Annotated in this window: 82 protein-coding genes and 1 tRNA gene (1 of these 83 running past the window's edge); 31 read left to right on the plus strand and 52 right to left on the minus strand. The window is 40.1% G+C overall.

Annotated features, from left to right (window positions below):
- The 4 genes from B3E92_RS22465 to gyrB all read right to left on the minus strand — a co-directional run.
- On the minus strand, window positions 1–924 hold the 5' end (the start) of the coding sequence (locus B3E92_RS22465) for a RecQ family ATP-dependent DNA helicase (protein ID WP_286898423.1). It extends 978 nt beyond the left edge of the window; only the first 924 of its 1,902 coding nucleotides appear in the window; its start codon is at window positions 922–924; its stop codon lies beyond the left edge, outside the window.
- A complete protein-coding gene (locus B3E92_RS22470) occupies window positions 921–2,906 on the minus strand; it encodes a ComEC/Rec2 family competence protein (protein ID WP_248933077.1) in 1,986 nt (661 codons plus the stop codon). Before B3E92_RS22470 ends, B3E92_RS22465 begins: the two co-directional genes overlap by 4 nt.
- A gap of 95 nt (window positions 2,907–3,001) precedes the next feature.
- Entirely contained in the window at window positions 3,002–5,038 is a 2,037-nt protein-coding gene (locus B3E92_RS22475) for a helix-hairpin-helix domain-containing protein (protein WP_286898425.1), read from the minus strand.
- Between the two features lie 159 nt (window positions 5,039–5,197).
- On the minus strand, window positions 5,198–7,156 hold the full coding sequence (gene gyrB, locus B3E92_RS22480; RefSeq protein ID WP_070564980.1) for a DNA topoisomerase (ATP-hydrolyzing) subunit B: 1,959 nt from the start codon (window positions 7,154–7,156) through the stop codon (window positions 5,198–5,200).
- Window positions 7,157–7,347: 191 nt separating this feature from the next.
- Here gyrB and B3E92_RS22485 point away from each other — a divergent pair, with 191 nt between their 5' ends.
- Window positions 7,348–7,965: an OmpH family outer membrane protein gene (locus tag B3E92_RS22485; RefSeq protein WP_070564977.1), complete on the plus strand. Its 618-nt coding sequence runs from the start codon at window positions 7,348–7,350 to the stop codon at window positions 7,963–7,965.
- An 88-nt stretch (window positions 7,966–8,053) separates the two neighbouring features.
- Window positions 8,054–8,959 carry a CorA family divalent cation transporter gene (locus B3E92_RS22490; RefSeq protein WP_070564974.1) on the plus strand — a complete coding sequence of 302 codons (906 nt, stop codon included), beginning with the start codon at window positions 8,054–8,056 and terminating at the stop codon, window positions 8,957–8,959.
- On the opposite strand, the gene tsaB is transcribed toward B3E92_RS22490, so the two are convergent.
- The 5 genes from tsaB to mscL form a co-directional block, all read right to left on the minus strand.
- Window positions 8,954–9,661, minus strand: coding sequence for a tRNA (adenosine(37)-N6)-threonylcarbamoyltransferase complex dimerization subunit type 1 TsaB (gene tsaB, locus B3E92_RS22495; RefSeq protein ID WP_070565305.1), 708 nt, complete (start codon window positions 9,659–9,661; stop codon window positions 8,954–8,956). The genes B3E92_RS22490 and tsaB overlap by 6 nt on opposite strands.
- 14 nt (window positions 9,662–9,675) lie before the next feature.
- Entirely contained in the window at window positions 9,676–9,930 is a 255-nt protein-coding gene (gene yidD / locus B3E92_RS22500; protein WP_083295891.1) for a membrane protein insertion efficiency factor YidD, read from the minus strand.
- Window positions 9,893–10,309 carry a ribonuclease P protein component gene (locus B3E92_RS22505; RefSeq protein ID WP_070564971.1) on the minus strand — a complete coding sequence of 139 codons (417 nt, stop codon included), beginning with the start codon at window positions 10,307–10,309 and terminating at the stop codon, window positions 9,893–9,895. Before B3E92_RS22505 ends, yidD begins: the two co-directional genes overlap by 38 nt.
- 60 nt (window positions 10,310–10,369) lie before the next feature.
- Window positions 10,370–10,528, minus strand: a complete 159-nt coding sequence (gene rpmH, locus B3E92_RS22510; RefSeq protein WP_075991291.1) for a 50S ribosomal protein L34 — start codon at window positions 10,526–10,528, stop codon at window positions 10,370–10,372.
- A 239-nt stretch (window positions 10,529–10,767) separates the two neighbouring features.
- A complete protein-coding gene (mscL, locus tag B3E92_RS22515; protein ID WP_046673978.1) occupies window positions 10,768–11,175 on the minus strand; it encodes a large-conductance mechanosensitive channel protein MscL in 408 nt (135 codons plus the stop codon).
- 278 nt (window positions 11,176–11,453) lie between these two features.
- Here mscL and B3E92_RS22520 point away from each other — a divergent pair, with 278 nt between their 5' ends.
- A complete protein-coding gene (locus B3E92_RS22520) occupies window positions 11,454–12,095 on the plus strand; it encodes a response regulator transcription factor (protein WP_070564968.1) in 642 nt (213 codons plus the stop codon).
- A 29-nt stretch (window positions 12,096–12,124) separates the two neighbouring features.
- On the opposite strand, the gene B3E92_RS22525 is transcribed toward B3E92_RS22520, so the two are convergent.
- The 14 genes from B3E92_RS22525 to mraZ form a co-directional block, all read right to left on the minus strand.
- Complete coding sequence (locus tag B3E92_RS22525; RefSeq protein ID WP_070564965.1) at window positions 12,125–13,267, minus strand: sugar phosphate isomerase/epimerase family protein; 1,143 nt, start codon at window positions 13,265–13,267, stop codon at window positions 12,125–12,127.
- Between the two features lie 88 nt (window positions 13,268–13,355).
- Entirely contained in the window at window positions 13,356–15,053 is a 1,698-nt protein-coding gene (gene ftsZ / locus B3E92_RS22530) for a cell division protein FtsZ (protein ID WP_070564962.1), read from the minus strand.
- A 140-nt stretch (window positions 15,054–15,193) separates the two neighbouring features.
- Window positions 15,194–16,570 (minus strand): cell division protein FtsA, encoded by a 1,377-nt coding sequence (ftsA, locus tag B3E92_RS22535; protein ID WP_070564959.1) that lies wholly within the window; start codon window positions 16,568–16,570, stop codon window positions 15,194–15,196.
- 25 nt (window positions 16,571–16,595) lie between these two features.
- Entirely contained in the window at window positions 16,596–17,432 is an 837-nt protein-coding gene (locus tag B3E92_RS22540; protein ID WP_070564956.1) for a cell division protein FtsQ/DivIB, read from the minus strand.
- Window positions 17,425–18,780, minus strand: a complete 1,356-nt coding sequence (gene murC, locus B3E92_RS22545; RefSeq protein WP_070564953.1) for a UDP-N-acetylmuramate--L-alanine ligase — start codon at window positions 18,778–18,780, stop codon at window positions 17,425–17,427. The genes B3E92_RS22540 and murC overlap by 8 nt, the downstream gene beginning before the upstream one ends.
- 7 nt (window positions 18,781–18,787) lie before the next feature.
- Window positions 18,788–19,891 (minus strand): undecaprenyldiphospho-muramoylpentapeptide beta-N-acetylglucosaminyltransferase, encoded by a 1,104-nt coding sequence (murG, locus tag B3E92_RS22550; RefSeq protein WP_070564950.1) that lies wholly within the window; start codon window positions 19,889–19,891, stop codon window positions 18,788–18,790.
- Between the two features lie 13 nt (window positions 19,892–19,904).
- Entirely contained in the window at window positions 19,905–21,104 is a 1,200-nt protein-coding gene (locus B3E92_RS22555) for an FtsW/RodA/SpoVE family cell cycle protein (protein WP_046673971.1), read from the minus strand.
- A 30-nt stretch (window positions 21,105–21,134) separates the two neighbouring features.
- On the minus strand, window positions 21,135–22,508 hold the full coding sequence (murD, locus tag B3E92_RS22560; protein ID WP_070564947.1) for a UDP-N-acetylmuramoyl-L-alanine--D-glutamate ligase: 1,374 nt from the start codon (window positions 22,506–22,508) through the stop codon (window positions 21,135–21,137).
- A 2-nt stretch (window positions 22,509–22,510) separates the two neighbouring features.
- Window positions 22,511–23,755 (minus strand): phospho-N-acetylmuramoyl-pentapeptide-transferase, encoded by a 1,245-nt coding sequence (mraY, locus tag B3E92_RS22565; protein WP_070564943.1) that lies wholly within the window; start codon window positions 23,753–23,755, stop codon window positions 22,511–22,513.
- Between the two features lie 4 nt (window positions 23,756–23,759).
- The gene (locus tag B3E92_RS22570) at window positions 23,760–25,220 is read right to left on the minus strand and encodes a UDP-N-acetylmuramoyl-L-alanyl-D-glutamate--2,6-diaminopimelate ligase (RefSeq protein WP_070564941.1); all 1,461 of its coding nucleotides are present in this window, start codon (window positions 25,218–25,220) and stop codon (window positions 23,760–23,762) included.
- Window positions 25,221–27,338, minus strand: a complete 2,118-nt coding sequence (locus tag B3E92_RS22575; RefSeq protein ID WP_286776690.1) for a penicillin-binding protein — start codon at window positions 27,336–27,338, stop codon at window positions 25,221–25,223.
- An 8-nt stretch (window positions 27,339–27,346) separates the two neighbouring features.
- A complete protein-coding gene (locus B3E92_RS22580) occupies window positions 27,347–27,760 on the minus strand; it encodes an FtsL-like putative cell division protein (RefSeq protein ID WP_070564936.1) in 414 nt (137 codons plus the stop codon).
- A gap of 15 nt (window positions 27,761–27,775) precedes the next feature.
- Window positions 27,776–28,690: a 16S rRNA (cytosine(1402)-N(4))-methyltransferase RsmH gene (gene rsmH, locus B3E92_RS22585; RefSeq protein ID WP_070564933.1), complete on the minus strand. Its 915-nt coding sequence runs from the start codon at window positions 28,688–28,690 to the stop codon at window positions 27,776–27,778.
- A gap of 4 nt (window positions 28,691–28,694) precedes the next feature.
- The gene (mraZ, locus tag B3E92_RS22590; protein WP_070564930.1) at window positions 28,695–29,156 is read right to left on the minus strand and encodes a division/cell wall cluster transcriptional repressor MraZ; all 462 of its coding nucleotides are present in this window, start codon (window positions 29,154–29,156) and stop codon (window positions 28,695–28,697) included.
- A gap of 434 nt (window positions 29,157–29,590) precedes the next feature.
- On the opposite strand from mraZ, the gene aspS reads away from it, so the two are divergent.
- Complete coding sequence (gene aspS / locus B3E92_RS22595) at window positions 29,591–31,342, plus strand: aspartate--tRNA ligase (RefSeq protein ID WP_070564927.1); 1,752 nt, start codon at window positions 29,591–29,593, stop codon at window positions 31,340–31,342.
- 96 nt (window positions 31,343–31,438) lie between these two features.
- Window positions 31,439–32,827, plus strand: coding sequence for a LutB/LldF family L-lactate oxidation iron-sulfur protein (locus B3E92_RS22600; protein ID WP_070564924.1), 1,389 nt, complete (start codon window positions 31,439–31,441; stop codon window positions 32,825–32,827).
- Between the two features lie 83 nt (window positions 32,828–32,910).
- Here the strand turns inward: B3E92_RS22600 and B3E92_RS22605 are convergent, their stop codons facing one another.
- Both B3E92_RS22605 and B3E92_RS22610 read right to left on the minus strand, forming a co-directional pair.
- Window positions 32,911–33,447, minus strand: coding sequence for a hypothetical protein (locus B3E92_RS22605; protein WP_286767028.1), 537 nt, complete (start codon window positions 33,445–33,447; stop codon window positions 32,911–32,913).
- Window positions 33,448–33,547: 100 nt separating this feature from the next.
- The gene (locus B3E92_RS22610) at window positions 33,548–34,456 is read right to left on the minus strand and encodes an energy transducer TonB (RefSeq protein ID WP_070564917.1); all 909 of its coding nucleotides are present in this window, start codon (window positions 34,454–34,456) and stop codon (window positions 33,548–33,550) included.
- A 72-nt stretch (window positions 34,457–34,528) separates the two neighbouring features.
- Between B3E92_RS22610 and B3E92_RS22615 the strand changes: the two genes are divergently transcribed.
- A complete protein-coding gene (locus B3E92_RS22615; RefSeq protein WP_070564915.1) occupies window positions 34,529–35,350 on the plus strand; it encodes a hypothetical protein in 822 nt (273 codons plus the stop codon).
- Between the two features lie 67 nt (window positions 35,351–35,417).
- Here the strand turns inward: B3E92_RS22615 and tsaD are convergent, their stop codons facing one another.
- Window positions 35,418–36,419, minus strand: a complete 1,002-nt coding sequence (tsaD, locus tag B3E92_RS22620; RefSeq protein WP_286767027.1) for a tRNA (adenosine(37)-N6)-threonylcarbamoyltransferase complex transferase subunit TsaD — start codon at window positions 36,417–36,419, stop codon at window positions 35,418–35,420.
- Window positions 36,420–36,471: 52 nt separating this feature from the next.
- Here tsaD and B3E92_RS22625 point away from each other — a divergent pair, with 52 nt between their 5' ends.
- Window positions 36,472–40,851: a translocation/assembly module TamB domain-containing protein gene (locus B3E92_RS22625; RefSeq protein WP_286898426.1), complete on the plus strand. Its 4,380-nt coding sequence runs from the start codon at window positions 36,472–36,474 to the stop codon at window positions 40,849–40,851.
- Here the strand turns inward: B3E92_RS22625 and B3E92_RS22630 are convergent.
- From B3E92_RS22630 to B3E92_RS22640, 3 genes are all read right to left on the minus strand, one after another.
- Window positions 40,844–41,098 (minus strand): hypothetical protein, encoded by a 255-nt coding sequence (locus tag B3E92_RS22630; protein WP_115049686.1) that lies wholly within the window; start codon window positions 41,096–41,098, stop codon window positions 40,844–40,846. The two genes, B3E92_RS22625 and B3E92_RS22630, sit on opposite strands and share 8 nt — an antisense overlap.
- A gap of 38 nt (window positions 41,099–41,136) precedes the next feature.
- Entirely contained in the window at window positions 41,137–42,462 is a 1,326-nt protein-coding gene (locus B3E92_RS22635; RefSeq protein ID WP_046673958.1) for a trigger factor, read from the minus strand.
- 68 nt (window positions 42,463–42,530) lie between these two features.
- Window positions 42,531–42,612 (minus strand) — tRNA-Leu (locus B3E92_RS22640).
- 149 nt (window positions 42,613–42,761) lie between these two features.
- On the opposite strand from B3E92_RS22640, the gene B3E92_RS22645 reads away from it, so the two are divergent.
- From B3E92_RS22645 to B3E92_RS22665, 5 genes are all read left to right on the plus strand, one after another.
- Window positions 42,762–43,373: a hypothetical protein gene (locus B3E92_RS22645; RefSeq protein ID WP_070564906.1), complete on the plus strand. Its 612-nt coding sequence runs from the start codon at window positions 42,762–42,764 to the stop codon at window positions 43,371–43,373.
- Window positions 43,370–43,672, plus strand: coding sequence for a winged helix-turn-helix domain-containing protein (locus tag B3E92_RS22650; RefSeq protein WP_046673956.1), 303 nt, complete (start codon window positions 43,370–43,372; stop codon window positions 43,670–43,672). The genes B3E92_RS22645 and B3E92_RS22650 overlap by 4 nt, the downstream gene beginning before the upstream one ends.
- Before the next feature lie 51 nt (window positions 43,673–43,723).
- Complete coding sequence (locus tag B3E92_RS22655; RefSeq protein ID WP_070564903.1) at window positions 43,724–44,215, plus strand: hypothetical protein; 492 nt, start codon at window positions 43,724–43,726, stop codon at window positions 44,213–44,215.
- A gap of 4 nt (window positions 44,216–44,219) precedes the next feature.
- Window positions 44,220–45,686, plus strand: coding sequence for a cell envelope integrity protein CreD (gene creD / locus B3E92_RS22660; RefSeq protein ID WP_115049684.1), 1,467 nt, complete (start codon window positions 44,220–44,222; stop codon window positions 45,684–45,686).
- Window positions 45,687–45,866: 180 nt separating this feature from the next.
- Window positions 45,867–47,948: a S9 family peptidase gene (locus B3E92_RS22665; protein ID WP_115050747.1), complete on the plus strand. Its 2,082-nt coding sequence runs from the start codon at window positions 45,867–45,869 to the stop codon at window positions 47,946–47,948.
- Window positions 47,949–48,116: 168 nt separating this feature from the next.
- Here the strand turns inward: B3E92_RS22665 and B3E92_RS22670 are convergent, their stop codons facing one another.
- Both B3E92_RS22670 and B3E92_RS22675 read right to left on the minus strand, forming a co-directional pair.
- The gene (locus tag B3E92_RS22670; protein ID WP_046673953.1) at window positions 48,117–49,064 is read right to left on the minus strand and encodes an MlaD family protein; all 948 of its coding nucleotides are present in this window, start codon (window positions 49,062–49,064) and stop codon (window positions 48,117–48,119) included.
- Window positions 49,065–49,125: 61 nt separating this feature from the next.
- Entirely contained in the window at window positions 49,126–49,926 is an 801-nt protein-coding gene (locus tag B3E92_RS22675; RefSeq protein WP_046673952.1) for an N-acetylmuramoyl-L-alanine amidase family protein, read from the minus strand.
- A 201-nt stretch (window positions 49,927–50,127) separates the two neighbouring features.
- Here B3E92_RS22675 and B3E92_RS22680 point away from each other — a divergent pair, with 201 nt between their 5' ends.
- The 3 genes from B3E92_RS22680 (at window position 50,128) to B3E92_RS22690 (ending at window position 55,771) form a co-directional block, all read left to right on the plus strand.
- Window positions 50,128–52,761: a putative LPS assembly protein LptD gene (locus B3E92_RS22680; RefSeq protein ID WP_236560120.1), complete on the plus strand. Its 2,634-nt coding sequence runs from the start codon at window positions 50,128–50,130 to the stop codon at window positions 52,759–52,761.
- Between the two features lie 276 nt (window positions 52,762–53,037).
- Window positions 53,038–54,297, plus strand: coding sequence for a competence/damage-inducible protein A (locus B3E92_RS22685; protein ID WP_286898428.1), 1,260 nt, complete (start codon window positions 53,038–53,040; stop codon window positions 54,295–54,297).
- Window positions 54,298–54,409: 112 nt separating this feature from the next.
- Window positions 54,410–55,771 (plus strand): dihydrolipoamide acetyltransferase family protein, encoded by a 1,362-nt coding sequence (locus tag B3E92_RS22690; RefSeq protein ID WP_070564890.1) that lies wholly within the window; start codon window positions 54,410–54,412, stop codon window positions 55,769–55,771.
- 63 nt (window positions 55,772–55,834) lie between these two features.
- On the opposite strand, the gene B3E92_RS22695 is transcribed toward B3E92_RS22690, so the two are convergent.
- Window positions 55,835–57,211, minus strand: a complete 1,377-nt coding sequence (locus tag B3E92_RS22695) for an MATE family efflux transporter (protein ID WP_070564888.1) — start codon at window positions 57,209–57,211, stop codon at window positions 55,835–55,837.
- A gap of 241 nt (window positions 57,212–57,452) precedes the next feature.
- On the opposite strand from B3E92_RS22695, the gene B3E92_RS22700 reads away from it, so the two are divergent.
- The 7 genes from B3E92_RS22700 to B3E92_RS22730 all read left to right on the plus strand — a co-directional run bounded on the left by B3E92_RS22700 (window position 57,453) and on the right by B3E92_RS22730 (window position 64,235).
- Entirely contained in the window at window positions 57,453–57,974 is a 522-nt protein-coding gene (locus B3E92_RS22700; protein ID WP_070564886.1) for a Sec-independent protein translocase subunit TatA/TatB, read from the plus strand.
- 85 nt (window positions 57,975–58,059) lie between these two features.
- A complete protein-coding gene (locus B3E92_RS22705) occupies window positions 58,060–60,297 on the plus strand; it encodes a Tex family protein (protein WP_070564883.1) in 2,238 nt (745 codons plus the stop codon).
- Between the two features lie 183 nt (window positions 60,298–60,480).
- Window positions 60,481–61,191, plus strand: a complete 711-nt coding sequence (locus B3E92_RS22710) for a hypothetical protein (RefSeq protein WP_070564880.1) — start codon at window positions 60,481–60,483, stop codon at window positions 61,189–61,191.
- Between the two features lie 6 nt (window positions 61,192–61,197).
- Entirely contained in the window at window positions 61,198–61,476 is a 279-nt protein-coding gene (locus B3E92_RS22715) for a hypothetical protein (RefSeq protein WP_070564877.1), read from the plus strand.
- A 491-nt stretch (window positions 61,477–61,967) separates the two neighbouring features.
- A complete protein-coding gene (locus B3E92_RS22720) occupies window positions 61,968–62,312 on the plus strand; it encodes a PadR family transcriptional regulator (protein WP_070564875.1) in 345 nt (114 codons plus the stop codon).
- Window positions 62,313–62,361: 49 nt separating this feature from the next.
- On the plus strand, window positions 62,362–62,919 hold the full coding sequence (locus tag B3E92_RS22725; protein ID WP_139144957.1) for a hypothetical protein: 558 nt from the start codon (window positions 62,362–62,364) through the stop codon (window positions 62,917–62,919).
- On the plus strand, window positions 62,916–64,235 hold the full coding sequence (locus B3E92_RS22730) for a serine hydrolase domain-containing protein (protein ID WP_070564868.1): 1,320 nt from the start codon (window positions 62,916–62,918) through the stop codon (window positions 64,233–64,235). Before B3E92_RS22725 ends, B3E92_RS22730 begins: the two co-directional genes overlap by 4 nt.
- A gap of 185 nt (window positions 64,236–64,420) precedes the next feature.
- Here the strand turns inward: B3E92_RS22730 and B3E92_RS22735 are convergent, their stop codons facing one another.
- The 10 genes from B3E92_RS22735 to B3E92_RS22780 all read right to left on the minus strand — a co-directional run bounded on the left by B3E92_RS22735 (window position 64,421) and on the right by B3E92_RS22780 (window position 80,843).
- Window positions 64,421–65,689 (minus strand): family 16 glycosylhydrolase, encoded by a 1,269-nt coding sequence (locus B3E92_RS22735; RefSeq protein ID WP_070564865.1) that lies wholly within the window; start codon window positions 65,687–65,689, stop codon window positions 64,421–64,423.
- Window positions 65,690–65,861: 172 nt separating this feature from the next.
- The gene (locus B3E92_RS22740; protein WP_070564862.1) at window positions 65,862–67,019 is read right to left on the minus strand and encodes a sialidase family protein; all 1,158 of its coding nucleotides are present in this window, start codon (window positions 67,017–67,019) and stop codon (window positions 65,862–65,864) included.
- Between the two features lie 68 nt (window positions 67,020–67,087).
- Window positions 67,088–69,076, minus strand: coding sequence for a family 20 glycosylhydrolase (locus tag B3E92_RS22745; RefSeq protein ID WP_070564860.1), 1,989 nt, complete (start codon window positions 69,074–69,076; stop codon window positions 67,088–67,090).
- Window positions 69,077–69,082: 6 nt separating this feature from the next.
- Window positions 69,083–70,300, minus strand: a complete 1,218-nt coding sequence (locus tag B3E92_RS22750; protein WP_083295890.1) for an AGE family epimerase/isomerase — start codon at window positions 70,298–70,300, stop codon at window positions 69,083–69,085.
- Between the two features lie 32 nt (window positions 70,301–70,332).
- Window positions 70,333–72,444 (minus strand): GDSL-type esterase/lipase family protein, encoded by a 2,112-nt coding sequence (locus B3E92_RS22755; protein ID WP_083295889.1) that lies wholly within the window; start codon window positions 72,442–72,444, stop codon window positions 70,333–70,335.
- Window positions 72,445–72,472: 28 nt separating this feature from the next.
- Window positions 72,473–73,708, minus strand: a complete 1,236-nt coding sequence (locus tag B3E92_RS22760) for an MFS transporter (RefSeq protein WP_070564857.1) — start codon at window positions 73,706–73,708, stop codon at window positions 72,473–72,475.
- A gap of 51 nt (window positions 73,709–73,759) precedes the next feature.
- Entirely contained in the window at window positions 73,760–74,899 is a 1,140-nt protein-coding gene (locus B3E92_RS22765) for a hypothetical protein (protein WP_070564854.1), read from the minus strand.
- Window positions 74,900–74,982: 83 nt separating this feature from the next.
- The gene (locus tag B3E92_RS22770) at window positions 74,983–75,906 is read right to left on the minus strand and encodes a dihydrodipicolinate synthase family protein (RefSeq protein ID WP_070564851.1); all 924 of its coding nucleotides are present in this window, start codon (window positions 75,904–75,906) and stop codon (window positions 74,983–74,985) included.
- A gap of 74 nt (window positions 75,907–75,980) precedes the next feature.
- Window positions 75,981–77,546 carry a RagB/SusD family nutrient uptake outer membrane protein gene (locus B3E92_RS22775; protein ID WP_070564848.1) on the minus strand — a complete coding sequence of 522 codons (1,566 nt, stop codon included), beginning with the start codon at window positions 77,544–77,546 and terminating at the stop codon, window positions 75,981–75,983.
- A 9-nt stretch (window positions 77,547–77,555) separates the two neighbouring features.
- Window positions 77,556–80,843, minus strand: coding sequence for a SusC/RagA family TonB-linked outer membrane protein (locus tag B3E92_RS22780; RefSeq protein ID WP_070564845.1), 3,288 nt, complete (start codon window positions 80,841–80,843; stop codon window positions 77,556–77,558).
- A 148-nt stretch (window positions 80,844–80,991) separates the two neighbouring features.
- On the opposite strand from B3E92_RS22780, the gene B3E92_RS22785 reads away from it, so the two are divergent.
- The 3 genes from B3E92_RS22785 (at window position 80,992) to B3E92_RS22795 (ending at window position 86,570) form a co-directional block, all read left to right on the plus strand.
- Window positions 80,992–81,720 (plus strand): FadR/GntR family transcriptional regulator, encoded by a 729-nt coding sequence (locus B3E92_RS22785; RefSeq protein WP_070564842.1) that lies wholly within the window; start codon window positions 80,992–80,994, stop codon window positions 81,718–81,720.
- 336 nt (window positions 81,721–82,056) lie between these two features.
- Window positions 82,057–83,589 carry a sulfatase family protein gene (locus tag B3E92_RS22790; RefSeq protein ID WP_070564839.1) on the plus strand — a complete coding sequence of 511 codons (1,533 nt, stop codon included), beginning with the start codon at window positions 82,057–82,059 and terminating at the stop codon, window positions 83,587–83,589.
- Between the two features lie 293 nt (window positions 83,590–83,882).
- Window positions 83,883–86,570, plus strand: coding sequence for a carboxypeptidase-like regulatory domain-containing protein (locus tag B3E92_RS22795; RefSeq protein ID WP_070564836.1), 2,688 nt, complete (start codon window positions 83,883–83,885; stop codon window positions 86,568–86,570).
- A gap of 48 nt (window positions 86,571–86,618) precedes the next feature.
- Here B3E92_RS22795 and B3E92_RS22800 read toward each other — a convergent pair whose 3' ends face one another.
- Window positions 86,619–87,230 (minus strand): hypothetical protein, encoded by a 612-nt coding sequence (locus tag B3E92_RS22800; RefSeq protein ID WP_070564833.1) that lies wholly within the window; start codon window positions 87,228–87,230, stop codon window positions 86,619–86,621.
- A gap of 429 nt (window positions 87,231–87,659) precedes the next feature.
- On the opposite strand from B3E92_RS22800, the gene B3E92_RS22805 reads away from it, so the two are divergent.
- From B3E92_RS22805 to B3E92_RS22815, 3 genes are all read left to right on the plus strand, one after another.
- Entirely contained in the window at window positions 87,660–90,842 is a 3,183-nt protein-coding gene (locus B3E92_RS22805; protein ID WP_070564828.1) for a SusC/RagA family TonB-linked outer membrane protein, read from the plus strand.
- 137 nt (window positions 90,843–90,979) lie between these two features.
- Window positions 90,980–92,527 carry a SusD/RagB family nutrient-binding outer membrane lipoprotein gene (locus tag B3E92_RS22810; protein ID WP_070564825.1) on the plus strand — a complete coding sequence of 516 codons (1,548 nt, stop codon included), beginning with the start codon at window positions 90,980–90,982 and terminating at the stop codon, window positions 92,525–92,527.
- A 100-nt stretch (window positions 92,528–92,627) separates the two neighbouring features.
- Window positions 92,628–93,053 (plus strand): tetratricopeptide repeat protein, encoded by a 426-nt coding sequence (locus B3E92_RS22815; protein WP_046673933.1) that lies wholly within the window; start codon window positions 92,628–92,630, stop codon window positions 93,051–93,053.
- Window positions 93,054–93,063: 10 nt separating this feature from the next.
- Here the strand turns inward: B3E92_RS22815 and B3E92_RS22820 are convergent, their stop codons facing one another.
- Window positions 93,064–93,939 (minus strand): glycerophosphodiester phosphodiesterase family protein, encoded by an 876-nt coding sequence (locus tag B3E92_RS22820; protein ID WP_070564822.1) that lies wholly within the window; start codon window positions 93,937–93,939, stop codon window positions 93,064–93,066.
- A gap of 284 nt (window positions 93,940–94,223) precedes the next feature.
- Between B3E92_RS22820 and B3E92_RS22825 the strand changes: the two genes are divergently transcribed.
- Window positions 94,224–96,554 (plus strand): TonB-dependent receptor, encoded by a 2,331-nt coding sequence (locus B3E92_RS22825; protein WP_070564819.1) that lies wholly within the window; start codon window positions 94,224–94,226, stop codon window positions 96,552–96,554.
- Window position 96,555: 1 nt separating this feature from the next.
- Window positions 96,556–97,737, plus strand: coding sequence for a PepSY-associated TM helix domain-containing protein (locus B3E92_RS22830; protein WP_070564816.1), 1,182 nt, complete (start codon window positions 96,556–96,558; stop codon window positions 97,735–97,737).
- A gap of 338 nt (window positions 97,738–98,075) precedes the next feature.
- On the opposite strand, the gene B3E92_RS22835 is transcribed toward B3E92_RS22830, so the two are convergent.
- From B3E92_RS22835 to B3E92_RS22870, 8 genes are all read right to left on the minus strand, one after another.
- On the minus strand, window positions 98,076–99,560 hold the full coding sequence (locus B3E92_RS22835) for a RagB/SusD family nutrient uptake outer membrane protein (protein ID WP_115050741.1): 1,485 nt from the start codon (window positions 99,558–99,560) through the stop codon (window positions 98,076–98,078).
- Between the two features lie 36 nt (window positions 99,561–99,596).
- On the minus strand, window positions 99,597–101,453 hold the full coding sequence (locus B3E92_RS22840; protein WP_313372299.1) for a SusC/RagA family TonB-linked outer membrane protein: 1,857 nt from the start codon (window positions 101,451–101,453) through the stop codon (window positions 99,597–99,599).
- An 18-nt stretch (window positions 101,454–101,471) separates the two neighbouring features.
- Complete coding sequence (locus B3E92_RS22845) at window positions 101,472–102,194, minus strand: TonB-dependent receptor plug domain-containing protein (protein WP_070564807.1); 723 nt, start codon at window positions 102,192–102,194, stop codon at window positions 101,472–101,474.
- 103 nt (window positions 102,195–102,297) lie between these two features.
- Window positions 102,298–103,023 carry a LytR/AlgR family response regulator transcription factor gene (locus B3E92_RS22850; protein ID WP_070564803.1) on the minus strand — a complete coding sequence of 242 codons (726 nt, stop codon included), beginning with the start codon at window positions 103,021–103,023 and terminating at the stop codon, window positions 102,298–102,300.
- Between the two features lie 74 nt (window positions 103,024–103,097).
- Window positions 103,098–104,417 (minus strand): RagB/SusD family nutrient uptake outer membrane protein, encoded by a 1,320-nt coding sequence (locus B3E92_RS22855; protein ID WP_070564800.1) that lies wholly within the window; start codon window positions 104,415–104,417, stop codon window positions 103,098–103,100.
- A gap of 21 nt (window positions 104,418–104,438) precedes the next feature.
- Window positions 104,439–107,777: a SusC/RagA family TonB-linked outer membrane protein gene (locus tag B3E92_RS22860; protein ID WP_115049654.1), complete on the minus strand. Its 3,339-nt coding sequence runs from the start codon at window positions 107,775–107,777 to the stop codon at window positions 104,439–104,441.
- Between the two features lie 19 nt (window positions 107,778–107,796).
- Window positions 107,797–110,400, minus strand: coding sequence for a zinc-dependent metalloprotease (locus B3E92_RS22865; protein ID WP_175441976.1), 2,604 nt, complete (start codon window positions 110,398–110,400; stop codon window positions 107,797–107,799).
- A 380-nt stretch (window positions 110,401–110,780) separates the two neighbouring features.
- On the minus strand, window positions 110,781–112,133 hold the full coding sequence (locus B3E92_RS22870) for a sensor histidine kinase (RefSeq protein ID WP_159332754.1): 1,353 nt from the start codon (window positions 112,131–112,133) through the stop codon (window positions 110,781–110,783).
- A gap of 177 nt (window positions 112,134–112,310) precedes the next feature.
- Here B3E92_RS22870 and B3E92_RS22875 point away from each other — a divergent pair, with 177 nt between their 5' ends.
- Window positions 112,311–115,202, plus strand: a complete 2,892-nt coding sequence (locus tag B3E92_RS22875; RefSeq protein WP_201639680.1) for an AsmA-like C-terminal region-containing protein — start codon at window positions 112,311–112,313, stop codon at window positions 115,200–115,202.
- The last annotated feature ends 141 nt before the right edge of the window (window positions 115,203–115,343 follow it).

Consider the following 115,343-nt stretch of genomic DNA (forward strand, 5'->3'; position numbering starts at 1 on the left):
CAGCGAATCGGGCAAATCGAGATGAATGACAAACCGTACATCGGGTTTATCAATTCCCATCCCAAACGCATTTGTAGCTACAATAACGCGAACAACATTTGTCATCCACCCTTGCTGTTTCTGATCCCGTTCCTGCCCCGTGAGCCCGGCATGGTAATAATCTGCCGAAATGCCATTATTGACTAAAATACGGGCTATCTCCTGTGTTTCCCGCCGGTTTCTGACATAAACAATACCGGATCCACCCAACTTGTGTATGATGCGGACCATACGTCCCATCTTATCCTCTTCCTCAATGGCCATATAAGCCAAATTGTCGCGGAGAAAGCTTTTGACAAATACATTTTCTTTTGGAAAATTCAGCTTCTGCTGTATATCGCTAATGACACGCTCAGTTGCTGTCGCTGTAAGGGCCAGAAAAGGAACCTTGGGATGCAGTTCCCGTAACTTAGCGAGTTCTAAATAGGGAGGTCTGAAATCATACCCCCATTGAGAAATACAATGTGCTTCGTCTATCGCAAAAAGATTTACATTCATAAATCGTATGCGCTCCCTTACGATATCATTGTATAATCTTTCAGGAGAAAGATAGAGAAATTTTATTTGCCCATAGACGCAATTGTCCAACGTAATATCCACCTCCCTCTTCCGCATTCCAGCATAAATCGCGACCGCTTGAATTCCATTTTTTTTCAAATGCTCAACCTGATCTTTCATCAATGCTATAAGCGGTGTAACGACAATACAAATCCCTTCTCGCATCAAGGCAGGTACCTGAAAACAAATCGACTTTCCGCCGCCAGTCGGCAATAAAGCCAGTGTATCTTTACCTGAAATGACCGATTGAATAATTTCTTCCTGCAGGGGTCTAAATGAATCGAAACCCCAGTATTGCCTTAAGATTGATATACTATCTTGCGTCATAAGTTCTCCTTATCCCAAACATACGCAAAATTATCTTTCATGAGATAATTCTGTATTCCCAAACTATCCAACATACGTTTTGTATGCTTGGATTTCTCCATTGAATTGGATCCATCCAGTATAACAAGTTTTGGTCTAATTTGCTTCAATAAACGAGGTAAACCATTTAGTAAATTTTTTCTGACAATGACAAGGTCGGCAGGTGTCATTGTTCCCCCTGCATGCGATAAAATAGCAATTCTACCTAAAGGGAGCGTAACAAGATAGTTTTTCCGCTCCCGACCATTCAAAGCTACAAACTGAACTTTTTCCCTCGTCAGTAATTGGATTTCTCTTCCACATGCATATTGCAAGCCTCGGGATTGCAAAGAATCAAATGTGCTGTAAACGATACTGCGCCCACCTTTGAAATAGCCGATCGTCAGCTCATGTTTCGTATTATAGACCCGAAACCGTTCTACATCTTTATTTTCCAGGTATTTTTGCGCAGTGATCAATAGTATTCCAATTGCACAGCATCCCCCTAGCCAAACGTATTTTTTATCTTTCCATTGAAAAGCATATAAAAAAGAAAATAGTGCAAAATAGGTCAAAAATAGAAGCTCCAGCCCCATAGGTTCAACTTTTATTGTTGAAAAAGCCAAATGGTCAATAAATTTCAAGCAGTATAAGATGAAAGCGATGAGATGCTCCAAAAGAAAGCCCAATAAATCGTTGAGCCCCTGCATTGGATTGATTGTCATAATAAAACCGAGATACATCGCTAATGTTGAAGGGAAATCGACTAATACATTGGCTACCAGAAAATAAGTTGGAAATTGTCCAAAATAATAAAGGCTCAGTGGCGTTGTCAATAGCTGCGCAGCAATAGAAACAGCCAATGCATCTCTCAAGAGCCGTAATATCGGTCTTTTAACCGGAAGGAATCCTTCGACAAGCGGAGAACATATCGTCATACCCAAAACGGCTAAAAAAGACAGCTGAAAACCCACATCAACAACAGCTCGGGGAACGGCCAGTAAAATCAATAATGCGGCAATAATAAGCGAATTCAGTGTTGAAAAGCTTCGTTTAAAATGCTGTGCACACAGCACAAAACTAATCATAATAGCTGCCCGCGTAATCGGCGGATCAAGCCCTGCAATAAAAGCATATATCCAGATCATACTCCATAACAAAATTAGTGGCAGCCATCTGAGATAGAAAGGCCAGGCAATTCGCTTGAAAATAAGGGATAGAAAACTGAATAAAACAGCAACATGCATTCCCGAAACACTTAATACGTGTATCGTTCCCGTATTGGTGAAGGCCTGGATGCTTTCGGCACTGATATCGCTCCGGGAACCATATAATAAAGCTGAAGCAATAGCAAAGTGCTCATCCTTTTTGATATGGGGACGAAGCTTAACCAAAAAATATCTCCTCGTTTGTAAAGCGAGCCCAGTTAATGAAAAAGCCGTTGTTTCTTTCCTACTGATCAGCTTATACCGACCAAAGACTGCGAAAATTTCATGATAGATATGCTGTCTTTTCAAATACTGTCTATAGTCAAATTCCATTGGATTGAATGGCGGAGCTATTTCCTTTACTTGACCTTTTAACCACAATAGATCACCAAACTGCAGTGGGTTCTTCTGGCTGGATTTTAAAGATAACATCAGTCGACCTGTAGTTTCAACAAATTCACCTTTTTGGTAAGCCCCTACTACTTCCGCCGAAAAACGAATGATATCCCGCTTCACCTTGGGCTCTTCAATAATTTTGACTACATAACTATCGGTCACTATATGGGAGAAATGACTGATTGTAACCAAAGGGGCTTCGCGCCAAAATTGGAAAATCCCAAATAATACAACAGACACATAATACCCGTAGCTATAGCCATATTGGCGGATTCTTCCCTTTAATAAATAACAACAAAACGTTATCAAAACCAGCACAACCAATAGCTGCTGAACGCATTGGAAAATGTGGAACGACATAGGTAATTTAGGGGCGAAAAGAAGCGTCACAATATATAGGATCGCTATCTTAAGAATAGGCAGCCGCTCTAATCTTTGTATAAAACTAAGCTCTTTCATAACTGCCACCGCAACTGTATCTTAACCTCTGACTTTCTATTACCCTCAATTTGGTCCAGTCCAGTCCCAATACTCTCTCGCCCCGGATAATAATAGACCGCATATTTGGTCCATACCTGAAGATGGCGGCTTAACCGATACTGCAGATTGAAATACATTCTCCATCCCCTTGTATTGTACATTCCAAAACCAGATGCATATAATACATCCTGCTCATAAGCATAGATCCGATTATCATAACTTGCCGCATCGAAATACGCAACGCGTATATTCGACTGAAATTTTCCCGCGCTAGACTTCCAGAGCAAATCTTGATAAAGCATATAACCGAAACTATTTTCCTGATACTCTTTTTGGAATAAATTAGCTTCTACACGGGAGCGAATCGTCCATATTGAACTTAGGCGGTAATGAAATTCTACCCTGAACTGCTGTTTGCTGGTATTTACAAGCCCGTGCTCGGTTTGTCCCTCTCCCTGATAATTAACTTGTTTCAATCGGTTACGATAGCGCAATGAAAGTTGGCCTTTTTTGTACCACATGTAACTCAGCTGGCTAAAAAAATCAGCGCCTGTAGATAGCGTATCAGCCTGATACTTTGCTCCCGGGAAACGAAATATATCCGCATAATTGGACCAGAGCAATTTTCTACCCAATTGATACGTTAGTCCCAAATAAGCCCCCTGCTCGTTGGAGGTGTTATCCGATTCACCAAATCCCTGTCCATAAAAAGTATGAAAATTCTTTTTATAGTCCCGCAGCAATACAACCGATGATAAACGTGGATGCAAACTTATCATAGATCCTGCTAACAGTGCTGAACCGCCATCCATGCTGCTTGCATACTCACCAAATAAATAAGCATTCCGAATCGTATAGTTTCCATATAGACTTATATTTCGCAAAAAATCACCTTCAAAGTCCGCCTTTTGCCGTATACCATTGCCTTTTGTTTTAAAGACATTTAATTGTGTCTGATTGAAATGAACACCCATTTTGAACCGCTTATAGCGCCACAACAGATTCAATCCATAGGCCAGTTGAGATGCGGCATGACGGTATTGCTGTTCGGTTGCAGTCCGATGCAAGCCTGAGCTTGCGATCGTTGAAATCGTAGGCGGAGAAGTTGTACGGTTAACTTTTCCATCTATGGATTGGTAGGAGAAATAAGGTGTAATTTCAATGTGCCTAATCTGTAATGTTCCTGCAATGCCACGCATAAAATTAGCCTCATTTAATGACGTATATGACTTTACACCGATCCCTTGTCTTGCAGTATGCTGTACCAATCCCCCTTTTCCAAAATTCAGACCATTCCACATACTGAGTCCCTGGCCAAATTGCAACGCGTAATCGCCGATCACGATATTTTTGAAACGGCCTAAAGACTTTATTGATATACTTAAGCTATAGAAATCAAATCCCATTTTTTGCCTGTCTCTAAAAAATGGTTCCCCCGCATCTTTCTCCATATTAACTGCGAGATGAAACCCATCGTTTAACTGGGCTCTATACCTAACAGCATAGCGATTGGCATCGCCAAGATAATGGGATTTCGTCGTATCGACTATACGGTATCCCTTTGCTTTTTCGAGTATCCGGGCGTACCGTATTATAAATTCCTGTTTAAAATTTCTCGATTTCAGGGTTTCAAGGGGAGATCCCGGACCTACCCTTACGAAGGGTAACAACAAACTGACTATCCGCTCATTAAATCCTTCAATGGACTGTAGTTCGAGTACGTTGATAAAATTCCCTGAAATGGTCCTATGGGCCAATAGGTGCTCGATTAATAAAGGGTTCAAAAATTGTAATTCAGTGAGTTCTCTACCATCAGTTTTGTTGAGATCGATCGGGTGTTTGAGATAATGAGACCACTTTTCAGTGAATTCACTCAAATCAGCATCCTCAGGAAGCTCTTCCGATAAGCTTTCAAATAAATCTTGGAGATCGATTTTTTCATTCGTTTGCGCCGTACAGGTTAGTCCAATAAAACAACCTATAAAGAGCAAAATTTTGCTACAATATTTCATAATAGGTTTTAATTAATATTGGCTAAATGCTAGGCGATGAACCTTTTATCCCGGCAGAAAAACGGTTCACTGGTATGAAATTAGGAAATATAAAAGAATAAAAAAAGCCTGATGAAAAAATTTCATCAGGCTTTTTCTATTCTTTTATGATCAGATCAATTAAATATCAATTTTCGCATAACGTGCATTTTTCTCGATAAATTCACGACGCGGGGCAACTTCGTCACCCATCAACATCGAGAAGATACGGTCACATTCAGCTGCATTTTCAATTGTCACCTGTCTTAAGGTACGCGTTTCAGGATTCATGGTTGTATCCCATAACTGCTCAGCATTCATCTCTCCAAGACCTTTATAACGTTGTACGTGTACACTATCTTCTTTACCTGATCCTTTCAAACGTTGAATCGCATTGATACGTTGGTCTTCATTCCAAGCGTACTCATGCTCTTTCCCTTTTTTCACCAAGTATAGCGGCGGTGTAGCGATATATACATATCCTCTTTCGATCAATTCCTTCATGTATCTGAAATAGAATGTCAGGATCAAAGTTGTAATGTGGGACCCATCCACATCGGCATCGGTCATGATGATGATGCGGTGATAACGTAACTTTTCAAGATTCAGCGCCTTAGCATCTTCGGCTGTACCCACACTGACGCCTAAAGCTGTAAACATGTTTTTGATCTCCTCATTTTCGTAGATCTTATGTTCCATTGCTTTTTCGACGTTCAGGATCTTACCACGTAAAGGCATGATCGCCTGATGTTTTCTATCACGACCAGACTTGGCAGTACCACCCGCAGAATCCCCCTCGACAAAATAGATCTCACATTTTGTAGGATCATTGTCTTGGCAATCGGCCAATTTACCAGGAAGTCCGGAGCCTCCCATAACGGTTTTACGTTGTACCAAATCACGGGCTTTACGTGCAGCAGCACGTGCTTGAGCCGCAATGACAACCTTTTGAACGATAGATTTTGCCTCACGTGGATTTTCTTCCAGATAAACGCCTAAGATCTCACCTACGGCAACATCTACAGCCCCCATGACTTCAGAGTTACCTAATTTCGTTTTGGTTTGCCCTTCGAATTGAGGTTCTGCAACCTTCACTGAAATTACTGCTGTCAATCCCTCACGGAAGTCATCACCTGTAATTTCTACTTTTAAGTTCTTAAGCAAACCTGACTTGTCCGCATACGCTTTCAAGGTACGAGTCAAACCACGACGGAAACCTGCAACATGTGAGCCACCTTCAATCGTATTGATGTTATTCACATAAGAATGGACATTTTCAGAATAGGTATCGTTATACTGTAAAGCCAGTTCAACAGGGATACCTTGTTTTACGCCTTCAACATAAATTGGTTCTGGAATCAACGACTGACGGTTACCATCCAAAAACTTCACAAACTCTTTCAGACCGCCCTCTGAATAGAATGTCTCTTTCTTTTCAGAACCGTCTTCATTTGCTTCACGCTCATCATTCAACGTCAAACTCACACCTTTATTTAAAAAGGCAAGTTCACGAAGACGATTGGCCAATGTATCGTAATTATAAACCGTTGTCTGCGTGAAAATCGTCGCATCTGGATGGAATGTTACAATAGTACCCGTCTTATCCGAAACACCAACTTCCTTCACATCATATAAGGGTTTACCTATTTGGTATTCTTGCTGGAAAATCTTTCCATCGCGATGAACCTCGGCCTTCAAAAGAGTAGACAGCGCATTCACACAGGAAACACCGACACCGTGCAGACCACCAGAAACCTTGTATGTATCTTTATCAAATTTACCTCCGGCGTGCAATACAGTCATTACAAGCTCTAGAGCTGATTTATTCTCTTTTTTGTTGATCCCTGTAGGAATACCACGACCGTTATCCCGGACAGAAATCGAATTATCTTTATGGATAGTAACGAAGATATCTGTACAATATCCCGCTACAGCTTCATCGATTGAATTGTCAACTACCTCGTATACCAAATGGTGCAATCCTTTTACACCGGTGTCACCAATATACATGGATGGACGCTTACGAACCGCCTCTAAACCCTCTAATACCTGAATATTATCGGCCGAATAGGTGGATGCATTTTTATTTTCTTCGCTCATTGAAAACCTCTTAAATGTAATATTCAAAAATACGAAATTTTGGCCGATTTATCAAGTCCATAAGGAAGTATTGAGCCTATATTCCGAATTATAATACCAGGGATAATTTTACTTTTTTATTACTAAAAACTAGAATTTCGATTTTTTTATGTTAGGTTTGTTTTCAGTAATAATTTGCAAATAACAAAAAAATGAACACTATATTTTCAATTGTATCGAAAGTTTCCTTTGGCCTTTTATTGGTTGGAACTATTGCATCATGTAACCAAGGTGCAAAAACAGCAAACGAACCTGCAAAAAATGATTCCAATACGGTAAGCAAGGAGAGCCAGGAAAGTAACAAAGATAAAATCGTCTATTTAAATTCGGATTCACTTTCTGAAAAATATCAATATTTTAAAGACATTAAATCAAAGCTTGAAAACAAAGTAAAGAAAGCACAAACAGATCTGCAATCCAAAAGTACTGCGTTCCAACGGGAAGTTGCCGAATATCAAAAAAATGCCGCTACAATGTCTGCTCCTGATAGACAAGCTACGGAACAAAAACTGGCACGTAAACAAGATGAGCTTGCACGTTTAGACCAAACAGCTTCTTCTTCCATTGCAAAAGACGAGTCTGAAGAATTCAACAATGTCTATAATAAAATTACTGAATTCCTGAAAAAGCATGCTGCAGAAAATGGCTACAAGTTGGTGCTGACTTATTCGAAGACCAACCCAACTGTATTGTATGCCGACCCATCTTTGGAAATCACGAATGAGGTAATCAAACAGTTGAACGAAGAATATAAATCTTCAAACAAATAGAAGATCATCACAATTAAGGAAAGCCATCGACTAAGTTGATGGCTTTTTTTATTTTCTTTCTTATCTTGTCCTTACTAAAATTAGATTTATGGTCAGAACGATTGTTGAAAAAGAAATCGCAAACTACGAATGGATAGATATAGCTGAGCCAACTTCAGAAGACTTCGCCTTCATCAAAGAGCGCTTCAATTTGAATGAAGCTTCGATCAAGGATTCCAAAGAACCAGAACATCTACCTAAAATTGAAGAATTTGAGAATTATACCTTTGTGATTCTTCGTGTCATGTCGGACAATTTCAAAGAAAATTCAGACAGTATCGGAGAAATCACCGATCGCCTGACCATCTTCTATGGAAGTGATTTTGTGATTACGGTACACAAACGTCGCATCGAGTTTTTAGAAAAACTTAAAAATATTGAATTCACTTCCATCAAGACAAGAAATAGCCGTAAACTGGCTGTATTTATCACGACTGCAGCTGTATTTACCTTTAGCCAAACGTTAGAGCAACTTTCCACACGAATCGATGCTTACGAAGAATTGATATTCCTCAAACGCATGAAACAACAGCCGATACTGAAAAATCTTTATTTTATCAAAAGGCAGATTGATGTTGCGCGAAAGGTCATCTTTCTCTACAGGGAGGTCGTCGAGCATTTTCATTCTTCGTCAAAAAAAGATGTCTATACCCGGGATTTAAAAGATCTGCAGGTCCGGACATCAACCTTGTACGAAAACTTATCGGAAAATGTAGCTCAACTGCTTAATGTGTATTTCAACATCTCATCTAATCACACGAATGAGATTATGCGTATCCTGACAATTTTCTCCGTATTTTTTATGCCCATCACTTTTGTGGCAGGAATTTATGGAATGAATTTCAAAAATATGCCCGAACTTGAATGGTACTATGGATATCCAGTAGCCATGGGGATCATGGTGGCCATATCCCTTGCCATTTATCTGTGGTTCAAAAGAAAAGGTTGGCTATGATAAGCCAACCTTTTTCTTTGCCGTAGTAACCAAAAAATCTTTAAGATAGAATGGCTCGAAATAAGCAACATCCTCAAACTCTTTCCGCTGAAATTTATCAAAGGCCAACGTCGACAGAAAAGCCGCGGAATCATCAAATCCGCTCAATACATTCACTCGATCCGTTGCGTTGAACAAATCTTCAAATTTATCGGCACCCGAACCAAATAAATGGACACGATTGTAGTTCAGCAATAATTCATTGAAATAATCGAAATCGATAATTTCTGCTGATGTTGCTTTCACCAATGCAGCATTATGGTCATAAACAGCCGTATACACTTCCATACGACGGGCATCGATCATGGGAAGATAAGCATCACCTGCTGTTAAACCAAATTGCTCCTTATACCCTAGAAACAAAGCTTCTAACGTATTAATAGCGATTAAAGGTATATCTAACGCATAACAGAGACCTTTGGCCGTAGATACCCCTATACGTAAACCTGTATAAGAGCCAGGTCCCATGCTCACCGCCACAGCACTTAAATCCTGCATCGTTCGGTTAGTCTGTTTAAGGACTTCGGCGATCAAAATAGTCAATTTAGCCGCATGAGCATTAGGTTCATCGAGATCGAGAACCTGTAACGTTTGACCATTTTCACTCAAAGCAACCGAGCAAATCGTGGTTGAAGTATCAATTTGTAAAATTAAATTATTCATCGTCATTATAGAAATCAAGGTACAGGATCATGCCCGTGGCCGCCCCAGGGATTGCAACGTGCAATTCGTTTCAAAGCCATCCACCCACCTTTGAAGGGACCATATTTCAGAATCGCTTCCTTACCGTACTGAGAACAGGTAGGTGTATATCTACAATTAGCGCCTAAAAACGGTGAGATAAAAACTTGGTAGAAACGAATAATAGCCAAGAAAATAAAACTAAACAAGGGTCTAATCCCCTTTTTCCAAATAAACTTCAGCACATTCATCCTGCAATTTTTTCAGCATTTTATTCATTGCGGTGCTAAACACATCATACGCTAAGATCTGCTTGCCTACATATTGAATAGCTAGATACAAAGTTACATTATGTTTCAACAAAAACGGAATCAAATCATTCGATTTTTGTAAACGGTAACTCTCACGCATCATTCGTTTAATCGAATTGCGATCAACTGCTCTTTTGAACCTACGTTTGGATACGGAAATAATAGACTGACTGGAGGGAATATCGTCAGCCTCATTGTTTTTCTCGAAGATAAAAACAATTCTAAATGGATACAAGACAAAAGAAGAACCGCTTTTAAAAAGCGTATCAATACGCCTTTTCGCACATAACCGTTCTTCTTTTGTAAATGTATTTTTCATACGATGACTTAATCTTATTAGAAAAAGCTCTTATAAGCGGCCACCGATCCTTGTCAAAGATTAACCTTTGTGACGGTATTCGTCAGACACTGTAAGACGTTTTCTACCTTTAGCTCTACGTGAAGCTAATACTCTTCTACCGTTTGCAGAGCTCATGCGCTCTCTAAAACCGTGTTTGTTTCTTCTTTTTCTTTGCGATGGCTGAAATGTTCTTTTCATGACGCTATTATGCTAATTTGTTCTTACTTCAATTAATACAAAACTCCCCAAGAGGAATGCAAAAGTAAAGTTTATTTTAGACAAAAACAAACAATATTACGAACATTTAAAGTTAATGTAAAACGGATAAGCTAATTTATTCAGCTACAGCTTCAAAAAACAATTTTTCAACTACCGTAAAATAAAAATCAGCACAGTTTGACTGTGCTGATTTTTATAAATGAAGTATAAACCCTGCCCTATTTATTTTTCAGAATATCTCTGATCTCAGTCAAAAGCGTTTCTTCTTTTGTCGGTGCTGCAGGGGCCGCCGGAGCTGCTTCCTCTTTACGTTTCAACGAATTTAAAGCCTTAATAACACAAAAAATACAGAATGCTACAATTAAAAATTGAATAACCACATTAATAAAGTTTCCATAATTAATAGATACTTCAGCTTGTTTAGTCGCTTCATCAGCAGCTTTCAAAATCAATTTTTTGGATGAAAAATCAACACCCCCAGTTAAATAACCAATGGGTGGCATGATAATATCATCAACCAATGAGGTAACAATTTTACCAAAAGCTCCACCAATGACAACACCGACAGCTAGATCTACTACGCTGCCACGCATTGCAAACTCTTTAAACTCTTTTAAAAATCCCATATTTAAATTTTTTAGTCCATGAATTATGACAAAACTAATAATTGTCACATAAATCTAATTAAAATATGCTAATTTTTTATCGTTAAACTCATATTGTGCTATATTTTCTAACCCATGTCCTACTTTATAAAAAAGACATGTACCCCGCACCCCACTAATTTTTATTAACTTTAATTTCTTATATTTGCCCGTTAACTAGTAAAATATCAAGATATATTGTATATTGTTAGTACTTTATTTCATACAGTAATTAAAGCCCAGCATCAGATAGCATATCTATGAAAAAGATTCTTATAGCAGACGACCACGGCATTGTACGATTAGGAGCCTCCGTTATTATTAAAGAAACTCTTCAAAAAGCAGAAATATTCCAAGCTGAAACCTTTGACGAGGTTCTTGAAAAAATAAAGGTAGAGGATTTCGACCTATTATTATTGGACATTAATATGCCGGGAGGAAATAATATACGTGTCGTTGAGGAAATCCTTCAAATTCGGCCAAGCATTAAAATTTTGATTTTCTCATCTTATGACGAATCACTTTATGCTTTACGTTATATCGAAGCCGGAGCAGTAGGCTACCTAAACAAAACAACAGCTATGGCTGAACTTTCCAATGCTATTTTGGCTATTCAGGATAGAGGAAAGTATATGTCGAGCAACGTACAGGACCTATACATTCAGAAATTGACGCAGAGTAAGTCTGAGCTGACAAAACTAAATCCGTTGGCACGTTTGTCAAATAGAGAGGTGGACGTTGCTAAACAATTGATAAAGGGACTGGGGATTATTGAAGTATCTAGCTTGTTGGACTTAAGCCCTTCAACAGTGAGCACGTATAAAAGCAGAATCTTTGAAAAACTCAATGTTTCTAATATTCCTGAACTTATCGAACTGTTCAGAATACACTCCAACAACTAGTCATTTTGTTGGAGTGTATTTTTATCATACTAAATTAACTCATCCATCGTGACAACAGGAACATCTTTTACGTTCAGATCTTTTAAAGGTTGAGATTTCTTATAAGAATACCCCACCTCTGCTTCTAAATCCCATAGCATCGGTGCCAAAAAGTTAAGACAGGTTGTAAAACCTTGAACCGTTGCAGAAAAATCACCCGTGTCTTTCGAGTTTTTAGCTTCATTTTCGATCTCAAAGGGACCACTGAAACCACGCTCTTGCAATAAGTCAACAAACCCGCGCCAATCCATACTGTCAGATCCGCCAAAGCCTGGCAACATAGCTTCGTAATGATGTCTATCCCAGTCGTGGCCCGGTATACTTACATTCGCTTTTTTAGCCAATTCGGCGTCAACATGCTGCATGGGATACATCCCGCCCCAATCAATACGTGCAGCAGTCTGTAGATTACGCGTAGTCTTCACATGTATACGTTGTAAGCGCGTGATGTCCGTATTACGAATAACGTCTATTGGGTTTGTATTTTGCCAGACATCATGTGAAGGATCATAGATCTCACCATGAGCCTTACTTGGTATCATCGCATACATTAATTTACGAGCAGCAAGCACTGCTGGAAGATTGTTATAGGTAGAGCTATAACGTGATGAGCGCCATCCTTCCATTGGGCAGTTCTCATAAAGGATCGTTACACCTAAACTCTCTGCATAATTAACAATGGGCGCAAATACACGCTTGTATTCTTCAAGATTTTTCTGAAATCCATCAATTTGATTGCCCAATTCATGATTGTAGCCCACAAATGTCCCTACCTTAACGTTATTTGCATCACCTCCCAGCAAATGTGCAATACGGATCAATTTCAATAAATGATTTTGATTCTTCACGCGTTGCTCAGGATCTCCGCCAATCATATTTTCAAAAGCACCAAGCGAAAGTTTTAAATCAGCCTGATTGAACAGCTCAATGATTTCCCTCGCTTTTGCAGGAGTAAAATCATCATAATCCAAATGCGTTGCGGTATGATCTTCACGGGTACCATCTTTTCTAAACACACAAAGGTCTATCCCCCCTGCTCCGATTCTTTTGGTCGTCTGAATCAACTCTGGTAAGGATAATTTATCAAATGCAGAACTCATTACCCATACAGGGTTATTTAATTTTGTCGTCATAGCTTGTATAATTGTCTTATTTCGGTATTTAAAGATACTAAAAAAGCCATCCGATTGGATGGCTTTTTGTTATTTTATGGTGAATCAATTAGTCTACATTATCATGTAGGAAAGAATTGTTCGGTCTAATTTCAGTATTTCCGTCTTCAAAGGAAAGTGTAAAACGAGACACCTGAGATTGTGAAGAATGCGGTGTATCTTGCAATGACATTTGTTTCCGCTTATAAGCAGGCTCGTTTTCCAACTCATGTAGACCATTAGAAGATTTTAGTTTCATGCTCAATTCTTTAAGACGCAAGATGCGTTCTTTTGTACGAACCAGCTGATCTTCAAACGAAACTTGCTCTTCTTCTACCTGAGGGACTTCTACTTGCTCATTTGTTGTACTTGATGAAAATGTAGGTTTTTCCTCATATCCTGACGCAGAAGGAGCTGTGTAAGAATCAAACACTGTTGGCATCTGGAATTGAAACACTGACGGTGAGGTTTTCAACTGAAAATCACTATCTCCAAATGTAGTTTCCTCTTCATAACCACCATCAAAACCCAAATCATGACGTATTACCTGTGGTTCCTCAACAGCTACCTGTTGTTGTACCGCATTTCTGGGAGAAGTGAACAAGTCAGATTGCAAATTATTTGGAGTAGAAGTATTTGTAGAAGGTGCTGGTGTATCCACACGTTGAACCGGAGTTACGAAACTATTCGTAGCTGGAACTTCTCTTGGTGCTACCTGAGAAACAGGTTTGATAAAAGAATTAGCCGGTTCAGCAGTTAAGGGCATAGACACCTTTGTATTTTCACGTTCTTTATCACGTTCTTCAGATGTTTGAAAACCAGTGGCAATAATTGTTACTGACAATTCGTCTTCAAAATTCTCATCAATACAGTTACCCCAGATCAAATCTGCTGACAAACCAGCTTTTTCCTGAATGTAATCCGTAATGATCGCAACTTCATCCATAGTTACTTCTTTCGTTCCAGAAGTAATATTCAATAAAATATAGCGAGCACCTTCAATCTCATTGTCTTTCAACAATGGAGAAGCTAAGGCACCTTCCACTGCACGTAATGCACGATCTTCACCTTCGGCAACAGCATTTCCCATTATGGCAACACCACTATCGTTCATAACAGTGCGAACATCTTTAAAATCGACGTTTACATAACCAGGGATAGTTATTATTTCGGCGATACCTTTTGCCGCGGTAGTCAATATATCATCTGCTTTTGCAAAAGCCGCAGTCATGGTCAAATTACCAAAGATCTCACGAAGGCGGTCATTTGAGATCACAAGATAAGAGTCTACATATTTACGTAATTCCGAAAGTCCTTCCTCCGCTTGTGAACGACGGCGTTTACCTTCAAACGTAAAGGGCGTAGTTACAATCGCAACAGTTAAAATACCCAATTCTTTGGCAGCTTTCGCTAATACAGGACTAGCACCGGTACCAGTACCACCGCCCATACCAGCTGTAATAAACAACATCTTGGTATTGGTACCCAACATACGTTTGATATCTTCAATACTTTCGATCGCTGAATTTTCACCTACATCAGGATCTGCTCCTGCTCCCATTCCTTCGGTCAGACTTATCCCCAATTGAACTTTATTTGGGATCGGGCTCAATTCCAATGCTTGCGCATCAGTATTACACACGATAAAATCTACCCCACTAATTCCTTGTTTATACATGTGGTTTACGGCATTGCCGCCACCACCACCAACCCCAATAACCTTGATTATTGAAGATTGTTCTTTTAACATTTCAAACTGTATTGACATAACTTATCCCTATTTAACTTACAATGAAGATGATATCAAAACGAATCAAACCCACTATATGTAATGTAATAATAATATAATTTCAACAAAAGTTTTCCACATTTGTTAAATTGTGGAAAACTTCAACTATTGTGGAAAACTTACTTCTTATCTAAAAAACTTGCGTCATCGATTTCATTACCGTCTTTGATAAAACGTTTGAACCATGACAATAATCCTTGCTCCTTTTGTTGCTGTTCAGAAACTTCTTTTGTTGTCACCGTAGCGGCCTGCACTTTTTTAGATGGGGCGTGCATTTCTCTCCGGCTATCTTCCTCTTCCTCGTGCGACTGGATTCCCTTGATCAACAAGCCGATACTTGTTGCATACAACGGACTTTTCAATTCTTCAAACAACGGTTTTGGTAAAACCTCGTTCTTAGAAAGATATTCATTCGGAAATCCGATACGACAATCTATTCCAGTAATATATTCAACAAGTTGTACCAAATGTTTTAATTGAGCACCACCACCGGTAATCACAATACCACCGATCAGTTTATTTTCATATCCAGAAGATTTGATTTCATAATACACGTGCTCAATAATTTCCTCCATTCTAGCTTGGATGATATAAGCTAGGTTTTTAACAGAAATTTCTTTTGGTTCACGACCTTTTAATCCGGGCACGCAAATCACCTCATTTTCTTTGTTTTCATCAGCTAAAGCTGATCCAAAGCGAGTTTTCAACAATTCAGCTTGGGAACGCAAAACAGAACATCCCTGACGGATATCTTCTGTGACGATATTACCACCTAAAGGAATCACGGCTGTGTGACGAATAATTCCTTCATGGAAGATGGCAACATCTGTGGTTCCACCACCGATATCTACTAATACAACACCAGCATTTTTTTCGTCTTCATCCAATACAGCTTCTGAAGACGCTAAAGGCTCGAGAATCAATTCAGCAACTTCCAGATTGGAATTATCAATACATTTTTTGATGTTTTTAATATCAGTTACACGTCCCGATATAATATGGAAATTTGCTTCAATACGACGCCCCGCCATACCGATAGGTTCGCGAATCCCCGGCTCGTTATCTACCGTAAATTCCTGTGGTAAAACATGTATAATTTCTTCTCCTGGAGGCAGTACCAGTTTATACATATCCGAAATCAGTCGTTCGATATCGCGTCGAATGATTTCGTCGTCACCATCGGTTTTGGTAAATATTCCACGGTGTTGAATACTTTTGATGTGTTGGCCAGCAATTCCCACATTCACCACTTTAATATCCACATTAGACTGCGCTTCGGCTATCTCAACAGCCTCTAAAATACTTCCCACAGTTTTCTGGATATTAGCAACTACTCCGCGGCTTACACCGGCAGAGTCCGCTTTCCCCACACCTAATAATTCAATTTTGTTTCCTGAGCTACGTCTCCCAACCGTAACACAAATTTTGGTAGTACCAATATCGAGTCCCACGATAATTGGGTTTTCTCTTTCAATTTCTGCTGCCTTTGAGTTCATAATTTCCTGTATTGTTGCTGTATTACTATAATGTATTATTTGCTACTTTTTTTGTTTGATCGCCTGAAAAACTCCAGTTTCCTCGTTTTTCACAGATGATCTGACCTCCATATTTCACATTGACAACACCGTAAGCATTTATACCTACCTTTGGCATGATCTGCGTATAAAAGGTCTTTAATAATTCAAATTTTTGTTCCAATGAATCTGCCGATCCAACAATTAATTGCTGTGTCCCTACACGAGGTACAAGTTCAATATCCTTATCCGAGTTCACATATATCTGCACAACCTGATTACTCCATAATTCGTCATTTTTGATAAATTCAACGACCTTAACCAAATCTTTAACCAATGGTGTTGCTATGGTATCCAGTGCTTCATTATATCCTTCTGCGATATTCCCTGTTGCAACCATGATGTGCGGTATATACTTCAACGTTGTCGGTATCTTCAATCCTTTGGGGTCAACATAAAACTCCTTTCCATTTTTGTTGATGATCCGCATGACAGCCTCGCGCTGATTAATATTAATTCTGATCGTACCATCCATATCGGCATGTATACTGGCATCGGACACATAAGGTAATTTACGTAAGGTTTTTTCAACTTTCTGAAAGGGAATTCCATTGACTTTCTTTCCCACGAAACTACCATAGTTATGTTCTATTAACTTAGAGATATCCGCCTGATCAATAAAGGCTTCTGTACCTTCAATGACAATCTTAATATCTTTACAAACTTGCTGCTCATCACGTTTCCCCACAATAGTCATAATCACGACGACAACAATTACACCTATAAAAAATAGTGTAAAGTAGAGGACACGATTCCATTGTATGTTACGTAATTTTTTAAGCATGCTCTAAAATTGCCTGTAACGGTTTAACCAATTTGTCAATATCACCTGCCCCAACTGTAACAATCAGTTCCGGCTTTTCATCGCGTGCAAATTCCAAGACTTCTTCTGCAGTTACAAGCTGTTTTTCCGCTGCCGTAATTTTATCCAATAACCAACTCGAATTGATCCCTTCAATAGGAAGCTCCCGTGCAGGATAGATTTCCATTAACAACAGCTTGTCAGCCATGGACAATACCTCGGCGAAACCATCCACAAAATCCCGCGTACGCGTAAATAAATGCGGCTGAAAGACCACATTTAACTTTTTCGTAGGATACAATTTCCGCATCGAAGTTAAAAATGCACGCAGTTCCTCTGGATGGTGCGCATAATCATCAATATACACCGCTCCAGGTTTACGGACAATATATTCAAACCTTCTTTTCACGCCTTTAAATGTCGTCAACGCTTTCTTAATAGCTTCGTCTGCAATTCCAAGTAAACGGGCTACCGCAATCGCAGCTACCGCGTTTTCAACATTGTGGATACCAGGGATACCCAAATGAATATCATCTATTCGTCCGTTGGTATCTTGGTAATCAAAAAAGAACTCTCCATCGCGTACATGCACACTGGAAGCATATGCATCAGCGATTTCATGGCCTGAATAACTTATTTGCCCCTCAAACTCGAGGCCTTTTTTTATAATACGTGTACCTCCTTCAACAACTTTATCCAAGAACATTTGGAACGATTCAAGCAAATGGCTCCGATCGCCATAAATGTCCAGATGATCCGCATCAGAAGAAGTTACTATTGCGATATTGGGGTGAAGCGTCAGGAATGAACGATCAAACTCATCAGCCTCAACCACAACTGTATTATTATTTCCATAAAGCACATTGGTACCGTAGTTAGAACTGATTCCACCCAAAAAGGCCGAACAGTCGTAGCCCGAATCTTTCAATACATGTGCCACCATTGTAGAAGTTGTCGTTTTACCATGTGTACCAGCAACCGCTACTGTAAATCTACTTTCACTAATGATCCCCAAAACTTGAGATCGTTTATAGAGCGTATGTCCTTGTGATTCAAAAAAAGCTTTAATCTTCGAATCTTTAGGAATAGCCGGTGTAAAAATGACTAATGTCTCCGTCGTAGGTACGTTAAAAATAGCATCAATCGTATTGATATCATCCTGATAGGAGATCGCGATCCCTTCCTTGACTAAGGTTTTAGTCAGCTCAGTTTCTGTACGGTCATATCCATCCACCTCACAGCCCAAATGCTTAAAATAGCGTGCAAGGCCACTCATGCCTATACCACCTATTCCGATCAAGTAAACTTGTTTTATTGCATCTAGATTCATACTTCGTCTATTTTTTTTTAACCAATTTATACACCTCCTCGGCAATCTGCACATCAGCATTCAACTTACCGAGTTTTTTAATATTCCCACTTAATTGTGAGACATGATCTGCGTCTTTTAATAAAGTTAAAGCAGCAGGTATTAAGTCTCTTTGTGCATCACTATCCTTCACCAGTAATGCAGCACCTTTATTGACCAATGCCATTGCATTTTTGGTCTGATGATCTTCGGCCACATTGGGTGAAGGCACAAGGATAACAGGTTTTCCAACCACACAGAGCTCAGAGATGGTACCGGCTCCAGCACGGCTAATAATCAAATCTGCCGCAGCATAAGCATAATCCATGCGCTGAAGAAAGGCCAGCATCTTGATATTACCTGGAAGTTTACCTGTCAACTCCGCGTGTAGGTTTTCAACATAGAAACTACCGCATTGCCAAATCAGCTGCACTTCTTCCTCCTTTAGCTCATTCAGGTAAGCAACAACACTTTCATTTAATGTTTTAGCCCCCAAACTACCGCCAAGTACCAAAATTGTTTTTTTGTGTGGATCTAACGCAAAGAACGCTAAGGCCTCCTCTCTTTTTCCCGCTATCGCAATAGACTCGCGTCTTATTGGATTGCCGGTGAGCAATACTTTGTCCGCAGGAAAGAATTGCTCCATCCCCTCATAAGCCACACATATTTTTGCAGCCTTAGCACCAACTTTTTTGTTGGTTACACCAGCATAGGAATTCTGTTCTTGCACGACTGTTGGCACCTCCAGCTTATTGGCCATCATTAGCAATGGACCTGAAGCAAAACCACCTACCCCTACAGCCACATCCGGTCTAAAATCCTTAATTATGCTTTTTGCTTTATTTAAACTTTTCATAAGCTTAAACGGCAAAAAGATATTCTTCCACAGCTGCTTTCTATTGATTCCCTGAATGTCGAGTCCAACAATCTTATATCCTGCTGCGGGCACTTTATCCATTTCCATCCGGCCATTGGCACCCACAAATAGAATTTCATTTGCAGGATCCATTGCCTTCAACGCATTTGCAATTGAAATCGCCGGAAAGATATGTCCTCCGGTTCCACCACCACTGATAATTACGCGAATTGCCATGCTTAATTTATTATTATGCAGGAATAGATCCTATAACCACTTTTTTCGGTTTAGGCTTTTCATCCAGCTCTTCTTTACCTTTTAATTCTTCAATATTTCTACTCACACTCAGGATGATTCCCAAGGCGACACTCGTAAATAAAATCGAGGTTCCTCCCATACTCACTAGTGGAAGCGGAACCCCCGTTACTGGTCCCAATCCGACGGCAACAGCCATATTGGCCAAAGCCTGAATTGTCAAACTAAATCCCAAACCCGCAGCCAGAAAAGTACCAAAAGCTTTGGGACTCATCGTGACAATACGTATACATCGATACATAAATGCCAAATACAGAAATAGCAGAATCACCCCCCCGACTGTTCCATATTCTTCAATGATAATCGCGTAAATAAAATCGGAATAAGGGTGCGGCAACACATTACGTTGCACACTATTTCCCGGTCCTTTTCCAAAAAGCCCACCAGTTGCTATAGCAATTTTCGCATTGTTTGCCTGATAATTTTTATCATCCTGGAAGGATACCGTTTTATCCACTTTTTCAGTATGAAAAAAAGATTTTACCCGGCTGATATAAGTCGTTCTACGGGGACCAAAGAAGATAACCATCATAAGGAGCACCCCTCCGCCACAACAAACAATGGCAATCTGCTTAAAACTAATCCGTCCGATCAAGAGCAATAAAACACTCACGCCAAACAGCATCAATGCGGTAGATAGATTGGCCAAGGCAATCAGAATAAACACACCACACACCGACCCCATAATGGGTAAGAACGATTTTTTCACATCTTTGATCTCTTCCTGCTTCCGGGATAACATCCTTGCAAGAAAGACGATAAGTGACAACTTTGCTAAATCCGATGTTTGAAAGGTCAAACCTATACCAGGGATAGTCAACCAACGACTAGCTTCATTAACTTTACTTCCGAACAACAGCGTAAACAACAATAAAGGGATTGTAATACCCATCATTATTTTGGATATACCCGCATAATACCGATAATCTAACTTGTGAGAAAGATACATCAGGACAAAGCCTATGGCAATGATAGAGAAATGCTTTAACAGATACATTTCAGTCCCTTTCCCTTCTTTATAAGCCAAGGTACCCACCGAACTGTATACAGCCAAAAGTGACCATCCCGATAAGATAATCACAATGATCCATATCCATCGATCACCCTTCAATTTAGACATTATATTCTGTAGCATATCCTTCCTCCTCTTATTGGGTTACACCATTTATAATTCCATTACAGCAGCCTTAAATTTATCGCCACGATCTTCATAATTCTTAAACCAATCAAAACTAGCGCAAGCAGGAGACAATAAGACGGTGTCACCTTTTTGAGCTAAGTGGGACGACAATACCACGGCATCTTGCATGGAGGTACTGTTGACAATAATCTCCACATCTTGTTCAAATGCTTTATGAATTGCAGCCGTATCTTTTCCTAAACAAACGATAGCGCGCACCTTGTCTTTGACCAAATCAGCAAGCATACTGTAATCGTTTCCTTTATCCACGCCACCCAACAACAACACGATTGGTGTAGAGAAACTTTCCAAAGCATACCATACCGAATTTACATTCGTCGCCTTTGAATCGTTAATGTAATTTACACCGCCGATACAGGCTACATGTTCAAGGCGATGTGGAATATTCACATACGATCCCATACTTTCTTTCATCACTTGATTTCTCAATTCCTGCACTTTCGCAATTAACCCAGAAGCCATGCTATTATAAATATTATGCTTCCCCTGCAATGACAATTCCTCAGCTCTCATAGTGAATGTATCGTTATTTGGTGTATTAATAATTATTGTTTTGTTGGCATTTAAATAAGCCCCCAATTCAACAAGTTGTTCTTGTGTAAAAGGCAAATAGGTCCCTTTACTATGATGTCTTTCCAATCCTTTAACTGTTTCCGGATCGTCCAGGCAGTATATAAAATAATCCTTCTCCGTTTGATTCTGAATCATTCTGAATTTTGAATCCACATAATTTTCCATTTTATGGTCATAGCGATCCAAATGATCAGGAGTAATATTCAGTATAACAGCAACATCTGCTCTAAAATGGTACATATCGTCCAGCATAAAGCTCGATATTTCCAATACATAGCAATCGAACTGTTCTTTAGCCACCTGCAATGCAAAGCTTTTCCCGATATTACCTGCCAATCCGACGTTTAAACCGCCATGCTTAAGCATTTCATAAGTCAACATCGTCGTCGTAGACTTTCCGTTTGACCCTGTAATACAGATTAACTTTGCATCCGTATATTGCGCCGCAAATTCAATTTCTGCAATCACAGGTATATTCTTTGCTCTCAATGCAACGACCAATGGTACGGTCGCTGGAATACCAGGGCTTTTTACAACCAGTGCAGCATTCAAGATACGGCCTTCGTCATGTTGACCTTCTTCGAAAGCTATTCCCTCCGCTTTTAGTTGTTCCTTATAGTGGTCTGCAATAAGCCCTTTATCTGACACAAATACATCAAATCCCTTTTCTTTCCCAAGAATCGCCGTTCCAACACCGCTTTCGCCTGCCCCTAAAATGACCAAACTTCCAGATTGAGGATAATATGTTGTTGCAATATTTGACATCATTATCTAATTTTCAATGTTACAATAGTAAGAATGGCCAATATGATTCCTACAATAACAAAACGTGTTACAATTTTCGCTTCATGATACCCCTTCTTCTGAAAGTGATGGTGCAATGGTGACATCAAAAAGATCCGTCTACCCTCACCATATTTCTTCTTCGTGTATTTGAAATACGACACCTGAAGAATAACCGAAAGGTTTTCCAACAGAAACACACCACACAAAATTGGGATCAATAATTCTTTCCGGATCAAAATAGCAAAGGCAGCAATAATACCGCCGATCGCTAAACTTCCCGTATCACCCATAAAAACTTGAGCAGGATACGTATTATACCATAAGAAACCTACGCAAGCGCCAACAAATGCCCCAGCGAAAATCACGAGTTCTCCGGAATTGGGGATATACATAATATTGAGGTAATCTGAAAAGATCACGTTACCCGACACGTACGCTAAAATGGCTAAAGTAACACCAATGATAGCGGATGTACTCGTGGCTAAACCATCGATACCGTCCGTAATATTTGCGCCGTTTGAAACTGCCGTAACGATAAAAATAACAACAACTAAAAAGACGATAAAAGTCAGATAATCGCTCTGTAGTCCAAATATTTTAAACACCTTGGCATAATCAAACTCATTATTTTTATAAAACGGAATATTCGTCTTCGATGATTTTACGTTTTCAGCGTAGGTCTTCTCACCTGTACCTTCATTGATAACCACTTCAACAGGCTTGGTAGAGGTTGGTTTATCGACCCCTTTTCGAACTACGATATCTGGATGAAAGTACATCGTACAAGCAATTATTGCTCCCAAGCCAACTTGTCCAACAACTTTAAACTTACCAGCTAAGCCTTCTTTATTATGTCGAAAGACCTTGATATAATCATCTAAAAATCCAATTGCGCCCATCCAAAGTGTTGTCACAACCATGATAATCACATAGATATTCGTCAATTTAGCAAATAACAAGGTAGGGATAAGAATACCTGCAATAATGATGATCCCACCCATTGTCGGCGTACCAGCTTTCTTTTTTTCTCCTTCAAGCCCCAAATCACGAATTGTCTCTCCAACTTGCTTATTATGCAAGAATTGAATCAATTTTCCCCCAAAAACCGTGGTAATAATCAATGAAGCGATTACAGCCATAGATGTCCTAAAAGAGATGTATTGAAACAAACCTCCTCCAGGTATATGAATATATTCGCTAAGCCACGTAAAAAGATGGTATAACATATTTCTATTGTTCGTTAAATGTATTCTCTAAAACTTCTTTATCATCAAAATGATGTCTTACACCATTTATATCTTGATATTTCTCATGCCCTTTTCCTGCAACCAGGATAATATCCCCAGGATTAGCCAGCTGATATGCTGTCCTTATCGCTTCCTTACGATCAGCTATAGAAAGCGTCTTCGCCTTTTGGTCTGCTGCCACACCGGCTTCAATATCTTTAATAATCTGATAAGGATCTTCTGTACGCGGATTGTCGGACGTAATCAAAAATCGATCACTATAACGCAGAGCCGCTTCAGCCATTTCAGGTCGTTTAGTTTTGTCCCGATCGCCTCCGCATCCCAATACAGTAATAATTTTTTGTTCTGGACGTCGCAATGAACTGATGGTCTTCAATACATTTTCAACTGCGTCAGGAGTATGCGCATAGTCCACAATTCCAAAAACACCAGAAGTCGATTTCATCGTTTCAAACCGCCCCTCTGCCCCCTTCAAGGTACTGAGTGCGGTCAATACTTTCACCGTTTCCTGCTCAAGCAAGATAGCGGCACCATAAACCGCCAAAAGGTTATATGCGTTGAAATCGCCGATCAATTTTACCCATACTTCCTGTCCATCAACACTCATCAACATACCATCGAAATGGCTTTCGATCACCTTTGCTTTAAAATCCGCTCCAGAACGTAAGCCATAGCTTTTCCGATGTGCCACTGTATTTTGAAGCATGACCTGACCATTTCTATCGTCAGCATTCGTCAAAGCAAAAGCATTCGCATCCAGATCGTCAAAAAACTTCTTTTTCGCTTTAATATAGTTATCAAAAGTTTTATGGAAATCCAGGTGATCATGCGTAATGTTCGTGAATATTGCACCCGCAAACACCAAGCCTGCAATACGTTCCTGAACGACAGCATGCGAACTAACCTCCATAAACGCATAATCACAGCCATCATCAACCATATCCCGTAACAATTTATTCAATTGAATAGGGTCTGGTGTTGTATGCGTTGCTGGTATAATCTTTGTTCCAATTTGGTTTTGTACTGTAGATAATAAGCCTACATGGTAGCCTAGCTCAGTAAACAGCTGAAACAACAATGTGGCTACTGTCGTTTTACCATTCGTACCGGTCACCCCAACAAGTTTCAACTGCTCAGCAGGATTTTCGTAGAAATTAGCCGCAGCAACCCCTAAAGCATAAGCAGAATCAGCCACCAAGATATAAGCGACAGAGTCTAACGTCTCTTCGGGCAACTCCTCTACAATAACGGCTCTTGCTCCCGAGGTAATTGCCTTGTCTACAAACAAGTGACCATCTGTTTGAACACCCCGCACTGCGATAAACAAACTTCCCAACTCCACTTTTCTGGAATCAAAGCACAAAGAGTGCACATCAACCTCTTCGAGGTTCCCTACAACCTGCTGTACAGGGATAGCATGCAATACTTTTTTTAAATCCATCATTTACTTAAGTTCTAAATTTATCGCCGTTCCAAAAGGCAGTTTTTGCCCCGCAGCTAACGACTGTATTCCAACTCTTCCTTTTCCCGTCACGTGCGCCTTAAATCCGGCATTCTCCACAACATATAAAGCATCCATCAAACCCATGCCAACCACATTCGGAACAATTCCTTCTTTATATTTTAAATCCATAAATGGCACGCCTCGTGTAGAGGTATCCACCTCTCCTCGGCCAATTGTATCCCAATTCACGGTATTAATTCCCAACCTATCGTACACTTTTTTACTAGCTTCCTTCGAACCCTGCAAAGTCAATGGCATTCTTCCGCCTACATTGACCGCTTTAAACGTCTTTTTCCCCTCCATTTCCATATCGTTTGCATATACCATGTCTGCAAGCTCTTTAAACACGGGCCCTGCAATCGATGCACCATAGTATCCATTTCTCGGGTTACGGATTACCACAATAATGGAATATTTTGGATCCTCCGCAGGAAAATACCCCGCGAATGAAGATTGATATCGTCTGGCACCGTACCCTCTCGAACCATCAGCCATCTGTGCTGTACCTGTTTTACCACCAGAGCTATATAACGGACTAGCAACACTTCTACCTGTTCCTTCAGTCATAACACCTTCCATCATTCCCCTCACCTCTGCTAAAGCATGATCCGAAGCGATCTTTTCGTTAATCACTTTCGCTTGAAACGTTTGAATTGTATTTCCTAAATGCCGAATTTCCTTAACAAATAGCGGCGCTATCAACTTTCCGTTATTTGCGACAGCATTATAAAATGTCAACGTTTGCAATGGTGTAATTTTCATTTCATAGCCGTAAGCCATCTGTACCAACGATAACCCGCTCCAGCTTTTGCTTTTCGACGTTTTCACCAAAGGCACACCTTCTCCGGGAATCTGTAGATCGAGCGTCTTACCAAAACCAAAAGAATGTAGCTTTGATGTAAACTGATCCGGGTTATCCTTATAAGCTTGATATACAAACTTCGTAACACCCACATTCGACGACTCCTCAAAAGCCCTTTTCGCTGAAATTATAGACTTCTTAGGCGCATGTGAATCACGAATCGTATGCTTATAAATTGGCCAGTTACCATTACCAATATTCACAGTTGTACTCGAGTCTATTTTCTTATCATCAATCAAAGCCAGATAAGAAGCTAACTTAAATGTTGAACCTGGATCTGCACTTTGTGCTATTGCAAGATTGAACTTTTCACGGTAGACTCCGTCTTTATCGCGCATAAAATTAGCCACCGCACGCACCTCGCCTGTTTTCACCTCCATCATCACAACACAGCCCTCATCCGCATTACTCGTAATCATCTGCTTCTCCAGAGCCCTTTGCGCCATATCCTGCATATTCACATCAATAGTAGAGATAATATCAGACCCATCAACCGGGGCAACCTCAATATCTTTGTTAACAGGAATCCATACCCCACCAGCAATACGCTGCATTAACCTCTTTCCGCTTCTTCCGTCGATATATTCGCCATATGCCCCTTCCAAACCAACATGAATATTTTCTTTCACATTTTTATAACCGATGGTTCTCGCAGCGAGATTGACAAAAGGTAAAATACGCTTATTCTGCCTATCTGTAATCAAACAACTTGGAAAACGTTCTTTATTGACACGTGCAGATTTAAGTAAAGGGAATTGTTTTACCCGCTTTAAATCTTGGTGTGACACATTACGTTTGAGCAACAAGTAGCGCTGCTTTTTATTCCGTGCCTGTTTTAATAATGTCAAATACTGCCGAGATGATTTATCTTTAAAAAAATCAGCAAGTTTAATAGCCAAGGAGTCAACTTTCAAATTGAAATACTCTTCATCTTCTTCGGGAATCGCCATTGCATCAAAACGAAGCTCATATTCAGGCACCGAAGTAGCCAATAAGCTTCCGTCATTTGAATAAATATTACCACGAGCAGCTTCCACCTCCCGTTCCTGAATAGAAAGGCTATCCGCTAAAGCTTTCCAATGCTCTCCATCGACATACTGCAACTTGGCCATTTTTCCAAATACCAAAAACGCAAGTAGTACGATAAGCCCAAAAGCAAAATAGACACGCACAAGAATCGTATTTCTGATACTCATAACTCTTCCTATTTATCTTCTTTATTCTCTATAACTTCAATCTTGATCGGTGGTTCCACACGCTCTTTCAACCCCAAAGAATCGACACGTTTGGCAATTTCTGTCTGTGTAGACATTTTCATCAGTTCGGCAGAGAGAGACTTATGATCCCAGCCCAATTCCTTTACCTCTTTACTCACTTTATCGATACTCCGAATAGTTCGCTCTGCAAAATGACGATTGGAAATATACAGTAACATCAGAAAGGCAACAAAAGCTCCGAAAGGCAAGTAATGCAATATTTTATTTAACGAAAGGTCTCCAACGGTAAAAAGCGTTTTAATAAACGCTTCTGTTTCTTCCGCCTTTTCCTCGACAGTTTCTTGCAGTTCCTCCTGAACTTCTTCACTCAATTCTTTCTGTCTTATCGTATTTCTGCTCATCCTCTCGCTCCATTTTTAAGACAAATTCAACTTTTCAGCAATACGCAGTTTCGCACTGCGCGATCTATTATTTATCGCCAACTCTTGTGCAGATGCCGTAATTGCTTTACGGCTCAACACATGAAATGGCTTAATTTCATTTCCAAAAAAATCCTTTTCAACTTCCCCTTTAAACTTACCTTTGGCCATAAAATTCTTAACCAAACGGTCCTCCAAAGAGTGATAGGACATCACAGCCAATCGGCCCTCAACACGGAGTACATCAACTGTCTGCAACAAAAATTCCTGCAACGCCTCCAACTCGCGATTCACTTCGATACGAAGAGCCTGAAATACCTGCGCATGGTACTTATGTTCTTTACCCTTTGGAACCATACGTTGAATCACCTCTTTCAATTCAGCAACAGTCTGGATCGGCTGTGACAAACGCGCAGTAACAATTGTTTTCGCAAGCGATTTAGCGTTCATGATTTCACCATACATACCAAAAATACGATGCAGATCCTCCTCCGAATAGGTTGCCAAAAGCGACTTTGCATCCAAATCGCCCACCTGATCCATACGCATATCCAAGTCTGCATCAAAGCGAATAGAAAAGCCACGATCTGCAGCATCGAATTGATGCGAAGAAACACCTAGATCTGCTAAAATACCATCTACAGAACGTACACCTTCCAAACGAAGGCTATTCTTTAGAAACCTAAAGTTTTGGTGTATCAACGTAAAGCGAGGATCGTCAATTGCATTTTCCAACGCATCCGGATCCTGATCAAAAGCAAACAACTTCCCCTTCGGCCCTAATCTCTTCAGAATCTCTCGAGAATGGCCACCACCACCAAAAGTCACATCCACATAAATACCATCCGGCTTAATAGCCAAAGCATCCATGCATTCTTGTAACATTACCGGAACATGATATACATTCTCCATACGCTTATAGTCCAAAATTAATATCTCCCATTACCTCCGCAGCCAAAGATGATATATCCTCTACACCGCCATCACCCATCAATTCCTCATACCCTTCTTTTGACCAAACCTCAATCTTATTAAATTGACAAGCCAAAACCAGCTCAGTGCTTATTCCTGCAAATTCCAGCAAACTTTTGGGCAACAAAACACGACCCGCAGCATCCAATGTCAATTCCGTAGCGCCACGCGTAAAAGCACGGACAAACGCCCGAACTTTAGGATCGAATTGATTCAATTTAGCCAGTTTAGCCGTCATCAAATCCCACTCTTCCCTTGGATAAAATACAAGATGTTTCTCAAAACCGCGATTCACCACAAGACCATCCCGCTCTACATGAGGCATTTGCCTCTTGAGCGCAGCTGGTAACACCATTCTTCCTTTGGCGTCTAACTTGCATTCGAATTCTCCGATCAACTGAGTCATGTCGTCAATTATCCTATTCTAATTTAAATGTAAAAGTATACACTTTCTCCCACTTTCCCCCACTTTATAACATAAAAAAGTTTTCCACATCAACAAATCGCTACAACAAACAGAAGTCGACTTCAAAAAAAACACATGTAAAACCTTATTTACAAGCAGTTAAAAGCCAATTTTCCTGAAAAATAAGCTATTACGCCAGAAGTGATTTTTTGCTCTTTTTTTATCAAAATCAGCAATGAATTGTAAAAATTTCCTCTTTAGAAATTTAATTTTAGCCAATTTTTGTCCCAAAAGGGGGCAAAGTGGGAGGAGTCAAAAACAGAAACAAAAGATGTGGCAGAAAGTGGGAGAAGGCTCCTCAAATAACCTGAACAGAATTCGTTATTGTCGAGTAAAACCAATAATTTTGCGTCAAATATAATTTTCATAACGATATGCACAGAACACACACTTGTGGAGAATTAACACTAGCTGACTTAGGGAAAACGGTTACCCTAAGTGGATGGGTTCAAAAATCGCGCGATTTGGGCGGTATGACTTTCATCGATGTTAGAGACCGATATGGTATCACACAATTAACGTTCAATGCAGATGATGATGCTTCCTTGCGCGCAAGTGCCCGTGAGCTCGGAAGAGAATATGTCATCAAGGTAACTGGAGAAGTTATCGAACGCTCTAATAAAAATGCTAAAATCTCCACTGGAGATATTGAAATCAAGGTTTCAAATCTTGAAATATTAAATGCCGCTAAATTACCTCCTTTTACAATAGAAGATGAAACAGATGGTGGTGATGACATCAGAATGAAGTTCAGATACCTGGATTTGCGTCGTAACCCCGTACGTGAAAACCTTATTTTACGTCATAAGACCTCACAAGAGGTACGCCGTTATCTTGACTCCCAAAACTTCCTGGAAGTAGAAACTCCATACCTGATTAAATCAACTCCGGAGGGAGCACGCGACTTTGTCGTACCTTCCCGTATGAATCCTGGAGAATTTTATGCGTTACCACAATCCCCACAGACCTTCAAACAATTATTGATGGTTTCAGGATTTGATCGCTATTTTCAAATTGTAAAATGTTTTCGTGATGAAGATTTGCGTGCAGACCGCCAACCAGAATTCACGCAAATAGACTGTGAAATGTCTTTTGTAGAACAGGAAGATGTATTAAATATCTTTGAAGGACTTGCAAAACATATCTTCAAAACAATCAAAGGTATCGACTTAGGCAATGTTCCGCGTATGACTTACGCAGATGCGATGCGCCTTTACGGATCAGACAAACCGGATATCCGTTTCGGAATGCAGTTTGTTGAACTAAACGAGGTTGCCAAAGGAAAAGGTTTCCCTGTATTTGATGCAGCAGAGTTAGTGGTTGGTATCAATGCGGAAAATTGTGCACATTATACCAGAAAACAACTGGATGCATTGACAGATTTTATCAAGCGTCCACAGATTGGCGCAACAGGCTTGGTATATGCGCGTGTGAATGAAGACGGTTCAGTGAAGTCGTCCGTTGATAAATTTTTCACACCAGAACAACTGTCGGCAATTGCAGAAGCGTTCCACGCGAAACCTGGCGACCTATTGTTAATTATGGCTGGTGGAACAGACAAAGTTCGCAAACAACTCAATGAATTACGCCTTGAAGTTGCGTCACAACTTGGTTTCCGCAACAAAGAAACCTTTGCTCCATTATGGGTTGTTGATTTTCCACTATTGGAATGGGACGAAGAAAGTGGCCGTTTCCATGCCATGCACCATCCGTTCACATCTCCAAAACCGGAAGACATCCCACTTTTAGATACCAACCCTGGAGAAGTGAGAGCAAATGCCTATGACTTTGTTTTAAACGGTGTAGAAGTAGGCGGTGGATCAATCCGTATCCACGACAGAGACCTTCAATCGCTCATGTTCAAACATTTGGGATTCAGCCCTGAAGAAGCAAAAAAACAATTTGGATTCCTGATGGAAGCCTTTACCTATGGGGCTCCCCCACACGGCGGATTGGCTTTTGGCTTTGACCGACTCGTATCCTTATTGGCAGGTTTAGATTCCATCCGCGACGTGATTGCCTTCCCAAAAAACAATTCGGGAAGAGATGTTATGATTGACGCACCGTCAACCATTCACCAAGAGCAACTGGACGAGCTAAGCTTAAATATTGCGATAAAAGCATAAATTATTTAACTCGATTTTCGAGAAACAATTTATTAACAGTATATTTAAAAGTTGGTAATTTTTACCAACTTTTTTTGTGAAAAATTAGCAGATTAGATGGCAGAGAGTACCGCTAATACGTTTATTAAGGAAAGTGCGCAAAAAGCATTTGACACCAAACACCGCGATATTATCAATTACAATATCGACAAATACAGCATGGCTTTCGAAAAAGGCAAGAGCAAATTTGCGGACCTTGAAAATAGTAAGATAAAAGCGAACCTGATCAAATGGAAGGTCATGGAAAATCTCGATCGCTATTTGTTGCAATTTGAAGCAAACTTCACGGCTCGAGGCGGAAAAGTAATCTGGGCCAATGATGCTACGGAAGCCTTGGACGAAATCTATTCGATCATTGCACGTAAAAAAGCAAAATCTGTCGTAAAGTCAAAATCGATGGCGACAGAAGAGATTGAGCTTAATCATTTTCTGGCTTCCAAAAATATTGAAGCCATAGAAACTGATCTTGGCGAGTATATCATTCAGCTGCTGGATCAAAAGCCCTATCATTTTGTTACACCGGCCATGCATTTGAGCCTGGAAGATATTGCCAAGCTTTTTCACGAAAAATTTGACACACCACTAGATGCATCTGCGGAGCAACTTACAATGAAGGCCCGTGAATTACTTCGAGATCGTTACCTATCGGCAGAAATTGGGATTACTGGAGCCAATTTCTTAATTGCTGAAACTGGAAGTATAGCAATTACCGAAAATGAAGGAAACGCCCGATTGACATCGACCTTCCCCAAAACACATATCGCCGTCGTTGGAATAGAAAAAATCATTCCCAATGTACAAGATTTAGAAGTCTTTTGGCCACTCCTGTCCACACATGGCACGGGTCAAAATCTAACAGTATACAATACGCTACTCACTGGGCCAAAACAGCCTTATGAATCAGATGGCCCCGAAGAAATGTATGTTATACTGCTTGACAATGGCCGCAGCAAGCTCTTAGCGCAAAAAGAACAACGTCAGGGTTTGTACTGCATCCGTTGTGGCGCCTGTCTGAATGTATGTCCAATCTACCAGAACATCGGTGGACATACCTATGAAACGACTTATCAAGGACCTATTGGATCGTTGATATCGCCGCATTTAAATGGCATGAAGGAATTCAAACACCTGAGCTACGCCTCCACACTCTGCGGAAAATGCACCGAGGTCTGCCCCGTTGGTATTGACATACAGCGCATGCTTCTCGTCAACAGAAAAGATTCAGTTGATCAGGGGCTGGCAACAAAAACGGAACAAAAAGTCTGGCAGTGGTTCACCTACGGGATAATGCGAAGAAAACTGATTGATTTCTTTGGCGGAAAATTCAAGAATTTCTTCCTCAAAAAACTCTTTCAGAAAACCTGGGGAGATCAACGGGAACTACCAAAATTGGCAGACAAATCTTTCTCTAAACAATGGAAAGAACATCAAAAAAATAAAGAATAACAAAAAAGAAAGAGGGAACCAATGGTTCCCTCCTCTACTAACACTCACCACTATTTAATATGAAAACTATCCTTGTTTAATTGTTATGAAGCTTTTACTTCAGCATCATTTGTTTTATTCACTTCTCCTTTTCTAAAGTCCTTTCTTTTCAGCTGTCTGTCTCTTTTCCAATGTTCTTTGTGCATTTTACGATTTTCAGCATAGGAATCCTTTAACGTTTTTTGTTGCTCTGGAGTTAACATTCCCATCATTTTTTCATGTTCTGCCACACGTTGTTTTTTCACTTTTGCTCGATATTCTTTGCGTTCAGCAGCTAATTTCTGATGATCCTTTGCTTGCTTCAAATTAAAAGCATAGATATCTTTACGCTGTTTATCTGTAAATTTCAACTTTTGATCCATGCGATCAGTTTTCATTTTAGCAACTTCCTCTGGAGTTTTATTTTTAAAACTATCGTGCATTCTTCCTGTTTTATGTTTATGCATAGAAGCTTGCACTTCTTTCATTTCTGGTTTAACATCTTTTTTTTCTTGAGCGAAACCGGCTAACATCAATCCAGATAGCGCCAAACTTAACATCAACTTTTTCATTTCTTTATTTTTTATAAAACCAACAATCATTCTTTTTAATAAGTACTCATTTTCAACTTATTTATCAGTAAGAGTCGTCTCGGCTATCGAAAGTTTAATTGATGATCTGTTAAATAAAGTTAAGAACCATTTATTGGGAAACAGCACTTAAACGAATCGGTAAAGTATACGCTACACGTACTTTAAGCCCGTTTTGCACTCCTGGTTTCCATTTTTTCGCTTTCTTCAATAAGTTTATAGCAGCATCTCCCGTACCAAATTTCATATCACGTTTAACAGCAATATCTGTCAGTGATCCATCTTTCTCAACGACAAAAGAAACCTCTATAACACCCGAAACTCCTTGGTCTAAGGCCTGTTGTGGAAAGTTGTAATTCTCGGCGATCCACTTCATAAAGGCAGGCAGTCCCCCCACAGGTGTTGGCATAATTTCTACTGATGTAAATGTATTGTTAGCATTATCATCAGTTCCGCCTCCCGATAATGAACCATCTTTAGAACCAGTAATATCACCATCTCTTTTTGAAGAACCAAATTCACCGCGCGCAATATATGTCCCCGATGGATTTGCTTTCAATGTGATCCTTGAGGTCATTGTATTGGGGTTTTTCAACTCATCCTGACTCACAAGCTCTTCGGTAACTCTGCTCGCTGCGGTCACTTTTATATCGGGCATCCGAACCAAATCAAATTTGGATACATCTTGGGCAACTTGCTGCGGAGCTTTTTCCTGCATCATAACAGGTTCTTCAGGAACCTCCTCTTTTTCCTCCACCTTCTTTTGAATTTCTTCCAGCATGTCGGGTCCAATATCTCGTACTTCATAAATCACGGCCGGAACAGTTTGCTTAAAATATTTATTATATGTATAGGATCCTGCAATCAGCAAAACTGCAAAAGAAACAACAATTCCTAACCCCATATTTGTTGCTCTATCAGAGAGATTTCGCAACTCGTAAGCACCGTACATTTTGTTGCGACCAGCAAAAATAACGTCCAGCCATTCTTTGCGGTAGATATTCAATTTAGAGTTCATCATAACATTAAAGTTTAAATCTTTTCATTATGATGAGCGAAAGCCTTATATTTCACAAAAAAATTCAAAATACTTATGAAGTCACTTTTTTCAGCTATTTTTCTACTTACATTGTATGCTTGCGGGAATAATCAAAATCAATCCAAAACTGCAATCAAGCACGAAAACAAGGAAAAGACTATTTCGCCATATTTTGGTTTTTTAAACCAACAAAAAGATTCACTTATCGCTTTACCTATGGATCAAGCGATGGAAGGACCTGAAAAATACAACTATGTGATTGTGGAAAATCAGGTAAGCCCGCTTGAATTTGTTCAGAATAAAATGGACAACAAAGAGAGTAACGGAAGACAGACCGCCCAGAACTTTGCGAATAGTGAAGGTTCGTTATTTAAAATTAGTGACGCGATCAAGTCTGGCGAATTTGGTATGCTTGTCAACAAAGCTTTTATAGATCAGTATAAAATTGAGAAGTTTACAAAAGTTCAAAAAGAAACTTCTCCAGAGATCAAGGAGCAGCTTGAAAAGAAATACAATAGGAAGATTAATAAAAGTACGACAGTTGCGATCCTCAGTGATCAGTCCGAGTTTAATCTTACGGTGTTTGAAAATCAACAAGACTCTGCTTTAGCTGTATTTTCCTACGCAAAGGACGAACAGCTGATCAATTTGGATTTCCCGGCTTTATACGATGATATCAGCACTTGGCGTGTTGATGATGGCGGTCAGTTTGACAACGAGGCTTTTCAGATACTAACCATATTGCGTTCTGAGCAAGGAATTAGTTTTATCAGCATTTTTTGGGGTGCTGAGGGTTATGAACTGAACTTTTACCAGCCAAAGAAAAATTTATTTACCTCTGCGGCACAAGCCTATGGGTACAGTTCCCCCTTATAAATAAACAAGTTTAAGTTTCCCCGGCACCGAAGGACAGTGTCCGGGGAAACTCATATACCCGTATTAACTACAGATGCATCCTAGCCATAGGAGCAACGTCCTGACCAACGAAATCTTTCTTTAAAAACTTGTGATAACCTGCAATAGCAATCATCGCTGCATTATCGGTACAATATTCAAATTTTGGGATAAACACCCTCCAATTGTATTTCTCGCCCATTTCAATTAAGCTTTGCCTCAGGCCAGAGTTCGCCGAAACGCCACCCGCGATAGCAATATCCTTAACACCAGTTTCCTTTGCTGCTTTCTTCAATTTATTTAGTAGGATTGATACAATACGCGATTGTACACTAGCACATAAGTCGGCCATATGGTGTGTCAGAAAATCTGGGTTCTGCTTCAATTGATCTTGAACCAAATACAATATCGCAGTTTTCAATCCTGAAAAACTAAAATTAAGACTTGGAATCTGTGGTTCGGGCAGCTTATAAGCGGCTGAATTACCTTCTCTTGCAAATTTATCGATAAGCGGTCCACCGGGATAAGGTAGATTCAGGATTTTAGCTGTTTTATCAAAAGCCTCCCCTGCCGCGTCATCCAATGTTTCTCCCAAAAGTTCCATTTCAAAATAATCTTTCACCAATACAATTTGCGTATGACCACCAGAAACAGTAAGACATAAAAACGGAAAATTCGGCTTCGGATCCTCAATAAAATGAGCCAGGATATGCGCCTGCATATGATTTATGTCAATTAAAGGGATATTCTGTGCAAGTGCAAATGATTTTGCAAATGATGTTCCAACCAAAAGTGCACCTAATAATCCAGGCCCCCGCGTAAAACTCACTGCATCTATTTGATTTTTGCTTACTTTTGCTTGGCGAATGGCTTCTTCCACTGTTGGAATAATATTTTGTTGATGAGCACGTGAAGCAAGCTCGGGAATCACTCCACCATATTTTGCGTGGATTGCCTGAGTTGCAATAACATTTGAATGAATTTCACCGTTAATACAGATAGAAGCGGAGGTTTCATCACAAGAGGATTCAATCCCTAAAATAATAGCCATAGCTTGAGGTAATAAATTTTAATACAAAAGTATCAAAAAAATAATTAAAATAGTGTCAATAGTCCTTGGTAGTATATTCATTATACTGCTTGCATTGGCGTTATCACTACAGTTGAAACCGGTACAAAATTATGTTGCCCAAAAAGCTGTCGACTATTTATCCAACGAACTAAACACTAAAATAAGCCTCAAAAGCATCTATTTCAAACCTTTTAAATCTATTGTAGTAGAAGATTTTCAACTCTATAGTCCACAAGGAAAAGAAATATTAAAATCAGGAAGGTTAGAAGCCAACGTCAACCTTTCTCAATTCATTGAATTGAACAAAATTGTGATCAACAAACTAACCATTGAAGATACCGAAGCCACTTTTGAGCAATTTCAGGACAGCTCCAATATCTCATTTTTAATCCGTTACTTTAACCCACCTAAAAAAGAAAAAAAGAAAAGTTCAAAAAAAATCATCTTCGATATAAAGGAATTGATTATTAAGAACAATACATTTAGCTATGTTAATCATAGACGTAAGCATTACAATAAAGTGGTCGATTTTGGAGATTTAGGTATTTCCAAACTTAACGCCCATTTTGATAAGATAAAAATAGATTCCAATCAAATTTCGGCGAACATAAAGACATTCAATCTGCGCGAAAAGAAAGGTCTAGTGATCAAAGGCCTTCTTGGACAAACGACAGTAAGCAAGACAAGCATTGAACTCAGCGAGCTTATGCTAGCCACCAACCGTTCTACATTCAAAAATTACATCAAGCTTAGCTACAACAGCTTTGACGATTTTTCGGACTTCATCAATAAAGTTCATGTAAAACTTCGTGTTCGGGACTCCCGTATTCACTCCGAGGATATTGCTTTCTTTTCCTCTCCTATGCACCAAGTCAAATTTGACGTGAATATCAAGCGCGCAAATTTAGAAGGAACGGTATCTTCCATCAACGCATCACAGGTCGATTTAACAATTGGAAAAAAAACCAGTTTGGCAGGTAAGCTTCAGATTATCGGTCTACCTGATATTGACAAAACTAAATTTATTGTTCCCAGTGTAGTAATTTCATCTGAGCACAAAGACTTAAATGACGTTATTAGCGATCTCGGCAATCTAAAAAATTTTAAACTCCCTGAAATTGTTCAGATATTCGACAAATTTTCATTCAAAGGTAGCCTAAATGGCCTATACAATAAATTTAAGACCAAGGGAGTATTCACGACTGCAATCGGTAATGTTGAAGCGGACGCCTTATTGGATATCCAGAAGGAAATAAAATATGCGGGAAATTTTCAATCTAAAAAGTTCGATGTAGGTAGGATAACAAAACTAAAAGATCTGGGAACTACAGGCTTCAACCTACAGGTTGACGGAACAGGTACCGACCCCAAGAAACTGAGCTTAAAGATAAAAGGAGATCTCAGTAATTTCAATTTCAAGAATTACAGCTATCAACATATACAAATTGAAGGAAATACAGCTAAACAGTTAGTTCTTGCTTCAGGGCAAATATATGATCCAAATTTAAAACTACAGTTTACCACAGATATCGATTGGTCTATCAAACCCAACTATCACCTGGATGCTGATATCCAACAAGCGAATCTAAAAAAGCTCAACTTCTTTCAGGGGGATTCCATCAATATTATTAACACGAAATTCCACACCAGTTTAATTGGGGACAACATCAATAATGTTACCGGTGAATTTAAATCAGACAGTGTCAATTTCACTTCCTCTAAGGGTCAATTCGTCATCCGCGATATCAATTTCCTTGCCGAAGGAGATGAAAATGCACGCTCCCTTACCTTGCAGTCGGCTATCGGACACATTGATCTTAAAGGAAGAATAGACCTCAATACAATCGTTCCTTATTTTAAAGCTTTAGCTATGCGCTACGCTCCGGCAATCGGGTTTGAAAACAACATTTTTAATCGCCAGGACTTTGACCTGAATATTAATATAACTTCTTTTAAACCGATCGCAACATTCTTCCGAAAAGACATTGCTCTAGACAGTGGTGCGACGCTCAATGCAAAATTTGAAAGTGAAAAACAAACGGCCAGTTTTAATTTTTACGCACCTGAATTCAAATACAATGGTATTCGACTAACTCACCTGATTGTGGATCAAAATGCCAATTTGAAAAATATGGAATTGCAGACCTCCATCGATCGCATCAATTTTACCGACAGTACCTATATTAAAAACGTCAATATTTCAAACACCTTGGCAAACGACAGTTTACAATTCAACATCAAAATGTCGGAACTTGAAGCGAGCAATAGTCTGGATCTCAATGGCGTTATACGCTTTGCCCATGCCAAACCTGCCTATATCAATTTCTATCCATCGAATATCTTAATCAATAAAGAGCGGTGGCTTGTCAATAATGATGCGCAATTGAAAATATCGAAAGGAAAATGGTACTTTGAAAAACTGACGCTGAGTCATGACGAACAAAAAGTTCATATCGATGGCATCCTGTCAAACGAAGTCAGTGATCAGATCAATCTCAAATTTCAGGACTTTAATCTTACATCCTTAAATGGTATTACCAAGCCACATGGCATCAATCTCTCCGGCAACTTAAACGGAAATATTGAAGTTAATTCTGTATTCAAAGCTGCATTTGTTGTAGCCAATATAAAAACTTCACCTATCCTCTATAACAATATTCCCATCGGCTCACTAGCCCTGAGTGCCAACTACGACCCCGAGAATCAACTGGTAAAACTAGACAGCAAGATGGAGGAAGGAAATAAATTAATTCAGTTACAAGGTTCCTATAACCATTTAAGTGAAAACAATAAGCTTAATCTCAAAGCTAAACTCGTAAACACAGATGTGTTTGTTTTCCAGCCCTTTTTACGAAGCCTGGTATCCAATATTCAGGGCAAGGTCAATGCAGACCTCGATATCGAAGGCGATATCCTGAACCCCAAAATTACAGGTTCCGGAAAATTGGATAATGCTTCGATGGTTATCAATTACCTCAAAACACCCTACCGACTTTCTGACGAAATTGCGGTTACCAATAACCGAATTTTTCTCACAGGGCTAAAAGTATACGATCCCAAAAACAATATAGCAACCATTGATGGCGTTGTAGATCTCAACAAACTGAGTGATCCCGATATCGATGTAACTGCAGAGACGAAGAATTTCCTGGTATTAAATACCACAATAAAGGACAATAATGTATATTATGGCACTGCTTACGCTTCGGGCACTTTTCAGTTTAAAGGACTAACGTCTGCCATGAATATCAATATACGGGCTAAATCCGAAGAAAACACCGTTATTAATATTCCCTTTAATAGTGCCAGTACAATATCAGATACGGACTTTATCTACTTTATTGAGAAAGACTCGACCAAAACAAAGAAAAACGTTAAGAAACGAGATTTCAACGGTCTGACGATGAATATGGACCTCTTGATCAACCCGAATGCAGAAATAAATCTATTCTCCAGTATGGGCGAGTTATCAGGAAGGGGAAATAGCAATCTCAACATGCGGATATCTTCATTGGGAGATTTTGAAATGTTTGGGGATTTTATTATAAACAGCGGAAAATTCAATTTCACCGCTCAAGATTATATCAACAAGATTTTTGATCTCAAAGAAGGCGGAACAGTACGATGGGCGGGAAACCCAACTGAAGCGAACATTAATATCAATGCCATCTACCAACAAAGAACAAGCTTAGCACCGTTGTATAATGCTGCAGGCCGGGAAGAAAACCCTGAACGTGTATTGGCACAGGCCGATATGATCCTAAAAGGGCAGTTAAGTCAGCCGGAAATCACGTTTGACATCAACTTTCCACAAAACCCCGGAGTTAAGGATGAACTGCAGGGATACTTTTCAGATGCCAACAATGTCAATCAACAGGCGCTTAGTCTAATCGTGAGACGAAGTTTTACACCTGGCACACAGACAGACTTTGGTAAAGAAGTCAATAACACTTTGCTATCTGCAGGAACTGAAATAGCATTCAACCAAATCAACAACATCATAGCCCAATCGCTAAACATCAATTTCTTTGATATTAATATCAAATCTTTAAATGACGCATCTGCCTCACTACGTCTATTCAACGACAGACTTGTTTTGACAGGCGGTATCTCCGACCGTAGAAGTCAGGCGCTAACAGATTTGAATGTGTTTTCGGATCGGGTCTCAACCGATGCCGAGGCTATGTTTTATTTAAGAAAGGATGGACGCTTGGTCCTACGTGCTTCCAATCGCCTAAATACACGCAACTTTCTTCTTAGCCCCAATGACGGCGAATATATTAGTGCTTTCGGACTACTCTATCGGCAAGAATTCAACACCTTCTCGGAGTTCTTGAAAAGGCTATTCCCTTTTGGTAAGAAGACGATTACAACAGCTCCTGTTGAAACAAAGAAAAGCAAGGTCAATTAAGCTTGCTGAATAATCCCTTTGCTATTTCAATAGGTCTCTTGCCATTCCAGTAGGCTTCTTTCAATTTTGGCAGTCCACCTTTAATCCCAACCGCATTGCGCCTATTCTGAGCTCCGCCTCGATTCCACCAGTCGACCTTTTCCAGCGTCATATAACTTCCTATACAGGCGATCTGTGGATGAGCTGAACAACTATAAACGAATAGTGTATAATCCGCTACCGGACTGCAATAAAAAAGTCCCTCCAAATAAATGGAAGGACTCTTTTTTTATTTAAAAAATTCGCTTATGCTAATTTCTCAAATTCTTTGTATTCAATGTCCGTAGCATTCAATTTCACTAAACCTTTCAAGTGATCAAATACTTTTAAAGCTTTAGCTTCTTCGAACAAACGATTACCTTGCTCTCTATCTTGCAACAATTGAATTGCAAATTGGTTCAACTGCTCATCAGAAGGTTCTTCGTTGATGTTATACATCTTGATTTGCGCGTAGATACGTTCTTTTGCTAAATTGATAACTTCATCATATTTAACTTCAAGACCATTTTCAGTAACAACGCGGTTTTCGATGATTGTCCATTTCAAGTTGTTCAAGAAGTCAGCAAAACCTTCGTTCAATTCTTCTTCAGAAATGCTTGGGTTAGTTGCTTTCAACCATCTTTTCAAGAATTCTTCAGGGAAAGATACATCAACTTTCTCCATACCAAAAGTATACATATCATTACGTAATCTTTGATCTGAATTTTGTTTGAATAAGTTCTCAACTTCTTCTTTCACTTTTTCTGTGAATTGAGCTTCTTCTGTTACTTCACCTTCTGCGAATAATTTATCGAAAAATTCTTGGTTTAGATCAGCTTCCTCTAAACGGTTGATATTCTTAACAGTCAATTCAAATTTAGTGACGTCTAAAGCAGTTGCTTCCTCTTCAGTGATACCTAAGATACGTGCTAAATCTTCAGTTTTGAATGCTTTTTTAACATCAATCTTAACAACATCGTCCTTTTTAAGACCAACTAATGATTTTTTGATCTTAGCATCTTCTACGATATCTGTGCGGATAGAAGTTGTTTTTTCTAGACCTTCCTCTTTATCTTGTTTCAATGTTGCATATAATACATCACCTTCTTCAGATACTTCTGGATTAGTCATTTTTCCATAGCTACGACGCAAGTTCTTGATACGATCTGCCAATGTCTCTTCATCAGCTTTGATTTCGTACGAAGTAAATTCAGTCTCAGCAGTAAAAGGCAATTCAAAAGCAGGAGCAAGACCAATTTCATATTTGAAGTTGAAATTGTCTTTATAATCCCAGCTGTATTGTGCATCATCTTCCAAAGGAAGTGGTTGACCTAAAACTTCTAATTTATTTTCAGCAATATAATTGGTGATTTTCTCATTCACTAATTTATTGATCTCGTCAAATAAAATAGATTTACCATAAGTACGTCTGATATGTCCCACAGGAACTTGACCTGGACGGAAACCTGGTAATTTTGCTTTTTTAGCTTGCGCTTTAATCTCTTTGTCGACTTGAGGATTATAATCTTCAGGTGCTAATGCGACGTTGACTACCGCATTGATTGCATCTACATTCTCGTGTGAAATATTCATACTCTTTTTAGCTATATCGCATTCATAAAAAAATCCTCCCGAGGTTTTAAGTTCGGGAGGACATCAAGTGCGGAAGAAGGGACTCGAACCCCCACGCCTTGCGGCGCCAGATCCTAAGTCTGGTGCGGCTACCAATTACGCCACTTCCGCATTAGGATTTCTTTTGATGCCACAAAGATAGAAACCAAACCTATATCCTGCAAGTATTTTCTACTCTTTTTTTTATTTTTTTTCAATATTCTCCCAACCCCTTGCATAATTCATTATTATTCATTTACTTTGAATATCAAAGTACTTTTATGGAACAGAAAGATTTATTTAGAGAACTTGGACAGATCAGATCATTAATGGAAAAATCGTCCAAATTTGTTTCAATAAGCGGATTATCAGGTGTACTCATGGGCTGTTATGCTTTGCTGGGAACACTATTGGGATACTATATTCTACAGCAACCCGAAAGTACCGCGCTACTCTTGGGCGAAAATCTGAATAAGCCCCTACTGTTTTTAATGATTGCGCTCATCGTCCTCTTATCATCCCTGGTGACCGGCTGGCTAATGGCACGTAAAAAAGCGAGAAAAAATAAGCAGTCGATTTGGAACATTACAAGCAAATCTCTTTTATTTGCAGTTTCAATCCCCTTACTAACGGGTGGCATGATTTCCTTGTTGTTTTTTGTCCAAGGCTACTACCAGCTGATTGCTGCTATGCTCCTGATCTTTTATGGACTGGCACTGACTGCGGGTAGCATCTATACCTTTGCAGAAGCAAAAGGCCTGGGTATACTGGAAATCTGCCTGGGTTTGATTGGTATATGTTTCCCGGACAACGGCTTATTATTGTGGGGATTAGGATTTGGTGTGCTACACATCATCTATGGTTTTATCGTTTACAAAAAGTACGAATCGTGAAATTAGATCTTTCCTTATATGACAAAATATTTGAAAACAGGGTTCGCCTCCAAATTATGAGTGTTCTCGCTGCCAATGAAGAATATGATTTTAATTCATTGAAAGAATTGTTGGATGTAACCGACGGTAACCTTGCTTCCAACCTAAAAACATTGGAAAAAGAGGAATACATTAGTGTCGAAAAAAGCTTTGTAGACCGGAAGCCGAACACCCGATACAAAAGAACGACAAAAGGACTTAAAGCCTTTGAAAATCACCTTATTGCACTTGAAAATTTAATAAAGCAACAATACAAATAATTTTTTTATTCATTTACTTTGAAAATCAAAGTACTTTTAAAACATGATTAAATGAAAGGAATTCGATTAAAACTGATGCTGCACCTCTATAATTGGTCTTCCAAAGTATATGCAGACATCTTTAAATGGAACAAAAAAGCTTGGGGAATATCTAAGGCAAATTTTATGACCTACCCCGTTGGAAGCATCGGCCATAATCTGGGGCTCTTTTATGAAAGTAAAGGTTTCGATGTCATGCCCAAACTGGAAAATCACGATGTATTTCATATCCTGACTGAAACCGGAACAGAGATACAAGATGAAATTGCCATGCAATTCCTCTTACTTGGTAATGGAAAGATCAGCCTCTATCTTATGGCAATGATTTTTATTGGCGGAATCTTATTTCCCGAGCATTTCGGTTATTACAAAAGACATTTTCAGAAAGGTCGATCGCTCCAAAACTTCCATCATTTAGAATTTAAAGAAATCCTTCATTGGCAATTAACGGAGCTTCAAATTGCCTTATATAGTAAAAATATTCAAATAGATTTAAACAACTAAAATCATGGACTACAACAATTCATCATCGATAGAGCAATCGTCATTTTTTGAGAAAATCAGTAATTCCACTGTCCTAAAGTTATTTGTCATTTTCTTTCTTTCCCTGATATTGCTCATTCCACTTTCGTTAATAAGCGATTTAATAGAAGAACGGAAAAATAGGGAACAGGAAGTTTCTGGCGGTATTGCATTAAACTGGGGAAAGGAGCAGGTTATTTCCAGTCCTGTGTTGGCTATCCCCTATCGCGAGACTATACCACTTTCTGCCGAAAAAGCCGAAAAATCGAACCTTAGAGAAGAGCTGAAATGGATATTTGTATTACCCAAAACATCCAATATCACAACCGATATAACGCCACAGCATCTCTCTCGAGGTATTTATAATGCCGTAGTTTACAACAGCAACATCACATTAGACGGTTCTTTTGACAAAATATCCCTAGAAAAACTCGAGATCCCAAATGAGCAAATTGACTGGAAAGGCAGTAAGCTTATTTTCGGCATCCAGGATTTTAAAGGCTTAGGCAAGCGCCCATCCTTGAATTGGGATGGCAATGAATTGACTTTCGACCCAGACTTTAATAATCTCAAATTATTTACGCAAAATTTAGTCTGTCCTGTACCTTTGGATCCGCAGAAAACAGACAATCGTTTTAAGATAAAACTAAATCTAAAAGGATCCAAATCATTGAATTTTCTTCCGCTGGGTGATCAGACAAACATCCAGGCTAAGGGTAACTGGGCTAATCCAAGTTTCACAGGTGCATTCTTACCGGGCAAACGTAATACCGAAACCTCCAATTTTTCGGCTTCCTGGGAAATCCCTTCTTTCAGTCGGAAGCTGCCGCAACAATGGACAGGCGATGCCCGTTCGATCTTTCAGTTCGATAACAACCTCGAAAATGGAAATGAGGGCAATGAGCAAAAGCCAGCACAAGCCGTCAGCACTACAATTGCCTCTGCAAATAACCTATTGGATAACGCAGACATGATTACAATTAACTTCCTACCAGATATCAATAACTATCAAAAAACAACACGGGTCGCCAAATATGGTATTTTAGTTATCATCCTGACCTTTACTTCGCTCCTATTCACCGAGGTGATCAAGAAAAAACGGATCCATATCATCCAATATATTCTGATTGGAGCAGCTATGGTTCTTTTCTATACATTGCTGCTCGCGCTATCCGAGCATATTGGATTTAATCTAGCTTACTTAACGGCTTCAGTCGCTACAGTTATGTTGATTGGCAGTTTCATTAAATCAATTACCAAAGACCAGAAATCGGCGCTATTGCTGAGTTCTATTCTGGCTTTATTTTATCTTTTTATCTATATCCTCATGCAACTTCGGGATTATTCCCTTATCGCTGGAACAATTGGCATCTTTATCATTTTGGCGATTTTGATGCGCGTTTCAACAAAAATAAACTGGTATCAATTTGATAATAGCCATGTGGATCAATAAACAACGTCTTCGACTTTATTGGGTATTAATTCAGATACTATTAAAAAAATAAGGATTTACAATTCTAATAAGCCATTTCTAAATGAAAGAGATGGCTATTTTTTTACTCGACTTAGCATTTATGACCAAATTCTGTAACTTGCGAAGAAATTTTTCAGCGGCATAGATATGTTTAAACAGATGAAAAAACTTACAATACTTACATTAGCGATTATGGCGTGTAACCTAAGCAATGCGCAAGAAAGCAAAGACGGAAAAAATAACTCCAAATTAGTGTCGGAATCGCCACAACCGATCAACCCAACTACACTTTGGGACCTTGGTCGTGTTTCGGCCGAAGGACTTTCTGCAGACGGCAAAACATTGGTATACGGTGTTTCCAATTATAATCTGGAGAGCAATTCAAGTGAAAAAAATCTCTATACAGTTTCACTCACAAACGGGACTAGCAGTCAGTTCACCGACCAAAAAGGTGGTGAAACAGTCGTTCAGATCGAACCAAATGGCGACGTCATTTATTTGTTAAAGGGGCAGTTATGGAAGAAGAACCTATCTAAGGCTGAAGCAGTTCAATTGACGAATGGCGATATTGCTTTAGAAAATGTCAAGTTTTCTCCTGATGGAAAACAAATACTCTTCAGCCAGTCCGTGCTCGTAAAAAAATACCACAGCACAGATAAATATCCCGAACTACCAAAGTCGGACGTTTATATCTATGACAACTTAGACTACAGACATTGGGATACCTTCAATGATGGCAAATTCAGTCATCCTTTTGTGGCGAGTTATATTGATGGTAAAGTTGGCGAGCCGGTAGACCTATTAAAGGATCAAGCTTTCTACAGCCCTCAGGCACCATTTGGTGGCGCAGAAGATTTTGCCTGGTCTCCCGATAGCAAGGCAGTGCTCTATGTCTGTAAAAAGAAATTCGGAACAGATTATGCTGTCAGTACCAACACCGATATTTATCGCTATGATCTCGCTAGCGGAACGACGTCTAACCTGACAGAAGGAATGAATGGGTATGATACAGCCCCAACCTATTCTCCCGATGGGAAAAGCCTAACGTGGCTCAGCATGAAGACCGATGGTTATGAATCGGACAAAAATGACATCATGCTATTTGATAAGAATAGCTCGATTCGACTTAACCTAACAGCACATTGGGATGGTACCGTCAATAGTTTTATCTGGAGCAACGACAACCGGAAAATCTATTTTACAGCTGCAACGAAAGGCACAGTTCAATTATTTGAACTTGAAGTACCGACCAATATCAAAGCTAAAAGTTTACCAAAAATACATCAAATTTCAGAAGGTGACTTTGACATCACCGGTATTGTAGGCCAAGTAGCTGACAAATTAATCGTTAGCTCTACAAAGTTTACCCGTGCAACCGAAATCTTCAGCTTTGATCTAAAAACCAAATCTTTAACTCCGGTCACTAAAGTCAACGATGCAAAATATGCAAGCATTAGCGAAAACAAAATTGAAAAACGTATCGCAAAGGCATCCGATGGAGCCGATCTGTTTTCATGGGTAATCTATCCGCCAAACTTTGACCCTGCAAAAAAATATCCAACCATACTTTACTGTGAAGGCGGCCCTCAATCTGCCCTGACGCAATTTTACTCCTTCCGTTGGAATTTACAATTGATCGCATCACAAGGCTATATTGTCATCGCTCCAAACCGCAGGGGTATGCCTGGCTGGGGTGTAAAATGGAATGAAGCCATTTCTCAGGACTGGGGCGGTCAGCCAATCCGGGATTACTTGACAGCGATAGACGATATCTCCAAAGAATCCTATGTAGATACAACTCGTCGTGCGGCGATTGGAGCTAGTTATGGTGGGTACTCGGTTTATCAGCTAGCTGGCGTGCATCAAAACCGTTTCAAAACTTTCATTGCGCACAATGGTTTATTCGACATGAGAAGCTGGTACGGTACCACAGAAGAACTCTTTTTTGCCAATCACGAACTGGGTGGGGCGTACTGGGATAGCAAAAATGAGAAATCCTATACCGCATTCAACCCCATTGAAAAAGCAAATAATTGGCACACACCAATTTTAATCTTTCAAGGCGGAAAAGATTATCGTGTTCCAATCGGACAAGGGTTAGCGGCATTCCAATTGGCTCAGCTCAAAAAAATTAAGAGCCGCCTGGTCTACCTACCTGATGAAAATCACTGGGTACTGTCAGGACAAAACGCACAAGTTTGGCAAAGAGAATTCTTTACCTGGCTTAAGGAAACTTTATAACGAGATGTGCAAAATCCGCTTGTAAAATCAGGTATTTTCGCAACTGACAAAGTCGGCCTTCACCTGTTTAAATTCCAAAAAGCGTTACTCAGGGAGTGGACATATAAAAACAAAAAGCCTGCAATATGCAGGCTTTTTTATGTATCCCATTTGATCTGATTGCTAAATCTATTTCTCGCCTTTTTTTCCAAAGATGGAAAGTTTGATATATTTCCCGGGTTTCTCTTTCACATCCTTCATCAAATTATCCATTTCCTTTGAAGCATTATTGAGATTATTATATAACGCTTCGTCATTTAACAATAAACCAATAGATCCTTTACCACTATTGATTTTTCCCGTGATCTCCTGAAAATCATTGACTGCGGCATTTACTTTGTTCATGGTATGTTCAAAATCCAATCGGGCGGCCTTATCGGTAATATTATTCAGATTAGACATGATCGCATTGATTTTCTCGCCATTTTGTGAAAAATTGGATGTAATTGATTCGAGATTGGCCATGATTCGATTGAGTCTCCCCTTTTCATCCCCCACTAGACCTTCGACATCTTTGGTGATGCCTTCTACATTTTTCAAAGAAGTGGAAATGCTATGAATACTTCTTTTAAAGTCATCCTGAAATTGTTTGTCTAAGACATTATTGACAACCGATAATGTTGAATCCAGTTTAATGGTAATTGTTTCAATCCGTTTTTGAATGGGTTCAACCTTATCCATAATATTCGGTTGGACACCTGAAGCTAAAAAGTCTCCATCCTTTGCCAATTCCTTACTGTTGCCCATTTCGAAAACAATGGCCTTACTTCCCAACAAATCTGTGCTTGAAATCCGCGCAATTGTATTCTTTGGAACGTCATAATGGGAGTGTATTTTGAACTCTGTCTTAATTTTGCCATCAGGTAGGAGAATCATTTTTGATACACGGCCGATTTGATAACCATTTACTAAAACAGGTTTTGATGGAGTTAGGCCATCGACAGCTTCATAAGTTGTGTAATATGTGTTGTCGCTGCTAAAAACATCATTTCCTTTTAGAAAGCTATAGCCAATAAATAATAAAACTATCGCAACTGTTGCTAATATGCCGACTTTTGTCTCGTTTGAAATTTTCACAAATAATCTATTTAGTAATGATCATTAATTTAAGTTTAAAACAGCATAAAAGCAAATCTGTTTAGCGTTCTACAGAATTTTTATAAATTTTCAGAGCCGAAACTAAATTATTGACAATTTCCTGCTGCCCTTCATCAGACAATAGGTAGCTCTCTTCTTCTCTATTACTAATAAAGCCAATTTCTGTAAGCACAGCGGGCATACCTGCTTCAGCCAATACAGCTAAGCCTTTCTCCCAGAATCCTCTACTATATCGCCCTGCCTTCACATACTCACCTTCAATCATCTGCGCCAGACGAATACTTTTTTCACGGAATCGGTTTTTCATCAAGGAGAAGATGATAGCACTTTCAGGGTCTTTTGGATCGAATCCTTGATAATTTTCTTTATAGTTTGATTCCAGTAACAAGGACGCATTTTCACGAACTGCAGCATCTTGCTGTCCCAAACGATGCGAGCCAGAGACCAATGTTTCGGTACCATGTGCGCTAGCACCACTGGAATTACAGTGTATTGAAATAAATAAATCTGCTTTATTGGCATTCGCCAAGCGAATACGTTTGTAAAGCTCAACAAATTCATCCGTCGTTCTCGTGTAGATGATCTTGATACCCGGAATATCTTTCTGAATCTGCTTTCCCAATTTTAACGCAACTTCAAGGGCTACATTTTTCTCCAACGATCGCCGCCCTTGTGCTCCGGTATCTTTACCGCCATGGCCCGCATCAATTACAATCGTTTTTATTTGGTAGTCTGGAGGCACTGCTTGCCCATTGTTTAATGTGAAAGAATTCAATAAAAAAAATCCCAAAGTAGCGAACACAACACTACACCATTTTCTAATTCTTAAATCTGATTTCATTGAATAATTATTTGCTCTACTATAAACGAATCAAAATGCGTCAATATTATTTCTTTAATAGATAACGATATTTAACATATTTTCTATTGCTTTTTTGACTAATTTTGTCTCTCGAAGTTTAACATTATTTCACAAAAATAACATTTGTCTTTAATTTTGAAGTCGTTAATCAACATTTTAACACTATTTATCATTCTTGCAATGAGCAATGCTAGCTTTGCTCAAAGTAATATTCCATTAAAACAGAACGGACTTCAAGGTAAAGATCCTATTTGGGCGACCAATAAATCGCAAGATACGAGTAAATCGAAAACTGCAGATACGACCAAATCTGTAAACGATACAACCAAGAAAAAAGGAAGTGGTTTGCAGGCCGAAGTGAGCATTATTGCGGTTGACTCGCAGAAATCTGAAGTTGCCAAGAATATCAGTCACCTTTATCGCGGAGCAAAAGTAAAGTACCAAGATTTTGAACTTTCTGCCGATTATATCCGTCTTGATCGAAACAAGAAAAAGATTTTTGCTTCTGGGATCTACGACAAAAGTGGTAAATATGTAGGGCGTCCTATTGTCATCATGGGTAATGGTGAATCACCGAAAACAGTAGACTCACTTTATTATGATTACGAAAAACAAGAGGGAAATACCTACGGTATTATGACCGAAGTTGATGGTGGATTTATCCAGGCCAATATTGTGCGAAAGAATATCTACGACGAAATGTCTATTTACAAGGGATTATATAGTACCTGTAATCTACCTTATCCACATACCCATTTTGGAATTCATATCACCAAAGGAATTGTCACTAAAAATCAGATTATTTCTGGTCCGGCCTACCTTGTCGTGATGGGTGTACCGATGCCCGTGGCATTTCCATTTGCATTTTTCCCAAAACCAGATAAAAGAGCATCCGGGTTTCTCTTCCCTTCTTTTGGAGAAGATTATACCAGAGGATTCTCCATGCGGGATATCGGTTGGTATTTGGCCTTCAACGATTACTGGGACAGTGAGATTAGAGGTTCCTTGTATTCTAAAGGTTCGTGGGAAGCTTCCATCAATACGCGCTATACCGTCAACTATAAATTTAACGGTGGTTTTAATATCCGTTATGCTAATACCAAAACGGGTATTGAAGGAACATCTAATTATGGCTCCAATAAGGATTTTAATGTCACTTGGAACCATACTCAACGCCAGGAAGCCAATCCAGGAACATCTTTCTCTGCAAGTGTTAACTTTGGTACAAGTTCTTTCTTTCAAAATACCGGAACCGGAAGTACACAAAATACCTATGAAAATCTTGCCCGTAACCGTATGGGATCGTCCATCAGTTATGGAAAAGTATTTGCCGATGGTAAGGTAAACCTCACGGCCAGCTTAACGCATAACCAGGACATGGCTACACGCAGTATACAGATGAGTTTACCCAACATCAGCTTAAACGTATCCTCTTTTAATCCATTTGACAGCAAAGACCGTGTCGGTGAACAAAAATGGTATCAACGCATCAATGTCGGTTATAGTTTCCAGGCGCAAAACTCGGTCAGTACCATTGATACATTGTTGTTTAAACCAGGAGGTTTCAAAAAATTCCAAAATGGTTTCCAACACAATATTCCAATCAGTCTATCACTCAATGCTTTTAAATATTTCCAGTTCAATACCAGTGTAAACTATACCGAACGTTGGTATTTACAAAGTACGCGACAAAGCATCGACAATACCGCTGCAGGTTATAAACAACGTATCGATACCGTTCAGGGATTCAATCGTGCATACGATTACTCGGTATCGACCGGACTTTCGACCAAGGTTTATGGTAATTATTTCCCTAAAATAGGTAACCTTAAGCAGATCAGACACGTTGTTACACCGTCAATCAACCTGAACTATAGACCCGACTTTTCGGATCCAAAATATGGTTTCTATCAGCATTATAACGATCAATATGGAAACAGAAATGTATACTCAATCTTTAGCCAGGGTGTCTACGGTTCCCCTTCCGCAGGAAAATCTGCGGGGATAGGTTTCTCCATTGACAATAATATCGAAGCAAAGGTCAAAAGTAAATCTGACACCACGGATGGCGGTATGAAGAAAATCCCTATTCTTCAAGGTCTGACGTTCAGTGGAAATTACAACTTTGTGGCCGACTCGCTAAAGTTGTCCCCAATTACTTTCTCTGGCCGTACAGCTTTTTTCGACCAAAAGATGAATGTAAACTTCAACGGTACATTTGATCCTTATTCGGTCAACGAAAATGGTGTCCGTGTCAATCGCTACGCCATTAAAGACGGTAGCCTTGCGCGCCTGACAAACTTTGGTCTTTCCTTTGACTATAGTCTGAATCCTAAGGCTGCGAAATCACGTAATAACAATATTGATTCTTTAAGAAAAGAAATGACAGGAGCGGGTATGACTCCCGAACAGGCACAAGCCTTAGCTCGAATCAGCTCAGATCCAAACGCATTTGTGGACTTTAACATCCCATGGAACCTTGCGGCATCGTTCAGTTTCAATATGGCAAAATCGTTCAACTCCAGTACACGAAGAATGCAGAGCCAGATCACAAGCACATTGAATTTACATGGCGACTTCAGTGTTACGCCAAAATGGAAAGTCACCTTTCAATCGGGGTACGATTTCAAACAGAAGGAAGTGGTCATGACCTCTTTCAATATCTATCGCGATCTGCATTGTTGGGATATGTCATTTGGCTGGATGCCTTTTGGGCGGTTCCGAAGCTACAACGTCACCATTCGTGCCAAGGCATCGATCTTACAAGATCTTAAGCTCACAAAAAGAGCCAGTTCAGGAGGCAGTTATTTTTAAAATAACTGCTTTTTTTTTGAAATGTTATATTCATATTGGCCAAAAAGAATTTTCAGTTTCTTTTCAAAAAAATTCTTCCATCAAATACATCTTAAACATTTCGTTGAGCCGCAATTTTATGTAAGTTTATATACTGAATCTTCTGGGATTGAATTTTCATTTTTTAGGCGCTAGCGCATGGACATTTTAACACCAGAAGATTGAGAAAATCAAACACGATACATACCCACATATGTATTTTTCACCGTAGGGATGTGTCGCATAATTATTTTAAAGATGAAAGCAGAGATTATTACCATAGGCGATGAGATTCTCATCGGTCAGATTATTGATACCAATTCAGGCTGGATTGCCAAACAACTGCTCCAATTCGAAGTCGATATCGTTCAAATGACATCGATCCCTGATACAGAAGAGGCTATTTCAACGACATTGAAAGAGGCTTCAACGCGGGCAGATCTTATTTTAATCACTGGAGGCCTGGGGCCGACGAAAGATGATGTGACAAAAAAAACGGCCGCAGCATATTTTGGAACCACCTTGATCCGCGATGAGCATGTACTTCGGCATGTGACCAACATATTTGAATCGCGCAATCTAACAATGCTCGACATCAATCTACAGCAGGCCGATGTTTTAGCAAATTGTGAGGTCCTATTTAACGACTATGGCACCGCGCCCGGCATGCTGGTCCATCAGGACCAAAAGAGGTTTATTTTTATGCCTGGCGTGCCCTTTGAGATGAAATTTCTGATGGAAAAACATGTGCTGCCACTATTAGCCAAACAGGATCCTGACTTATTTATCTGTCACGAGACCATTTTGGTTGGCGGAATCGGAGAATCATATTTGGCAGAAGAAATAAAGGATATCGAAGCAGAACTTCCTTCCAGCATAAAATTGGCCTATCTACCAACCTTGGCCTTTATCCGATTGAGACTCTCTGGAAAAAGCAGGAATAAATCTGACATTATGCTCCAGGTTGCCCTTTTTAAAACAAAGCTACTCCATCGTTTACAACACCATGTCATCGCGGACTATGACACAAGCATCGAGCCCTATCTGATTAAAGAGCTTGGCCGCCGAGGTGCTACATTGACTACTGCAGAAAGTTGTACCGGGGGTAGCCTCGCCGCTTCAATAACCGCTGTAGCGGGAAGCAGCACGATATTCCTTGGTGGTACCATCCCCTACTCCAACGCGTTAAAACAACAATTGTTGAACGTCGAGGAAGAAACACTGATCCAATATGGAGCAGTAAGTGAGCAGACTGCTATCGAAATGGCTTTCGGTTCAAAAAAGGCATTTTCTTCCGACTATGCTATTGCGACAACTGGAATAGCGGGGCCAGGTGGTGGAACAGCTGAGAAACCAGTTGGCACTATTTGGGTGGCTGTTGCCGGGAAAAAGGAAATTTTAACCAAGAAGTTTCAATTTGATAACGACAGACTGATCAACATCGAACGTACCCGTATGAATGCTTTATTACTTCTATGGAAGTTGCTTGTAAAAGAAAAAGAACAGGATACACAATAAAGTAAAATAATATTTCAAAAAACACGTTATTTAAGGAATAATATTTTAAATTGTTGAAAGTAAACCACAATTTATTTAACTTCGTTTTTCTATAACGAGATTGCTAAAAAATATGGCTTTATATAAACTCTTGCTCCCAAAAATGGGAGAAAGTGTATCCGAGGCAACAATCACAAAATGGTTAAAACAACCTGGTGACCTGATTGAGGAAGATGACACTTTATTGGAAATTGCAACTGACAAAGTTGATTCAGAGGTACCTTCCCCTGTAAAAGGTGTTTTAAAAGAGCATTGCTATACTGTAGACCAGACTGTCCAAGTTGGTGAAGTCGTTGCAATTATAGAAATTGAAGGCGAAAATGAAGAACCTGCGATTCAAGCACAAGAAAATATCGCTCCTTCAGCGGCAACTCCCGAAGAGATCATAGCATTGAACATCCCAGGTGTAGACCAGCTGCCCAATTTAACAGCTGAAATTCCATCTTCTTCATACGAAAATACCCTTCGCTTTTATTCACCTTTAGTGAAAAATATAGCACGCCACGAAGGATTGTCCCAGGATGAACTTGACCGTATCCAGGGTACCGGAGCAGAGGGAAGAGTGACTAAGGAAGATATTTTAACGTATGTATCGCATCGGGATTCCTCCTCAAAATCGACAAAAGCCATTCCGGCAGAGCACACGAATACTAGCACGGGCATGGGTACGGATTCTCCAAAAATAACCTCCGCCGCTCCGTCGCATGTTCACACCGTTGCCAATGGCAGTGATGAAATCATTGAAATGGACCGTATGCGGAGATTAATAGCAGACCATATGGTCAAAAGCGTACAGACCTCTCCCCATGTATGTTCTTTTGTTGAGGCAGATGTCACCAATTTAGTTTTGTGGCGCAATAAAGTTAAAGATGCCTATAAAAAACGCGAAGGAGAAAACATCACGTTTACCCCTTTGTTTATCGAGGCTATTAGCAAGGCTCTCAAAGATTTTCCATTGGTCAATATATCGATCGACGGTTACAATATCATCAAGAAGAAAAACATCAATATTGGTATGGCTGCAGCATTGCCTAATGGCAATCTCATCGTTCCGGTCATCAAAAATGCTGATCAATTAAGCTTAGTAGGGTTGAGTAAAAGTGTCAACGACCTCGCACAACGGTCACGGGCGAATAAATTGAAGCCTGACGATACCCAAGATGGTACATTTACATTCACCAATATCGGCGCTTTCGGTAATATTATGGGAACGCCTATCATTAACCAACCGCAAGCTGCAATCTTGGCTGTCGGTACCATTACGAAAAAACCAGCGGTCATAGAAACAGAGTATGGCGATATGATTGGTATTAGACATATGATGTATCTGTCACTCTCTTACGATCACCGTGCAATCGATGGTGCCCTCGGAGGTACTTTCTTAAAACGTGTGGCCGACTACCTGGAAAACTGGGATAGCAATAGAGTAATCTAGCAATCAGAATAAAAAAACGGCTCTTAACAGAGCCGTTTTTTGTTATTTAGTATATACTTTTTGTTACTTAAACATACTTTGTTCGAACTGTATTTTTTTCTTCTTAATCACCAATTGAAACCGCAGGTACAGTAAAAGCGAAGAGCTTAGCAGGCCCAGCGTTAACCCGTACCAAATCCCCTTGATACCCCAGTTAAACACGACGCCCATGAGGTAGCCGCTTGGTAGCCCAATAATCCAATAAGCGATAAATGTGATTAGGGTTGGTATATTCACATCCCCCATCCCACGTAACACTCCCAGACCGACAACTTGCGTACCATCAAACAATTGGAAAAGGCCCGCAATAATCAACAGCTGAGAAGCAATAATCACCACAGCATGATCTGAGGTAAAGATATAAGGCAAATAATCATTCAATAGCGCGAACAAAGACGCTGTAATCACCATAAAAATCAACACCAATTGATACGACGTGATGGCAAATCGTTCGAGACGAAAAAGATTTCGATTACCATAACTATTCCCCACCTTGATTGTTGCAGCAGCAGCAATACCACTTGCCATCATATACGTCATCGCGGCCAGCTGTATGGCTACTTGATGAGAAGCTTGCGCTGTCGCACTTATGGTACCCGCTAATAAGGATGCCCCTGCAAAAGCCCCAATTTCAAAGACATATTGCATAGCCACGGGTGCCCCGATCCGTACGATCTTCAACAATCGCTCCCGATCGACCAATGTCACTTTAAAGTATTGAATATATCCTTTAAATTTCTGCGATCGCAAGACATAGGTCATCATCACAGACATCATTAACACACGGTCGATCAATGTACTGTATCCGACTCCCTTGACCCCCATTGGGCTGATGCCAAACATCCCTTTGACAAAGATGATCGCCAAAATAATGTTCAGTACATTCCCCCAAATAGTTACATTCATCGCTTGCTTAGTAAACCCCAGGCCTTCAGCAAATTGCTTAAAGGTGCTAAATACCATTAATGGAAGCATCGATAAACTCAGAATAAGCAAATAAGGCTTTGCCTCCTTCACCACAGCCGGATCTTGGTTGAGGTGATCGATCGCCAACATTGAACCAAAATAGACCAATGCGAATAACAAGAGTCCCGCAATAATATTTAACCAAAAGCTATTAGACAACAAAATAGCACATTCTTTTTTATTATCACGGCCATTCTCTTGCGCAATCAATGGCGTGATGCCATACGCTATGCCCAAACCAATGACCATAACAACCATAAAAACAGCATGTACCAACGAAACTGCCGCCAATGGAATGGTTCCTGCAAAATGTCCAACAATCACACTATCTGCGGTATGCACCAGCGTATGTCCCAATTGTGAGATCACCACTGGCCCCGCCAATACCATCGTACTTTTGTAATACGGTTTAAATGTTTTAAATTTTCCCAACATAATCGATTTCCCCAAAAAATAGCCACAAAAATACGAAGATATTTCCGCCCTATCGTCATATTAAAAAATATTTAGCAAAAATATAACAATTTACACCCATCAAATAACCGCACTTTGTTAAGTAATTTTTATGTTTCAAATACCTTAAAATTATCTTAAATTTACTTTTGGGTCTAAGAACTATAGAAATATAAATGTACCTTAGCATCTAGTTAGTAATCAAAAGAAGAGGAAAAAGAGTATGTACAATCCAGTAATAGCATTTCTAAACATCGGAACACAAGAGATGATCTTAATTGTGTTTGCAATCTTGTTACTTTTTGGAGGCAAAAAACTTCCTGAATTGGCGAGAGGTTTAGGAAGAGGAATACGTGAGTTCAAAGATGCATCAGAAGGTATCAAACGTGAAATTTCAGATCAGATCAATAATTTCGAGAAAGACATAGACGTTAAAACAGAAGTAAAAGAAGAAGTTGTTCCTAATGATGTTCGTTTGGCTGAAGAGCAGGCTCAAGCAGCACACGAAGAAGGGGCTAAGCCCCAGGAAGCCGTCGAAGGTTCAGAAACAGATCAACCAAAGAAAAAATATGAATTCACAACACCTGCCGGTGTCGTCGAACATAACCCACATAAACAACCCGATTACGGCGAAGAGCCATCTCACATCACGTACGGGTATAACGATCATTTTGCTGAAACGAAAAACAACGAGGTAGAAGATAAAAAAGTTCCTGAGCAGGACAATACCAGTAAACCTGCTTAATTTTACTACTTTAGTTTATAATTAGATATACTTAGAGCTGTTGAATCACCATTCAACAGCTCTACTTTTTAAGATTAAACCGACAATGAGCTTATCAACACACGAAATTACCATTGCTAATGAGCTTTCTATTAGCGAAAAACAAGTTCGCACGACTATAGCACTATTAGACGAAGGTGCTACTGTTCCGTTTATCTCACGCTACCGTAAGGAAATGACGGGTAGTTTGGACGAAGTTCAAATCACCACGATCAGAGATCGTTTCCAGCAGCTGCGTGATTTAGATAAACGTAAAGAAGCTGTTCTTAAATCGATCAACGATCAGGGAAAATTGACACCGGAGCTTGAGCAGCAGCTTTTGGGTGCCGAAACCATGGCCAGTCTCGAAGATATCTATTTGCCTTACAAACCCAAGCGTAAAACTCGCGCCGGTGTGGCACGTGAAAAAGGTCTGCAACCTTTAGCGGATCTCATTTTAGCACAAGAAATAGGAGATTTCCTCCCCCTTGCCGACAGTTTAATAAATGAAGAAAAAGGCGTTAAGAATACAGAGGAGGCACTAGCAGGTGCCCGCGATATCATCGCAGAGATCATTGCGGAAGATGCGACAGTGAGAGCCAAAGCGAGAGCGATATTCCTCGAAAAAAGCACATTTGTTTCACGGGTAGTTCCTGGAAAGGAAGAAGCTGCACTAAAGTATAAAGATTATTACGAATGGTCTGAACCGTTGAAAAATGCACCTTCACATCGTGTGCTGGCCATGCGCCGCGGAGAAAAAGAGGAATTACTCTATTTAGATATCGATATCAATGAAGAAGAAATTCTACCAGGTATCGAATCCATCTATATTAAGGGTTCCAACGATGCCGCAGCTCAGGTAAAACTCGCCTTGGTCGATAGCTACAAGCGGCTGTTAAAACCTTCTATGGAGACGGAAATTCGTGTATTGACACGTCAAAAAGCCGATGAGGAAGCCATCAAAGTTTTTGCCGACAATGTGCGTCAACTACTTCTAGCCGCTCCACTAGGGCAGAAAAGGCTGCTCGCGATCGACCCAGGATTTCGTACAGGCTGTAAAACGGTTGTTCTGGACGAACAGGGACAGCTTAAAGAAAATACGGCCATCTTTCCGCATACAGGAGTCAATGGACTTGCAGAAGCAAAAAAAACAATTCAGTATCTAGTATCAAAATATGATATCCAAGCCATCGCAATCGGCAATGGGACCGCAGGTCGTGAAACGGAAGAATTTGTACGGAGACTCGGATTAAATAACGTTACCATCGTAATGGTCAATGAAAGTGGAGCCTCTATTTATTCGGCTTCCGAAACTGCCCGTGAAGAATTTCCAGATCAAGATGTTACGGTACGCGGCGCAGTATCTATTGGTAGACGGTTGATGGACCCATTGGCTGAACTGGTTAAGATTGATCCAAAATCGATCGGTGTCGGACAATATCAGCATGATGTAGATCAAAATAAACTCCAGACTTCATTGGATGATACGGTCATCAGTTGCGTAAATGCTGTCGGTGTCGAATTGAATACGGCCTCCAAACAAATTTTATCCTACGTTTCCGGTCTTGGTCCATCCCTGGCACAACAGATCATCAAATACCGGAATGAGAACGGTCCTTTTGCCTCCAGGCGCGAACTGAAAAAAGTTCCTCGCCTTGGCGATAAAGTCTTTGAACAAGCTGCAGGCTTTCTACGCATCCGCCATGCCGCAAACCCACTGGATTCGTCGGCGGTACACCCCGAGCGTTATGCATTGGTCGAACAAATGGCCAAAGACCTTGGCAAAAAAGTAGAAGATCTATTGACTGACGCTGACTTGCGAAAATCGATCCCTTTGAAAAACTATATCTCAGAGGAAGTTGGATTACCGACATTGAATGATATTCTCAATGAATTAGCGAAACCCGGATTAGATCCAAGGGAAAAGTTCGAAGCATTCTCATTCACAGATGGCGTCAATACCATTGGGGATTTAAAAGTGGGCATGAAGCTGCCAGGAATCGTGACGAATATTACAAATTTCGGAGCCTTTGTTGATATTGGCGTACATCAAGATGGCTTGGTACATCTAAGCCAATTATCGAATCGCTATATATCGGACCCCCATGAAGTCGTCAAAGTACAGCAACACGTCATGGTAACAGTAACAGAAGTAGACGAAAAGCGTAGTCGTATCGCATTGTCAATGAAAACAGATGAAAAGCCTGCGCTACCCAAAAACAAAAAAAATGAACCTAAAAAGCAGGCCGAGCCACAAACGGATATGGCCAGCAAGCTCGCTGCATTGGCGAGTAAGTTCAAATAGATAGTTGTAACATCCTATCGAAAAGCTGACCGTTCGCCGGACTGCCCCTCATAAAAGTGCTTAACATTTTTTGGCGGCGCTGCGGCGACTGGTCAGCTTTTTTTGATTCGATTAAATCCAATGTCCGTCATTCGTATCGCTGTTTTATTTTGTATCTTTAGAGGAAACAAGTTTAGACCCGTTATGAAAAATTGTACCTTACTATTCTTCCTATTTTTTGGAATTTATTTTTCTAAAATCCAGGCACAGCAACTTCACGACGGAGCCTATCTATACCAGGATGGCATCAATAAACACTTAATGCTCGTTAAAGATCATTATATCTCGTTTATAAGTTACGATGATGTCAGAAAACGTTTTCAACATACCTGGGGTGGGCCACTTGATAAACAGCCTAATCTGATCAATATCGCCATCGAGTATAATTCACAGGATTCATCTGCCATCGGCAAAACAACTCAATTGCCGTATCGGAGTGAAGCAGACTCCCTTCGCCTAAAAATAGCCAATAGCTATCATCTCTATATTAAACAGAAAAAAGTCCCGCAGGACCTGGACGCACTTTGGCGCATCACTGGTCGCCAACAAGGAGAAAAAATGCAGGATATTCCGAAAGCAGACCGCAAAACAATCAAAATATTGGTTGATGGCTATTTTCAATGGATAGCGATTAATCCTGCACAAAAAGGTTTCTATGGTACTGGCGGGGGCAATTATCAATACGATAACAATCGGTATACTGAAAAAATACAATTCTTTTCGAGAGACAATAATCGAGTTGGGCAAGAACTGGCCTTTGACGGTGAAATTGTAGATGGCAGATGGCAGCATAGAGGAAAAAGCTCGAAAGGAGACGATATTTATGAAATTTGGAGCAAAGAAATAACAGAATAAAAAAATATGACAATAGAAGAATTTCAATCACTTGAAAGTCCACTTCAGCATTGGACAGCGGTACAAAAGTCACTTTGGTATGATCTGAAAGGAAATTGGAAAACCGCGCACGACCTCATCGATCAATTGGGGGGAACTGACGCAGCACATGTTCATGCTTATTTACACCGCAAAGAAGGTGATCAATGGAATGCAGAATATTGGTATCGCCGCGCCAAACAAAATGTATACAGAGGCAATCTTGATGATGAGTGGAAAGAACTCTTCAAGTGTTACGTTGTGTAATAACAATTACCCTATTTTCGGACAGGGGCTGTTCTCTTTTATATACACATGCGGAAAGTTTGCCCAATAAAATAGGCGAAATTTTACCAAAAATTAACTCAATCCTTTTTCAAACTACTTAACATCTTTAAAAACATAAAAATATTACCAAATAAGATATAACATCAACTAAATCAAGTGATATTACGTAACAAAAATAACACAAAGAAAAATAGTATAAAACTAACGAGTAGAATGGCACAGATATTGAATATAGTCTACTATACTTGAGAAAGTATACTTTTCATAAATTTAGGTTAATAATTGGTTAGGTTAAACACTTGAAGTTCCCCACTTCAAGTGTTTTTTTTTAGCAAAAACTCAATCGAAGTAACATCAAATCCACTTCCCCATTCTTTTTTTAATTAGGACACTTTCCTTCATTAAAAGGTATATTAAAAATTTAAAACAATACATTGTATTACTATGTATTTTGTTATATATTTACTTCCATGAACAAAGAATTTATTGACAAATGGATTTCACAGCTAAAAAAAGGAAGTCTTTCTTTTGTTGTATTAGGTATTCTTGCCTATGATCAGGAATACTATGGCTACGATCTTATCCAGGAGGTCAAGAAGAAAACGGCCATTGATATTGCTGAAGGAACATTATACCCCTTATTGATCCGTTTAAAAAACGAAGGCCTGGTCGAATCGAACTGGGTGCCTCAGGAAACTGGGATTCCAAGAAAATATTATAAAATAACAAAGGAAGGCCAAAGTACTTTCTTAGAGATGAGAACGTACTGGACAAGCTTAAACCAACATTTAACCACTTTGACGCATGCATTATAACCAGATACCCTTTACAAATAGATCCTCAGCTCAGCTATATCAAGACTACATGTCAACAGCGACTGCTCTTGTAAAAAAATTAGCCTTGGAGCAAAGACAGGATATCTTATGTGAAATCAATAGCCACATATTTGAGGCATTGCAACAGCAGCTTCCCCCACAATTAATCCATGACGCCATGCCTAGTCAGCTCCAAGAAATCTTAGATAAACTCGGGTTACCAGAGACTTTTATCAAGGAAATGATTTTGTCAACGTCCATTGCCCCGTCAATAGAATCTCCTCGTAAATCCCTATCCTTATTACGAGTACCTATCATGCTCACACAAGGGATCATAAACATAATTTATTATATCATCTATACCCTGATGCTCATCGCCGTATTTCTCATCGTGGCCAAGTTTATTGATCCTCAGGGAGTCGGATTCTTCTATGCGCCCAACAAGTTTTTCATATTCGGCAAACTTATTTTACAGCACGAAGAAGCCCTACGTTACGAACAATTGGGCAATTATTTCATTCCGGCCTTTCTATTTATCATCAGTGGACTTTACTATTCCTCCACGTTAATTTTGAAACTCAAAAAATCTATTCCCCATAAATTATGAAAAGAACCACCGTATTATTGTTCCTCGTAGGAACCCTATCAAACCCCGTCCTCAAAGCCCAGGAATTCACTCCTGTTCGTATGGATAGTCTCATGTCCGTCATGGACAAAAATAACGTCTGGATGGGCAGTATTGCGATCAGCAAAGGTGATCAATTGCTTTATCAAAAGACAATTGGATATGCCGATCTGGCGCAGAAAAAGAAAGCGACCATAGATACCCGTTATGGCATAGGCTCGATCTCCAAAACATTCACCGCAACACTTGTTCTAAAAACAGCTGAACTTGGAAAACTCCAATTAAACCAAACATTGTCCGTATACGTTAAGGGTATTCCCAACGCCGAAAAGATTACTGTTCGTCAATTGTTAAATCACAGCAGCGGAGTTCACAGCATCACGGACGACAAAGATTATTTGACATGGAACACTAAACCGCAAACAGAACAGGAACTTGTCGCACGCATCATCAAAGGCAGAGTTGAATTTGACCCCGGCAGCAAGCATGTATATAGTAATTCAAACTACATTCTACTTACTTATATTCTGGAAAAAGTATGGAAAAAAGACTATGCTTCTTTATTGAAAGAGTATATCTGCCAGCCACTAAAGTTGGAACAAACCACATTTGGCCGTCCACAAAATAACGGCAGTGATCTGAGCGAATCTTATCGGTATACACAAGAATGGACCCTTGAACCACACACGGACAACTCAGTTCCGCTTGGTGCTGGCGCAGTGTGGTCAACTCCGGCAGACCTGGCCAGATTTTTCAATGCATTATTTAGCCATAAAATCATCAATGCTGCAAGCCTGGAAGAGATGAAAAAAATAGATCAGGGCTATGGGATCGGCTTATTCCAATTGCCCTTCTATGAACATGTAGGCTTTGGCCACACAGGCGGTATAGACGGTTACTCTTCTGTCGCTGGCCATTTTGATGATGGCAATTATAATGTCGCTATCATTAGTAATGCCAACAATTATACTAATAATGAAATTTTAAAGTTCAGTCTGGGCGAACTTTATAAAAGGCCCTTTCCACTTCCTGATCTTGCGGAATTACAATTGACGGAGGAAGAAATTTCAAGTCTCATTGGCGAATATAAAAGCGAGCAACCTCCTATTCAGATAAATATTACGAGAGAGGGCAACAAGGTATTTGGACAGGTCGTTGGTCAATCTTCATTTCAGCTAAAAGCGAAGGATAGAAACACGCTGGTCCAACCGCAATTTGGTGTAAAGATCGTCTTTGAACGTAACGAAAACAAAATGACACTCTATCAAAATGGACATACACTCGTTTTAAGGAAATAAGGAGATACTGCCGTTAACTACCGCAACGATTCATGGCCCTTATTCGGCACTATCTGAAATTTTTCATTAGGTAGTTATGAAGTTATATCGACATCCTCCATGCGGACCGATGCCCTCGTCATCACGCAATATCGCTAAAAGAGCTGTGGCTGAACTAAAACCACTGCTCTTTCAACTAACGTGTCTTACAGTTTTTCTAAATAGAAATCATCACCATACACAGTACCGCTCAAGGGTTTATAGAAATAGACCGTAGCCGTAGTATTATTGGCGCCAGTTGTAAAAGTAACCGAAGCATTGGAATAGCTGGTCGTACCAATAGTCGCATTGACTGCAGTTCCACCAAAGTTTTTGACGCCGATACTAACAGACTGGCCAGCTGTAGACACTTTGGCGTAGCCACCGAACCGATAGGTCGTATTTGGCGTTAAACCGGTCAGGTATTGTTCAATGGATGTCTCCCCGCCCGTTTCGCGGATGCATCTGCTTCCTGTCCGGGCGTCGGTGGAAACGACCGATGATCCGCCACCCCATGTTGTCCATGGATAGATGGTACCACTTTCGAAATCGCCATTGCTAAATAAAGGTAGCTTATACACACGTACATAATCAACCTGCATACTAAAGGGCAGGTCAGCATTTGTGATCGCTCCTGGCCATCCAGCTCCACCGGCCTGATTTAAAATCAGATAAAAAGGTACGTCAAATGGCCATTGTTGCGTTCCGCCACCAGAAACCCTTGCGTAGGTATATTGCAATACATTGTTGACGTAAAATCGAATGTCGTTTGGACTCCAGATCATCGTATATAAGTTGTAATCTGTCGTATTATAAGTGGCCGCTTTTGAAGCGGTGCTTCCACCATTTGCATTAGTAACCGAGCTATTATGGATCGTATGATACATCACACTTTCGTTGTTGACATGCTCCATAATATCAATTTCACCACAGGCTGGCCAGCCTCCATACGCCGTAGCCGGTTCGGGCATCATCCAAATCGCAGGCCAGGAGCCTCTTCCTTGTGTAAACTTAGCCCTCACTTCAACTTTACCATAAGTCATACTAAATTTTCCCATCGACTTAACTCCACCCGCATGATAGGCAACAGGATCTCCGGCTACAACCGCATTATCCATACGCAATACAAGATTGCTCCCGTCTTGGGATGCATAAGCCGGCAGGGAGGTCATATACTTATTCCATGCGACAGTGCCCCTGTCTGCATAAGACCATTTTGTGGAATCAAATCCCCCGTTACTATTAAACTCATCCGACCAGATCAGTTCGTAATCTGTTGTCGCTACGGCAGTAGCATTGAATAGCTTAGTCGAGGCCTTCGCCTTACTGACTTCCGGAATCGAAGTTTTTGTTGTTGTCGAGTCTTTTTTGCAGGCAAAAATAGACAGGCTAGTTGCGATTAGGCTCAACACCAGCCAAAATTTGGTTTTTCTCATTTAGTTTTGGATTATTGGTTTTAATTAAGTTATAGCGTTATTTGACAGCCTGTGGAGCAAGCTGCATTAGAAACGAAGATTCATTTTTTTCTTTCATTTCTTCCTTCCTGTTTTAACCAAAAGGAAGAAATGAAAGAAAATGTGTATTATTTCGATAACACGATGTGCCTGGTTATTTAAAATTTACTGGCAGAAAGACAATTTTGCTGTAATTCTCTTTTTCAAATAGAACACCGAGTTTATTTTTATTTAAAAGTACTAAATCGGAATAAGCAGCATAATCCCCTTTCACACCTTCGGGAGCTTTGGCAACGACCTGATTGAAATACCATGTTTTGCCCTGATCTTTACTTAAACGAACGGTTAGATTGTCCCTTCTATGGGTTGATGCAGCATTACAAACAGCCAATACATATTTTCCTTTCTTTTGCCAGGAAAGTACCGAGCCCTGGTTGACTGGATCGGCCAGATTTTTATCATAATAGGTTGTATCCCAACTGACACCACCATCACTGGAATAGGACACAATCCTCGATTTTACGTTACCTTGTTGATTACGGGAATTCATATACAGTCCTGTATGCGATATTTGCGCGGCCATGGTTTCATTTGATCCTTCAAATTTCACGCTCGCCCCTATCTTGAAGGTCTTTCCATGATCGTCCGAGTAATACGAATGCGCAAAATAGTCCTTGCCATTTTCTTTTGGATTTCCTTCAGAATGGTTAGCAGGAATATAAATGCGTCCTTTATACTTACCAGAATCAAATTGTAAAGCATGCCCGGGTGTATTCGCATAGGTTCGCCAATCGTCCTTAAAGGTATATTGCGCATTTACTGACGGTTGATTGGGGCGATGTGTCTCGAGCGTAATATTCTGTGGCTTGGACCATGTTTTACCGCCATCGGATGAACTAATTGACCAACATTCCCGCAGGCCACTCCCTTTGCGCACTTCTCCCTCATGATTATTCCCCGTATTGTAAAAAAGTAAGAGACGTCCTTGAGGATATGCTGGATCCAATAGATCAACTACAGGTGCTGGATTTCCCACCTGTAAATTATCGTTGTCCACAGCGACTTGCAATGGCCCCCAGGTCTTTCCATTATCCTTACTGGTTTTATAAACAATATCCACATTACCAAAATCGCCAGCATGATCCACCCGACCTTCGGCAAAAGCAATTAACTGTCCATTTTTATCCTTTACAATGGCAGGTATACGATAGCTTTTATAGCCCTCTTCGCCTGAAACAAACACATTCACTTCCTGTGCGTGGCAGATACTGGCTAACATTGCAAATACCACCATTGTCCCTAATTTCTTCATATCGATATAAGTTTATTGTTACTTTTCTTTAAAAATTTCATCTGCATTCATGCATTTAGATATACGATTTACTGCTCCCTTTCAATCGGGAGACAGGTAAACATCCATTTCAGTGGATTTTGCCAGTCTTTCCCTTGTAATTTCCCCACGGGCAGTTTGACTACAATGGTATTCCAGCCCTTGCGCAATTGAATCATCGTAGGACTTCGGTAACTGTATCCCTCATCAATTAAGGGGATTTCAAGGTCTCCCCTTTTACCCGCCTGTTGCCAATCTGGCGGAAGCACTTTATGTCCATTGACCCAAAGTGTGCTCATTCGATCGTCCCAGGTCCCCAAATGTGGTGAATCACTGGCATACGAACGCGAGAGATCATTAAAACCGATCCAAAAACCTTGGTTGCCCCCTTTTTCACTCCACACTTTGCTCAGGGCATACACGGTACTATTTTCAAGTGGACTGTCAATCGCCCCTTTAACAACATCAGCCCACCAATGGCGCAATACAATGGTACCTCCGTAAAACTCGCCGATCTTTTTCAAAGCGTTAAAATCTCCTGTAGCTTCATTTTTTAAGGCCATACCCAGATCGCCTTTATTTTCCACAGGCCCGTATAATATCCATTTTTGCCTACTTTGTTGGTGGTAGGGAAAGATAAGACCATTAAAATACAGTTGTTTATGTGTAAGTAAACGCTTTTCAAATTCGACAAAATCAGCCAATCCTTTCACATCCGTTTTGATATTACTACGCCATGCAAAATCCCCTCCCCCTCGCCAGCTGCGCTCCGCAAATGTCAATAAAGCGGGGTAAACTCCATTTTGACGAAATAGATCGTTTTCATTCTTCACCGCGCGATCGGGCCATGAACATAGCGTAGCACCCATTAACTTTTCATTTTCTGCAGACTGTCCGCCCAACTGCCTATAGAACAAGGTCGTCACCGTTTCTAAAGGATCCATGTGATTGATGTACAAGTGCTTTGAATCAATGACTTCAAAAGGCGAATCATTGGTAATAGCTTTTGGGCCACCCATCCAAAGCTGCCGGATTGTGTTTGGCTGCAAATTGCCGCCGGGTTCCCAACCAATAGTTTTTAGACCCAAATCCTCCGTCCATGTTGTCATCATCGGTAAAAATTCTTGATTATGAATTTTCACCTCATCCCCCCCAATATGCAGATAAGGTAGTCCTGGATAAGTGTTTGCAAATTCCTTAACCAGTTCCTTGAGGATAGCTATGCCGCTATCACTCTGCATATCAGTTTTAAAATAACGGCGAAATGCTGCTGAATGTCCCGGCATATCAATTTCGGGTACAAGTTGGATATGCCGATCACAACAATACCGAATTAGTTCTTGCATTTCCTCAACGGTATAATACTTTCCCTTCCAACGCTCCATATTCGTCGAGTCGGTCAAACCGGGATATTTTTTGCTGATCAGTCGCCAAGCAATATCCTCAGTGAAATGAAAGTGAAAAATATTCAGTTTATAGCGCGCCATGATATCGATCTGCTCTTTTAGCACATCCATTGACTGAAAATTTCGTCCGACGTCTACCAAGTAACCGCGCCAGCGAAAGGAAGGATAATCGGTAATGGAGCAATAGGGCAACTTGCCATCACTGCCTCTGAGTTGACCCAGAGTTTGTAAGGCATAAAAAACACCGGCACTCGTTCTGGCTTCGATCTGTATTCCCTGTTCATCTACGTCGATCCGATAAGCCTCCAATGATGCCGAAGGTAAAACCAATTGGTGATCACAAACAATGGTGATATTTTTATTCTTGAAGTTGTCGAAAATAACCTGAGTTACATTCCAATCTTTCAACAAGAGGCTTAACATCTGCCTATCAGCATTTTCAACCTCCCCTTTGATATGCACATGGACAAGATCCGGTAAACAATAACGCCCTGTTTTCCAGCTCACAGCATGGGGCATAGGAAGCAAAGGAGGTTTGATTGAATCCGGTAGACAGCATAAAGGACTGATTAAAATAAGAATAACCAGCAGACCGGATAGCAATGTACATGTAATGGACTTTTGGTGCTCCATAATCTTCTACTTAAGAGAATTAAATTCCTTTAAAGTTTGCATACAATACCATTCTTGGCGAGGGAGATGGAAAGGACCTTTAAACAAATTCCCTTTTGCGGTTTGGGCAATCTTCCCATCACGATGGAGGTAACCATACCACTCACCATTGATTTTATCGTGAAAATGATCATAGGCATACTGATTGATCTGCTGATGCCAATTTTTATATTTCTCATTCCCAGTCATCAGGTAAGCGAGTAATGTTGCGATAATCGTTTCATTCTGCGGCCACCAAAATTTCATATCTTGCCAATATTCTTGTACTGGCTTTCCATAGACATCTTGAAAATAGAGTATACCACCATATTCTTTATCCCAGCCCCGTTCCCACATATAATCCAACATACGACAGCCTAGATCAATCAAATGCGGATCGTTTCCCCGGGATCTAGCTTCATGTAGGATAAACCAAGCTCCTTCGATAGCATGTCCGGGATTGAGTGTACGACCGTCAATATGATCGACAATTTCACCTTCAGGTCCTACTTGTTCCATCACGCAGCGAATATCGTCCTTAACAAAATCACGTTCAATCTGTGCGATACAATCACTGATGACACGATCACAACGCGGATCCCCAATGGTCTCACGAATCTGCTGTGCCGTATTGATCATAATCATCGGCACACCTATTCCCTTCATTGGCCTTGTGGCTTCATACTTTGGTTCGATCAATTTTTCTCCATTTGCATACGCGAGGCAAATTCCCAACAGATGTCGTGCTTCATCTGCTATCTCCTCGTCTCCAGTCGCTTTTGCATAGGCTGCAAAGGCGATTGCCGCGAAAGTCTCCGAAAAGAAATAGCGACGCATACGAATAGGATCGCCTAGGCGGTCAACATGAAAATACATTTTTCCATTAGCGTCAAAACAATGCTCTTTCAAAAATTCATAGCCGATTCGGGCTCCTTCCAGCCATTCCTCTTTCTGTTCAACCGTATTGTAAAGTGTGGCCAGCAACCAGCATGCCCTTCCCTGTATCCATACGGCTTTATCGGTATCTATCAAAGTCCCATCCTGATCGCGCATGAACAAATATCCGCCATATTCATGGTCAATGGACCGTGGAAACCAAAATGGTACAGTGTCTTTTAAAAGCTGATCACGATAGAATACTTCCAAATCCTTCAAGTAATCCCTGTCTATTATTTTTGCGGTATCTTTTATACTTATCTGTTTCATGTGTTTTACTACTTACATCAATTCATTTCTATTTATTGAATCTTCAAAGCGAAAGTGGATACCGGTGTTCCAATTTCATTTTGAAGATTTGCTCTACTGAATGGTTCGAATCCATACAGGATTTTGGTGATTTGGAAATTCGGTTTAACGATCTCGATGGTATTATCCGATACGATATTTGTGCTTACATTGAAAATCCTTCCTTTATTGTCCATCAGCTGAAATCCTCTTACCGCTGTATTTTCCTGAGTTTTTAATTTTTTACAATGATCAAATATCAATACCAGCTTATCCTTATGAAGTGTACAACTGACCGGATCAGGATGATCGGCATTCAGTTCAACGTTATACAAGTGTTCCTGCACTAAATTTGCCAAGCGCTGGCCTACTGTAATCTTTTCACGGGGATGTACATCCAAAGAATCTCCTACATCGAGCGTTACGGCCATGTATGTACCTTTAATGCCCTTCTCCAATAAGCGTTGTGCGTTTCTAAAATCTCCCCATGAAGGCCTGTCTATACTGGAGAGCTGCGCGAAGAAAAAGGGCAGTTCTTGGTGAAAATTCTTCCGCCAGGAAGAAACCAATGTTTTAAAAAGACGTTCGTAAAGTTCTATATTATGCGCATTGCTTTCACCTTGATACCACAGTATTCCTTTCAACCCGGTGTTTAACCATTTGCTGACGCCAGCTTCAAAATTGTAAGCTGGTTGATACGGATGACGTTGATTTTTCACGTTCGAACCAGCGAGATTCTGACCCGCACGTTCCCGACAGAACTCCTGCACAAAATCAGATTTTTGCCAGTTATGAATATAAGAAGCCAGCAAATCATCGTTTTCCAATGATTTACGGTCAATCCACGATTCGGTATTGGATCCACCGACAGACAGATCAATAATGCCAATCGGAATATGTTGTTCTCTGGCTATTTGTTCAGCAAAAGCATAAGCAACTGCAGAGAACTGTGCTGCTTCATCTTCATTCGCTTGCCTCCAGCTGCCGTTGAAATAGGCCAAATCGTTTACTTTTTTTAAGCTCGCGGTATCCCATGCAACGGCATTGGTCTCCACAAGATTTTGACATTTAAAAAGCCGCAGATGCTGTATTCTGCCGGCATTTCTGATCAACGAATCACTGTTTGTGGCACGGCGAAGTTGAAAAGCCATATTCGATTGTCCCGAAGCGAGATATACATCGCCAAAAAGAATATTTTTCAACACTACTTTCTGTCTGCCAGAACTCACTGCGATTTCATAAGGTCCCCCAGCTTCCATTTTGGGCAACTTGATTTCCCAGGAACCATCAGGATTGCCCCTAGTCTTATAGCTTTTCTTATTGAAAACGATGTTGATCTCAGCGGCAGCAGTGCCCTTACCAAAGATGCTATTCTCCCAATTACGCTGGAGCACCATATCCGAACCGATGGTTTCGGCCACTTGTAGTTTTTGGCTAAGAGGTACCAGTGCATTAGCCACCTGTCTCGCAATCATTGTTGCTCCTTGCTTATTTGGATGCAAGTAGTCGTCGAAAAGATCTATTCGATACCGAAGCGGGGTGTTGAGATCAATCAGTCCGACTTGATTATTTTGAGCAATCTGAGGAATCAATTCCTGAATCTGGTTGTACCAATCGCGGGTTCCTGAGAGAAAACGCGGATGACCGCTAAAGATAGGCGTCAATCGACAGATGTAAATTTGCATTTTGGGATTAACGGATCGTATGGAATCAATCAAATCCGCGTAATCTGATGCAAAGGAGTATTTATAATTTGGCCAGTTTCTCGGATCGGTATCATTGATTCCCAAATGTATAATGGCAACATCGGGTTTAAAATCCAAGGCCTTCTTGTATTCCTCTGTTTTAAAATAAGGTCTATGCCCCTTACGTAAAAGAGTGGCTCCTGAATGGCCAAAATTCCGTACTTCAAACCGCTGGCCCAACAATGACTGAAGCTGCCCTGGATAAGAATCCAGCCTAGGATTGCCGAGGTCATAACCAAAGGTTACGGAGTTACCAATACAAGCTACCTTTGTCCGGGGCTGTCCCAAGGAAATTAAGATGGAAAGGATCAAACAAAAAAGTAGGCCTCCTTTTTTTGAAATACTGATAGGCATTATGTGGATGAAGGGTTTCATATTCATGATCTATTCATTCAGGATATAGCTGCGGTTACTTTTCCAGTGTTTTCGGTTTAAGAAATAGGATTTGCAAGAGAAGTGCTAACAGTACCGCAGCCCCCAATAATGCAAAACCTAACCCAAAATGGCCTTCATCCTTAAATCTTCCCAGCCATTGTGTGATGACAGCTCCAGCAAATACACCTACCATATTCATAAAGCCATAAGCGGTTGCCCGCAAATTTTTGGGAACAACCTGACAAAGAATAGGCATATTGTTGGCATCGAAAATACCAAAACCAATTCCAAAACAGACTGCCGCCCCCACAACTGCAGGTAGAGTCTGACCTAACCCTAAAAACAATAAAGCCGGTATAGTCAGTCCAAGGCCAATGGCACTGGTATAGATGCGACCGCGGATATGTTTTTGCACCCATCTGTCACTGAGTATTCCGCCGACGATAACCCCGATAAAGGATGAGATCGCAATTGTGATTGTCGACAATGGACCTGCGCTGGCCATTGGAATATTTAGGCTATCTGCAAACAATGTTGGCAGCCAATTTTTGATGGCCCAACCCGGTAAGCTTGGAGCGGCGAAATAAAACAATAGAATCCAGAATGCTACATTGGAAAATAGCAGCAGTAAGCTTTTAAAGAGGGGTAATTGATCTTCTGAAGTACGCTCATCAGTTGACGGTTCGTGCTTCTTCTCCAGGAGCAAGACTGCAAGTAGGAGGGCATAACATATTCCGATAATTCCAAACCAATGAAAAGCAGTATGCCATCCTTTTGAAGCGGCTAATGTTGCACCAAAACCGCCTAAAGCCTGCCCCGTATAGAGTCCTGTCATATGTAGCCCAATGGCCAGCGATCGATTTTTTCCAGTATGGTAATCGGCGATCAAGGAAAGGGCTGTCGGGATATACAGCGCTTCACTAAACCCCATAATAGCCCGTAGTACCAATAGTGTTGTGTAATCGTGCGCCAGCCCCATACCATAAGTTACCGCTGACCAAACAAAAAGACTACCTACGATCAGCCATTTTCTATTGCTACGATCGGCAACGATACCCGCTATCGGACTCATAAGACCATAGATGTAAAGAAATACGGCCATCAATACACCAAAAGTCTCAGCACGCTGCAACTGTGGAATATCGACCTGCATGGCTTCACGCATAGTTGATAGCATCTGCCGGTCCATATAATTCAACAGGGCTACCCCCCAAAGGAGTGCTACAACGAGCCACGGGTAAAAAGATTTATGTCGTAAAGAAGAGATCATCTTAAGCTTTATCAGGGTTATATGAATTTTTTATATCTTATTTTTTCAATCCTATTTATTAGAAAATGTTGCTACTAAAATCTCAGGAGTACGAACGCCTGCCTTAATTTCGCCGCTAGGCAAAATGATCATGTCGTCCCAGACCACCGCTGTCGTGGTCACCGGCCCATCCGATGGCAGATCCGCCATCCGGCTCCATTTTTTAAGATTCAAATCATAGCGCCATATTGCTCTACCGAAACCAGGATGATTGATTTGCAATTTGTTTTTAGCATCAATAAGTTGCTGTCTCTTCGATGGATTCGCTTCCTTTTTAGCGTCAAAGATCAACGATTCCACCCGATGGAAGGTATCACCCCGATCTGCGCTCAGCAACCATATTCCTTGGTCGGGTAATAAACATGCGGTTCCTGCCGCAGCAGGAAAAGGAATGTCTGCCTGTTTAGACCAGGTACGACCATCATCGGTAGAGCACCATAGTTCATGGTATAACGTTGAAGGGCTCTCAGGATGAGCCTTTCTTCCACCCAGTAGATAAAGATTATTTTGGCTATCAGACAACAATTGTAAATGGGAGACGGCATAGGGTAATTTTCCCACACAGCCCCATCCTTTTTCAAGATGCGCCAGATCCAATTGCAAAACTTGGTCCGATACCGTATCCTGCTTTTCACCACCGACGATGACGAGTTTATTCCCATGAACTACCGCTCCCATATTGGCAAGCGGAAATGGGAGATCCGGAAAGTCTGACACCGAAATTTTCTTGTTAGAGCCATCGTATTTAATTAGTCGACAAGCGGCTGTTTTTCCTTCAAGAGTCTCTCCACCGATAACCAGCAATCCATCGGGTAGACTCAGGCTGGCAGCGTATGCAACCGCCATAGAAAGACTATCCTGCGCTGCTAAACGTAGTCTTACCCCTTCTTTTCTGTAAATAAATACTTCTTTTTGGATCTCTTTCGCACCGCCTTCCCAGGGTGGTAAATGCGGAAAATTCGCTCCACCGGCAATCAGAAGACAATCGCCTGTGACACCAGCTATTGGTCCTGCCAAACCAATATGCGCCTTTCCATCTTGCATAGCCGGCAACGTAATGCCTTTATGCCATTCCAATTGACCGACTTGTGCATCAACAGCTCCTGTAAACAGTATTCCCACGATAACTCCCATCCAATGTTGTTTTGTCATATCTATTTATTGTTGAACATACTCGCCAAGCTATTCTTAGTTATCTCCTGAGGGAAACACGTTAGCCCACAAGAACAAGTGAGCTAACTTAATGCGCAAAAACCCTGAAAGCCAACTTTCACCGCATCTTCCGTAAACAGTTCAAACTGCTCAACAGACATATTTTTCACGGGCAATCTAAATGCTCCGCAGTCAAGCCCAATTAATTTCATATACGCTTTCCCTACTGAAATACCACCATACTTCCCTAACAACGTGATCATATCGATAGATTGCTGCTGCAAAGCATTAGCTTTTTCAAGCTCTCCCTTATCATAAGCCTCCATAAGTGCAAGGTATAAAGGTGCTGCGTAGTTATAGGTACTTCCGACCGCTCCTTTGTTACCTAATACCAAAGCGGACAGCATATTCTCATCTCTTCCCCATAACATATCATACTTGCGATCTGCATAATTCATACAGCTTAGAAAATCCATAAAATCTTCGTGTGTATATTTGATTCCCTTAAAATTGGGTATCACCCCATCAATCTGCTTCAACAGGTCGATCATCTGGAAATTTCCGCCGGTCAATACAGGAATATGATAATAATAGAAAGCCGTATTCGGTGCCGCACGTGCAATTTCCACACAACATTTTGCCAATTGATCCACATTAGCAGGTTTGAAATAAGATGGTGCAGTAAATGACACGACATCGACCCCTGCTTGTTCGGCCAGCCTAGCCAATTGTTGGCATTCTTTGATATTTGTTCCGCCCAGAAGCATCATGAGTGTAAATGCATCATCCTCTTTTGTCAATCTGGCCCAAGCTGTCATCACTGCAACTTTTTCCTCAAAAGTCAACGACACCCCTTCTCCGGTAGAGCCACAAATAAAGGCTCCCGTGACGCGGTTGCGCTTTAACATCGCATAGTATTGCGGAATCAGCTCAAGATTCAATTCTCCGTTTTCATCGAAAGGAGTAAATGGCGCTGCAATTAATCCTGAGATTTTTTGATTTAGCATATGGTATTTTATATAAAAAGTTAACAATATCCTGTCTCAATCCCACGCGAAGGTCTGAGACAGGATATTCGTTTTTAGGTTCCCTTATAACCTGGATTTTGCTGATCATTTAATTTGGGATCTACAGTAAGTGTCCCCAAGTCTATTGGCCATAAGATTTTATGTTTCTGACCATCAATATTGTTCAATACGCCGACTAAGTTCAAATCTTTACGAAACACCAATGGTTTTCCAGCAGAATCCTGCATGCGTCGCAAATCGAACCATCGCTTGCCCTCGGACACAAATTCCTTTGTACGTTCATAGAAGATCGCTAATTCGTTTGCCTCAAAACTGCTATTTATAAACAAAGGTGCTTTTCCAGCGTATGCCCGATTACGTACAGCCATGATTTCAGCAGTTGGATCCTCTCCCAATTTATTCTTAATTTCCGCCAACAATAAATAGGCCTCCGATAGACGATAAACAGGATAATCATCAGAATAGTTACGAACGCCGTCTATCAAAGTTCCCAAGAATTTTCTAAATACTATAGCAGATGTATTTCCTTTATTAAAATTAAGGAATGTTGCATTTGCCCTCGTATCAGCCTTTTCATATAATCTGTAGAGGTCCATTTTATACTCGTAACGGATCAAACCCGTGGATCCAGCCTGAAGAGGATCTTTTGGAATTGCCTGCCCATTATCATCTACATAGCCTGTGATATCATCACTTGCCGCATAAATGAAATTACTGAAAAATGAAGTCGCTTCTCCATTTAGGTAACGAAGTACAAAGATCATTTCAGCATTACCTTTCATCGCTGGTACACTGGCAGATTTAAAGGCCTCTGCAAAATTGCTGACAAGCGTATATTTAGGAATTACTTCTTCTATAGCGGCTTTTGCAAGTTTTAATTCCGCAAGACTATTCTCTGGGGCCTTTCCATCCACATCAACTTTGGCCGACCATAAATATACCTCCGTTTTTAACATTTTTGTTGCCGACAAAGACCATTGTGCTTTTTGATTTTTAGTCTCGTAGTTTCCTGAAAACGATTTTTCCGATTTATCAACTTCCGATTTGATAAAGTCTAAGGTTTCTTTTTCCGTTTCTGTTCGCGCCTTATATGCTTCTTCTGCCGAGGTCGGGGTATTAATTGCTGCTTGTGGTTCTGTCACCAAAGGCACCCGGCCATAAGTTCTAAACAAATAGAAATAATAAAAAGCACGCAGTCCGTAGGCTTGCCCCAAATAGTAGCCCTTTTGCAGATCTGTCAAATAATCGGCTTTCTCAACCTGATAAATAAAATTGTTTACCTGAAAAATTGGCGCGTACAATCCAGCCCAGCCCGATATGCCAGGAGAACTTTCACGAATATCCTGTGTAATTATCCCTGCTGAGTTCAATGATGCTGTTCCTGTAAAACTGGTACCATCTCTTAAGGTTCCCCCACGCAGTTCACCCAAATTCCATAAGTTTTGCTGTTGTCCACGTAACTGGGTGTGGAGTCCCAACATAGCACCAGCAACCTGCTCGTTGCTTTTCCAGAAACTGCCGCTGGCAAAGTAATCCTCGGGACTAAGGTCTAAGTCAATTTCTTTGCAAGAAGAAAACAGAAAAACTGCAAGACCTATATATATAAATATCTTTTTCATAATTTGGAATTAAAATGTTAATTGAAGCCCAAGTATAAATGTTTTAGGAAGAGGGTATCCGCCTCCATTTTGTCCCACACTTCCACTTTCAGGGGAGAACAATGTATTTTTTGACCAATAGTGTAAATTTTGGCCTGTGGCGGAGATGCTTAAATCTTCCATTTTTAATCGGTTAGCAATGGATTTAGGCAAGCGATAAGAGACATTAATCTCTCTAAATGCCAGATAATTTCCTTTATTATAAAACATACTACTTTCCCGACTCGTATTATTTTTAAATAATTGATCTGCCCAATAATAAGTCGGATATTTTGCATTTGGATTTTCAGGTGTCCATGTATCAAATACACTTGTTGTCGTATTGAATGTTCCCTGCATCATTCCAAGAAACCAGGCTCTCGGTCCGTCATAAGCAACATAGCCCAATGCGTAATCAAAACGGGTACTCAAGTTAATATTCTTCCAGCGCAAAGCTGCACCAAATCCGCCCGTCCATCTCGGCACTGTATTTCCCATATACACCCTATCATAAGAATTGATTATACCATCTCCGTTTACATCCTTCCACATAACATCGCCTAAAGCTAATGGATAGTATAAATTCTTCTCACTACTGGACAACGCATTATAGACATCCGGATGTACCAATGTACGTGCACCGATCAGATCCTTCAATTGCAAGGCATAGCTATCCAACTGTTCTTTTGTCCGAATGATCCCGATGGCTTCATAAGCATAAGCAACATTCGGGTCTTGCCCCTCCTGATTGCCTCCTACCCAAATGAGTTCTTTGGATTTTGGATCATAAACCTGTAAACCGCCTTGTCTGTTATTTTCAACGCCATTAAAAGGCAATTTTAAGATCTTGTTCTTATTATACGCCGTATTCCAATTAAAGCTTAGATCCCAATCTTTCCTTCTCAGCATTTGATAATTCACCCCAATTTCGACTCCCTGATTCTGCATATCACCATTGTTGGTCGTAATTGTAGTAAAACCGGCTGAAGCTGGTAATGATAAACTTGCAATCTTATCTTTAGTCGTCCGATGATAATAGGCAAGACTCAAATCAATCTTATTTAAGATTCTGGATTCAAGTCCGACTTCTTTTGTAATCAAACTCTCCCATTTGAGGTTTGGAATTGAAAGCGTGGACATGGTGTACCCCACTTGCCCATCATACTTGTTTGTGCCATATGAACCTTGAAGTGTATAAGATCCGATTCCACTGACATTACCGTTCCCTCCATAACTAGCGCGTAATTTTAACGTATTTACGACTTTATCAGTGCCTAAATAATCCTTCAGGAAATCTTCACGGTGTAGAGCCCAACCGACTGAAACTCCAGGAAAGGTTCCCCATCGATTATTTAGTAATGTCGAATAACCATCTCTACGTGCAGTCAATGTCAAAAGGTATTTTTCTTTATAGTCATAGTTTACTCGTCCAAAATAGGACATGATACGTTGTCGATCATGGTATGAATCGATACTTCTTTTATTGGCCTCTGGACTCGTTAATCCAAGATCCATAAAGTCGTCTGTTGGAGCTCCACTTCCCGCAGCTGTAAATCCATTGTTATACGTATCAAAAAATTCCGACCCCAACATCGCGTCAATATGATGCGAACTCGCGATTTCAGTTCTGTAATTTAAGACTGCGTTATAGGTTTGATTATATATTTTATCATAGGAAGCCGAGGAATTTCTTGTGCGAACATAATTTCCTGGGCTGGCTATATAATCCTTATTAAAGGACTCCGAAGTAGACTGGTTAAAAAACCAGTTTCCACTGACGCGTAAGCTAAGATTCTCCAAAAAATTAATTGTAAAAGCTTGGGTAAGCGTAAGCTTCTGATTTAGATTTTTACGAATGAACTTATCATCATTTACCAGAGGGTTCCCATCTTGATAATCACGACCAACGAGCAGATCTCCATTGGCATTTGTACCACGCATTGTTGGAGGGGCCCCCAGTGCCCGCGTCATATAGTTTCCTTCTCCGTTAATAGCGTCACGCCATTTCGTATACGCGAAATTCACCCCTGACAATGAATGTAGCCAAGGTTTAACTTTATATTCGCCATTTAACACAAAAGTTGTACGATCATAAAAAGTATTGATTGGCATCCCTTTCTCGTTATACTTCCCCACACTTCCATAATATTTACCTTTATCGTTCCCACCTTGTAATGCGATATTATAATCTTGCGTCAAACTAGCATCACGAAGTGCATATTTAGCATAATCAAAATCTTTAAAAATTAGTTCTTTTCCAGTCACAGGATCAATCATGGTCTGCCATCCCTGTTGCAACAATTCACGATTGGTATCATCGAGCAACATGGTACTCCACACGGCATTGCTGGTAAGATTACCATCTAGGATATTTCCTTTATCATCCTTATATTTATTCCCCGTACCAAAGGGGCCCACACTCGTTAATTGATTCAATTGGGACGGTTGATATTGCCCAGATACCTGAACACCTTTTCTACTCCAGTTTAAGTAATCTTTGGCACTTAGGAAATCAAAAGGGTTGTTCAATTTATTAACACCAACTTTAGACGACAATGTAATATTGGAAACACCTTCTTTTCCCCTTTTTGTGGTTATCAATATCACACCGTTTGCAGCCCTAGCACCATAAATTGCTGTAGCAGAAGCATCTTTTAAGACATCTATCGATTCAATGTCATTTTGATTAATGTCATTAAATCCATTTCTAATCAAGCCGTCAACAATAACCAATGGCGTGCCACCGCCGCCATACGTAGTCCCACCTCGAAGCACAACCGTGGGTACAGCTCCCGGTCTTCCTGAAGTTTGCTGCACTCGAATACCCGGTATCGTACCCGCTAAAGCAGAAGCTGGGTTCGAGCGAACTCCAGTTTCAAGCACTTTTTTATCCAAGCTGCTTACAGACCCCGTTAAATTCGACTTCTTCATTTTTCCATACCCCACCACCACGACTTCATCCATTTGCTCAACCTTGGACTCGAGTTTGATATCCAATTGATTTAATTGCCCAACTTTCACTTCATATGGTCTATACCCCGTAGACGTGATAATTAATACGGTATTGGGATTCGTGCTGATCGAGAATGTTCCATCAGCGTTTGTCTGCAAAGATTGGCTGGACCCTTTGACTTTTACAGTAACATTGCCAAGCAATTCCCCTGTCTTTGCATCGGTAATTTTACCCCGCACGGCATGGTCTTGTGCTTGCGCTAAGAGCATGTTGCCCATCAAAATAGACAGGCTGAGGAGGGTTCGTAATTTTAGGTTTGAATACATATTGGTTTGTATTAAGTATTACATATATGCAAATATATAAATTACAAAATGTAAAAAACAAATTTTAATTAAATTATGTATAACATATTAATCACATTTATTAATTATCTTTGCCTTAACGCGCCTAATGCGCTATTATGTAATATATATGGAACCGAATTCTTCGTTCATAGAACATCTGAATACAATTGATACTTCTTCTCTTGTAGATCGTGCCGAAAAAGAAATCATCAATCTTTTTGTCAATCAAGGCTTAAAGGTTGGAGATGCTTTACCTAAGGAAATTGAGCTGGCAGAAACCCTTGGCGTAAGTCGTACGGTGGTTCGCGAAGCCATGTTGCGGTTGCGTATGGTCGGATTGATCGAGTCCAAAAAACATCGCGGAGCTGTTTTAACGAGTCCAGATCTTATAAAACCCCTACGCAAATCACTTTATCCGACCATTATGGAAAACAAGACCTTACAGGATCTTTTTGAAATGCGTATGGTTCTGGAGATAGGTATGGCGGATATTCTCTTTGAACATATACAAGAAAAGGACATGGAGGAATTGGAAGCGATCGTTGCAAAAGAACCTATAGATGCAGATAATACTATTTTCGACATTGAAACTGAAATTGCCTTCCATGGTAAGCTTTACGAAATAACTGGAAATACGATTCTCAAAGACTTTCAGAACATGCTTTTACCTGTTTTTCAGTATGTGCACAGCAGTGGCTTACTGACCAGTCCCAGCTCATCGAAAAGCTTTATCTCACACCGAGGCCTAGTAGATATATTGAAGGTGGGCAATGCTGAGGTGTTTCGAAATGCCATGCGCAAGCATCTTGATAATCATTATCAGCGCCTTTTTTTATATAAGAAATCTATTGGATAATCTGTTTAACAGGATTGATTCACTTTACGATAGAAAGGCCCGATTATATGATTGGGCTTTAAGCATCTACTAAAGCGAAGAGTATACACTTAATATTGCCTTAAATCCCATAATTGTCCTATAAAAAAGATCTGATCTATCCTTTATTCTCATTGTAATTCGAATCAAAAATACAGCGGCAATGATATGAAAAAGTAAATTCACTCACTTAATTATTTTATGTAATACATAATAATCATTATCTTAGTCAGCATGATAATGCTTCGCTAACGCTATACTATTTCAAATCGCATAGCTTAAAAAAGCTTGATTCATTCAATTTAAACCGAAAACACAATGAAACTCAGGATCTTTTTATTTGCTGTACTCGCAACATTTCTGCATAAAAATACATTTGCACAAAAAAAGCCTAATATCATTATCATTATTTCCGATGATCATGCCTATCAGGCAATAGGCGCCTATGGTTCGAAATACGGAAAAACACCACAGATAGATCGCATCGCTGCTCAGGGTGCTCTATTTAAAAATGCGTTTGTAAACAATTCCATCTGCGGACCATCCCGGGCTACATTATTGACGGGCAAGTACAGCCATAAAAATGGATTCAAAGACAATGAAACTTCTGAATTCGACTTTAGCCAAGATCTTTTTGTGAAACAGCTCCAAAACGTAGGTTACAATACCGCTTGGGTGGGTAAAATTCACTTAGGAGACAAACTGCAAGGTTTCAACTATTATGACATTCTTGTTGGGCAGGGAACCTATTTTAATCCAGATTTTATCAGCAAAGAGGGCCGCAAACGCACTGAAGGGTATGTATCCGATATCGTAACCGAAAAAGCAATTGATTGGTTAGATACCGTAGATGCTGAGAAGCCCTTTTGTCTAGTCATCGGTCACAAAGCTACACACCGTACCTGGATGCCGGATCCAAAGGACTTTGGGAGCTATGATGCTGTAAATTTCACCTTACCCGCTACTTTCTACGACAATTACCAAAGTAGGCCGGCAGCTGCATTGCAGGAAATGTCCATTGACAAGGACATGAAAATGGGCTACGATCTCAAAATGTTCAATTCGTTGGAAGACATGATGGCCGACGGTAACTTCAAGCGGATGAACCAAACTCAAAAGGACAGCTATATCGCCTATTACCGTCCTATTTATGAACAATTGAAACAGGGTAATTTGACAGGAAAACAGCTCGCTGAATGGAAATTTAGACGATTTATGATTGATTATCTCAATACTGCCCAATCCATGGACCGCAACATCGGGAAAGTATTGGATTATTTAGATCGAAAATCCCTCGCTGAAAATACAATTGTAATCTATCTTTCAGACCAAGGTTTTTATATGGGTGAACATGGCTGGTTCGATAAACGTTGGATGTATGAGGAGTCTTTTCGTACACCAATGGTCATGCGGTACCCAGCCCTGTTACACCCAAACTCAACTATAAATGCTAAAATTGTCAACGCTGATATCGCTCCCACGCTATTGGAATTAGCTGCTATCCAAAAACCGAAAGACATGCAAGGTGAATCTTTTGTTCATGTTCTGAAAAATAACAGCGAGGAACATCGGAAAGATCTGTTCTATCATTATTTTGAAAATGGCGAACATGCCGTGAGCCCCCACTTTGGTGTTCGTGATGATCGGTATAAATTGATCCGCTATTATAAACGGATCGAAAATTGGGAACTCTTTGACCTTCAGAAGGATCCCAATGAACTCCATAATATCTACAAGGATCCTACCTATCGAAGCGTCGTCAAACGGATGAAAAAGAAACTTCTCACGCAAATGCGCCAATTTGATGACAAAGAAGCAGAAGCAATTTACAAAATCAACATCGACCAATAATGCCATGAGGGTATCCGATCTACTGGATACCCTCATTTTAATACTATACCCTTCTTCAAATTGCTTATCGAAATGCTAGCTATATCGTGAAGCACAATATAATCATCGCAAAAAGATTGCCCTTCAAACAAATAATTCAAAAGATATTGTAACAAATAAAATCCGCAATCGATTGTTTTTTAAATAAATTTTCATTTATAATATAAAATTCATTTCTTTAATATTGTATTAAAATGATTTACATTTAATCATTTTGACCCTCAATATAGCCAAGATATACGTACTTAAATTTTATGAAAATTTACTTATTTTTAATTTTATTACTAACCACAACTATAGTTATAGGCCAATCGAAGGGAAAAGTTCTCGGGACGGTATTTTCTCAAAACGCGGAACCATTAGAAAAAGCAACTGTAACGATTCTCAATTCAAAAGACTCTTCCGTGGTTTCCTATCTCCTTACTGATACAAAAGGTAAGTTTGAATTTGTTAAAATTCCAACAGGCACCGCACTAACACTTTTTATTTCACATGTCAATGCAAATCCCTTTCGTCAAGAATTCAATATTCCTAACGGAGAAAATTATGATTTCACTCTATTAAAGCTCGATTCCAAAAGTCTCGATGAAGTAGTCGTCAATATCGTTCCCCCCGTGCGGATGAATAAAGATACGTTAGAATATAACACCAACTTCTTCAAAACTCGCCCCAACGTCAACGTAGAGGAATTGCTCAAAGAACTACCTGGTCTGCAGGTCAATATGGATGGTTCGATTTACTATCAAGGAAAAGAGGTTTCAAAAGTAAAAGTAAATGACAAGGATTTCTTTTCGAGTGATCTCCGTATTGCTACACGAAACCTGGACGCTTCGCTTATTAAAACTGTACAGGTGTACCGTGATAAGGGTGAAACAAAAAAGGATAATGAAGACGAAGATAAACTGCCGATCACGATTAATTTAAAATTTAAGAAAGATTTCCTCAGAGCGAGCTTCGGTAAGCTCTATGGCAGTGCCGGTACCCGGAGTAGATATGAGGCTGGCGGTTTATTCAATACATTTAAGGATACACTCCAGCTGAGTTTAATCGGTTTCGGAAATAACATTAACCGCCAAAGTTTTGACTACAATGAATTGAACCAAGAAGCTGGGCTTGGTCGTTCCGAAAATTATGGTTTTGATAATTTTGGAGGTAGAAACTATTCAGGTAAAGCCAACGATATAGGCTTAGGATTTAACCTCAACAATGACTGGGGAAAGAAAACCAAGTTGAATATCATGTATATGCTGAAATATAATAAAGCCGAAAATCAGAATACAGGCAATCAAATTTCTTTATTCGACCAGGAAAAACAATATTCAGAATCCAATTACCAACAACAGGAGAGATCTGTAGGGCATAATATCAAAACCCTGCTCCGTCATCGCATGGACACCACAGCCTACTTTGAATTTACACCGAGTTTGGGTATCAATACAAAAAACAGCTCAACCTTAGGAAGGAACCGCTCCTATACGGATCTCAAAAAACTAAATGACGCAACAGGTACAGGAGGAAATAATGAAAATACACTAAACTATTCACATGGTTTCTATATCGAAAAACAACTCCATAAAAATCATATTGTATCGTTTAGAAATACGGTTTCCATCAATACCAATGAAAAGACCGACAGCTCTTTCCAGCTTACCAATATTTACGATACAGCAAATCCTCAAACTAGTCTATGGCATAAAAACCTAACACAAAATAATTCCAACAATCTCTATTTTAGTGCTGCCTATTACAATAAAACTATTAAAAAACTCAACTTTGATTATTATTTTACCTATGTCACCAACCGGCAGGGACCACAGGAGAGTGTGTACATCAACCGCGACAGTACTGGAGAAGTACATGCCGCTCCCTATGAAAATAGTTACCGTTACAAATACCAGGATTATATTACGGGGATTATATTTTACTGGAGACCAACCAAAGATTTCAACGTAAAATTTGGAACAGCCTATCAAGTAAAGGCAAATCATTTTGATTTACTTAAAATCAATTCGGTCGAGAAATCATCTTTAGGCTACTGGCTTCCCAATATTAACATCCGTTATAAAGATCTAAACCTCGGCTGGTACAAAGATCTCGAGTCTCCCGAACTCTACGGAATTCAACAGCTCGTCATGGATCTAAATCCATTGTATACGCGAAAGACATCTTTTATATTCAACAATATCGAAAAACAGAATGTTAGTATATCCTACTATAAGTATACCTCGAAATTGCAGTTTAATGTCAATGGGAATATCAATTATGTCAATAACAGCATCGGGAGCCGTAGCTGGCGAAACAACAATACAGGACAAATGACCACCCAGATGTTTCTTGCTGGATCAAAATATAACTATAGTGCCTATACTTACCTGAGATACAACCTAAAAGCTAATAAAAATTGGTCATTCTATCTATCGCAAAACAACAATATCTACACCTATGAAAATTATAGTTCCATCAATGATGTTGATAATAAAGGGACCAATATAGGGATTAATGCCAGCCAACAATTTTCCGCGACTTGGAAAAACATGGTGACGATATCACCACAGTACACTTATTCTTGGAACAAAAACATAAATTCGGTAAAAGATAAACCCGACTTTATTGAATCAACCTATTCTACACATAAAATTGGCGCAGGATTGAATATTAATCCGATCCACGGGTTTTCATTGGAATCTACCTACTCGCTAGATAACCGGGCCAGCGGATTGAGTGGAAGAAAAAACTACCATATCTTAAATGCTTCAGTCTATTACACATTGAAAAACAATTCACAGCTAAAATTGACTGGCTTTGACATATTGAATCAGAATACCCAAAATTATTGGGGCAGTCAGGGCAACAGGACGTATTTTGGAAATTCACTAACATTAAAACAATATTTTATGGTAGGTTATATTCACAAGTTTAATATTGTCAAAACAAAGAAATAGATCAGGTAAAGAGCTGAAGCTTGTTCATAACAACGATAAAAATAATCATTACAATCTTTCAATATTCGATATCTTACTTTTCATTTCTTCAAGTTCAGCTCGTGATAAACGTTGCTTTTCAGAATAGCTATCTGCATGTTGCTCGCGCAATTTGCGTAGGCCCTTTCGGCTATCCGCTTCATAATCGTTTAGGTCAAAGGTAACAGAGTCTTTCGTTAAATTGGCGATGCGATAAAGCGTACGCATGGTTTTTCCATCTTTTGTATAAGAAAACTCATACACATCGCCAACCTTTGGATCTTTCAGGTATTTTTCCTTCTTTTTTGCACCGGAAATTCCTGCTATAACAATAGCGGATACAAAAAGTCCAATCAGAACTAAGCCCGCAAAATATCCAATAGGTGTTTTACGGATAGTTCCCGATGATATGGACTGAAGTGTTTGTGGGTCGATTTCACGTTGATAACTTAGCTTTTTGCAATGGGTACACATGGTAATAATCTCCGAGGCATATGGAAATAGGGGTATCCAAAAAATATGAATGTACTTCACTTGTCTGTATGCAAAAAGAGACTGAGCAGTACCACAATATGCACAGTTGCCAATCGCCGATTGCGATCTGTTAGCTAATACCTTTGTTCTTGTGCCAAAAATAATCATTTTGTTATACGTTTTATTACATGGAATGGCTGAACAAGAATGTTGCCCTTTCCTATTTAAGAATACAAAGATTTACAATTCGTGCGTCGCTGTTTATGATTCGTATCCGCCAATCAATATTCTGATAGGCAACATATTGCATAGAACATATGAAGGTATTCCGGAAAGAAAACGAACTTGATTAATTAGCCTCCCCGCTCCTTTAACGACCACATCTCATCATTCTGACTCAAAAATTACAAAAAACAAAAAAACAAAGTATAGTTATCAGGTAGATTTTATATATTTGCATTAACATTTTTTAACACATGAAACAGCATACAGATAATATCCTTGAAAAACGAATGTCCTAAGGGGATGTTTTTACAGGTAAATTTCAAATATCTCCTATAACCCAACTCAAACAATAAACTCACTATTATAATTAATATGGCAAAAAATAACATAAATTTTGTCGTAATGGCCGCGCTTTGTCTTAGTACTGGTGCGCTATACGCACAAACCACTATAAAAGGAAAAGTAGTCGACAACAACAACAATCCTATCCAAGGGGCTACAGTTACCGAAACAAGCAGTAAAAAGCAGGTTCAAACAGATGCAAATGGATTATTTGAGTTCCCTTCGACCGGAAGCTCACTCAACATCAGCATTCAATACATTGGCTTTGAAACTAGGACTGTTCAAACCAATCCTACAGGTTTCACGACTGTTCAACTTCTGCCAACGACTTCACAGCTAAATGAAGTCGTTGTGACAGCCTTAGGTATTTCCCGCGAAAAAAAATCATTGGGTTACGCCGTACAGGAAGTTAAATCTGTTGAACTTCAGACGCGTCCCACCAATGCCCTCAGTGCCTTGTCTGGAAAAGTTGCAGGACTTCAAGTAACGACCTCAGGTGGAAATATGGGTGGATCTTCCCATGTTTTACTGAGAGGTATTAACTCAATCGCGGGGAACAATCAACCTCTATATGTCATTGATGGTACCCCAATTGATAATACCGATCTAAACTCTTCTTCTACTATCAACGGAAGTGCCGGTAAAGACGTTGGTAACATGATACAAGATATCAACCCAGACGACATTGATAATATTTCGGTATTAAAGGGGCCTTCTGCTGCTGCACTTTATGGTTCTAGGGCAGCCAATGGAGTTATATTGATTACCACCAAACGTGCATCAAAAGGTGAAAAAATAGATATTTCCTTAAATACTGGGGTTGATTTTGAAAATATCGTTCGATTACCCAAAAGACAACATCTCTATGGTCAAGGGTATTCTACAAGCTTTCAAACCCAAAACATCAACGGAACAGACTACAAAACAGTCGATTACGCCGCAGACGAAAGCTGGGGACCAAAACTGGACGGCACACCTGTGCTTCAATGGTATAATCTAAACCCTGAAGATGAGGCTAACTATTTAAATCCTTCTCCGTGGATTTATCCTAAAAATGATGTTAGTTATTTCTTTCGGACAGGTGTATCCAACACCAACAATTTTTCCATAGCAGGAAATAGCGGAAATACAAATTATCGCTTTTCCTACACTAATAAAAATGTAACGGGAACAACACCTAACTCCAGTTTGGGACGTAATACGTTTAACTTCTCAGGAGGTACACAATTAGGTAAACTGAAGATTAATTCGAATTTCAACTATATCCGTAATGCATCAGTAGGCCGTCCATGGACAGGTGCTTCCAATAGAAATATTATCCTGGAAGCATTCCAATGGGGAGCTGTACAAGTCGATTACAAAATACTGGAAAACTACAAACGTGAAGACGGAACCCCGTTAGCCTGGAACCGAACGGGATGGCAAAATACGCCTGCCGCCGAGGCGACCCGCTTTATTGATAATCCCTATTGGTCAGCCTATGAGTCGTACATGGAGGACAATAGAGATCGTTTCTACGGTAATATTGGTTTACAATATGACTTAAACAATTGGCTAACTTTAGGAGCTAAAGTACATGGAGATATTTATTCATTCCAATCCCAAGATCGAATTGCGGTATACTCACGAAGCACTTCTCAATACGAAGAAGCGAACAATAAGTTAAATGAATACAACTACGAATTTTTGGCTACCGCCAAGAAAAATTGGGATAAATTCTCCCTTATAGGAAACGTAGGCGCCAATCTCCGTGACCAGCAGCGGAAGCAAGACTACGCGATTACACAGGGTGGTTTGATTATTCCTAATTACTATAACCTGAAAAATGCCAATGCAGTTAAAATTGACAACTTCCGATACCATAGACGCATTGCATCAATCTATGGTAGCTTTTCTTTGGGATACAACGATTTTCTATACTTAGATGGAACAATACGTAATGACTGGTCATCTACATTGCCGACCAACAACAATTCATTTATATATCCATCCCTGACAGGTAGTTTTGTTTTTAGCCAATTGGAAGCCTTTAAAAAATTGGATTGGCTTAGTTTTGGTAAAATCCGCTTGGGATGGGCTCAAGTCGGAAATGACACAGATCCTTATCAATTGTATAAAGTCTACGAACCCGAACAATCCTTTGATGGACAAGCATCCTATGGGCTTCCAAGCACTAAACCAAATGCTAATCTAAAACCTGAAATTACCAGCTCTTGGGAGACAGGCGTAAATCTACAATTATTCAAAAATCGACTAGGATTTGATGTAACCTATTACAACAACAATTCTAGGAATCAAATCTTACCAGTTCCTGTTTCATCATCATTCGGGTATGCCGGAAAAGTATTCAATGCTGGAAAAATTAATAATAAAGGAATTGAAGTCGTCTTAAATGGTACCCCTATCAAACACGAAAATTTTACTTGGGATGCGACAATCAACTGGGCTAAAAATAAAAACAAAGTCATTAAACTGGATGATCAGGTCAATACATTGAGCTTAAGCAATTCCTTGGTCGAGCTCGTTGCACGTGAAGGAGAATCTTATGGTCAATTTTTGGGTTACGACTTTGTCTATGCTCCGGATGGACAACGCGTTGTACAGGCAGATGGCACCTACATGAAAACATCACAGTTGGTTCCTTTAGGGTCAGTACTACCCGATTTTACCTTCGGTATCCAAAACAGTTTCCGTTACAAAAACTTTAGTCTAGGCTTTTTAGTCTCGGGTCGAGTGGGTGGAAAATTCTTCTCACAAACCTATAAAGTTGGTATGTATTCGGGTATTTTGGATAAGACAGCTGCAAATAATATTCGTGAAACAGGTGTCGTTCTCGATGGCGTTAAGGGAGATGTTGCATTCCATAGTGATGGTTCGTATGATGTGAGTAACATCCAGCAGAATACCACCAATATTACCGCACAACAATGGGCGCGCAATGAATATAATGGCCCAACAACATTTTCAATTTTCGATGCAACATATGTTAAGTTAAGGGAAGTTACGCTGGGATACAATTTCAAATTAACTAATCCCAAAATTATCAAAAACATTGGCGTGAATGTATACGGACGTAACCTTTGGAACATTTATACCAAGAGTAAATATATTGATCCAGAGTTTACATCCAGCGGTGGAAATGTGCAGGGTATCGAAGGTGGAAATATACCTCTTCCGGTTACTTATGGCTTTAACGTTAATCTTAAATTTTAGAAGAATGAAACTCATCATGATTTATTCCGTAATATCCAAACCGGATAAATCTGATCGTTCATCAGCTTTAAAAGATAAACCAAGTGCAACTGATTCATAGATAATCAGAACAAGCACTTATAAATAAATATACACAGATGAAAATATCAAACATACTACATACTTCATTCATTGGCCTATCGCTTATTGCTACTTCGTGCTCCAAATCCACATTTAGCGATATCAATACAGATCCAAATCGACCTGCTTCTGTCACAACGCCAACAATTCTAGTGACAGCCGAGAAACAGCTAGTCAGTGCATTACGAAGTGAAGAGGTAAGCCTACGTGGTGCTCAATTATTTGCTCAGTATTTCAGTCAGAACATCTATACAGACCAATCTCGTTATCAAATACCAACAAGCTATTCAGACAACTATTGGACTGCGACCTACAAATCACTTAACAATTTAAATGAAATTATTAAGCTAAATACCAATGAATCCACTAAAGCGATTGCATCGGCAGGAACAGCAGGTACAAATACCAATCAGATTGCGATAGCAAGAATACTCAAGGCTTACGCTTTTCAGTCGCTAACAGATGTTTTTGGTGATATCCCATATGAATCTTATGGCAATAAAGATGCAGATTTTGAAGCTCTGCAGCAGGACCCGGATAACCTGACGCCGAAATATGCTAGTCAAGAGAAAATATACAAAGATATTCTCAATGAATTACAGCAGGCAGCTGATACACTAGCAAAGTATCCAACAGCCACGACTTTCGGAACAGCTGATATTATTTATAAAGGATCAAATACTAACTGGGCAAAATTCGCCAATTCGCTACGTCTACGTGTTGCGAATCGAATCAAAGGTAAAGATGCAGCTTTGGCAACGACACATATCGCCGATGCCATCAAAAAAGGTATATTCACCTCCAACAATGATAATGCGATATTTAAATACTCCAAAACATCACCAAATGAAGCACCATTGTTTAGAGCTACGGTAACTGCCAACAGAAAAGATTTTGCAATTTCTAATGTGATTGTTGAGACTTTACAGGGCAGCCGCGGTCCCTTTAAAATTGCCGATCCACGTCTGTCAAAATTTGCCAAACCGACAAGCTCAGGAAATATTTACTACGGCCAACCCTATGGTCTCCCCCTAGCAGCAGGCAATCTATTTCCTGTAGACAAAATATCATTGCCTAGTGACATTATCAACGCTGCAGATTATGGGGAAGTACTTATGGAATATGCGGAAGTAGCCTTTATTTTAGCGGAAAACAATAACTGGGATCAATCAAATTACGAAAAGGGTGTTCGGGCATCTCTTGAAAAATGGTCCGTGTCTTCTGATGAAGTAGCAACCTATTTGAGTAAACTTCCTGCTGCGAATAAGGAAAATGTGCTTTCTCAAAAGTACTTAGCACTTTTCAACCAAAGCATCGAATCTTGGTCCGAAATCAGAAGAACAGGGTATCCGTTATTCCTAATCAAAAAAGGTGATATTACATGGACCGGAACAGTAGAAGGCAAACCTGTCACATATACTTTCACTCCTGAGGTAGGCAGCACAATCCCAAGCCGTTTGGTGTATCCATTAAAAGAACAAAGTACCAATAAGACGAATTATCAAACTGCACTTTCACGACAAGGAGATGATGTAATCAGCACCAAATTATGGTGGAATAAATAAACTTCGGTATTTCAATCAGTTCACACCTGAAGCTTAGGCTTCAGGTGTTTTTTTATTATTATTTCTTATCTTCGTATAGCACTCTAAAGAATAAAATGCTATGGACGATCAAACATTAGACAGAATAGACCAACTTAGCGAGGAAGGAAACATCCAATGTGATGAAGGCAACTATCAGGAAGCAATTCGGGTGTGGACCGAAGCGCTTGATCTAGTCCCTAGTCCACAAAATGTTCATGCGGAAAGCCTCTGGCTCGAAGCTTCCATTGGAGATGCCTTTTTCTTAATGGACGATTTTCGCAATGCACTCTCCCATTTTGAAAAGGCAAAACAGAACATTATCGAAAATGCCTATGAAAACCCTTTTATCATGCTGCGCTTAGGACAGTGCTATTTGGAAGACAATAATAGCGAGTCTGCCCAGGAATATCTTCTCCGCGCCTATATGATGGAAGGAAGAGACATTTTTGACGATGAATCACCTAAGTATCTTAAATTTTTAGATGACAATATCGATTTGGATTGATAATAATTCGTCAAAACGAATCGATTACTTCGCCAACTTCCATAGGAAGATCAGACTCAAGAATGGAGGCTCCTTCCGCAAATATGGCCTTATACTTCTCGGCACGTTCTGCCTTTGTCTTCAATTTATCGTAGGTAGGTGCTGCTGAAATCATGCACATCACACCCTTTCTGTTGAAAAATTGATACATCGCCTGATTGGAATCCTTTAGTTCTGGCCCGATATAGACAATCATACGGTCGTAGGGTAATCCAGCGGATTTAAACTTCTCCAATGCAGCTTGATCTTTGATATGCATGGACATATACTGTTCTGGATTCTGCGCCAAATAAAACGCTGCCTGTTCAGTATTATGTACCGTAACCCACACCCAACTGTAGGCATTGTATTTTTTTAGTATTGCTGCTGTAGCCGCCAATGGTAAGTCTTTTTTATCTAAGTTGAGGATAGTTTTACCCTTTGCCCATTTAATAACTTCATCAAGTGTGTTAATACCATAGTTGGTCACATTTCCAGCCTGATCCTTTAGCTTCAGTTTACGCAATTCATCCCAGGTATGGTCTGCTATTTTTCCTTTTCCATTTGTGGTTCGATCCAATGTCGCATCATGCATCAAAATAGCAACACTATCCTTGGTATAACGCGGATCGATTTCAAAAATAGCCGTTGTTTTTTGCAGCACGGCCTCAAATGCCGCAATCGAATTTTCTGGAAGCCCAGCCTCAATCGTTCCCCGATGACCACTGACAATTTTTTTGTCGCTAGCATAGGTAAAATAATCTCGCATCGCCTGTGGAGAAGCAAACGCGAGTGAGTGGATTTTTTGTCCGACGACGATTGAGTACGACGAAACAAAAAGAAAAAAAGCAAAAAATGTTCTTCTCATGAATTTATAATTACGTTAAAATCTCTAAGCCTGCGACACACAAAAAACAGTATGCTAAATTAATCATCCAAGATCAATAAATCTTTAATAAAGCATTCAATTCGTGTAAACCCCTGCCCGTAAACATTTGCTTACCAATTCATATGCATCAAGTGCGACAAAATGAACTTGAAAATCACGACCTAACATCTATAAAAATCAAAAAAATAACGTATAGCTGTCGGCACAATGATAAAATAAACTATATTTGCACATTAATTTATATTTAATCCAAATAAATTACCATGAAAAATAGAACATGCTATACAATGTTCAGCAGTGGAATACTTTTGCTTTTAAGCGCTCAACTCAATGCACAAGAATTATCCCTAATTGTCAAGGACAGTGACAATAAACCATTAAGTCAAGCGAATATCAAAGTTGACGGAAAAAACGTCGGCTATTCTAATCAACTTGGACAATTCATTTTTGCCAAAAGACCGTTGAATAATCCCATTCAATTGCGTGTGTCTTATACAGGCTTTTCAACGGTTGAAAAAATGGTTAATTTAGATACCGTTCAACAGCCCCTGTTATTTCAGCTCAATTCTACTCAACTTTTAGATGAAATTATCGTAACAGCTGGACGTAAAGCGGAAAACATTTCAACTGTTCCTTCTTCAGTTTCTATTTTAACCACAAAAGAAATCGAAGCTCAAAGTCAGATAAGCACCAATCTTTCCACAATTTTGGGTAATACCATCCCGGGCTTGGGAACCTCAACCAACAAAGCGACTAATTCTGGACAAACACTGCGTGGGCGATCTGTACTGGTGTTGATCGATGGAATTCCGCAATCTACACCTTTGATGAATGGACAACGTGATCTCCGGACCATTGACCCGAGTGTCATCGAGCGCGTGGAGGTTATCAAAGGTGCCACATCCATCTATGGAAATGGATCGGCAGGCGGGATTATCAATTACATTACACGCAATCCCTCCAAAGACGCTGCAGCTATCCAAGGAATCACCAGTCTACGAACAACATTCAATCCCGTACACAGCGCCGGCACCATGGGATATCGCATAGGACAAACCTTGTACGGACAAAAAAACAGATGGAATTATACCGTTAGCGGTTCGGCCGATTACGTTGGCTTGCAGCGCGATGGCGACGGAGTTCCCCTTGGTCAGACAGACGGTCTTTCGAACACCTATCAATACAATGCATTTTTAAAGGCCGGATACCGTATCGATAGTAGTTCCAATATTACAGCAGTGTACAACTTCTACAGAAGTAACCAACACAACAGATACATCAGCCAAACAGGTGTATATGGTCAAACGCCAACGATAGGCGTAAAAGGCGATGATCCAGGTAAACCTGCCGGAACTCCGTATAACCACAATGCCATGTTGACCTATACTAAAAGTAATCTATTCGCTTCGACATCCTTAACTGCTTCTGCATACTACAATACATTTCGATCCATGAACCGTTATGTTGAGAAAGCCTCTGCATGGTACGGTCCGGGACAAACACAGATCAACTCGGAGAAAAAAGGCCTACGCGTTAACCTAAACACACCTTTCCAGGTATTGGGTTCCAATGCGGATATCACCTATGGTGTGGATTTATTAAATGATGTTACGGATCAAAATCTGACCGATGGCAGGGTCTATATTCCCTATATGAATATGTTAAACGTTGCTCCATACGCCCAGGTAAAAATTGATTTCCTAGAAAACTTAATCTTTAAAGGCGGTGTACGTTATGAAAATGCAACAGTCAAAATAAAGGATTTCAATACCATCGCTACAGGTCCCAACAACGAAGGAAGTATTGCTGTAAAAGGAGGCAATATCCCCTACAAAGGAGCGACCTTCAATGCTGGTTTGCGTTACAACAAATTCGCGATCTTTAATCCCTTCGTGAGTTTCTCTCAAGGTTTCGCGATCAATGAACTTGGCCGTATTGTACGTCGGGCAACAGATAATGATTTAGATAGCCTAAAAACTGATCCTATTATCACCAATAATTACGAAATCGGATTCTCAAGCAATTACAGCATTTTCCAGCTATCAGCATCTTATTACTACAGTACTTCAAAAATGGGTGTTGAACTGGTGGACATTGGCGGTTACCTGATGCCACAACGTCTTCCAGAAGATGTGTATGGTTACGAAATTGCATTAAGCGCTGATATTTCGCCTCAATTGACCATCGGTGGAACCTATGCCTATGTGGAAGGAAAGTCAAAAAAGGACGATGGATCAAAATCCTACCTCAATGGTTCACGGATCTCGCCAGACAAAGCAACGGGATACATCTATTACACGCCAATCAAACCCTTAACCTTTCAGCTTTTTTGGGTACATACCGGGTCCCGGGATCGCTTTCTTCCAAACGATAAAGGCGTCTACAAAAACAGTGAAGGCCCCGTTAAAACTGTTGACCTATTTAACTTAAATGGAAATTACCAAGTAAACAAACAATGGTCTATCGGTATGGGTGTAGAAAACTTATTCAATAAAAACTATTACCCTGTTGTCAGTCAATATCGTGCCTTAAATGAAGAATACGTCAAAGGACAAGGTATGTTGGCCTCATTTAACATCAATTATAAATTTTAATATGTTTAAGACCGTCATTCTTTGGTTGCATAAATGGCTCGGAATCATCACCGGAGTTGTGGTATTCATCCTAAGCCTGACGGGCAGCATATACACCTTTCAGGATGAGCTCAAGCTCTGGGCTTATCCTGAAAAATATTTTATCTCCGATACAACCATCCACTCAAAAACTCCACTACCATTAAGCACACTTCTTGACAGCTCACAGAAAAGCCTCAAAAAAAATCAAAAAATCACGCGGGTTGATCTCTATCCTTCGAAGAATCGTACCTGGGTATTTCGTGCCATAAAAACGGACGAAAAAGCATTTGGCCATTGGAATTATTACCGCTATTACAAACGAGTTTTCATCAATCCATATACTGGCCAGATACAGCAAGTAGAGAATTCAAAAACAGAGTTCTTTCAGTTAGTGCTTCAGCTTCACCTAAACCTCCTCTTGGGCAAGCAATATGGCCACCCTATCGTCGCCTGGTCAACGGTCATTTTTGTCCTTATCTTACTTAGTGGTATTGTTCTTTGGTGGCCAAAAAAATGGAAGGGCAAGAATCTCAAGCGCAGTTTTTGGTTAGATACCAAAGTCAAATGGAAGCGACTGAACCACGACCTCCACAATGTCATCGGATTTTACAGTTTATTTATCGGATTGATTTTTGCCATTACGGGACTCGCTTTTGCTTTTCCGGATTTTAAAAAGACCTATAGCGCAACATTCAATTTATTGCAGTCGCCAACAGCTTCTTCCACACGTAGCTCCCCTATACCCTTGCCCGCTGTGGAAAAGAAATTTCAGGACAATGCGCTGCGGTATGCCTTGACAAATTATCCGGATGCTGAAATGATGTCGATCCGACTAAAAAAAGAGACCGAAACAGCAATGGATATACAGGTGAGACATCATGAAAAACGAAGTGGTGTATTTGACTGGCTTTATTATAATAAAGAAGAAAACAGTCTTACAGCAGTCAAATCCAGCAACGAATTGCAGTATGGGGATAAGCTCGGTGCACTTAACTATGATATTCATACCGGTGCCATCGGTGGACTCACAACAAAAATTATCGCTTGCCTTGCCAGTCTCTTTTGTGCTTCCTTGCCCATCACCGGATACATCATCTGGATGAACAAAAGCAAAAAGAAGAAAAAGAAAGGTTATCAACATAATGTTAATAAGTACTGTTAATAACTGTATTTTTCTTTTAAACAGGTTTTCAACAGCGTTATTAACATAATGTGGAAAACTAACCCTCACCCTATTTACCGACGCAATCTCTTGTCCAAATTTACAGGAACACGATAAGCCAGCTGAAAAAACAACATACAAGAGAAAAAAGATGACAACCTTTAAATCGAGAAGAGCCCAACGCGCAGCAGGGCCAACAGGGCGACACTAAAAAAAGGAAGCATTCTTCGACATAAGGAACCACAATATACAGCCTAAGAAGAAGGGCGAGCGGGAAAAAAGAAAATCCGATGCACAGGGTACACCGGATTTCTTCAATAATAAACCAACAACTAACTTTACAGATTCGGGTTCCGCACAGTCTCTTCGTATGGGATAGCAAACAAATAATAAGGGCTATTTTCCACAAAATTAGATCCATTAGGAAACTTAATAACCCGGTGCCCCTGCCCGTTCACTAGCTTCGGTTTGCCATCTGCACCCACAATTTGGACTTGAATAGGCTTGCCGTCTGCATCAACATAAGATTTTCGTGCAACCTTTCCTTGTGTCCGAAGAATATCCGACAGGGCAAATCCTTCCCCCCAAAGCTCTTTTCGTCTTTCAATCAGGATCGCTGCAATTAATTGATCCGTATCATTTCCTGAAAACAGCTTTGCATTCCTCGCTGCACGCAGCTTATTCAAGGCTGCTACTGCTTTATCTTTTTCACCAGCCCGTGCGTACCCCTCGGCAGCGATCAAAACCATTTCCGAAGCACGCATATACACAATGTCACCGATCAAATTCGATTTAAACTTAAACTTCTTATACCGTAGAAAGCCCTCCCGACCGGGTAAATTATCCCATTCAAATAAAGCGTAACGCACATCACTGGTATCGAATAAATCTTTAAAATAAGGATCGGCCATAAAACTATAGTAATAAGATCCAGCTGACGAAACATCCAAATAATGAAATGTATAACTTGCCACATTTTGCTCGTTAGTCTGCTGATGCCCCCAAATCCACTCGCTATTTCCAAGATCATTAAAACCCGCCTGATAATCTGACGGAGTCATTAAATTATACTTCTGAGCTGCTTTTTCACCATACGCTGCGGCCAGTTTCCATTCGCCAACCTGCAGATAAGTCCGAGCGAGCAAACCATAAACAACCTCTGCATTGATTTCGTATTTATCCGCTCGACCAGCAGAAGCCAACAAGCTTTCACTGTCTTTGAGATCTTTCAAGATAAGTTCATACACTTCTGCCTGTGTTGACCTTGATTTTCCTTCAGTCGATAGTGTACTGGGTTCGGTATAAATCGGAACAGATTTCGCATTTTTGTCCTTGAGGTAACTAAACTGATAAAATGTGGCCAGATTTAAGTAGGAAAATGCACGTAATGCTTTAGCTCTTCCCTTTAACACATTTTTAGTTTCAGTAGAGCCTTCGGCCCCATCTACCTTTGCAATGACATTGTTCATGTTATCGATCACCTTATACAACATAATCCAAAAAGAATTGACACGATTTGATCGATTATTTGTCAATTCGGTAAAGGCATAAGCATCACGATAGCCATATTTGGTGGTCACCGCCACATCACTTCCCATCGCATCACTAGTACGCATCACCGCTGTATATCCCGGATTAGCATAGGTAAAATAGGTATCATTTAAATACTTCCAGGTACCGTTGATCACCGTAGCAACATTGTCGGTGTTTTTAAAAACTTCACCTTCAGGCACTGCGGTCGTCGGATCCAGCTCAAGCGCATCCTTACATGATGCATTTACTAGGGAGAGCGCCAATATGATATATACAATTTTTAGTTTCATGATTTTCATTTAAATTCTCAGATTAACAATAAGGCATTAAAAAACAAGCTGAATACCACCAGAGATTGTTCGCATTGCCGGATAGCGAAAATAGGTCGCCCCATTCACCGTCTGTTCTGGATCCATTCCTTGATGACCATAAAATGTCAATAGATTTTCGGCTGTTGCAAAGACGCGAAGTTTTTCTACACCTATCCGCTTCAATAAATCCGAAGGTAATCGATAACCTAAACTTACATTTTTAAGGCGTGCATAAGTGCCACTGTAAAGAAAGCGTGTGGACGAAGAAGTCCAATTCAAGTTATCAGTTGTCAATTTAGGCACATCGGTCTGCGTATGCTCAGGCGTCCAGCGCTCGAGGATCTCCTTTGACCAAGCGCGTCCTGGATTATTACCGCTATGCATAAGCTGAATATAATCGTTATCTAATATCTGTCCACCCAAACTAAAACTCAATAAAGCAGACAAATCAAAATTTTTGTAGGTGAAACTGTTTTGAATCCCGCCGACAAGATCTGGCAATGAAGTTCCGGCAATAAAATTACCGGCCTTACTGTATTCCGAAGTTTTTTCACCTGTTTTATTACCGTCCTTATCAGCAGTATACCATTGCGGCAGACCGTTATCTGGATTTACTCCAGCCCATTCCGGCAGATAAAAATCATAGATACTTCCACCTACACGCAGGAGTTTATTACCCGTGATGATCGGTTTATTGTCTTTTGGCAAAGCTGTAATCTTGTTTTTGTAATGCGAAAGATTGACGTCTAAATTCCATTTAAAATTTTCATTTCGAACCGGGACAGTACGAATATCCACGTCGACACCTGTATTTTTCAGCGCTCCTATATTTGCATCATAGCCTGTATATCCTGTTGAATAAGCCATCGGCATTGTAAATAGCAAATCTTTACTTCGACGGTTAAAGTACTCCACGCTTAACGACACCCGGTTCTCAAAAGCGGATACGTCAACCCCCACATTCAAATTAAGGTTCGACTCCCATTTTAGATCCGGCGTAGCCAGCCTGCCGGTATACGTCCCGCCTTTACCCAAACTATTTGCAATGGTATAAAGTCCTTTATAAGCATAATAGGTTCCCAGATTATCGTTTCCTTGTCCACCATAACTCGCTCTGACGGTTAACTGATTAACCGTTGTATTATCCTTCAGAAAATCCTCCTGCTTCAGTTTCCATGAGCCGCCCACAGACCAGAATGTACCCCAACGTTTATCCGGCGAAAACCGAGATGATCCATCTGTCCGTAAGGAAGTTGAAAAATAGTATTTGTTATCATAGTTATACTCCGCTCTTCCCAAAAAGCTCAGTAACCTATAATCAACACTGGATCCTGTAAAATTATTAAGTTGAGATGCAGCAGCAGGTTCGTCAAAATAAGGAAGTACAAACTGTTGTCTGCTACCATTTATATTACTGCTGTTAAAATCATAGTATTCCTGTCCGGCCAATACATTGAGGGAATGCAAACTAAACTGCTTTTCATAGGTCAGCAAATTATTCCAGGTCTGTGCGACCGTACGTACGTTTGAACGATACACATACCCCCCGGTGTTCACACCATCGCCCAACAATGGATTAGTGTAGTCGTGCGTATTTCCATTGAGATAATCAAGACTATAAGTCGACTTAAACTTTAAGTTTTTAGAAAACAACACTTCCAGATAGGTTCGTGCAGATAGATTTTCGCGGCGGATATCATTTCGATCCAAAGGAAGAGATGCTGCCAGATTATTACGTGGAGTCGCACCACTTGGACGATATTCTCCAAAATCGTAAATCTTGTTTCCGGCTCCATCAAGGACATATGAGCCATCCGCATTCCGCTCATAGTACGGATAAAAAGACGGGACCAGTCTCGTAAAATTTATAATATTAGCCGTATTACTGTCTTAAGACTGCGGATACTTTTGTTGTGTACTGCTACCACCTATATTCAGGCCTACATTTAACCAAGACTTGACCTTACTGTCAATATTTGCACGCAGATTATAGCGTTTAAAGCCCGATTCAATTGCAATTCCTTGATCATTGAGATAACCTCCTGAAATGTAGTAGGTACTCTTTGCACTACCACCGCTAAATCCGAGGTCTGCCTGTGTACGCACCCCAGTACGTTGCAATACGTCGGTCCATGGATCATTCCAAAGCGTTTTTGCTCCAGCAACCAATTTACCATCTACGCCGACCGGCTGTGGGTATTGACTGCCGTAAGGATTAATATTTAAATCTGTCAATACGGTCTTACTTGCATTGGACGCCGCTTGCTCTGCCGTAAGGCCATTTGATAGGTTTTTATTTCTTAAAGCTTCCCAATAGAGTTGAAAATATTCATCGGTCGACACCTGATCATAGTCACGAACTGCACGTGTTGAATAGCCTTGTGTAAAATTGAGATTAATCTTGGTGTTGTCGGAAGTCACTCCCGACTTTGTGGTAATGATAATCACCCCATTTGCCCCTCTGGAACCATAAAGTGCACTTGATGCTGCATCTTTTAAAACAGAGATGGACTGAATGTCATTCGGATTGATGGAGTTAATATCTCCTGCATAGGGACTACCATCCAACACGATCAAAGGTGCACTGGAGGCATTAATGGAGCCGATACCCATTGAATTACTAGATTTTAAGAACTAAAAACAAAAAACACTAATATTCAGCTATTTAATTTATAAATATGTCTAGAAAAATATTTTTTCGTTAGCTAATTCACCATTATTGATCAAGCCATTTTTGAAACTTCGGGGACCGTTCCTCACTAACAATGACGACAATTCCTTCTGGGGTTGAAGGCATTAGCTCTAACTTGATTCGATTTCGACTAATCTTTAACATGGACTGGATGGCATCTATCCGAACAAGGAATTTCCGATTGATCTGAAAGAAAACTGTTGGATCCACCTGTGAAACGAGATGTGTGATGGTATCTTCAATAATATATGCAATTCCCGATCCTTTTTCTACGGCATACAGCTCTTTGTCTTCTGCCATAAAATAGGCAATATCAGCAATGGCCAGCGACTTTAAAAAATTACCATATTTCACTAGGAAGCGCTGTTTGAGCCGAGGTTCTACGTTGGGTAGTAGCGGTTCGATACGTTTCATGATCTCCGCCAACTCGTCGCTATCGAAAGGCTTTAACAGATAGGCATAACCCTTATTTTGGAAGGCCTCCAATGCATATTGTTCGTAAGCAGTCGTAAAAATCAGTGGCACATCGATCGATACCTGTTTAAAAATTTCAAAGCTCAGCCCATCCATCAGGTGGATATCCATAAAAATCAGATCGAATTGATTTCTATTGATCGTCATCACCGCTTCCTGAACCTCTTTTGCATTGGTAAAGATCAGTTCGCTTTCTCCATAGAGCGCAGTCAACATTTCCTTTAAGCCTACAAAAGCCCAGTCTTCGTCTTCGACAATCAGTATTTTCCATCTCATGGGTTGAATGTAATAAAAAATCCATTTCCTAAAAAAAGAAAATGGATTAATATATATAGGATAAAAAAAATCGATTATTTTAACAGATCGGGATTATTATTGATTGCCTCCTGTGGATAGCGAATCACATAACGTGGATCGTTCTGCTGCAGGGTTACCGTCCTACCGAAACTACTGTGTGTGATCGCCGGTCTTGTCGTCCGTTTTAGATCATACCAGCGTAATCCCTCTAGCGCCAGTTCACGCTTGCGTTCCAGCAGAACCGCATCTAGCAATTGCTCCTTTGACAAACCTGCGTCGGCCTTCGTTTCTTTGGCATAGGCATCTGCGGTAAATCTGTTTTTCTTTAAAGCAGACAGATATTTTAATGCTTCTGCTGTATTTCCCAGGCGAACATAACATTCGGCCATCGTCAAATAAAGATCAGCATTTCTAAAACTCACGTTAAAACGGTTGTCTCCACCTTTGAGGGATACATAATCGCCCCCACTTTTTTGGAAGTAACGACCTTTTCTCAAATCGCCTGCTAAATAACTGTCTAATAAGGCCGGTGAAATAAAGGAACTTGTACGTACACCAGGAACAGATACTTTTTCCAAAGCCATAATCATCTCTGCGGATTCAAAATCATTCGGAAGTAGGCTTCCAGCAACATTGAGATCAACCAATTTGTCATTTATAGCCAAAGCTTTTTTAGCGGCATCAATTGCTTCCTGCCACTCACCGCGGTATAAATGAACGCGTGAGGCCATTGCAAAAGCAGCGCGTTTGCTAAAGCGATAATTAACACCTTTTGCCTGATCATCGACAGTCAGTAACGCTGTCCCTTTTTCCATGTCAGTTAGGATCTGCATATAAGACTCTCCAATGGTCGCGGGAACAAAACGTTGTTCCAGGTCAATCTTTGTCGATAAAGGAACACCCCGAAGCCCTGCATTACTCGCCGAATAGACCTCACTGTAAAGATTTAACAACTCAAAATGAGCGTAAGACCGCATGAGATAAGCTTCACCCTTGATCTGGTCTACTGTACCATTACTAGCCAACTTGTCATCGATCGTACTGATGATCTGATTCGTATAAAAAATACTTTTATAGAATGCCAAATAAGGATAAGCAATTGTTGCAGGATCGGGGTTTTGATCGTTCCAAAGATAGATATCTTTGGTTCTAGCCGCATCTGTCGAACTTTCATCCAACAATAGTTCATCTGTACGCAAGGACAAATAAGACTTATGCGCAGGAAAACCAGTATAACTACTTGTCATTAACCCTCTAAAATCACTTTCCGAGGCAGGAATGACCGTTCCTACCGGTTGTATATCTAAATATTTATTGCAGGATGCCAATGCACTCGCTGCCATGATCATTCCAAAATAAACTATTTTTTTCATGTTATAAATCAGTTAAAAGAATTAAAAACTTGCTGACAGACCAAAAGCAAAAGATTTGCTGATCGGCTGCGCATAATAGTTTCCATAAGTCTCCGGATCAAAATACCCTTCATAATTTGCTCCGAAAACAAATAGATTACGTCCTTCTACATTCACGCGTAAATTGCTTGCACCAATTTTTTTGCTTAGTGCAGGAGGTAGTGTATATCCCAAACGTACACTATTGATACGGACATAACTCATTTTCTTAGCCCAAATATCATATTGTTTAAACGAATTAATTGGGTCGTTGCTTTCCATCCAGGCATAGGCCATCCAGCGGTCATTTAATTCAGAACTTATACTTCCCAAAGCAGGCATATTACCACCCTTTTGTAGGACATTCAAAAGATCTGTTGTATAATTCTGTCCGCGGTCGACCTTCGCTGGATTATAAGTCGGTGTACGGCTTACCCAACGCTCCAGATTGAAGACAGCTGAAATCGCCAAGTCAAAGTTAGCATAACGGAAACGGTTGGTCATACCACCGATAAGCTTCGGATCTTTACTACCCTTGTATTTAAATTTAGAACGGTATTCTGCAGCTGTCATGTCGGTTTGCGACATATAACCCGGCAAGAAATCAGCCCAAGGATCGTATAAACCATAAAACTCTTCAAAGCTTGAAACCGATCCATCTTGATTTCTAAATTGCATCACACCATCTTTATCCAGTCCAGCCGTTTCCAGCACATATAGACCACTGATTGGGCGCCCTTCCTGTGCCTCTGGTGCATAAGCCTTCGGATCATTCATAACCTTCAATAACTTATTGTCATTATGTGCGATATTAAAGTCCGTTGACCAGGAGAATTTATCTGTTTGAATCTGACGGCTTGATATGGTCAGTTCTACACCTTGGTTTCGTGCTGAGGCCCAATTGACCTGCACATTCTGGAAACCGTTTTCTAAAGGCAATGCACTATAAGCTATTAGGTCGGTACTTTTTCTGTTGTAATAGTCAACCGTAATATTCAATCTATTCTTCCATAGACCTAGATCAACTCCAGCATTATAAGATTGCGTACGCTCCCAACGTAATTTATCATTTGCAGGTATCTCAACCGTAACTGTTCCTTCATTATAACCCGGAATTAAAGTCGAATTTCCATACCTTCCAACGATAAATGGATAGGTATTCCGATCGACATTGCCCTGGATACCGTAGGAAGCACGTAAACGGAGATCCGATAACGCCGTTTTTCCTTTGATGAAGTCCTCCTCAAGTACGTTCCAGGATCCGGACAAAGACCAGATTGGTAAGAAACGATATTGCGGATCTACACCGAACATATTTGAGCCGTCATAACGAATACTACCATTGACGTTGTATTTACGATCAAACGTATAGGTCGCATTTCCATAAAAAGAGGCATATGAGTTCTCGATATATCCCTTACTATACTGAAGGAATTTGGCGTTTGTTTGATCATTACTATTTGGAAAAACAATACTTTGTGTAGTTAAAGTCGCTGGATTGTAGCCAAAACCTTTCGTTGATACGGCTTTATTCGTACTACGGCGCAGCTCTGTTCCTCCCATCAATTCCAGCTCATGTCTGTCGTTCCAAGTTTTGTTATATTTTAGGTAAGTTTTCCAATTATATTGGAAGATACTATTATTGATATTTTCGATCTTACCTCCTGTAGGCAAGAAATATTTATACGTTTTAGTTGCAGAATCGTAATACCGCGTCGAAGCCCGCAACTTGCGCGTATTATAACTTTCCTGATCGGCAAATTTTTCTGTGCTGTTTTCATCAAACTGCAAACCAAATTCGGAGCGTAATGACAATTGTGGAATAATAGTATATTCCAGGTAACCAATCGCTTTCAGTGCCTTATTCGTTAACGTATATTTGGTATTCTCCCTTTCTTCTATAGCATTGAAAGGAATATAGGTATCTTTTTCATAGCCTTCAATATCCGGATCATAATTGTATTTACCAGATTGATCACGTACAGTCAAGTATGGATTAACCAAACGCATATAATTACTAGGATTAGTAAAGGCATCGTCATCCTGGATTGGGTTCTGCCTATTTGAAACGGATCCTAATAGATTGATTCCAGCTTTGAATCTGTCGTTAATATTGAAGTCATTATTTAATGTCAAAGAATAACGACGAAGATCTGCTCCTTTTGTTGCTCCCTTCTCATCGTAAAAACTGCTGGACAAATAATAACGATGCCCGTCATTACCACCAGAAATTGAAGCTGAATACTGCTGATTCAAAGCTTGACGATAAAGTTCTTTTCCCCAATCCGTCTGTTGTGTGCGCAATTGATTGATTGACTGCTGTACTTCAGGTGATAAGGCTGCCAAACCACCCGAACGGTAAGCATCCAATGCATTTGCTTTGTTTAATATCCGCATAACGGCCCCCTTATCCGCACGATAATTTAAATCGGTGCGGTCGGCCATCAAGAGTTCAAAGTCCACTTTTTCATTGGCATCCATCAGGTTGAGTTTACCGAAATCCGGACGTTGCGTCACAAAAGTATTTGCTGATACCTGCAGTTTTGCAGGTCCAGATTTCCCCCTTTTTGTGGTAATCACAATGACTCCATTTGCCGCCCTCGCGCCATAGATGGAAGTCGCCGCTGCATCCTTTAATACCGTAATATCGGCGATATCGTCAGGATTGATACCCGCAATCGGAAGATTACTCAAGCTATTCAAATTGTCTTTGTCAATTCGTTTGGGCAATTCAGCTCCTTCAATCGGTAAGCCATCGATGACCCATAAGGGGTCTTGTGTGCCATTGAGTGATACCGTACCCCGGATACGGATCTGTGGCGCGCTGTTAGGTCCACCATTAAAATTACTCAGCTGCAAGCCTGCGACCTGACCAGCCAACATTTCGTCGATCGATGAAACTCCGGTTTGTTTGATATCAGCGACATTGATTTTATTGTAAGCCGTCGTATTCTTACGTTTTTTGATATCCGTATAACCTGTTACGATCACTTCATCTAAAGATTCACCACTTGGCTGAAGCAAGATTGTCTTATGATCCTGAAATACCGGCACCTGAATACGCTGGTACCCGACATAGCTAATCGTTACATATTTTAAATTACTAGGCACTTTTAAGCGAAATTCACCAGCCGCATCGGTCAATGAACCCAATGCCGACTGCTGCACCTGATTAGGTACACCGATATCTTCTGCTACTGCCGAACTTTCAACGACAACTGTCGCCCCCACGACAGGTTTTAAAGTGACCGCATCCAGAACCTTTCCTTTCAATTCTCTGGATTCCTGCGCATGCGCAACGTGCACACACATGAAGGTCAACGGTATTAAAAACTTATTCATTTTGGTAGATGTTAATATATTAGTTTAATTCTAAGGTATTTGCAATACGCAATAAAAGATCCATGTAATGCGATTTTGTCGTCGCATCACCAGTCCGCTGCTTTTGTTTCAACAACTGGTAAATCTCATATAATTCAGCGCGTTTATAAGTCAGCATATCCGAAGTACGGATCATACCAGTGACATGTACATTCCGCAGTCCAGCTTTTGAAGAGGATGCATGTTGTGGATGTAAACATAGGTCAGGTTGCGTCGCTTCAACCAGCTGCTCGATACCTGCTAGTTTCTTCGCATTTAGTTTCTCCATCGATTTGTTGGTAGAGACCATCAGCACATCCACATAGTTTTGTTGCAGCATCCGTGTTTTAAGATCCAACGATTGTCCGCTGATGGTTTTAGCAAAAACCGTCTGACGTACAGAAGTTAAAAACTCCGGTGCGCTCCATGCTTTCTTACTTCCGAAAAGATTTTCCATCTCAACCATACGCAGCAAACGTTCATCATTGACCAGTTTATACAACATAGCGTATTGAAATTCACGTTGTAAGTTATAAGGAGCGTACTCAAATGGTCCTAACGGAGAATCTTTCAATGGAAAAGTTTTTGCCATCAGCTCCGGAACGAACAACCATTCGGGCATGTAAAAGACATTCTTCTTGAGGTACTCCAAAGCACGTAGTTGTTTGTCTTTTGGTACTGGGCTATAGGCATCTTTTTGATCACCCAAAACAGCATTTTCGAGGTAAATACCACCAATATTATTTAAAACATGATCAGCATATGCATACCATTGTCCAACCACGCCCATATACAACTTACCGGCACGGTAGTAATCATCGCCGACATTGGTTGTCCAATTGATAATATTAGGCATCATGCGACGCAGATTCAGCATACCATATTCGCCAGCCTTCATGGCGTCATCACCAAGATCTTCCGATTGAGCCCGCGGATCAACGATATTTTTAGAGTCCTGCTGTTCACCGTAATGATAAATAGGATCATGTACATGGCTATCAATTTCCTTTCTCAGCAAAGGGATTTCATCCCAAGGCTGTGTTTTGCCATACCAGCGGTAGGCCCAGCCAATGGCGTACTTGTCGTAAGCACCGATCACGGGAGTAATCTGTTCCACACCATCTTCAGGTTGCGCCACATAATTGAAACGTGCGTAATCCATAATGGAAGGAGCGGTCCCTCCCATTTTAGCGGTGAAGCTTTTGCTACGCAACGAATCAACAGGGAAACTTGCCGAAGAGCCCATATTGTGCATCAATCCAAGCGTGTGTCCAATTTCATGGGACGACACAAAACGAATAGCATGTGCCATTTTCTCATCGGAGAAAACATTAGCACGTACTGATGTATCTACGATACCGGTCTGTATGCGCATCCAACTGTTCAAAATAGTCATGACGTTGTGCCACCAAATCACGTCAGCTTCTAATATCTCCCCTGAGCGTGGATCAACAACAGATGGCCCCATGGCATTAGCTTGAGCAGATGCTGCGTATACAATAGAAGAAACATTAGCGTCGTCTGGATCAAATTTGACACTATCGGGCTGTTGTTTGGCCAGAATTGCATTTTTGAAGCCAGCAGCTTCAAAGGCGACCTGCCAATCATGTACGCCATCAATAATGGCCTGACGCCATTGTTTTGGGGTCGCTGGGTCCAAATAAAAGACAATCGGTTTTTTGGGTTCGACCAGCTCCCCTTTCAGATAGCGCGCTTTGTCTTCGTCACGCGGTTCCAAACGCCAGCGATTGACCAGATTTTTCTTATCCAGTTCTTGTTGTTTATCGTTAAAATACCAACGCGGCGAAGTAAAGAAACCAACCCTTGGATCTGCAAACCGGGCAACCATAGGCGTTTCAGGCAGTTCGTAAAGGTTACTTGTAATTTCCAAAGAAACCGGTACAGATTCATTACCTTCCGTCACCTTGGTAGAAAATACAGACTTCACAACGATATTATTCGCATAGGATTTGATATCTTCAACTGTAGATATACTGGTTTTAGGTGAAGTTCCCAAACCCAAGGAAGTAAACACATCCGTAAAACTCTTTTCTGAACCATCAAATACCTTATTGACTTTGATTACAACAGCACTTGAATCTTTTGAATAACTTTCAATCTTAAAAGATTCAATATAAGAAGGGCGGTAATTATCGTATACCGAAGCGGCTATTGCGTCACCTTTAGGGACTTCCACCTGAGGTTTGATCTCCGAAACCCACACTTCTTTCTTCTCCTTGCGGAGTGTAAACCGGATGACCTTATTTTCATAATTCATTCCTTTGTTTACCCCAGCCTCATTTAAAGCCAATGGAACGGAAGACAGCTTCTGTATCAACAGAATATCCTGTCCCATTTTCTTCAATGGAATTTCAAAATAGTAATTATTTTCCTTACGAATTACCGTAAACATACCAGTATCAACCCGGGCATCTTTAAACAATTTGTCGTACGCAGCTGTCGTATCTTTCTTGGCAATAGAATCTTTAGCAGAAGTAACCGTTTCTTTTTTTCGCAGGCCTACTGTTTGCAATAATGAACAAGATTGCATTAGACCAGCGGAAAATAAAAGACCTATGGCTAACTTAGTGTAAGTGTTTTTCATCAAATAAATATTTTGAGCCCTTGTTTTCAAAGGTGATATCTGAGCTCGTTGCACTCCATGTGTTTTTCAAAAGTGATGACGGATCATCAAGCTATTATCTCGTGTTATCCATAAGCTAATTTTAGCTTACTACAGAACGATTAGAAAGTAATTTTGTCTATTCCAAGCAGGTCAATTCCAAGTCATTTATACTTAAAACTTATGCTATTTGATCGGATAGGATTAGGCTAACCACGAACTAATATTTCTAGATTAGGAGCCAAATTTGTTAAAAATATTATACAGAAAAGTATGCAAAGCGATGAACACGCAGTTTAAAGGTATGAACACGCGCTACAAAAACATGAACACGTAAACCGACCATCTTTTATTCTTCATTTTCAACTGGATGAGAGTGGTAAGTATACCGAAAAAAAGTCCGATTCTATCCCGTACCGAAAGCCCGACATCGCATAATAACGATAGATGGATGCTAAATAATTAAGTCCGTACCCCTCACCTTCCAGCTCTGCCCCCTGTCTGGGCTGCCAGTTATTGCGGATTTCCAGCACGTTTTCTTCAACAAGATAGATGATCTGAATCTTCAGCGGATGTTCGATCGAAATACGGGTATGCTTGATCGCATTTTCTACCAGCATCTGCAGGCCCAAGCGTGGAATTTTCCGATCCAAACATGTTGCTGGCAGCCGAATTTCCATATCACTTAAGGCCGCTCCGAACCGCACCTGCTGTAAAAAGAAATAGGCTTTGGCCAATTCCAGCTCCTCCCCCAATGATGACCATTCGGCTTCATCTGTGCGGAGCATCTTCCGGTAGACTTTTGTCATCTTGCCAATAAAAGACTTCGCAAGATCATTGTCCTTTCCAATCAGGTATTGAAGCGACCCAAATGTATTGAATAAAAAATGCGGATTGATCTGCTGCCGCAGTTGAACCAACTGCATGCGCGTATATTCATTCTCTTGCTTCAGGGATTGTAGTTTCAGTTGCTGAATCTTGCGACGCTCCACGATATTAAAGTAGATTAACACCATAGCTACCAACATCAAGCCCACACCAAGCAAGATGCTATACGTTAGCAATTCTTGGATTTCCTCTTCAATACTCAGCAACAGGACATACACCTTGATTTCACCACCCACTAAAAGAATGTTACAGGGATACGAATTGACCATAACGTCCAGCTGAAGAAAATCAGATTTCACAATCTGTCCTTGTTTTGCAACTGCTGTACTGGCCCGCTTACCCCACTTTCGATTATCTGGAGAATACACACATAATCCACGGTCGTCGTAAATCTCGAAATAAGCTCGTCTTCCGAAATTGAGTTCCGCGAAATAGGCATTCAATTTTACTACATCCAGATAAATGTGATATAGTCGGTGATTTATTGTCCGTGTGCGTAACAAGGTAAGCATTCGCTGATTGACAGAGTCCGCTTGTCCAACCGGCAAAACGACCAACAGCGAGTCAGCACTTTCTTTTAGATCAAAGGCGGGCTGATTTAAGATCTTTTTTTCCGAAAGGAATAGATCTTGCTGCAACAACTCCAATTGCTTTTTGACAAGCAACATATTCTCATCTGCAAAATCGATCAGTATCCTCTTCTTAAGGAGGTCTACTTTATGATGGATAATACCGAGCAAGCCCCCCCCAATCAACAACAACAAAAACAAACAGGCAGTCAGGATGATACTATTCTTCTGTTCGGCATTTTTAAATCGAAATTTCACGCTGCAAAAATACATGAAATTTTTAAAAGCCTATGCAAAGCACTTCGCAAGAAAGGCTTTAACGCGGCCTCTTGTCAATGAAAAACGACATAATCCAAGCCCTTTTCAAAATAAATGCATCACATAACTGAGATTAATAATAATTTTCTGTTTTTTGTAACCACAAAAAATTCCAAAGTGTCAAAAGCAACATTTATAAAAGTTGTGAAACGTATCGCTATCGTTTTTACAAGCATCGCCGTACTACTCGTTATCAGCATATTATCTATTCCTTATATATTCGAAAATGAAGTAAACAGCAAGGTCAAATCGCTCGTAAACGAGCACATTACAGGTGAATTAAATTATTCCAAAGTAAGATTAACCTTCTTTGATCAATTCCCTTTGCTTACTGCATCGATGGATGATGTCTTACTAAAAGGGGCCGAACCTTTCAAAAACGACACGCTGCTCGCTGCAAAAAAAGTCAGTTTTGGCGTGGACCTTATGAGTCTTCTCAAATCTAAAATTGTAATCGACAAGTTTATCGTTAACAGCGGGAAGATCAATATCCTGGTTGATTCTTTGGGAAATGCCAATTACAATATTTATAAATCTAGCTCCGCTGATGCTACAAAAACACAAGACAATTCCGAAAGCAGTGCTTTAGCCTTCCAACTGATTAAACTTGAAAAAACAAATCTCCATTATGAAGATCGCTCCATTCCGCTACAGATAGAGGCAAAAGATCTGGAATATGAGGGTAAGGGAGATCTGATGTCAAATATCTTTGACTTGAACACACGTGCAAAAATTGCATCCTTTTCACTTTCCTTTGACAATGAATTGTATGTGGACAAAAAGTCGATCGATGCCAATTTGCTAACACGGATCAATACCAATAATTTATCTTTCGTCTTCGAACGAAATGATATTAAAATAAATCAATTACCGGTTCGTTTCCGTGGGTTGTTGTCTTTTATCTCCCATGGTTATCACCTGGATTTCAAATTAAAATCACAGGAAAGCACCTTGGCCGAATTACTTTCATTAGTCCCAAATAGCTACGCTTCTTGGATCAAGGACCTCTCCGTGAAAGGTACATCGGAGGTTTTTGTCAATTTAGAAGGAGACTATATTGTCGACAACAACAAAATGCCTAATCTTTCCCTTGGACTCATGGTCAACAATGGCTTTCTCGCGTATAAACAATCCACCAATCCGCTAACAGACTGGAATGCAAAATTACGGATAGACCTGCCGGCACTGAATCCAGACTCACTACAAATTGATCTGAAACAATTTGACTTTAAAGTTGCTTCAGGCTATTTCAATGCACAGGGCAACATTGCGGGTTTACACCCTGTAACCGTGCATGCCAACATAAAAAGTGATCTTGATCTCGGTAAACTCAATGAATCCCTACAATTCCCAGACTTTTCATTTGGTGGAAAATGGAATCTTTACGCAAAAATCGACGGAACATACGCCAAAGCTATTCGTAAGGTAGGACTTCAAAAACGCGAACAGGAATACATTGCATCCATTCCTACTTTTGATATCAAAAATACACTCGTCGATGGTAAATTCAAATTGGCGAACCTCCCACAGGGGTTGGACAAAATTGCTTATCGTCTGGAAGCAAAGGATCCCGATGGCCAATTAAAAAGTGCATCAATAGCAATCCATGATATTTCTGTTCAGGCGCTTAACAACTATATAAAGGGTTTTATTTCAATAACAGATTTTAATAAAATTGCGGTCAACTCGGATTTAAAAGCTTCATTTAATTTAGCAGATATCAAAAATTTCTATCCCATTAAACAAGTTGAATTGGCAGGGTTGGTGGATGTCAACCTTATGGCAAAAGGTTATGTGGATCTCAAACGAAACATTTTTCCCGAAACCAATACATCCATCGTGATGAAGAATGGCTTGATCAAGTCAAATGATTATCCTATCCCGATGGAAAATATTCAGGTCGAAGCTTTTGTCAATAGCGAAAAAGGCTCACTTCGAGATCTGAATGTCAAAATCCTACCGGTATCATTTACATTTGCTGGCGAACCATTTTTCTTGAATGCAGACCTCAAGAACTTCAATAATATCAAGTACAGCATACAATCCAAGGGTAAGCTTAATCTCGGCCCTATTTATAAACTCTTTGCATTAGATGGTACCAATGTCGATGGTTTTATCTATACGGATTTCAGTTTAAAAGGTTTACAGAGCGATGCCACCAATGGTCATTATAACCGACTCCAAAATAGTGGTCAGTTAAGTATTGGAAACATCCAGGTTCAGTCCGACATGCTTCCACAGCCTATTGCAATTAGAAGTGGGAACTTCAGTTTTTATCAGGAGAAAATGAATTTCGATAAATTCTTGGTAGCCTATGCGAAGAATGATATTTCCATCAAAGGATATCTCAACAACATTATTAATTATGCAACAAGTAGTCAAGCACCGTTAAAGGGGCAATTTACACTCAGCAGCAAGAAAATCAATGTGGATGATTTTATGGTTTTTGCTTCTCCGGCCACATCGACGACTGCAAGCTCTTCGGAAAGTGGTGTAGTTCTTCTGCCTAAAAATTTGGACGTTCAGGTCTTGGGGCTTGTCAATGCCATAGCATATAATAAAATGAATATCAAAGACTTCAAAGGTGACCTACAGGTAAAAGACGGTAAGATGATTCTTCATAAGACAAACTTTGAACTAGCGGGACTGAAAGTAGATATGAACGGAAGCTATCGTCCTATAAATCCACGTAGAGCAAGTTTTGATTATGCTGTGAAAGCTGACAGCTTTGATATTCAACGCGCTTACAAAGAGATACCGCTATTCAGAGAAATGGTTAGCTCTGCCAAAAATGCTTATGGCCTGGTTTCATTGGATTATAAATTGGGTGGTTTATTGAATGGCAATATGCAACCAGTAATGCCCTCCATCGTCGGCGATGGATCCCTAACACTGAATCAAATTAAATTCAGAGGCTTCAAGTTACTTAATGGAATTAGTCAATCTCTCCTTTTGGAATCTTTGGGATACCTATGCGAATTACGGGCACTCCAGATAACTTTCACTTAAAAATGGGAAAATACAAAGAAGAAGATCTCGACATGGAAATGGATGACGAGGACAACAAAGTATATAAAGAATCTCAAAAGACGCAAGAATCACAGGCTAAATAAACTCGCAATAAGTTCTAGTAAAGTCTGTCAACACAAT

The sequence above is a fragment of the Sphingobacterium sp. UBA6317 genome (assembly GCF_002440385.1).
In the GTDB taxonomy this organism is placed as follows: Bacteria; Bacteroidota; Bacteroidia; order Sphingobacteriales; family Sphingobacteriaceae; genus Sphingobacterium; species Sphingobacterium multivorum.

Excerpts from the sequence above, each read along its gene's own strand:
- yidD (WP_083295891.1), bottom strand. The coding sequence starts at position 9,930 with ATGAATGTGCTGAAGTTTATTTGGAAAAAGGGGATTAGACCCTTGTTT.
- mraZ (WP_070564930.1), bottom strand. The coding sequence starts at position 29,156 with ATGACTCAGTTGATCGGAGAATTCGAATGCAAGTTAGACGCCAAAGGA.
- B3E92_RS22680 (WP_236560120.1), top strand. The coding sequence starts at position 50,128 with ATGAGCAATGCTAGCTTTGCTCAAAGTAATATTCCATTAAAACAGAAC.
- B3E92_RS22610 (WP_070564917.1), bottom strand. The coding sequence starts at position 34,456 with ATGATGAACTCTAAATTGAATATCTACCGCAAAGAATGGCTGGACGTT.
- B3E92_RS22665 (WP_115050747.1), top strand. The coding sequence starts at position 45,867 with ATGAAAAAACTTACAATACTTACATTAGCGATTATGGCGTGTAACCTA.
- B3E92_RS22520 (WP_070564968.1), top strand. The coding sequence starts at position 11,454 with ATGAAAAAGATTCTTATAGCAGACGACCACGGCATTGTACGATTAGGA.
- B3E92_RS22725 (WP_139144957.1), top strand. The coding sequence starts at position 62,362 with ATGTCAACAGCGACTGCTCTTGTAAAAAAATTAGCCTTGGAGCAAAGA.
- B3E92_RS22755 (WP_083295889.1), bottom strand. The coding sequence starts at position 72,444 with ATGAATATGAAACCCTTCATCCACATAATGCCTATCAGTATTTCAAAA.
- B3E92_RS22750 (WP_083295890.1), bottom strand. The coding sequence starts at position 70,300 with ATGAAACAGATAAGTATAAAAGATACCGCAAAAATAATAGACAGGGAT.
- ftsZ (WP_070564962.1), bottom strand. The coding sequence starts at position 15,053 with ATGTCAATACAGTTTGAAATGTTAAAAGAACAATCTTCAATAATCAAG.
- B3E92_RS22735 (WP_070564865.1), bottom strand. The coding sequence starts at position 65,689 with ATGAGAAAAACCAAATTTTGGCTGGTGTTGAGCCTAATCGCAACTAGC.
- B3E92_RS22675 (WP_046673952.1), bottom strand. The coding sequence starts at position 49,926 with ATGAAATCAGATTTAAGAATTAGAAAATGGTGTAGTGTTGTGTTCGCT.
- B3E92_RS22740 (WP_070564862.1), bottom strand. The coding sequence starts at position 67,019 with ATGAAGAAATTAGGGACAATGGTGGTATTTGCAATGTTAGCCAGTATC.
- B3E92_RS22760 (WP_070564857.1), bottom strand. The coding sequence starts at position 73,708 with ATGATCTCTTCTTTACGACATAAATCTTTTTACCCGTGGCTCGTTGTA.
- creD (WP_115049684.1), top strand. The coding sequence starts at position 44,220 with ATGGACTACAACAATTCATCATCGATAGAGCAATCGTCATTTTTTGAG.
- B3E92_RS22690 (WP_070564890.1), top strand. The coding sequence starts at position 54,410 with ATGGCTTTATATAAACTCTTGCTCCCAAAAATGGGAGAAAGTGTATCC.
- B3E92_RS22525 (WP_070564965.1), bottom strand. The coding sequence starts at position 13,267 with ATGACGACAAAATTAAATAACCCTGTATGGGTAATGAGTTCTGCATTT.
- B3E92_RS22580 (WP_070564936.1), bottom strand. The coding sequence starts at position 27,760 with ATGAGCAGAAATACGATAAGACAGAAAGAATTGAGTGAAGAAGTTCAG.
- B3E92_RS22695 (WP_070564888.1), bottom strand. The coding sequence starts at position 57,211 with ATGTTGGGAAAATTTAAAACATTTAAACCGTATTACAAAAGTACGATG.
- B3E92_RS22765 (WP_070564854.1), bottom strand. The coding sequence starts at position 74,899 with ATGACAAAACAACATTGGATGGGAGTTATCGTGGGAATACTGTTTACA.
- B3E92_RS22795 (WP_070564836.1), top strand. The coding sequence starts at position 83,883 with ATGAAAATTTACTTATTTTTAATTTTATTACTAACCACAACTATAGTT.
- B3E92_RS22655 (WP_070564903.1), top strand. The coding sequence starts at position 43,724 with ATGAAAGGAATTCGATTAAAACTGATGCTGCACCTCTATAATTGGTCT.
- B3E92_RS22830 (WP_070564816.1), top strand. The coding sequence starts at position 96,556 with ATGTTTAAGACCGTCATTCTTTGGTTGCATAAATGGCTCGGAATCATC.
- B3E92_RS22850 (WP_070564803.1), bottom strand. The coding sequence starts at position 103,023 with ATGAGATGGAAAATACTGATTGTCGAAGACGAAGACTGGGCTTTTGTA.
- B3E92_RS22845 (WP_070564807.1), bottom strand. The coding sequence starts at position 102,194 with ATGGGTATCGGCTCCATTAATGCCTCCAGTGCACCTTTGATCGTGTTG.
- B3E92_RS22820 (WP_070564822.1), bottom strand. The coding sequence starts at position 93,939 with ATGAGAAGAACATTTTTTGCTTTTTTTCTTTTTGTTTCGTCGTACTCA.
- ftsA (WP_070564959.1), bottom strand. The coding sequence starts at position 16,570 with ATGAACTCAAAGGCAGCAGAAATTGAAAGAGAAAACCCAATTATCGTG.
- B3E92_RS22715 (WP_070564877.1), top strand. The coding sequence starts at position 61,198 with ATGACAATAGAAGAATTTCAATCACTTGAAAGTCCACTTCAGCATTGG.
- mraY (WP_070564943.1), bottom strand. The coding sequence starts at position 23,755 with ATGTTATACCATCTTTTTACGTGGCTTAGCGAATATATTCATATACCT.
- B3E92_RS22770 (WP_070564851.1), bottom strand. The coding sequence starts at position 75,906 with ATGCTAAATCAAAAAATCTCAGGATTAATTGCAGCGCCATTTACTCCT.
- B3E92_RS22615 (WP_070564915.1), top strand. The coding sequence starts at position 34,529 with ATGAAGTCACTTTTTTCAGCTATTTTTCTACTTACATTGTATGCTTGC.
- B3E92_RS22730 (WP_070564868.1), top strand. The coding sequence starts at position 62,916 with ATGAAAAGAACCACCGTATTATTGTTCCTCGTAGGAACCCTATCAAAC.
- mscL (WP_046673978.1), bottom strand. The coding sequence starts at position 11,175 with ATGGGATTTTTAAAAGAGTTTAAAGAGTTTGCAATGCGTGGCAGCGTA.
- B3E92_RS22825 (WP_070564819.1), top strand. The coding sequence starts at position 94,224 with ATGAAAAATAGAACATGCTATACAATGTTCAGCAGTGGAATACTTTTG.
- B3E92_RS22720 (WP_070564875.1), top strand. The coding sequence starts at position 61,968 with ATGAACAAAGAATTTATTGACAAATGGATTTCACAGCTAAAAAAAGGA.
- B3E92_RS22485 (WP_070564977.1), top strand. The coding sequence starts at position 7,348 with ATGAACACTATATTTTCAATTGTATCGAAAGTTTCCTTTGGCCTTTTA.
- B3E92_RS22810 (WP_070564825.1), top strand. The coding sequence starts at position 90,980 with ATGAAAATATCAAACATACTACATACTTCATTCATTGGCCTATCGCTT.
- B3E92_RS22805 (WP_070564828.1), top strand. The coding sequence starts at position 87,660 with ATGGCAAAAAATAACATAAATTTTGTCGTAATGGCCGCGCTTTGTCTT.
- B3E92_RS22710 (WP_070564880.1), top strand. The coding sequence starts at position 60,481 with ATGAAAAATTGTACCTTACTATTCTTCCTATTTTTTGGAATTTATTTT.
- B3E92_RS22470 (WP_248933077.1), bottom strand. The coding sequence starts at position 2,906 with ATGTCGTTCCACATTTTCCAATGCGTTCAGCAGCTATTGGTTGTGCTG.
- tsaB (WP_070565305.1), bottom strand. The coding sequence starts at position 9,661 with ATGAATAATTTAATTTTACAAATTGATACTTCAACCACGATTTGCTCG.
- murD (WP_070564947.1), bottom strand. The coding sequence starts at position 22,508 with ATGTCAAATATTGCAACAACATATTATCCTCAATCTGGAAGTTTGGTC.
- B3E92_RS22540 (WP_070564956.1), bottom strand. The coding sequence starts at position 17,432 with ATGCTTAAAAAATTACGTAACATACAATGGAATCGTGTCCTCTACTTT.
- B3E92_RS22835 (WP_115050741.1), bottom strand. The coding sequence starts at position 99,560 with ATGAAACTAAAAATTGTATATATCATATTGGCGCTCTCCCTAGTAAAT.
- B3E92_RS22605 (WP_286767028.1), bottom strand. The coding sequence starts at position 33,447 with ATGATTGTTGGTTTTATAAAAAATAAAGAAATGAAAAAGTTGATGTTA.
- B3E92_RS22635 (WP_046673958.1), bottom strand. The coding sequence starts at position 42,462 with ATGAATATTTCACACGAGAATGTAGATGCAATCAATGCGGTAGTCAAC.
- B3E92_RS22705 (WP_070564883.1), top strand. The coding sequence starts at position 58,060 with ATGAGCTTATCAACACACGAAATTACCATTGCTAATGAGCTTTCTATT.
- B3E92_RS22790 (WP_070564839.1), top strand. The coding sequence starts at position 82,057 with ATGAAACTCAGGATCTTTTTATTTGCTGTACTCGCAACATTTCTGCAT.
- B3E92_RS22865 (WP_175441976.1), bottom strand. The coding sequence starts at position 110,400 with ATGAAAAACACTTACACTAAGTTAGCCATAGGTCTTTTATTTTCCGCT.
- B3E92_RS22575 (WP_286776690.1), bottom strand. The coding sequence starts at position 27,338 with ATGAGTATCAGAAATACGATTCTTGTGCGTGTCTATTTTGCTTTTGGG.
- B3E92_RS22645 (WP_070564906.1), top strand. The coding sequence starts at position 42,762 with ATGGAACAGAAAGATTTATTTAGAGAACTTGGACAGATCAGATCATTA.
- B3E92_RS22780 (WP_070564845.1), bottom strand. The coding sequence starts at position 80,843 with ATGTATTCAAACCTAAAATTACGAACCCTCCTCAGCCTGTCTATTTTG.
- murG (WP_070564950.1), bottom strand. The coding sequence starts at position 19,891 with ATGGCAATTCGCGTAATTATCAGTGGTGGTGGAACCGGAGGACATATC.
- rsmH (WP_070564933.1), bottom strand. The coding sequence starts at position 28,690 with ATGGAGAATGTATATCATGTTCCGGTAATGTTACAAGAATGCATGGAT.
- gyrB (WP_070564980.1), bottom strand. The coding sequence starts at position 7,156 with ATGAGCGAAGAAAATAAAAATGCATCCACCTATTCGGCCGATAATATT.
- B3E92_RS22700 (WP_070564886.1), top strand. The coding sequence starts at position 57,453 with ATGTACAATCCAGTAATAGCATTTCTAAACATCGGAACACAAGAGATG.
- B3E92_RS22815 (WP_046673933.1), top strand. The coding sequence starts at position 92,628 with ATGGACGATCAAACATTAGACAGAATAGACCAACTTAGCGAGGAAGGA.
- B3E92_RS22785 (WP_070564842.1), top strand. The coding sequence starts at position 80,992 with ATGGAACCGAATTCTTCGTTCATAGAACATCTGAATACAATTGATACT.
- B3E92_RS22600 (WP_070564924.1), top strand. The coding sequence starts at position 31,439 with ATGGCAGAGAGTACCGCTAATACGTTTATTAAGGAAAGTGCGCAAAAA.
- B3E92_RS22555 (WP_046673971.1), bottom strand. The coding sequence starts at position 21,104 with ATGCTACAGAATATAATGTCTAAATTGAAGGGTGATCGATGGATATGG.
- B3E92_RS22475 (WP_286898425.1), bottom strand. The coding sequence starts at position 5,038 with ATGAAATATTGTAGCAAAATTTTGCTCTTTATAGGTTGTTTTATTGGA.
- B3E92_RS22800 (WP_070564833.1), bottom strand. The coding sequence starts at position 87,230 with ATGATTATTTTTGGCACAAGAACAAAGGTATTAGCTAACAGATCGCAA.
- murC (WP_070564953.1), bottom strand. The coding sequence starts at position 18,780 with ATGAATCTAGATGCAATAAAACAAGTTTACTTGATCGGAATAGGTGGT.
- B3E92_RS22490 (WP_070564974.1), top strand. The coding sequence starts at position 8,054 with ATGGTCAGAACGATTGTTGAAAAAGAAATCGCAAACTACGAATGGATA.
- rpmH (WP_075991291.1), bottom strand. The coding sequence starts at position 10,528 with ATGAAAAGAACATTTCAGCCATCGCAAAGAAAAAGAAGAAACAAACAC.
- B3E92_RS22860 (WP_115049654.1), bottom strand. The coding sequence starts at position 107,777 with ATGAATAAGTTTTTAATACCGTTGACCTTCATGTGTGTGCACGTTGCG.
- B3E92_RS22685 (WP_286898428.1), top strand. The coding sequence starts at position 53,038 with ATGAAAGCAGAGATTATTACCATAGGCGATGAGATTCTCATCGGTCAG.
- B3E92_RS22570 (WP_070564941.1), bottom strand. The coding sequence starts at position 25,220 with ATGATGGATTTAAAAAAAGTATTGCATGCTATCCCTGTACAGCAGGTT.
- B3E92_RS22855 (WP_070564800.1), bottom strand. The coding sequence starts at position 104,417 with ATGAAAAAAATAGTTTATTTTGGAATGATCATGGCAGCGAGTGCATTG.
- aspS (WP_070564927.1), top strand. The coding sequence starts at position 29,591 with ATGCACAGAACACACACTTGTGGAGAATTAACACTAGCTGACTTAGGG.
- tsaD (WP_286767027.1), bottom strand. The coding sequence starts at position 36,419 with ATGGCTATTATTTTAGGGATTGAATCCTCTTGTGATGAAACCTCCGCT.
- B3E92_RS22745 (WP_070564860.1), bottom strand. The coding sequence starts at position 69,076 with ATGGAGCACCAAAAGTCCATTACATGTACATTGCTATCCGGTCTGCTG.
- B3E92_RS22505 (WP_070564971.1), bottom strand. The coding sequence starts at position 10,309 with ATGAAAAATACATTTACAAAAGAAGAACGGTTATGTGCGAAAAGGCGT.
- B3E92_RS22775 (WP_070564848.1), bottom strand. The coding sequence starts at position 77,546 with ATGAAAAAGATATTTATATATATAGGTCTTGCAGTTTTTCTGTTTTCT.